We start from the raw sequence: 115,343 nt of genomic DNA, 5'->3' as shown, positions 1-115,343 counted from the left end.
TCGGTAATCATTCATTCTTATTCCGTAGCCTTAAAAGGCATTCCTGACGAACAGGAATGCCTTTTCCGTTGTTTAGGTTAGATTACCGGCTGAAATTTAATGATAAGGGAAAGTTTTCATATATAGCTCCAATATAAAAAGCAGGTTCTTTACCAACACTAACATAAGTGGCCTGAAAATACCGATATACTTATTTTTATTTATATTATTGAGGAGCAATCCATGAAACACATTCTCCCGGCCGCTTTGATTACCGGATTATTTTCAGCTTGTACGGTCGGTACCCCTGGCATGTCTGTCGGTGTCGGTGTCGGTACTAATATCGGTAGACACGTGGGGTTGGGCACTTCTATTAATATTCCGGTAGGCTTGGAACGCACTCGAAGCAGTAAAACCACGGGTGGAATCAATGTAATAGAAGAGCAAATCATTACTCATTTCGATGCCAAGGGCAATGCCAGCAATCAAGCCGTCAAAGGAGGTTTTTACCGTCAGTTAATCAGTAAACACGGTAATGAATATATCGTGCAGGATTTTTATGGTGATAATGGCAAAAAGCGCACAGACCCCTACACCCTACCCCGCAACCGTTTATTGGATTTCCGTGCACACCCAGTTGACGGTACTTTGACTACTTATGCTTATAATGGCAACGTAATGCAGCAACAGGTTTATCAAAATGATAAATTAATTAGCGCACGCTATTAATTGAAAACCTTCAAAACAAAGGCCGTCTGAAAAATTTTCAGACGGCCTTTATTTTTGATTAATATAAACTTAAGCATTTAGATTAACGGAATGTTCCCGTGTTTCATGGAAAACAATATCTGGCCAACGTTCTTGAGTCAGATTCAAGTTGACACGGTTTGGTGCCAAATAAGCCAAATTGCCGCCGGCATCAATGGATAAGTTTGCCGCATTGGCTTTTTCAAATTCAGCCAGTTTTTTCTTGTCATTACATGACACCCAGCGGGCCGACCAAATTGAGGCCGTTTCAAATACCGCTTCAACGCCGTATTCCGCCGCCAACCGCGAAGTAACCACTTCAAACTGCAATACACCCACCGCACCGAGAATCAAATCCGCACCGCTATGAGGTTTGAAGACCTGAACGGCACCTTCTTCGCCGAGTTGTTGCAAGCCTTTTTGCAGTTGTTTCATTTTCAGCGGGTTTTTAATGCGCACACTGCGGAACAATTCGGGCGCAAAGAATGGAATGCCAGTAAAGGCCAGTTGCTCCCCTTCGGAAAAGCTGTCGCCAATTTGGATATTACCGTGATTGGGAATACCGATAATATCGCCAGCATACGCTTCTTCAACCAATTCGCGGTCGTGCGACATAAACGTTACTACGCTGGATGCGGCAATATCGCGGTTGATGCGCAAGTGTTTCATTTTCATGCCGCGCTCGAATTTGCCTGAGCACACGCGCAGGAAGGCAATGCGGTCGCGGTGTTTCGGATCCATATTTGCTTGAATTTTAAACACAAATCCTGAAAATTTTTCTTCAAACGGCTCAATCGTACGCACAGTTGCATCACGGCTTTTCGGTGAAGGAGCCCAATCAATCAGCGAATTTAAAATTTCTTGCACGCCGAAATTGTTAATGGCCGAACCGAAAAACACCGGCGTTAATTCGCCTGCCAAGAATTCTTCCAATACAAACTCATTGGAGGCCGCCTGAACCAACTCGATTTCGGCGCGCAGATTGTCCATTTCCAATGGAAACAGCTCATCTAAGCGCGGATTGTTAATGCCTTCAATCACTTCAAATTCATGCGGCAGTTTCTCACCGCCGGCATCAAACAAATACACTTCGTCATTCAAAATGTGATACACGCCTTTAAAGTTCTTACCCATGCCGATCGGCCAAGTAACCGGAGCGCAACGGATTTTAAGAATGTTTTCAACTTCGTCCAACAACTCCAGAGAATCGCGTACTTCTCGGTCGTATTTGTTCATAAAGGTAACAATCGGTGTATTGCGCAAACGGCAGACATTCAACAGCTTGATGGTTTGCGCTTCTACCCCTTTGGCCGCATCAATTACCATCAACGCGCTGTCGACGGCGGTAAGCACACGGTAGGTATCTTCCGAAAAGTCTTGGTGGCCGGGGGTATCGAGCAGGTTGACGGTATGGTCTTTATACTCGAACTGCATCACAGAAGAAGCAACGGAAATGCCGCGCTGCTTCTCGATTTCCATCCAGTCGGAAGTAGCGAATTTGCCGGTTTTTTTGCCTTTTACCGTGCCGGCGCTTTGAATCGCACCTGAAAACAGCAACAGTTTTTCGGTTAAGGTGGTTTTACCCGCATCAGGGTGGGAAATAATGGCAAAGGTACGGCGGCGGCGTACCTGTTCCGGAATATTAGACATGCTTTGCCTTTGAAAAAATGATGAACAGGCAGCCGTAATCAACAAGCTGCCTGATGAAAAGATGCGCGATTGTACTAAAAACAACACTTTATTTCAAATTTTAAACATCCTCACAATACTTTTTTTCTTTTTTCTAATTATAAATTTAACCATATTGATTTATAAATAAATTTTTATTTTATTCGGTTTGATACCGGTCAACAGGTATTAATTTTGCTCCGAAAATTAAGCCGTTAAAAATCTATTTGACAACACACTTTTAACCATTAATTTGTCATGGCTCAATTTTCATAACAAATAAATAAAATAACAGTTTCATAAAAATATTTTTTATGTTATTTTTACAAAACCTAACATAATTAGCCTAGAGTAAATTTAAGCAGCCTTATTGATTTTTCACCTATGTTTCAATAAAAAAGCTGTATAAAATACCTAGATAAAATAAATACCGATTGCAAGTCGGAAAATAAACATTACGGAAATTAACAAAATGTCAAAACAAATCGCCATAGCCATTAACAAGGTTGTTAATGGCAACATCTCTACACCTGTACGCCTTGATCGTTATAGTTTACGTACGGATTCAAAACTCCCTCTCAAAATACAAGCGGTAGATGCCGAAAATGTTTTTTATCAGTTGACGGATGCGGAAAGTGGTTTGGCTCCCGCTAAATTGGTACACAAACAGGTAGGTACGGATTTATATATCAGCTTCGAGGATACAAAATCCGAACGTCCCGATTTAATTATTGAAGGCTATTATTCACAAACAGCAAACCATTCCCCTGCCCCTGTATTAGGCATGCAAAACAATGGTGAGCTTGCAACCTACCCTATCCAAGCATCTTCCGATTATTTGCTGGCAGAACAAATTACCATCAATAAAAATGCTGCCGAAAGCATCATTGGCGGCAGCAAATTATTGGCGGCGTTAGGGGGAATAGCAGGTGCGGGTTTGCTTGGTGCTTTGGCCGCAGGTGGTGGTGGCTCAGGCGGTGGAAATAATGATGCTCCGTCTGTGGCATCTCCTGCGAAAATTGATAATGCATCCCAACCTTCTTTTTCACAAACAAGTGGGCATATTGCCCCTGCTGTTTCTTCTGCATCACAGACTGAAGTATCCCCTACTCCTACAGATACGAAGGATTTTGAAACAAAAACAGAAACAACCCCTATACAGCCTATCGAGCTTAATACAAATATCGATATTGCCCCTGTAAAGATTGGTTCTGATGTTGAAAAAAATATCGCACCGGAAGCCGAAGATTCTCCCAAGCCAATCATTGCCGACGAGAATAAGCTGGCATCTGAAATTGCCGATGCTATTCACATTGCAAACGCTTCAAATGATTCTGCCGACCAAAATATCAATCATGGGAATAATCCTGAGTTGAGGCCGTCTGAAACATCAAATTTGTTACCGGGCGAACATAATGAAAAAAAAGATCTCGCAATTACTGATACCAGTTTGAATTCTGAAAATGATACTGCGGAGCCTTCAACCCCAACTCAGCCAACCGATGCAGGCACAGGCCAACTCAGTGCATCGGGGGAATATTATATTTACCATCATCAGGTTTACGGTAAATATATTGATGCTCATGAATTCGGTACGGATATTACCGGCAAAACAGACAGCTTGGCTGCAATTAAAGCCGCTCTTGCTGCCGCACACCATGAAAATGCCGCCGTATATTTAAAAGGAGACCTGAAAATCTCCGACCAAATCGTATTGAACACCCATAATAAAAACGTTACCGGTTTATTCGGTGACGGCATGGGTGCCACAACCGTTTCTTTCGACAAACAGCAAACAGGTGTTTTCAACTCCAACACTAACCAGGACGATATCCGTGCCTATGCAGGTATTTTGGTTGACGGGCAAAATGGCAAAACCATTGCGGATTTGTCTGTGAAATATACCAATATTAATGATTTCTACCGTCCTGGAGAAAGCTATTTCGGCAAAGTCAGCGGTATTTTGGTTAATGATGCCGATAATACTTTAATCAGCAAAGTGGAGGTTTCCGGTGCCAACCGTGCCGGAGTGGTTTTCACGTCTACCGAAGCATTGGTGAAAGATCCTAACGGCAGCGGTAAAACTTACAAAGCCCGAATTATCAGCGGGGAAATTCAAGAGGACTATGAAACCTTGCCCTTGGGCGAAAACAACCGCCTTGTAGACAGCCATTTACATCACAACCGTACGGCCGGAGCATTGGTTGCTTATCAAAAGAACTTTGTTGCGGAAGGTAATCTTTTTGCGTGGAACGGCCATGAAAAAGACGGCGGCACCGGCTATGGCATTACCGCTATGGCAGGAAGCTACAACTATGACGTTACCTTTAGGAACAATACCACTGATCACAACTACCGCAAAGGCTTCGATGTACATGATGGCAATAACATCGTTATCGAAAACAATACTGCAATCGGCGACCGTCTTTACGGAATCGGCGTATATAACCGCCAGTTCAGTATGGACAATGTCAAGATTACCGGCAACACCATTATCCAAGATCCTAATTTCCGTTTAGAAACCGATGATAACCTTCGCCCTAACTATCATGGCTACTCAGGTATCCAATTGCAAACCAACACTCAGTATAAAGATTTGCATAGCAAGGATTACGGTTATTTTGAAGTCAGCGGAAATACCATCAAGAATCTCAGCGTATATAAAGACGCCATCCAAACATATGGTATCGAATTCCGTAACCATGAACCGAAGATGGATTACACGCTTAAAATTTCCGGTAACAAAATCGAAGGAGATTCCACAAAATATTTGATTGCCGTCATCAATAACACCAAAAACCAGCTTACTAAAACCAATGGCCCGGGTTCAGGCACCATTGAAATATCCGACAACCATGCGGATATTGGAACAATAGCCTCTAAAACCATGCCGATCTTTATTAACGAACACCATACCGACGGCTATCTGCGTGGCAAAGTAAGCGTAGAAAATAACTATATTAAAGTAAGGGAAAACTCTAACGGCAGTATTGAAGGCATACAAATGATCGGCAATGCCGAAAGTTATGAAATCCATAACAATACTTTTGAGCTGCACGGTAATATGAATCAGGCAATTGTCAGTATTCACGGGCGCAGCACCTACGGTGTGCCTGAATTAAACGTAACCGACAACGAGCTGATTACCGACCGTACCAACGGAATTTACCGCGGTTGGATAGAATATCGTGGTGCGGATGTGCATGCCCATGATAATAAACATAACGGTAAGCCTATTTTTGAGGTAAATCACAGCGACAAAAAACTGGAATTGGGAATCGGTGGCGACAGTATTGTGGGAGAAACATCTGCTTCAGCAGTGGTTCCTTCTCCGGCCAAGAAAATCAGCTTGCTGCAAGCAGATGATGGAAACGGTGAAGCAGAAGAAAATAGTGCTAATTTAGTTCTTTCTAAGCTGATGTCACCCGCCGTTGTGGATTTATCCGGCATTTTAGGTATGCAGAATAAAACTGCTTTCACAGACCATGCCGCTATTCCGGTTTATAAGAATTCCTCGAATATTCCGGAAGATGACTCTTGGCAACATGATAATAATGCTTATATCCTCTAACTAAAAAATCCCGTACCGTGATGGGTTTGAGGCCGTCTGAAAAATCGTTTTCAGACGGCCTCAAACTATATACTTTAAACCACAGCCTCTTCTTTTTTCTTCTACGACTTGGCCAAGTTTTCCCAGTTCAAACCGAACATCAACACAATTCATTAAAGTAATGCAAGGCTTTTAACCGATTTGTTCTAAGCGTTATCCGTTACCTGCTTGTTCAGCAATTTATCATATTGCACTGCACAATCGGGTTTGCCCATACCTGCAAGCACATATACGTGTGCCGCCACAGATTTTGAAAGGCTTTCCAAAGCGTATCCTCCTTCAAGTACAGAAACAATACGGCCTTTGCACATAGAGGCTGTCTGAATGATTTTGTGCGACAGCCAAGCATAATCCGCCTCATGAAGATTCAGACGGCTTGTCTCATCCGATTTGTGTGCATCAAACCCTGCCGATAAAAATAATAATTCGGGTTTAAATGCTGCCAATTTCGGCAACCATTTTTCGCGTATTTCCTTTCTGAAATCATAGCTGCCGGTATCAGGCGGAAAAGCAATGTTGACGATATGGGGATTCTTCTCAAATTTTTCAGGTGAAGGGAAAGGAAACAAATCGTTCTCAAAACTATTTAAAAGTAATACCCGCGGATCATCTTTAAAAATTTCCGTTGTTCCGTCTCCGTGATGTACGTCGAAATCGATCACTGCTATTTTTTGTATGCGGTATTGTGCAATGGCATGCATTACCCCCACAGCTATATTATTAATCAGGCAGAATCCTCCTGCTTTGCCGCTTTGGGCATGGTGCCCAGGAGGGCGTACCGCGCAAAACGCATGATATGCCCTCTTATTCATTACCATATCCACAGCATTTACGACAGCTCCTGCTGCATAACGTGCGGCGGTTAAAGATTCATGACTCATCACCGTATCATCGTCGATACGGTAAATTTTGCCTTTCTGCGGCTGCATAGACTCCAAAAAACGCAAATATTTACGAGGGTGTACCAAAGCAAGTTGCTTGTCGGTTACTTCTCCGGCTTCCACCTTTTGCAACCTGTTCCATATACCCTGTTTTCTTAATTCCGTCTCAATAGCACGGATGCGTTCAGGGGCCTCGGGATGATGCACTCCGGGTTCATGTCTCAAAAATAACGGATGGCTTATCCATGCTGTTCTAGCTTCTTTTCCGGCAAGATACCGAAGCCATGAACGCATTCGGCGAATAATATTTTTCATGACGTTTAAATCGCGCAATACCGCCCGTGTTTTCAGACGGCCTTCTGACAAATAATAATTAATAAATACGGAAAATTCTTGGAAAAATCTTCCCCGCCCTTTAGAATAGCTTACTTTCGACGGCAATCCAAACGGTTTGCTGCCCTTCATTATTCAAATAATTAAAGAATGGACAAAACATGATTGATTTCGCTTACGCCGCCGATGCAGCCGCCCAACCGAATATTCTGATGCAATTTGCGCCTTTGGTCCTGATACTCATAGTGTTCTATTTCCTGATTATGCGTCCGCAGCAAAAGAAATTTAAAGCCCATCAAGCCATGCTGACCGAATTAAAAGTCGGCGATAAAGTGCTCTTGGCTTCCGGTTTCAAAGGCACGGTGAAAAAAGTTGGAGAACAATTTTTTACCGTAGAAATCGCTCGAGGTGTTGAAGTTGAAGTTGAACGCAACGCTGTTGCCAGCAAAGTCGCATAATCATTTATTTTCCGAAAGCCGCCGCATTCGTGCTGCGGCTGTTTGCATTGCTAATTGAAGGTTTAATATGAACCGCTATCCGCTTTGGAAATACCTGTTAGTCGCTTTTACCATTATTTTGGGCATTATTTACACACTGCCCAATCTCTTTGGCGAAACACCGGCCGTACAGGTATCCACCAACCGTCAATCTATTATCATTAACGAACAAACCGAAAACCGTGTTGCGGCAGCTCTTCAGACGGCCAATATCCAAACCGACGGGATGTTTATCACCGACAACTCCTTGAGAGTGCGTTTCAAAGATACCGAAACCCAACTTAAGGCTCGTGATGTTATCGAAAACACCTTGGGCGACGGCTACATTACTGCACTTAACCTTTTGGCCGACAGCCCGGAATGGATGGCAAAAATCAAAGCCAACCCCATGTTTTTGGGCTTAGACTTACGCGGCGGCGTACATTTCACCATGCAGGTGGATATGAAAGCCGCAATGCAGAAAACGTTTGAGCGCTATTCCGGCGACATCCGCCGTGAATTGCGCCGCAAAAAAATCCGTATCGGCACCATTCGCCAAACAGAAAACAGCTTAACCATTCCTTTTCAAGATGTCGCCGATTTACAGAAGGCATTACCGGAATTAAGCAAATTCTTTCCGGAGGCAACGTTAACGCCTTCCGGTAAAAATCTGGTATTAACCTTGTCGCAAAGTGTGCTGGATAAAGTGCGTACCGATGCCGTTAAGCAAAATATTGCCACATTGCACAACCGTGTGAATGAATTAGGCGTTGCCGAACCGGTTATCCAGCAAGCCGGTGCCGACCGCATTGTGGTTCAACTGCCCGGTGTTCAAGATACCGCCAAAGCAAAAGACATTATCGGTCGTACCGCCACTTTGGAGGTGCGTATGGTATCCGATGATGCCGCACAAATTCAGGCAGCCTTATCGGGCAATGTGCCTGAAGGTTACGAGCTTCTCTACACCGCCGGCGAACACCCGCAACCTACTTTGGTTAACAGACAAGTTGAGTTGACTGGCGATAACATCAACGATGCCCAACCCGGTTTTGATGATAAAGGCGCACCTGCAGTCAATATCAACCTCGACAGTGCAGGTGGTAACATTTTTGCCGATCTAACAGCACAAAATGTCGGCAAACGCATGGCTATGGTATTGATTGACCAAGGCAAGGCCGAAGTGGTAACCGCTCCCGTTATCCGTTCTGCCATTACCGGCGGCCGCGTACAGATTTCAGGCAGCATGAGTACTGCCGAGGCCAACGATGTTTCATTGTTGCTGCGTGCCGGTTCGCTGGCCGCCCCGATGGAAATCATGGAAGAACGCACCATCGGCCCGTCTTTAGGTAAGGAAAATATCGAAAAAGGTTTTAATTCCACATTGTGGGGTTTTGCAGCCGTGGCCATTTTTATGGTTCTTTATTACCGTGTATTCGGTCTGTTTTCCGTAGTTGCGTTATCAACCAATATCCTGTTTTTGATTGCCATTTTATCAGCCCTGCAAGCCACGCTTACGCTTCCCGGTATTGCGGCACTTGCGCTGACATTGGGTATGGCGATTGACTCCAACGTGTTGATTAACGAACGTATCCGTGAAGAATTGCGGGCAGGGGCTTCACCGCATGCCGCCATTAATCTGGGATACCAACATGCATGGGACACTATTGTCGACTCCAATATCACGTCGCTGATTGCCGGTATCGCCTTATTGATTTTCGGTTCCGGCCCTGTGCGCGGTTTTGCCGTAGTGCATTGTTTGGGTATTCTCACTTCGATGTTCTCATCTGTAGTGGTATCGCGTTCATTGGTAAATCTTTGGTATGGCCGCCGCCGCAAACTGCAAAAGATTTCTATCGGCTCGGTATGGAAACAACCAACCGAAACAGCCGTTAAGGAGTAATCAACATGGAATTATTTAAAATCAAACGCGATATCCCGTTTATGAGCTACGGCAAGCTCACCACGCTTATTTCGCTGGTTACGTTTGTATTGGCCATATTTTTTCTGGTTACCAAAGGCTTGAATTTCTCGGTGGAATTCACGGGCGGTACGGTAATGGAAGTGCAATACCAACAAGGTGCCGATGTCAACAAAGTGCGTGAGAGACTCGATGCCCTGAAGCTTGGCGACATACAAGTGCAGGCGTTGGGCACCAACAAACACATTATGATCCGCTTGCCTAACAAAGAAGGCGCTCCTTCCTCCCAACTTTCCAATTCCGTAATGGATTTGTTGAAACAAGATGCGCCGGACGTTACTTTACGTCAGGTCGAATTTATCGGCCCGCAAGTCGGCGAAGAATTGGTAAACAACGGTTTAATTGCATTGGGTATGGTTATTGTCGGCATTATTATTTATTTGTCGATGCGCTTTGAATGGCGTTTTGCCGTTTCTGCCATCATTGCCAACATGCACGACGTTGTGATTATTCTCGGCTTTTTCGCCTTTTTCCAATGGGAATTCTCATTAACCGTGTTGGCCGGTATTCTTGCAGTATTAGGTTATTCGGTTAACGAATCGGTGGTGGTGTTCGACCGTATCCGCGAAAACTTCCGCAAACCTGCAATGCGCAACAAAACCGTACCGCAAATTATCGACAATGCTATTACAGCCACTATGAGCCGTACTGCGATCACCCACGGTTCGACTGAGGCAATGGTGCTTTCTATGCTGATTTTTGGCGGTGCCGCCTTGCACGGATTCTCTTTGGCCTTGACCATCGGTATCGTTTTCGGTGTTTATTCTTCCGTATTGGTTGCCAGCCCGTTATTACTGATGTTCGGCCTGGATCGGGAAAACTTAGCCAAGCCCCAGAAGAAAAAAGAAGAAGCTGTGGTTTAAAGTATGTAGACGTTTCCCTCTGTCTGAGGCCGTCTGAAAGCGGATATCTGACAACAGGTATCCGCTTTTTATTTTTATGACCACTCTATGATTCGCAATCATCTGTAAGTTTTATCGTTACTCATAACAATAAGGCCGTCTGAAAACAATTTTCAGACGGCCTCACTTTTGTCAAATAAGAGGAAAAAACAGTTATTCACCAGCCCAACGTTTAAATACCAGCGAAGTATTTACTCCACCGAAAGCGAAGTTATTATTCATCACATAATCGGTTTGAATTTCACGCCCTTCCCCGCGGATATAATCGACATTGCCGCAACGGGGATCGATATTGTCCAAATTCACGGTAGGCGCAAACCAGCCGTCGTTCATCATCTCGATCGAAAACCACGATTCTAGTGCACCGCATGCGCCGAGCGTGTGGCCGAAATAGCTTTTTTGCGAACTCATAGGGATACGGCTGCCGAATACGGCTTCCGTGGCCTGTGTTTCGGCAATATCGCCTTTTTCGGTGGCCGTCCCATGACCATTTACATAACCTACCTTGTCCGGTCGGATACCTGCATCACGCAGAGCCATTTCCATGCAGCGCTGCATCGTGTCTTTTTGTGGTTGGGTAACATGGCTGCCGTCGCTGTTCGCTCCGTAACCCACTAATTCGGCATAGATTTTTGCTCCGCGTGCACGGGCGTGCTCCAATTCTTCCAGCACAAAAATTCCCGCACCTTCGCCGATAACCAAGCCGTCGCGTTCCGTATCGTAAGGACGCGGTGTTTTTTCCGGTTCGGCGTTGCGGCGGCTGGCGGCATACAGCGAATCGAACACATACACTTCAGACGGGCAAAACTCTTCGCCGCCGCCTGCCAGCATCATATCGATCATGCCGTATTTAATCGATTCGTAGGCATATCCGATACCTTGGCTGCCCGAAGAGCAAGCGCTTGAAGTGGGAATAATCCGTCCGGTAAGGCCGAAGAAGATACCGATATTGGCGGCAGTCGTATGCGGCATCATGCGTACGTAGGTGTTTGCACTGAAATGCGGGGAAGCACCGGTCATCAACAATTCGCCGACATCGCGAACATCTTTGGTACTGCCGGTCGAGGAACCGCAGGCTACACCCATACGCCCGTCTTTAATACGCTCGTCCTCCAACAAACCCGCATCCTGTAACGCTTGCTCTGCCGCATCCACACATAAATACGACACGCGCCCCATGCTTCGCAGTTGCTTGCGCGTCCAATGTGCCGGCGGGTTATAGCCGTTAATCGGCGCCCCCAAACGGGCTTCCAGTTCAGGATATTGCTCCGCCCATTCCGCTATGGTTTGCACGGCATTTGCGCCATGCTTGAAGGCCGTCTGAATACTTTTCCAATCGCGACCGAATGCGGTAATGCCGCCGATTCCCGTTACCACTACCCGTCTCAACATAAACCTCCGTTTACCGCAATAACTTGGCGCGTGATATACGCTGCTTTTTCATCCATCAGAAACCGCACCGCATGCGCCACTTCTTCCGGTGTTCCCATGCGTTGGGCGGGAACAGCCTTTAGAATTTCTTCTACCGGCACGTTTTCATCGAGAATTTCAGTATCGATCAAGCCGGGAGCAACGCAGTTTACAGTGATTTTGCGCTTGGCCAGTTCGACTGCGAGAGCTTTCGCCGCACCAATCAAACCTGCTTTGGAAGCACTGTAATTCACTTGGCCGCGATTGCCCACCAAGCCTGAAACCGAAGCCATGCAAACAATACGGCCGGCTTTGCGACGACGTATCATCGGCATGGAAAGCGGATGGAGGACATTGTAAAAACCGTCTAAATTGGTACGCAATACCCTGTCCCAATCATCGTCTTCCAAAGCAGGAAACGCATTATCGCAGGTTAAACCGGCATTCAGCACGACACCGTAATATGCACCATGAGTTTCCACATCGGCAGTTAAGATTTCGCGGCAGGTTTCGCGGTCGGACACATCAAACTGCAATACGCGGGAATTTCTGCCTAAGGCTTTAATTTCCGAGGCGACTTCTTCCGCCTCTTCGCGACGGCTGCGGCAATGCACTACAATATCGTAACCGTCTTGTGCCAACCCCAATGCAACTGCTTTTCCTATACCTCGATTGGAGCCTGTAATTAAAATGGTTTCACTCATGCGTTTCACTTAACTATATTGGGTTCGGATTGATTTCAACAGGCCGTCTGAAAAGTTGGTTGATGGTTTTCAGACGGCCTTACCCTCTTTCGGGCTGAATACATTCAGAGCCGCCTGCACCAACAAACCGTCGGCGGGCAGCATGTGTTTTTTGTCGGCGAGAGCATCCGTCCAACGTAATTCGCAATCGAACACGCCGAAACCTGTTTGGTCTTGCGTCGATACGGCTACTTTAATTGCCAAGCGAGTACCTATCGGAATTTCATCGGTAAAGAGATTCAACTTCCGCGTGCCGAGCAAAAAACCCAAACGAACGGGTTCGCCCGCATTATGTGCTTCGCAACCGGCCAAGGCGGCGATGCCCTGAGCCATGATTTCCATTCCAGCCAGCGCAGGCAGCGTGCCGTTTTGCAGCAGAATGTGTTTTTCTCCCACTCGGGCGGTGGCATGCAGATAACCTTCGCCGTATTCGGTAATCGTATCCAGCAATACCATATGCCCGCTGTGCGGCAATAAAGGGGCGATTTCGGTAATGGGGCAAACTAAAGGAGCCGGCATAATATCCTCTTTGATTTTATCTAATTGCGGCATATTTCAGACGGCCTATTCTTCGCCGATAACGATAACCGCATTGCTGCCGCCGAAAGCAAACGATGAGCTTGCACCGATTCGTTTTTCATGCGGCCAACGGCTGTTTCGGTCGGTTAAACCGATGGCAGGCAAGCCGGTATCGTGCACACCGTCCCACAGTTGCGGAGGCAGTTTGCCTTCGGGATTGCAACGGCGGCTGACGATGCCCCATAAAAAAGCGGCTTCAACCGCCCCTGCCGCACCGAGCGTATGGCCGGTTTGCGGTTTAGTAGAAGTGCACGGGGTTCGGCTGCCGAACACTTGATGCACGGCAATGCTTTCCATGCTGTCGTTATGTAGCGTGCCCGTGCCGTGAAGGTTGATCCAGCCGATGTTTTCAGACGGCATCCGGGCATGGTTTAAGGCCGTCTGAAAGGCTTGAATGGCTCCCAAACCGTCGGGGCGCGGCGAAGACATATGATGCGCATCGCTGCTGGCTCCGTAGCCGAGCAAAGGCAGGCTTTCACCGAAATCCGCCTCCCGTGTCATGATGAAAACAGCAGCGGCTTCACCGATATTGATGCCGTTGCGGTTGGCGGAAAACGGATTGGCGAGGCCGTCTGAAAGCACTTCCAGCGAAGCAAAACCGTTGATGGTCAAAGGCGACAGCGTATCGACTCCACCGCAAACGACCGCATCGCACAAACCGGCACGCAGCAAACGTGCCGCGCTGATTAAAGCCCTTGCACCCGAAGTGCATGCGGTAGAAACCACATAGCAAAAATTTTTCAAACCATATACTTCCGCAACCAAATCGGCCGGTGCGGACAGGGTTTGCTGTTCTTGGTTGAAGGGAATTTCCCCCCATGCACCTCCTTCGGCCACCCTTTGAAACATGGTCAGGTTTTCATCTACCCCGCTGGTGGAAGTGCCCATCACCACCGCGATACGTTCCGCGCCGAACCGCTCGATTGCCGCATAAATATCATTTTCAATCTGCTCCAGCGCATGCCAAAGCAATTGATTGTCGCGCCCGCGGTGAACATCGGGTAAGGATTCGGGAAATGCACGCAAAGTTTCATGTACCACTCCGAAAGCACGGTTTTTATTCTTAACCCACTGATCGGAAAAAGTTAACGGTGATTCGTCGGCAGGGTTTAAAAGTGCGTCGATATGATGCTGCAAACCACTGCCCAATGCGCTGACAATAGCCGGAGTAGTGAGGTAAACATTGGCTTTCATATTATTCTAACGGGGTAATACGCCAGCCCGTCCGGTCTGGGAAAGTAATCTTAATGAGGCCGTCTGAAACTTCACAGCGCCACAACTCTTGGTTACGGTCGAAGTAAACCGTCGCCCCGCCTTGCTTTTTCGTTTGCTGTTGCGGATAAATTTTGTCATTACCGTCCAGCAGGGGCAGCATGGCGGCAAATAAACGGCGTGAACTGCTATTCGGAGTGACAAAGCCGTCGTTGCGCCATCCCCTCTTGCTTACGGTTTGGCGGGAAACGGGCGCGCCCAACGCATCGGTTTGCACGAAACGCAGCATATCTTTTTCAGGCTGCACGGCCAGCAAACTGGTTTGGATAACCGTGCCGTCCGCATCCGTCTGCTCCAGCTTGAACCAACGCGTATCCTCTGCCTGAAAAACAGGCAGAACTTGCGGCACGGGCAAGCTGCTTGAGGTTGAACAGGCAACCAGCAGAAAAGCGGTAAACAGCGGCGCAAATATTTTGAATTTCATAGCTTAATCAACGGCAACGGCAAACTCTGATATTGTAACCGAGAATTTGTGCCGTAGCGAAAAAAGCGGGAAATATAGCTGATGCAAACAATGTAACCGAAAAAACGAACATTCGGTGCATGGCAGATCACGACAGATGTTTTATAGCCGCCGATACAAAGTTCAGGCCGTCTGAAAAAACAAAGAGCAGACACAATGCCTGCTCTTTCAGATTATCTGCACGCTAAGGCGATATGGTTACTTCTCGACAAACTCACCATAAGCCATGGTTCGGTCGAAACGGCGTGTCAGCAAATCGGCCATCGGCATGCTTTCCGCTTCCCGCAATTGTTCTGCCAACACTTCTTTTACGCGCTTGGCAATTTCGGCATGATCACGGTGCGCGCCGCCCAAAGGTTCCTCGATTACACGGTCAATCAAGTTCAAATCGGCCAAACGCTTGGCGGTAATGCCCAATGCTTGGGCGGCATCGGCTGCTTTCTCTGCGGTCTTCCACAAAATAGAAGCACAGCCTTCGGGAGAAATAACCGAATAAGTGGAATATTGCAGCATGTTCACATAATCGCCCACGGCAATCGCCAATGCACCACCGGAACCGCCTTCGCCGATGATGGTACACAATACCGGCACGTGCAGGCGGGTAAGCTCATAAAGGTTGCGGCCGATTGCTTCCGACTGCCCGCGTTCCTCCGCTCCGATACCGGGATAGGCACCCGGGGTATCGATAAACGTCATTACCGGCAATTGGAATTTTTCGGCAGTCCGCATCAAACGTAAGGCTTTACGATAACCTTCCGGGCGCGGCATGCCGAAATTGCGGAGAATTTTCTCTTTGGTATCGCGGCCTTTCTGATGGCCGATAACCACAACGCTCCTGCCGTTGAAACGCGCCAAACCGCCCACAATCGCATGATCGTCGGCGTAGTGGCGGTCACCGTGCAGTTCTTCAAAATCGGTAAAAATGGCGTTGATGTAATCCAGCGTATAAGGCCGCTGGGGGTGGCGTGATACTTGCGATACTTGTGCGGGAGTGAGTTTGTTGAAAATCGACTTGGTTAATTCGGTGCTTTTCTTTTGCAGGCGGGCGATTTCATCTGCAATATCGACGGCGGATTCACCTTGTACAAAACGCAACTCGTCGATTTTTTTGGTTAATTCGGCGATAGGCTGTTCAAAATCCAGAAAAACGGGTTTCATATGAGTAAAGCTCTTATTATTAAAATAGAAGAATCAGAATGTAATCATACGCGAAGATGGCTGTTTTGGCAGCATGTTTTCACATGCCGGCAAGAATCGATAGCCGCGCCCTGCCACTCTGCTTCTCGTTAACCATACTTTTAGTGCATGCATACTAATGCGCAGCACTCTGTATCTTATGCTAAACTGCAAAACAGTTCAATCACGCGGTTTAAATATGAAAAACAGCAATGACAACAACACCATGCGCCTTGATAAATGGTTATGGGCCGCCCGTTTTTTCAAAACACGCGCGCTGGCCCAAAAGCACATTGAGCTCGGACGAGTGCAGGTAAACGGTGCCAAAGTAAAAAACAGCAAAAATATTTCCGCCGGCGACACTGTAGATTTAACGCTCAATTCCCTGCCCTACAAAATCAAAGTGGTTGCCCTCAACCACCAACGCCGTCCGGCCCCCGAAGCGCGTATGCTGTATGAAGAAGATATGAAAACCGCTGCCCTGCGGGAAGAACAAAAATTGCTCGACCAAGCCAGCCGCATCACAGCCGCTTATCCCGAAGGCAGGCCGACCAAACGCGACCGCCGCCAGATTGAAAAACTGAAACGCGGAGATTGGTAGATGCAGGTATAGAAAAAGAGGCCGTCTGAAAACTTTTCAGACGGCCTCTTGAAATTCAATACTTCGATTCTGCCAAATGTATGCCCTTGTAAACCATATATTTGCTCAATACCGCCGCTACTATTCCAATCAGTAAAGCCCCTAAAATATCCAACGGCCAATGCACACCCAAATAAATCCGTGACCATGCAATAGTCAAAACAATCGGTAAAACCAATAACCCTAGAGCACGTGTCTGCTTCAATGCCAGTAAGCCGGCTAAGGTAGCAAAAACACTCGTCAGGTGCTTGCTCGGAAACGACGACGAAGCATCGTGAGGCAGAAAATTCGTGCCCAACTGCAATAAAAACGGGCGGGGATGATACCAACCTTTTCTAATCAGATAAGTGATGACAACACCGATAACAATACTGAAAACTATGCTTAACCAGACACGTTTATTGTTTTTATGTTTTGTAACTAAGTATATGAATAAAATAAAAAAGAACCAAACAATTAGATATTCGGCGGAAAAAATAGCAAAATAAATGCTGTGCAAATATGCGTCTTCATCCTCATTGATCATCATAAACAAATACTTGTTTAATTCATGCAATACATCCATCTCCCTTATCCTTTTTAAAAGTATTTTTAATGATGTTATATCATCGTTATTAGCTGAAAATTAGGATTAAGAGTGGTTGTTTCAGAAAAAATTCCCGACATCATTCAAACGGGCGCGACAAATACACCCCTGTGATTGTTTCAGACGGCCGAAGTGCACGGCGGCCCTGCATACCGCCATCACATTATCGCGTATAATCTCCGCCGTTACCGTATCAGATAACCGACCATGACCCCGATCCAACTCGAACACACCGCTACCGTATTGGCCGATATGCTCACTTTCAAGCAACCCGCCGATGCCGTGCTTTCCGCCTATTTTCGAGAACATAAAAAATTAGGCCGGCAAGACCGCCACGAAATCGCCGAAACGGCCTTTGCCGCCTTACGCCATGTTCAAAAAATCTCCGCCGCCCTGCGCCGCCCCCACGCACAACCGCGCAAAGCGGCTTTGGCCGCATTAGTGCTTGGACGCAGCGTAAGTATCAACAGTATTAAAGATTGGCTCGACGAAGAAGAAACCGAGTTTTTAAGCAATTTAAAAGCCCGTAAAACTGAGTTTTCAGACGGCCTCGATACCGCTTCCGAACTGCCCGATTGGTTGATCGGCACGCTGCAAAAACATTACGGCGAAGCCGACATCCTCGCCTTCGGACGCAGCGTCAACCAACCCGCGCCGCTGGATGTCCGGGTCAACACCTTAAAAAACAAGCGCGATAAAGTGCTGGCCGAATTGCAGTCGGAACAGCTTGATGCGGAAGCCACGCCGTATTCGCCGTGGGGCATCCGCTTCAAAGAAAAAATAGCCCTCAACAAACACCCACGCTTTCTCGACGGCACTCTGGAGGTGCAAGACGAAGGCAGCCAGCTTTTGGCTTTATTGCTCGGTGCGAAACGTGGTGAAATCGTGGTAGATTTCTGCGCCGGAGCGGGCGGCAAAACTTTAGCCGTTGGCGCAATGATGGCCAACAAAGGCCGCATTTATGCTTTCGATATCGCCGAAAAGCGCCTCGCCAATCTTAAACCGCGCATGGTGCGTGCCGGCTTGACCAACATCCATCCCGAGCGCATCAGCAGTGAAACCGACCCGCGCATCGGCAGGCTTTACGGCAAAGCCGACCGTGTGCTGGTAGATGCGCCCTGCTCCGGTTTGGGCACATTGCGCCGCAACCCCGATCTGAAATACCGCCAATCGCCCGAAACCCTTGCCTCCTTGCAACAGCAGCAAGCATCCATTTTGGCTGAAGCCGCCAAGCTGGTTCATGAAAAAGGCCGTTTGGTTTACGCCACTTGCAGCATTCTGCCCGAAGAAAACGAAATGCAGGTGCAGCGTTTTTTAGATAGCCATCCCGATTGGCACGCCGTCGATTGCGCTGCGCTGCTAAGTAGCTATAAAATTCCGCTCGATACAGGCGTATACTTACGGCTGGATTCGGCCAAGCATCAAACTGACGGCTTTTTCGCCGCCGTGCTGGAACGCAAAAATTGACCATATTCCCAACTTTTTATTCACAGGAACCCACATGAGCATTCAAGAGCAAATCAAAGAAGTTGTTACCACCCACCGCGTCGTGCTGTTTATGAAAGGCACCAAGCAGTTTCCGCAATGCGGTTTTTCTTCGCGTGCCGTGCAATTGTTGCAGGCTGCCGGTTGCGAAGACTTCGTTACCGTAAACGTTTTGGAAAACGATGCCGTGCGCCAAGGCATTAAAGAATACAGCAACTGGCCGACCATTCCCCAACTGTATGTTAACGGCGAATTCTTGGGCGGTTCCGACATCATGATGGAAATGTACGAAGCCGGCGAACTGCAAGAAGCATTGAAAGTTTGATCCGGCAGCAGCCTTTCATAAAGAGGCCGTCTGAAAAAGAAATTTCAGACGGCCTCTTTTTTATCGTTCTCTTTTAAAACTATCAATGCTATGATTATTTCATAACGAAACGGGAAAACCTTACATGAGTATCAAACAATGGCCGGAAGGCGAACGCCCGCGCGAAAAGCTGCTGGAGCGCGGTGCGGGTGCGTTGAGCGATGCCGAATTGCTGGCGGTGTTGCTGCGGGTGGGCACGCGCGGCATGAGCGCGGTGGATTTGGCGCGCCATCTGCTCAACGAGTTCGGCAGCTTGGGGCGGTTGATGAGTGCGGATGTGAAAGCATTGTCGGCGCACAAAGGCATGGGGCTGGCGAGCTATACGCAATTTGCCGTGGTGCGCGAAATCGGGCGGCGGATATTGGGCGAAGAGTTGCGCGAAACCGCCGTGTTGAACAATCCGCGCGACGTTGCCGATTTTCTGCGCCTGCATTTGGCGCACGAACGGGTAGAGGTGAGTTTGGCGTTGTTGCTGAATCAACAAAACCAACTGATTGCCCTGCACGAATTATCGCGCGGCACGGTGGCCGAAAACACCGTTTACACCCGCGAAATCGTGAAACTCGCGCTCGACGAATACGCCAGCAGTATCATCATTGCCCACAACCACCCCGGCGGTTCGCCCGATCCTTCCGATGCCGACATTGCTTTCACGCACAGGTTGGCGCAGGCTCTGGATTTGGTGGACATCACGCTTTTAGACCATTTCATCGTTACCGCCCGCCGGGTAACGTCTTTGCAGGAGCGCGGCTTGATGCGCGCGGTGTAGAGACACATTCAAGGCCGTCTGAAAAGCGTTATAATTCCGCCATTCTTTTTTCAGACGGCCTCAAACCTTCATGCTTTCTTCCGCCGATTTAGACTTCGACCGCCGCCATATCTGGCACCCTTATACTTCGGTAATCGATCCGCTGCCCGTCTATCCCGTTGCCCGCACCGAAGGCGTGTACATAGCGCTTTCAGACGGCCGCAAGCTGGTAGACGGCATGTCTTCATGGTGGTGCGCGCAACACGGCTACAATCATCCCGAACTGCTTGCCGCTGCCCACAAGCAGCTCGACACCATGCCGCACATCATGTTCGGCGGCATTACCCACGAGCCTGCTGTCCGCCTGTGTCAAAGCCTGAAAACCATGCTGCCCGAAAATCTCGACTGCATTTTTCTGGCGGATTCCGGTTCGGTGGCGGTAGAAGTTTCCTTGAAAATGGCTCTGCAATATTGGCATGCACGGGGCGAAGCACGAAGCAAATTTCTTACCATCGAGCGCGGTTATCACGGCGACACTTTCGGTGCCATGAGCGTGTGCGACCCCGTAAACTCCATGCACAATCTTTACCGCCGTTTCCTGCCCGAACACATCTTCGTGCCCGCCCCGCAAAGCCGTTTCGGCGGCAAATGGCAGCCAAACGACATCGCCGCTTTTCAGACGGCTTTATCGCAACACCGCAACGATATCGCCGCCGTGATTCTCGAACCCATAGTGCAAGGCGCGGGCGGTATGCGCGTGTATCATCCCGAATATTTGCGACAGGTGCGCGCCCTGTGCGACGAATACGGCATCTTATTGATTTTGGACGAAATCGCCACCGGCTTCGGGCGCACGGGCAAGCTGTTTGCCTGCGAATACGCCGCCATTCAGCCCGATATCATGTGCATAGGCAAAGCCCTCACCGGCGGCATGATGACGCTTTCCGCCATCGCCGCCACCCGCCATGTGGCCGAAACCGTGTGCGGCGGCGAAGCGGGCGTATTCATGCACGGCCCCACCTTTATGGGTAACCCGCTGGCCTGCGCCGTGGCCGAAGCCAACATGCAGATACTCAAGCGCAACGAATGGCAGACGCAAGTCGCTGCCATCGAAACACATTTTCAGACGGCCTTAACGCCGCTTGCCGCCCATGAAAACGTGGCTGACGTGCGCATGATTGGCGCCGTCGGCGTGGTCGAAACCCGCCGCCCCGTCAATATGGCGGCCATGCAGCAGTTTTTCGTGCAGCAAGGCGTGTGGATTCGGCCGTTCGGCAAGCTGGTTTACCTGATGCCGCCTTACATCATCCGCCCGCACGAATTGCAACGGCTTACCGATACCGTTGGCGCGGCCGTTCAAAAAACAGAATTGTTTCAATAACAACAAGGAATCATCATGGATTTGAAAGAAACCCAACTCAGTTCCGAGCCGATTTTTCAAGGCACGTTCATCAACATCGCCCGCGACACCATCCGCCTGCCCAACGGCAACGAAAGCACGCGCGTGGTAATCCGCCACCCCGGAGCCGCCTGCGTGCTGGCCGTAACCGACAACGACGAAGTGGTGTTGGTACGCCAATGGCGCTACGCCTGCGACCAAGCCCTGCTCGAACTGCCCGCAGGCAAGCTCGATACCGGAGAAGACCCCGCCGTGTGCGCCCTGCGCGAGCTGGCCGAAGAAACGCCTTACACCGCCGACAGCGTTAAGCTGTTGCACACTTTCTACACCGCACCAGGTTTTTGCGACGAATTGATGTACCTCTACCAAGCCGAAGGCGTCCGTGAAGGCAGCACCTTGCAAAACGACGACGACGAATTTACCGAAACCGTGCTGATGAGCCGCGAAGAAGTGAAAGCGGCGTTGAAAAACAACCAAGTTTCAGACGGCAAAACCTTGGCCGGTTTACAATATTGGCTGTTGAACACTTAACCGCTTGCTTCAAAAAATCAGGCCGTCTGAAAATCTTTTCAGACGGCCTAATTGTTTTATATCGGTAACAGCGGATAACAAACGGGCATCATGCAGCAACGACCGGATAACGCTCAAGAATATCCGGCTGCGGCAGCGCCGCCCGTATCAAGCGGCGGTTTGTTCCAACTCTATCGAAGCAGCCAATAACGACAAACGCGCCATCACGCCGTAAACATACAGGCGGTTGGGTTCGTTGTCGGGATTGTCGATATCCACACTCGGTACGCCTAAACGTTCCCATTGCTCGAATACACGTTTGCATGTCGCCAGCAAAACCGGATCGGCATTGCCGCTGCTGTGAACCGACGGAATGCTTTGTTCGAGCGGTACGAACAACATACCCGAAGCATTCAGGTTTTCGTCGGCTCCCCGTCCCTCGTGCACGCGGTAAAAGCCGCCGATAACAAACCTGTCCATCATATAAACCACAGGTTCGGCTACTGCACCGTTTAAAGTTTCGTAGGTATAAATACCTTCTTGCACAATCACTTCGCTGACTTCCAGACCTTCTTTGACTTTAGCCATTTTATTGCGGTTTTTGCGGTTCAGGCTGCGCACTTCGTCGGCGGATTTCATACTCATCACACCCATGCCGTAAGTGCCCGCATCGGCTTTTACAATCACAAACGGCTTGTCGGTAATACCTTTTTCATCGTATTTCGCCTGAATCTTCGCCAACATCCGCTCCACGGCATCGGCCAGAGCATCTTCGCCTTCGCGTTCTTGAAAATCCAAACCGCTGATTTGCTCGAAATAAGGGTTGATTTGCCACTCGTCGATGCCGATTAATTTGGCGAATTCTGCTGCCACTTGGTTATATGCACCGAAATGGTTGGTTTTCCGACGGGTTGTCCAGCCTCCGTGCAGCGGCGGCAATACGGTCTGGTTCAGCCCTTTCAGAATCTCGGGCACGCCTCCGGAAAGATCATTATTCAACAACACTATGCAGGGTGAAAAACCGTCGGCCAAGTGAACGCGCTCACGTGTACGCAGCAACGGCTCCAGCAGGATTTTATCACCCAAAGCGGTTTCAAATTCAGTCGGTTCGGTAATTTCGGGGTTTAGGCTGCCCAAGCGCACTTCAAAACCTGCCGAACGCAAAATGCTGCTGAGTGCATAAACGTTTTGCAGGTAAAAAGTGTTGCGGGTATGGTTTTCCGGCACAATCAATACCGATTTGGCCTCTTCACAGGCACGTTCCACAGCATCTTGTGCGGCAACGGCAGCCAGCGGAACAAAATTAGGATTCAGATTGTTAAAACCGCCCGGAAACAGGTTCATATCGATAGAAGCCATTTTATAACCGCTGTTGCGGATATCGACCGAACCGTAAAACGGCGGGCTGTGTTTTCCCCATTGAGAACGGAACCACGCTTCGATTTTGGGCTGATTGGTTAAGATTTTATATTCAAAATCTTGCAATTGCCGGGCATATTCGGCGGAAATAACGGGCAGGCTCATGGTTAGGGCTTCCATTGATAAAGTTGAAAAACGGAAACATGATAGATTTTTTGATGGTTTGCGACAAGTTTTTCAGACGGCATTAATAAATAAGACAATTTGTCTAAAAATAACCAAAAATAATCCAAATTCAATTTCAAAATAAAAAAATTAGACAAAAAAGATTGCAATTAATGTCCGAACCCCCTAATATGGCAACACCCAAACCGTTTAACCCATTTAAACAAAAGTACAATCATGAATCCACAAACCCTCTACGACAAACTTTGGAACAGCCATATCGTCCGCCAAGAAGAAGATGGCACGGTTTTACTCTACATCGACCGCCACCTGGTTCACGAAGTAACCAGCCCTCAAGCTTTCGAAGGCCTGAAGATGGCCGGACGCAAACTGTGGCGCATCGACAGCGTGGTTTCCACCGCCGACCACAACACGCCTACTGACAATTGGGACAAAGGCATCCAAGACCCGATTTCCAAGCTGCAAGTCGACACTTTAGACAGTAATATCAAAGCATTCGGCGCACTTGCTTATTTTCCTTTCAAAAACAAAGGACAAGGCATCGTGCATGTGATGGGGCCGGAGCAAGGAGCCACCCTGCCCGGCATGACTGTGGTTTGCGGCGATTCACATACTTCCACTCACGGCGCATTCGGTGCATTGGCACACGGTATCGGCACCTCTGAAGTCGAGCATGTGATGGCCACCCAATGCATTACAGCCAAAAAGTCCAAATCCATGCTGATTAAAGTCAACGACCGTCTGAAACCGGGCGTAACCGCCAAAGACGTGGCCTTATACATTATCGGCCGAATCGGCACCGCAGGCGGTACAGGTTATGCAATCGAATTCGGCGGCGAAGCCATCCGCTCGCTCAGCATGGAAGGCCGCATGACCTTGTGCAATATGGCGATTGAAGCCGGTGCGCGTTCGGGCATCGTAGCAGTAGACGACACCACCATCGAATATGTAAAAAACAAACCTTTCGCACCCAAAGGCGAAGCATGGGAAAAAGCCGTTGCTTATTGGAAAACACTGGTTTCCGACGAAGGCGCGCAATTCGACAGCGTATTCGAGTTTGATGCCGCCGATATCGAACCACAGGTAACTTGGGGCACTTCACCCGAAATGGTGTTGGATATCAACGGTAAAGTGCCGAATCCTGCACAAGAATCCGACCCCGTCAAACGCAGCGGCATGGAACGCGCCCTCGAATACATGGGCTTAACCGCCGATACGCCGCTGAATCAGATTCCGGTCGACGTGGTGTTTATCGGCTCCTGCACCAACAGCCGTATCGAAGATTTGCGTGAAGCCGCCTCCGTAGCCAAAGGCCGTCTGAAAGCGAATAACGTGAAGCGCGTTTTGGTGGTGCCCGGCTCCGGTTTGGTTAAAGAGCAAGCCGAAAAAGAAGGTTTGGACAAAATCTTTACCGAAGCGGGCTTCGAATGGCGCGAGCCGGGCTGCTCGATGTGCTTGGCCATGAATGCCGACCGCCTCGAGCCTCAGGAACGTTGTGCCTCCACTTCCAACCGTAATTTCGAAGGCCGTCAAGGTAACGGCGGGCGCACCCATTTGGTGAGCCCCGCTATGGCCGCCGCCGCCGCAGTGGCCGGACACTTTACCGATGTTCGCAATCTGTAAAGATAAGCATGCCGTCTGAAAATTTTTCAGACGGCATGCTCTTTCAAATTGTTTTTCAAAAAGAATTTTGGCATTATAGAAAGTACAGCAATAAACATTGTCTGTACTTTCAAAAAATATTAAGGAGCTTAACTATGAAAAAAATCGTATTGGCCGCTTTAACTGCCCTGACTTTGCTTTCTGCCTGCAACACCGTATCAGGCTTCGGTAAAGACGTATCAAAAGCCGGCGACAAACTGGAACAAAGTGCAGACCGCCACTCACACTGATTGAATAGCGAATCACGCCCCCGCACGCTATCGGGGGCGTTTTTAAACCGCCTCGAAAGTACACACAATGAAAGCATTTACACAAATCACCGCGTTGGTCGCCCCTCTCGACCGCTCCAATGTAGATACCGACGCAATTATCCCCAAACAATTTTTAAAATCCATCAAACGCTCGGGTTTCGGCCCCAACTGTTTCGACGAATGGCGTTATCTCGATCACGGCGAACCGGGCATGGACAACAGTAAACGCCCGATCAATCCTGATTTTTCACTCAACCGGCCCCGTTATCAAGGCGCACAAATTCTATTGACCCGCAAAAACTTCGGTTGCGGGTCATCGCGCGAGCATGCTCCGTGGGCTTTAGACGACTACGGTTTCCGGGCAGTTATCGCCCCTTCTTTCGCCGATATTTTCTTCAACAACTGCTATAAAAACGGTTTGCTGCCGATTGTGTTGGGCGAAGAAATTGTGGACAAACTATTTAAGGAAACCGAAGCCAACGAAGGCTACCGACTCTCTATTGATTTGGAAAAACAAACCGTTACCACGCCGAGCGGCGAATCTTTCGGCTTTGACATCACCGAACACCGCAAACACTGCCTGCTCAATGGCTTGGACGAAATCGGTTTGACCCTGCAACACGCCGATGAAATCAAAGCGTTCGAAGCCAAGCGCAAACAAGCGCAGCCGTGGTTGTTTAATGCCTGATTAAACGTTTCAGGCCGTCTGAAAAATAAAACAGCACCCCGAAAGTCGTATTCCCAACCACTTTCGGGGTACTTTTTGATGGTCGGTACGCGCCCGACGGTTCAGGCGGTACGTCTATCAAATTCGATGTTTGGCAGGCAGCGGCTTCAATCCGGCATACAGTTTGCATCGTCTTCGGCCAAAATCATCGAGCCGATGCCTTTGTCGGTGAAAATTTCCAACAGCAGCGCATTGGGCAATCTGCCGTCAATAATATGCACGGCCTTTACACCGTTCCGCGCTGCTTCCAGAGCCGAACTGATTTTCGGCAGCATGCCGCCGTGCAGTGTGCCGTTGGCAATCAATTCGTTAATACGCTTCAGGCTTAGGCACGGCATCAGCTCGCCGTTTTCGTCCATCACGCCGGCGATATTGGTAAGCAGCAGCAGTTTTTCGGCACGCAAACCTTCCGCCAGTTTTCCCGCCACTAAGTCCGCATTGATATTGAATGCTTCACCTTGCCTGCCCACACCGATGGGGGCGATTACGGGGATATGCCCGTGCTCGATAATATCTTTAATCAGCGTGCAATCAATGCTTTCCACTTCTCCCACTTGCCCGATGTCGACACCGTTGCACTCGGGCGTATCAACGAGCAGCTTTTTGGCTTTGATGAAATGGCCGTCGCGCCCGGTAATACCTACCGCCTTGCCGCCATAAAGGTTGAGCAGCGAAACGATTTCTTTGTTCACATGGCCGCCCAATACCATTTCGACAATATCCATCGTTTCGCCGTCGGTAACGCGCATTCCCTGCACAAATTCGCCCTGCTTGCCGACCTTGTTCAGCATCTCGTTAATCTGCGGCCCGCCGCCGTGCACAATCACCGGATTGAGCCCGCACAATTTCAGCAAGGCGACATCTTTGACAAAACATTCTTTCAAATACGGTTCGGTCATCGCGTTGCCGCCGTATTTGATTACAATGGTCTTGCCTGAAAAACGGCGGATATAAGGCAGTGCTTCCGATAAGATTTCCGCTTTTTGGGCTGGTGAAATATGTTTGGTATCGCTCATGGTTCCTCTGTATTCCGAAAAGTTTCGATATTCGTTAAAACGGTTTATATGAAAACATCGGGTCCATGTTAAAACATCGGTTGCCCAAATACAATCAAACAGGCCGTCTGAACACCGCTTTTCACACCGATGCGGCTTTCAGACGGCCTTTTATAACAAAATCATCTTATATTAAAACCAACCATTCTTTCCTTTTTTCAGGCGGCCTGATTAAAGTAAAGCGCATCGAGGCCATCTGAAAAGAACACATCATGTCTATCCAAAACCACCACCTCAACTGGCTTGAAGCCGAATCCATCTACATCATCCGCGAAGTGATTGCCGAAGCGAAAAACCCCGCGCTGCTGTTTTCGGGCGGCAAAGATTCAGTGGTGCTGCTCGCGCTGGCCGTGAAAGCTTTTCAAATCGAAGGCCGGCCGCTCAAGCTGCCGTTCAAACTGCTGCATGTGGATACCGGCCACAACTACCCCGAAGTGATTGCCTTCCGCGACCAAACCGTCGCCCGCACCGGCGTGGAACTGGTGGTCGGCCATGTGGAAGATTCCATCAAACGCGGCACGGTGGTTTTGCGCCGCGAAAACGACTCGCGCAATGCCGCCCAAGCCGTTACCCTTGTCGAAACCATTGAAGAACACGGCTTCGACGCACTGATGGGCGGTGCAAGGCGCGACGAAGAAAAAGCCCGCGCCAAAGAACGCATCTTCTCTTTCCGCGACGAATTCGGCCAATGGGATCCGAAAAACCAACGCCCCGAACTTTGGAACCTCTACAACACCCGCCTCTTCCCCGGCGAAAACATGCGCGTATTCCCTATTTCCAATTGGACGGAACTCGACATTTGGCAATACATCGCCCGCGAAAACCTCGCTCTGCCGCCGATTTACTACGCCCACGAACGCGAAGTGGTCGAACGCGGGGGCCTGCTCGTGCCCGTTACCCCGCTCACACCCAAACGCGACGGCGAAACCGCGCAAGTGCGCAGCGTGCGCTTCCGCACCGTCGGCGATATTTCCTGCACCTGCCCCGTTGCCAGCACCGCCGCTACGCCGGAAGACATCATCGCCGAAACCGCCGCCGCCACCCTTTCCGAACGCAGTGCCACCCGTATGGACGACCGCGTTTCCGAAGCGGCCATGGAAGAGCGCAAAAAAGCAGGGTATTTTTAAGCAGGCCTGCCCTCATCTCCGGCGCTTCCGTGCCGTTCAAAAAGGCCGTCTGAAAGCGAGCTTTACGAGCTTCGCCAAAACGGGCTTTGCGAGTTTCGCTAAAGTTTTTCAGACGGTCTTTTCTTCTTTTATAACAAAATCATCTTTAATTAAAACCAACCATTCTTTCCTTTTTTCAGACGGCCTCTATACAGTTACACACAACCCATTCTCCACAGTACCCGTCATGTTATTACTGAAAACCCCCAGCGTATTACCCGGTTTCAAAATCAGCCTCGGCCTCACCGTATTGTGCCTGTCGCTTTTGGTGGTGCTGCCGTTTGCCATGATGGCCGTTAAGGCGGGCGAAATCGGTTGGACGGCCTTTTGGCAAACCATCTCCGAGCCGAACGTGCTGGCGGCGGTGTGGCTCACGTTGCGGATGTCGTTTTACGCCATGCTCACCAATATCGTGTTCGGCACGCTGGTGGCGTGGGTGCTGGTGCGCTATGAGTTTCCCGGCAAAAGCATCGCCAACGCGCTGGTGGATTTGCCGTTTGCGCTGCCCACGGCAGTAACCGGCATTGCGCTGGCCACGCTGTATGCGCCCAACGGCTGGCTGGGGCGGTGGTTTGAGCCGTTGGGCATCAAAATCGCCTTTACCCCTATCGGCATTTGGATTGCGCTGGTGGTAGTGAGCCTGCCGTTTATCGTGCGGGCGGTGCAGCCGGTACTGGAAGAATTGTCGGGCGAATACGAAGAAGCGGCGGCCACTCTGGGCGCAAACCGCTTCACCACCTTCCGCCGCGTGCTGCTGCCCGAAATCGCTCCCGCCCTGCTTACCGGCGCAGGCATGATGTTTGCGCGGGCAACCGGCGAATACGGCTCGGTGATTTTTATCGCGGGCAATATCCCGATGATTTCCGAAATTCTGCCGCTGGTCATCACCGGCAAGCTGGAACAGTTCGACGTGCAGGGCGCATCGGCGGTGGCTTTGTTTATGCTGATGATTTCGTTTGTGATTCTGTTTTTGCTGAACATCGGCCAATGGGCTTTGAGCAAACGTGCCGGCGCAAAAGTTTGAATATTCAGGCCGTCTGAACCGTGTTGCGATATTCGTTTTCAGACGGCCTCTTTATCCATTTTGAAAATCAATCAAAACCAAACCTAAAAAAACCATGAAAACCAATCCGCCCAACCCCAACCTGACCGAACCGCGCTGGCTGCGGCTGACACTGATTGCCGTTGCGCTGGCGTTTCTGCTGCTGATGCTGGTGGTGCCGCTGGCCGCCGTGTTTTACGAAGCCCTAAAAGGCGGTTGGGATTTATACGTCCAATCCATTACCGACCCCGAAGCATGGTCGGCCATCAAGCTCACGCTGATCACCGCCGCGATTGTGGTGCCGGTTAACGCCGTGTTGGGCGTAGCGATGGCTTGGCTGCTTACCCGCTTTAACTTCCGCGGCAAGCAGCTGCTCACCACCCTGCTCGACTTGCCGTTTTCGGTGTCGCCCGTGGTGGCCGGTTTGATGTTTGTGCTGCTGTTCGGCGCACACACCGCGCTCGGCGGCTGGCTCGAAGCGCAGGGCATTCAGATTATTTTCGCCATTCCCGGCATTATTCTCGCCACGCTTTTCGTTACCTTTCCGTTTGTTGCCCGCGAACTGATTCCGCTGATGCAGGCGCAGGGCGACAGCGAAGAACAGGCCGCCTTGATTCTCGGCGCAAGCGGCTGGCAGATGTTTTGGCGCGTTACCCTGCCCAACATCAAATGGGCGCTGCTCTACGGCATCATTCTCACCAACGCCCGCGCGATGGGCGAATTCGGCGCGGTAAGCGTGGTTTCGGGGCACATCCGCGGCGAAACCAACACCATTCCGCTGCTGGTGGAAATTTTCTACAACGAATACAACTTTACCGGCGCATTCGCCCTATCCGGTATTTTGGCATTGCTGGCACTCGCCACCCTTGCCGTGCAAAACATCATCACCCGCATTCAAGAACGCAAACTCGCCGCTGCCGAAAGGAACGCCGCATGAGCATCACCATTCAAAAACTCAACAAACACTTCGGCTCATTTCACGCCCTCAACAACATCAACCTCAACGTGCCCACCGGCAAACTCGTGTCGCTGCTCGGCCCTTCCGGCTGCGGCAAAACCACCCTGCTGCGCATCATCGCAGGTTTGGAAAACGCCGACGGCGGCAGCATTCTGTTCGACGGCCAAGACGTTACCCGCAAACATGTGCGCGAGCGCAAAGTCGGCTTCGTATTCCAGCATTACGCCTTGTTCCGCCACATGAACGTGTTCGACAACATCGCCTTCGGCCTCACCGTATTGCCCAAATCCGAACGCCCGAGCAAAGAGCGCATCCGCGCCAAAGTGGAAGAATTGCTGCAACTCGTGCAGCTTTCGCACTTGGCCAAAGCCTATCCGCACCAACTTTCAGGCGGCCAACGCCAACGCATCGCCCTTGCCCGCGCCTTAGCCGTCGAACCCAAACTGCTGCTGCTCGACGAACCTTTCGGCGCGCTCGATGCCAAAGTGCGCAAAGAGCTGCGCAAATGGCTGCGCGATATCCACCACGAACTCGGCGTAACCAGCATCCTCGTTACCCACGACCAAGAAGAAGCCCTTGAAGTATCAGACGAAATCGTGGTGATGAACCACGGCAGAATCGAACAGACCGGCACCGCCGAAAGTCTCTATCGCCAACCCGAAAACGCCTTCGTAACCGAGTTTTTGGGCGAAACCGATGCCTTTGAAGGCAGAATAGAAAAAGGCGAATGGCATTACAACGGTTTCAGATGGCCTTTAGACCTGCCCGGTGCATGGCAGGAACAGATTGCTACCGCCTACGTGCGCCCGCACGAATGGACAGTTGCCGACGACAGCGAAACGCCGATGCTCAACGGCCGCATCCACACCATCCGCTCCGCCGGCGCACTCACCCATCTGACCGTAGCGGAAAACAGTCGGGACATACACATTACCTTTGCCGGCAGCGATGCCCCCTGCCTCGGACTCGCAATCGGACAGAATATTGCACTAGTGCCGAAACAAATTTACGTATTTTCTCAAAACGAACTGATAGATTTTTCGATTTAGGCATTAATTGCCGGAGGTAAATGTTGTAAGATTATTTTCCCGGCACTCTAAGCAAACGGGATTATTTTTTACCCTGAGGCCGTCTGAAAAACGGTTTATTGTTAGACCCGCTTCAGTGATTTATCTTTGAAAAATTCATTAAAGGAAATAAGCTATGAAATTTAAAACCATGCTTTTTATCGGTTTGACCGGCTTGGTATCTTCGGCATTCGCCGCCGACAATTATCAATTGAGCACCCATATTTTGGATATCAACAAAGGCAAGCCCGCACCTAATGTCAGCGTGGAACTTTATAAATTGGGCAACAACGGTCAATGGCGTGAAATTGCCGAAAACAAAACCGACGGCAACGGCCGGATCAAAAACTTTTTGCCGTTAAAACCCGGTGCCGACAATAAAGGTATCTATAAACTTAAATTCAAAACCAAAGAATATTTTGCCAAAGACAAAGTCGATAATTTCTATCCGTTTGTCGAAGTTTCTTTCGAGTTGAAAGACAACAACCATTACCATGTGCCGATTACCTTGTCGCCGTTCGGTTATTCCACATATCGCGGCAGCTAATCGTCAGAAGAAACGTAAACAGGCTTTCGGCCATAGAATAACCGCACCTTACAGAGCAGATTTAAATACTATGCTTCGTAAGGTGCGTTTTCATATCGGCCTGTTCGATCGGAATATACCGTTTAAAAATCTTTCGGACGGCCTTCACCCGAAGTTTTTTAAAACTTCACACCTTTGTGCAACGCCACCACACCGGCGGTCATGTTGTGGTATTCGACACTGTCAAAACCGGCATCCAACATCATTTGTTTCAAAGTTTCCTGATCCGGATGCATACGGATGGATTCGGCAAGATATTGGTAACTGTCGGCATCTTTGGCAATCATTTTACCCATCAGCGGCAACAGTTTGAATGAATATAAATCATAGGCCGGAGCCAACGGTTTGAATACTTTTGAAAATTCCAACACCAGCAAAGTGCCGCCGGGTTTCAGCACGCGGTGCATTTCTTTTAAGGCGGCATCTTTATGCGTCATGTTACGCAAACCGAAAGCAACGGAAACAAGGTTAAAATAATCGTCCGGAAACGGAAGTTTTTCGGCATCGGCCAGCGACACCGGCAAAATCAATCCTTCATTCAACAAGCGGTCGCGCCCTACCGTGAGCATAGATGAATTGATATCGGTAAGCCATACTTCGCCCTCTTTGCCTACGCGCTTTGCCCAGCCGCGCGACAAATCGCCCGTACCGCCGGCAATGTCGAGCACCTTATCGCCTTTGCGCAGGCGTGCGGTGTTGATGGTGAAATGTTTCCACACCCGATGCAGGCCGCCCGACATAACGTCGTTCATGATGTCGTAGTTTTTGGCTACCGAATGAAAAACTTCGGCCACTTTGCCTGCTTTTTCGCTTTCATCGACGGTTTGATAGCCGAAATGGGTTTTGTTGTCGCTCATACTTTGCTTTCCATGTAATCTTTAATGTTTTCCGCAACCGCCCGAACCGCACAAATGCTTTGCATTCAGGGCTTCCGTATCATCGGTTGCGGGAATCCGCGATGCACCTGCGGCTTCGATTCTGCATAAATAATCCGACCACATTGTATCGTATCCGTAGGCGAGTTGATACAGATAATCCCAATCGTAAAGCCCGCTGTCGTGGCCGTCTGAAAAAACGATTTTGAGGGCATATTGCCCTACCGGTTCCAAGCCCGTAATGGTTACATCGGCTTTACCGGTTTGCAATACTTCTTGACCGGGCGCATGGCCGCGCACTTCCGCACTGGGTGAGTAAACACGCAAAAACTCGGCGGGCAGGCTTCGGGAAAAATCGTCGTATACCAAAGTCAATGCGGCACGGCTGTTTTGCAGGCGGATTTCATGGGGAATTTCATATTTCATTGCAATGCCTTTTCCTTGGCCGGAAATGTGTACAGGCACCCTCCGGCTCGGAACGGTATTTTAACAGCTTAAAAGGCCGTCTGAAAAAATGTTTCAGGCGGCCTTTTCCATGTTGCCATCGGGTCGTTTGAAAGCAACTGCGGTTATTTTTGCGGATCGATCAAAAGTGCTCTTGCGTTTTGCTCCGACCATAAAAGTTTGGCGGTTTGCCGCAATCGGGTTTGGATAATCGTGCGGTGCAGTTCGGGCAAACGACCGAGGTAACGGGCATCTCCGTAATGCCTGTGGCTGGCGGCGAGCCGTTCCAGCCAGACTTCGGGGTTTTGGCGGCGTTTGGCTTCCTGTTCGATAAACAGCCGCTGTAAATTGTATGCTTCAGTTTTGCTGATGTTTTCGGGCAGCCTCGTTAAAACCTGCTGGGCGGCCTGCCATGCTTCGGCAGCCCGTTCGGGCGTGGTGCTGAAAAACAAATTGCTTTCCACCCTGTTATGCGAAGGCTGCGGCATAGCGGTGAATTTTACACCGTACGCGCTTTGGCGGCGGCTGCGCAATTCGTCTTTCAAACGGGCATTGGCAAGGTTGACCAGCAGCGGAATCTGCTCGGAAGTATCCGGTGTCCAATCATAAAAAGCCTGCCATGACCACGCGTTGACGTCGGTGCCGTCAGTATCGTTAATCGGTGCGCGACGCAAGGTCGCACCTTCTTGCAGCGCAGGCACGCTATGAACGGCTGTGCTACGCGGAATGTCCGCCAAATATTGTGCCAGCAGTGTTTTGATTTTTTCAGACGGCATATTGCTGACGATGTAATAATTCACCGGAGAAGAAACGAGTTTTTGCCATTGGTTCAGCAATTCGCCGCGGTCGAGTGCGCGGATTTCATCACCGTTTGCCGGCCGGCTTTCCGGAACGCCGAAGCGAAGCTGCTCCAGCTCCAATTCTTGCCTGCCGGGAACGGATTGCAGATAAATAGGCAGTTTTACGGCTTCGGCTTCCAAAGTTTCCTGCCAGTTGTCGGTTGTCGGAGCGGTTTGGCGGCTACGGTAAAGTTGCAGCAGCTTTTCAAAGCCGGCTTGCGGCACTTGCGCACCGGTAATCTGCTTGTCGCCGCTTAATTGGTAAGCAAATTTTATGCCCTGCTGTTGCTGCCATTGCTTGAGTTGCGTCGCTGTAAAGCCTGCGGGAGCAGAGTTCGCAATAATTTTTGCCGCCAATTGCGCCTGCCATGCGTTCACGCCGCTATGCAGATAACCCGTTTCGCTAACAGCTTTGAAATAGAGCTTGCCGTTTGCCGAGGGATGTTGCAGCAATACGGCTTTATCTCCGTTTTCAAACTGAAGATAGCTTACTTTATTATCGCTGTCATAACCTTCGAAAACGATTCTGCCCTGTCCTTTGTGAACGGCAAAAAACGGCTTGCCGATAACAGGCTGCGTTGCTGCTTTCAATTTGCCTGCGGGTAAAGGATTGATGTTCGGCGGCACGGGCTTTTCCGAGTTTGATGCTTGGATAATCAACAGCTTATCGTCTGCATTCAACCATTCGCCGATGCGCTTGTTTACGGCGGCGACGTTGATGCGGTAAAGCTGGCCGCGCTCGGTTTTGCGATTTTCTACAGTGGGCAGCGGTTTGCCATTCAGCAGGATATTATCGACAAGAAGAACAGTTTGATTGAGATCGTCCGCCAAACCGGTCGGTTTCGTATTGCCGTGCAATATTTTGCGGTAGGCCGCAACTTCTTCGTCGGTAGCAGGTTGCTGCAAAATGTGTTGGTGCAGCTCCCGCAGATTGTCAGTTGCAGCTGCATGCCGGTTCAGGGCGGCATCCATATAGAAGCCGAGCGAACCGGTTTTTTTACCGATATTGCCGGATTTCAACGACACCGGCTGTCCTGATTGTTCGATGCGCCGATGGATGATATATGCGGCAAAGTTGTCCAGCAGCCGCTGGTAGTATCCTTCGGTATTATTGCTTTGAGACAAAGCATTGCCGAAACGGAAAACCAAAGTGATTTTGTGGTCGGTATTGTCTTTATCGCGCACATACCCGGTATGCCAGCCGGTTTTCAAGACAGGCTCGTATTCCTCAAGGCGGCGCTCCGGCAACGGAATCGGTTTCAGACGGCCTAATGAAGTTTCTATGGCGGTTGCGGTTTTTTCAGGATCAATATCGCCCATCACCACCAGCACGGCATTGTTGCTGCCGTACCATTTTTGCCGGAAGGCATCGATAGCTTCAATTCGGGCATTTTCAATGGCTGTTTTGCTGCCGATCGGCGCATAACGGGCCTGGCGCGAACCGCTGTATAACAAAGCGTGTTCCTGCCTTTTCAGACGGCCTTCAAGCGTTTGCTGTTGCCGCCATTCGCTCAAGATAACCTGTTTTTCTTTTGTCCAGTCTGCCGGAGAGAAACTGCGTGGAGAAAGAATTTGACGGTAAACGGCCAAAGCGTTGCCAAGCTGTTTTTTTCCTTGAGGAGGAGTGAGCAGGTAACGGGTGAAATAATAACCGGTTTGAGCATTGTAATGCCGGCCGAGCTGCCAACCCTGCCCGTTGAGCGCATCGGACAAACCGGAAGGGAAATCGGGTGCGCTTTGAAAAACCATATGCTCGACGATATGCGCCAACCCTTCTTCTTCCTCGTTTTCGTCCGCTGCGCCGACATTGACCTGCAAACGCAATACCAACCTTTTGTCCGCCGAAGGAACGTGAAAAATATGATACGCCAAACCGTTGGCGAGCTTGCCTTGTATGTGGGCGGTTTCTCCCGCGTGCACAAACAGTGTGGCGGAGACAACCGACATTATCAGAATCAGGCGGATGAATAACATGGTGTAATGTGAAAGCCGTTATTTTTATTAAACGGCATTATGCCTTGTTTTATCCGTTATGAATACCGTCTATCTTGCTATTTTTGCAGACTTTAAATCGGATGAGGCCGTCTGAAAAAAGATTTTCAGACGGCCTGTTTTACTTGAATTTAAATTGTAATCCGCCGGATGGCTATGATTTAAGCCAACACCCCTAAAATCACACTGTTGGCTTTAAACAAAACCGTGGCACGTTGGCCGGGATGCAAATCGAGTTGTTCGGTGCTTTGCATGGTAATGCCTGCGGTAACAACGACACCATTACCCAAATCAACCGTAACAACCGAATTTACCACACCGCGCTCAATACTGCTGATGATGCCGTTTAATTGGTTGCGGGCAGAAAGTTTGATATGTTCCAGATCGGTTGCAATAATGATGTTGGTCGATTTGATTAGCGCAACAACCGGGCTGCCTTCTTTAAGAGCCAGATTTTCGCAACTTTCGCAAGTGATTATGGCGGTTAATTCGTGTCCGCTCGGCAAACTGATAATGACTTCGTTGTTTACGGCACCTTGTTTGATCCTTTTTACAGTGCCTGCCAATTGGTTGCGTGCGCTGGTTTTCATGATAGGTTATTCCCTTTTCGAATAAATAAATGTCGGAATTGGAAGCAGATAGCGGGAATGATTGTAAAACTTGCCGAATTAATCGTACAAGGCTGTTTTTGCACCTTCACATTTTGCTTCATCTGCTTTTTCCGATTTATCTAAAACTGTCTATACCCATGATTCCAAAAGGCTTCTTTATGAAACTTTGGACTGTGTCTGCCTTTAAAAAATTTTTAATTCTGGCAGCATGACACAAGAACTAATTACAAAGAACTATACCGCCCATTCTAAAGAATTACATCCCCTGCTCTTTCGGGCAATTCTTCCCTTGTTCTAATGCTTTGTGGCAGGACTCTTTTGAAGCATATTTTTTGACATACGGCTGCTTTATATTGTCAAGTATCCGAAAAAGGTTTTAAAAACAGCCTTAGCACCATAAAGCATAAGTGAGGAACACTCCATGAGCCACTTTTTAGACCGTCTGAAATTTTTCAGCCAAAAACACGAACCGTTTGCCAACGGGCACGGGGTGGTAACCGAAGAAGACCGTAAGTGGGAAAATGCCTACCGCAGCCGCTGGCAGCACGACAAGGTGGTGCGTTCCACCCACGGCGTAAACTGTACCGGCTCGTGCAGCTGGAAGGTGTATGTGAAAAACGGCCTGATTACATGGGAAACCCAACAGACCGACTATCCGCGCACCCGCCCCGATTTACCCAACCACGAACCGCGGGGCTGCCCGCGCGGGGCTTCGTACAGCTGGTATGTGTATTCCGCCCAACGAGTGAAATATCCGATGATACGCGGCGTGTTGGCGGAAATGTGGCGCGAGGCGCGCAAAACCATGCAGCCTGTCGAGGCATGGGCTTATATCGTTGAAGACGAAGCACGGGCCAAATCGTTCAAAACCCAGCGCGGTTTGGGCGGGTTTGTGCGCTCTACTTGGGAAGAAGCCAATGAACTGGTGGCGGCCGCCAATGCTTACACCGTTAAAAACTACGGCCCCGACCGGGTCATCGGCTTCTCGCCGATTCCTGCCATGTCGATGGTGAGCTATGCCGCCGGTGTACGTTATCTCAGCCTGATGGGCGGTGTGGCGATGTCGTTCTACGATTGGTATTGCGACTTACCGCCTGCCAGCCCGCAAATTTGGGGCGAGCAAACCGACGTGGCCGAGTCTGCCGACTGGTACAACTCGAATTATCTGATGGTATGGGGTTCCAACGTGCCGATGACGCGCACGCCCGATGCCCACTTCTACACCGAAGTGCGCTACAAAGGCACCAAAACCGTGGCGGTTTCTTCCGATTTCAGCGAGATGGCGAAATTCGGCGATATTTGGTTGGCGCCGAGACAAGGCACCGATGCGGCTTTGGCAATGGCGATGGGACACGTTATCCTTAAAGAATTTCATGTCGAGAACCCGTCTCCTTACTTTACCGACTATATCCGCCGTTTAACCGATATGCCGATTTTGGTACACCTTGAGCAGGAAGGCAGCGGTTATGCACCCAAATATTTCCTGCGTGCGTCCGAATTGGACGGGAACTTCGGCGAAAACGACAATCCCGATTGGAAAACGCTGGCTTGGGACGAGCTTTCAGACGGCCTGATGGTACCCAACGGTTCTATCGGTTTCCGTTGGGACGGCAGCGGTAAATGGAATTTGGAAACGCAGGCTCAAGGCAATGAAGTGCGTGCCGCGCTGTCGCTGAAAAACCGTTCGGACGAAGTGGTGGAAGTCGGCTTCACCTATTTCGGCGGCGAGCACGACGAAGTGATTTACCGCAAAGTGCCTGCCAAACGCATTCCTTTGGCCGACGGCAAAAGCGCATTGGTGGCGACCGTATTCGATCTGATGGTGGCCAACTACGGTGTGGACAACGGCTTGGGCTGCGAAAATTGTGCCAAAGATTATTTCGATGACAAGCCTTATACTCCCGCATGGCAGGAAAAACACACCGGCGTGAAACCCGAATTGGTGATTCAGGTAGCCCGCGAGTTCGCCCAAAACGCCCACGATACCGAAGGCCGCAGCATGGTGATTGTCGGTGCAGGTTTGAACCACTGGTACCACATGGATATGGCGTATCGCGGCATCATCAATATGTTGATGATGTGCGGTGCCATTGGAAAATCCGGCGGCGGCTGGTGTCACTATGTCGGTCAAGAAAAGCTGCGCCCGCAAAGCGGCTGGATTCCGCTGACCTTCGCGACCGACTGGCACCGTCCGCCGCGCCAGATGAACAGCACCTCGTTCTTCTACGCCCATACCAGCCAATGGCGGCATGAAAAAGTAGCCGTAGATGAAATTCTCGCGCCTAATGCCGACGGCAGCATGGGTAAGCTCTCGATGATCGATTACAACGCCAAAGCCGAACGCATGGGTTGGCTGCCGAGCGCACCGCAATTGGGCGCAAACCCCTTGGATATTGTCGATCAGGCCGAAGCTGCCGGTGTCGATCCCGCCCAATATGTGGCAGGCCGTCTGAAAGACGGTACGCTGGATATGGCGTGTAACGACCCGGACAACCCGCAAAACTTCCCGCGCAACCTGTTTGTGTGGCGTTCCAACCTGCTCGGTTCTTCCGGCAAAGGGCACGAGTATTTCCTCAAATATCTGCTGGGCACGCAAAACGCCGTGTTGAGCGACGAAAACGACGAAGAGTGCATCAAGCCGTCTGAAATCAAGGTTCGCCCCGCGGCAGAAGGCAAACTCGATTTGCTCGTGGTGCTCGATTTCCGCATGTCCACCACCTGCTTGTACGGCGATATCGTGCTGCCTACCGCCACATGGTATGAAAAAGACGACCTCAACACCTCGGATATGCATCCGTTTATCCACCCGCTCACCGAGGCCGTACAACCGCTGTGGCAAAGCAAAACCGACTGGGAAATCTATAAAGGCTTTGCCAAAAAATTCAGCGAAATCGCCAAAGACTATATCGGCGTGCGCAAAGACATCGTACTTACCCCGCTGATGCACGACAGCCCGCAGGAACTCGGCCAGCCGTTCGACCCGAAAGACTGGAAACACGGCGAATGCGACCCGATTCCCGGCAAAACCATGCCCGCCATGACCGTGGTGGAACGAGATTACGGCGCGATTTACGAAAAATTCACTTCCGTCGGCCCCTTGTTGGAAAAAGTGAACAACAACGGTAAAGGCATGGCTTGGGATACCAAGCACGAAGTCGAATTTTTACGCAAACTCAACGGCGTGCAAGCAAGCGGCGCAGGCAAAGGCCAGCCGAAAATCGAAACCGCCATCGATGCCTGCGAAATGGTGCTGACCCTCGCGCCCGAAACCAACGGCCACGTTGCCAAAAAAGCATGGCAAGCCTTGGGCAAAGCCACCGGCCGCGACCATACCCACCTGATTAACAGCAGCGAACACACCGCCATCCGTTTCCGCGACATCGTTGCCCAGCCGCGCAAAATCGTTACCTCGCCGATTTGGTCTGGCGTGGAAAGCGAAGAAGTGTGCTACAACGCCGGCTACACCAACGTACACGAACTCATCCCGTGGCGCACCATTACCGGCCGCCAGCAGTTCTACCAAGACCACAAATGGATGCGCGATTTCGGCGAACACCTGTGCGTGTACAAACCCGCCGTAGACTTTAAAACCACCAAGAAACTTTTGGGCAAATACCCCAACGGCAATAAGGAAATCACCCTTAACTTCCTCACGCCGCACCAAAAATGGGGCATCCACAGCACCTATTCGGAAAACCTGCGTATGCTCACCCTTTCGCGCGGCGGCCCGCATGTGTGGATTTCCGAAATTGATGCCAAAAAAGCCGGTATCGTCGATAACGACTGGGTAGAAGTGTTCAACGCCAACGGCACGATTGCCTGCCGCGCCGTTGTCAGCCAGCGTATTCCCGAAACCATGATCCTGATGTACCACGCACAGGAAAAAATCGTCCACACTCCGGCGGGCGAGGTTTCCAAAAAACGCGGCGGCATCCATAACTCCGTCACCCGCGCCATTCTGAAACCCACCCACATGATCGGCGGCTACGCCCAACTGGCCTACGGTTTCAACTACTACGGCACGGTAGGCTCCAACCGCGACGAATGGGTGATTGTGCGCAAGATGAGCAAAGTGGATTGGATGGATACACCTGTGTAACTCATCAGGCCGTCTGAAAAGTTAGTAATAAAAAATTATGCCTGTCTGAAAGCTCTCTTTCAGACAGGCATTTTTTAAAAATAATTACAATAGAAATATTTAAGATAATAAGATATTGTTTATATCCAATAGACCCCAACAGCATAGGGAAACGGTAATTTTACAAGCTTTATGCTGTTTGTTTGCGTTGAATTCCATCCCTACCGAATTAAATGCCACGATTCCATATACCGTCTGATTTAACGGTGAAATTTAGAAAGAAATTGCTACCACATGTTCTGAAAACATTCACTGCTTCAACGGTAAAACAACCATTTTCAAATAATTATTTTCATATAAAAATCAATACGACTCTTCTTGTTCTCTACAAAAAACGATTGAAAGCCCGAACAACATCAAGTAGCAAAGTTCTAATTCGATAATCTGTATAATCTCCCCACCCTACCCCTTAACTTAAGGAACAATTTTGGATACTTTTTTAAGCATGAAAGTTTTTCGCCAAGTTATTGAAAATGGAAGCTTTACCAAAGCAGCGGAGCGTATGGATTTGTCTCCGGCGATGGTCAGCAAACATGTGCGCCATTTGGAAAGCAGCATTGGGGCAAAGCTGTTGCTGCGCAATACCCGTAGTTTGAGCTTAACGGAAGCGGGAACCGAGTACTACCGCCAATGCGCTTATGCTTTGGATACGTTGGATCAAGCGGCACAGAAAGCGGCTTCAGGCGTGGAACAGGCTCAGGGTTTGCTGCGGTTGACGGCACCGGTATGGTTCGCTTCCTCGCAATTCGCACAATGGTTGACCGAATATTCCGAACAGTATCCCGATATTACGTTGGAAGTGGTTTTAGACAACCGTCACAAAGATTTGGTAGGCGACGGCTTCGATCTTGCGCTGCGTGCATCCGATGAACCTGCTCCGTCTCTGATTGTACGCAGGCTCGGCACAGTCAATATGCTGCTGTGTGCTTCGGCAACTTTTATCGAGCGTTACGGTCTACCCGAAACCTTGGAACAAGCGGCGGCCTCTCCTGCCGTTTTGCCGGGATATGTCGATATGCGGGTGCGTACGCTCCGGCATCTTAAAAGCGGTGAAAGTGAAGAGTTGCGCCTCAAGCCGGTGTTTACCAGTAACAACAGCGTAATGGTTTATCAGATGATTTTAGCGGGGCGCGGTATCGGTTACGGGCCCGACTGCTTGATTTGCGACGATTTGGCCAAAGGCAAGCTGGTTCGGCTGCTGCCCGATTATTCGATGCCTTCCCACCCGCTTTATGCAGCTTATGCCGACCGCCAATACTTGAGTGCGAAAGTTCGCAGTTTTATTGATTTCATCAGCGGTAAACTCGGCCAGCCTAATCCATTTCTTCGGTAAAACTGCAACTGAGAAAGCTTGAAACAGCCTGAAAACATATGGCAAACCGTCTTTTTTCCTTTACGGCATTACTGCTCTTTGGCTGCAATACCTTATATCGAAAAAATAATTTAATTTACTATGCCTTGATTCATTTTCAAGTTTAGTTACAATAAAATTTCTTTCCAACACCAAGCGAATCGGAGCGCATTATGAAAAAAAATCATTTCCGCTGTGTTTTTAAGCGCATTGGCTACGACTGCCGGCGCAGCGACTTATCAGATTGACGGCCATCACACCAATGCCCGTTTCGGTATCGACCATTTCAATACCAGCACCAACGTCGGCGGTTTTTACAATTTGAGCGGTACTCTGGAGTTCGATCCCGCCAAACGCACCGGTTCGATAGACTTGAGCATTCCTGTGAACTCCATTCAAACCGGCAGTCAAGAGTTTACCAATCACCTGAAATCGGCCGACTTATTCAATGCGGCCAAATACCCCGAAATCCGCTTTACCTCAACCAAGTTTAATTTCAACGGCAAAAAACTGTTGTCGGTTGACGGCAAGCTCACTATGCTGGGCAAAACCCATCCGGTTAAGCTCAAAGCACAAAAATTCAACTGCTACGACAGCCCGATTCTCAAAACCCAAGTTTGCGGCGGCGATTTCACCACCACCATCGACCGCACCAAATGGGACATCAATTATCTGGTTGATGCCGGTATGACCAAACAGGTCGCACTGACCATCCAAATCGAAGCCGGCAAGAAATAACGGTTAATCATTCCGAAAAAAGAATGCCTGCAACATGTTGCAGGCATTCTTTTTTTTATATTTATATCCGTAATCAAACAACACTCTGATACAAGATATATAGTTAATCAACACATTTTTAATACAAGGCAGCAAGCCGCAGACAGTACAAATAGTACGGAACCGATTCTGTTGCCGCTTCAGCGGCTTACACAATCGTTCTCTTTGAGCTAAGGCGCAGCAACGCAGTAGTAAAATTTAAGTTGATCCACTATATATATAAACTTTACCGTGTTACCAAATGTAGCTTTCAGACGGCCTCGAAAGCCTTTTATTGCTTTTGAGGCCGTCTGAAAAAACGAATAGATAATAGGTTTGATTATTTACCGCAAGAAACGAAGTGACGCACTTGCGGCGGTGTTTCGCCTTGGTGGAAGCGTTTTACTGCGTTTTGCAGGTTGGCGTCGGTTTTAGAAACGCGTTTGTGCTGGCGCAAGTGTTCCGCCCACGATTCGACCAAGAACCATTCGAGCATCATGGAAGGATCGGCGGTGTCTTCGCTCACGCCCCATTGGTAGGCTCCGTCGCGGTGGCGTTCGGCCGAAAGCGCGGTAATGGCGCGGATAAACGCTTCGCGGTCTTCGAGGCGGATGCGGTATTCGATTTGAATCAGCACCGGCCCGCGGTCGTTGGCAGGGCGAGATACGGTGAGCGGTTCGGGCCAATGGTTAGACGGGCTTAAGTCGTTTTCGCCTTGCGGCAGTTTGATGCGGTGCGCTACCAATGCGGAAACCACCAATGCCACCGCACCTGCAAGCAAGGTCAAGGGGATGCCGATAAGGCTGGCAACGCTGCCCCATAACAAGCTGCCGGCAGTCATGGCGCCGTTGAATACGGTGAGGTAAACCGCCAACGAGCGGCCGCGCACCCAGTTGGGCAGAATGCTTTGTGCCACGCCGTTGAGTGTGGTTAAAGCGGTAATCCACGACGCGCCGAGCAACAACAATACCACCACCGCCAACCATTTGGGCGGTGCGGCGGCCAAAACGGCCATCACGGCAGCGGTTACGCCTGCGGCCAAAAGCAGTAGGCCGTCGGCACTCAAACGGCTGCGCAAGCGCGGCATGATCACGGCACCGAGAATCGCGCCCGCGCCTACCGCACCCAGCAAGATGCCGTAAAAGCCCGCACTACCGTTGAGAAGTTGTCGTGCCACCAAAGGTAGCAAAGCCCAAACCGAGCTGGCGATGGCAAAGAAGACAAAGGCACGCAGCAAAACGATGTGCAGCTCGCGGCTGGCACGCACATAGCGCAATCCGGCACGGAACGCCCCGCCGAATTGTTCGGAAAGCTCGTCGCGTTGGGTTTTAGGGCGTTTCCACCACAGTAATGCGCTGATCACAAACACATAGCTCAATACGTCGGCACCGTAGGCGAAAGCCGCACCCGCTCCGGCCAAAATCAAACCGCCGAGTGCGGGGCCGATGGCGCGGGCAATGTTTACGCCGAGAGAGTTCAAAGCTACGGCGTTTTTCAAATCTTTTTTATCAACCAGTTCCGGTACGATGGCCTGCCAAGTCGGCCCCATCAGTGCGGCACCGATACCGCCGAGGAAGGTGAGCGCAATCAGCGAGGCAACCGACTGCATACCGCTTGCCGAGAGCAGCATCAGTCCGGCGCTGACACCGGCGAGCAGAATCTGAATGCCGATTAAGAATTTGCGGCGGTCGAGAATATCGGAAAGCACGCCGGCGGGAATGGCTAGCAGAAACACCGGCAGAGTGGCGGCGGCTTGCACCATGGCAACGGCGGCAGGCGAAGGCGATAAATCGGTCATCAGCCACGAGCTGGCAACATCGCGGATAAAGCTGCCGGTGTTGCCTAAAATGGTGGCTATCCATAACACGACAAACAAAGTTTGCCGTAACGGGGCGAAGCTGCTGCCGGAAGTTTCGGCGGCAGACGGACGGTGTTGGGTCATATATGTTGTTCCTTTGGTTCCGTAATGTGGGGAAAGCTGTTCAGACGGCCTGAGACCTTTGCCGGCTTGCTGTTTATATCGTTAAACCACTTTGAATCAACTGACTAAAAATAAAATAAAAGACAGGTTTGCACGACACTAAAGCTACTCATCAGTTTGTATGGCGGCGGTGTTTTTTCGGCTCAATCCGTTTGGATACCATGAGGCCGTCTGAAAAAACAAACATCGTGTGTGCACAGCTGTACGGCTTTGTGCGGTGCAAGGATAAAAGCACAAACCGGCCCGCTTCGGTTTATGAGGCGGGATGTTGTGCCTGAATCCTGCGGTTTCCGGCAGCAGGCTGCCGTGCGGTTTTGCCGGTTAGCGCAAATGGTCGGGCGCTTCCGGAGAAGGCAGACGGCTGAGTTTGCTGCCGGATAAATCGATATCGCCGAAACGCGGGTGGCCGCTGTTCCAATCGGCAACGGCACGGCGGAGCGAATCGGGGTTGTCAGCTACGAAATTCCACCAAAACAGGGTCGGGTGCGGCAAAGGTTCGCCGCCAAGCAGCATGATATGTGTTCCTGCTTCGGCCTGAATGCGGATAACGCCGTCTGTATTGCCGTTGGTGAATACCATCATTTCATCGGCGGTCGCGCGTAAGCCGTCGGCTTCTACGCTGCCGGCGAGTACGAGGATGCCGTATTCCCAGCCTGAGTGGGCGGGTATTTCCAAAGTACGGGCCGTCTGAAAACGGATATCCACGCCGACCAGCGGGCTGAATTGTTTGGTCGGCGCAGTATGGCCGCCGTAGCTGCCGGTGGTTAAGATGTAATCGACACCGTTTTCGTGCCATTCGGGCAGTTCGGGATAGTGTTGGAAATCGGGTTCGATTTCCTGATGGGTCGGCAAGGCAATCCACAATTGAACGGCATGCAGGGTGTTGATGCCTTCGGGGGTTTGCTCGGTATGGCTGATGCCGCGCGTGTCGCCCGTGCCGGCAGTCATCAAGTTGACCTGCTTGGGACGGATCAGTTGGCGGTAGCCGAGGCTGTCTTGATGCCACACTTCGCCTTCCAGCATCCAAGTGAAGGTTTGCAGATTGGTGTGCGGGTGCGCGCCTACCTGCATACCGTCTTCGTCCGCACCGAATTCGGCGGGGCCGGCATGGTCGAGAAAACACCATGCGCCGATGGTACGGCGTTTGCCCTGCGGCAACAGGCGGGCAACAGGAATACCGCCGACATCTTTGATTTTGGCAGGAAGTTTTTCTGTGTTCATATCAGGGTTCCTTTGTGTGTTTATATCCGGTTGGCACGACAGCTTATAACCAACCGACTATCGTGCTGCGGGGCGCAACGTTCAAGCAAGGATTGGTGATAAGCCGTTTGCCAAATGCGGTTACGGATACGGAAAGTCATCCGTATCCGTTCGGGCGTTTTCAGACGGCCCAGCACGAGCAGCCGAGTGCGCCGAAGAAACCTTGCAGGTCTGAAACGGGTGCCGACGATGCCCATGCGCGGGCATGATCGTGGCCGTGCAGACCGCACGCGCTGGCGCAACTGCATGAAGCGATGGCTTGTTGGCGCAGCGGTGCGAGCGAGTTTTTACCGGCACCTTCGGGGTCGCCCCATGCGCCGTAGCCGCGGTATTTGTGTACCGGCGACCAATCGGGCATGGCAGGCGGCGGCGGGGTGTCCAAATCAGAGAAGCTGCCTGCGCCGTAAACGACACGACCGCCCACCACGGTCAGATCCGAGGTTAAGAACGGGATTTCGTCTTCCGGCACGCTGAAAAAGTCTTTGCTCGGCACCATCATGTCGGCCAAATGGCCTACTTCGATGCGGCCGCGCTTGCCGACTTCGTTGGAGAACCATGCCACATTTTCCGTCCACATGCGCAAAGCGGTTTCGCGGTCGAGCAAATTGGCTTGCGGATAGAGTTTCATACCGCCAACGGTTTTGCCGCTGATCAACCAAGACAAGGATACCCACGGATTGTAAGAAGCCACACGGGTGGCATCGGTACCGGCCGACACTTTCACGCCGCTTTCGAGAATGCGTTTCACCGGCGGTGTGTTAGCCGCGGCAGCCGTGCCGTAGCGTTCGGCAAAGTATTCGCCTTGATAGGCCATGCGGTGCTGCACGGCAATACCGCCACCCAGCTCGGCAATGCGGTCGATGGATTTTTGCGATACGGTTTCGGCATGGTCGAAGAACCAGTTGATGCCTTCCAGCGGAATATCGCGGTTAACCTTTTCAAATACATCCAAGGCACGGGTAATGGTTTCATCATAAGTCGCGTGCATGCGCCACGGCCATTTGTTTTGCGCCAGAATGCGCACCACTTCTTCCAATTCGCCTTCCATTTCGGGCGGCATCTCGGGGCGGGGCTGGCGGAAATCTTCAAAGTCGGCGGCAGAAAATACCAACATCTCGCCGGCGCCGTTGTGGCGGAAATAATCATCGCCCTGTTTGTAGGTCACCGAAGAAGTCCATTTGAGGAAGTCTTCTTTTTCCTCTTTCGGTTTTTGCGTGAAGAGGTTATAGGCGATGCGTACGGTGAGTTGGTTTTCTTCGGCCAGCTTGCGGATCACTTCGTAATCGTCGGGATAATTTTGGAAGCCGCCGCCGGCATCAATCACACCGGTTACGCCCAAACGGTTCAGCTCACGCATGAAATGGCGGGTGGAGTTGACTTGGTAATCAAACGGCAGTTTGGGGCCTTTTGCCAAAGTCGAATACAGAATCATGGCATTCGGTTTGGCCAGCAACAGGCCGGTGGGGTTGCCTTTCGAATCGCGTTTGATTTCGCCTCCGGGCGGTTCGGGGGTGTCTTTGGTGTAGCCGACGGCGCGTAATGCGGCTGCATTGAGCAAAGCACGGTCGTATAAATGCAGGATGAACACCGGCGTATCGGGCGCAACCGCATTGATTTCTTCAATAGTGGGCAGGCGTTTTTCGATGAATTGGTGCTCGGTAAAACCGCCGACCACGCGAACCCATTGCGGCGCAGGCGTAATATCGACTTGTGCTTTGAGCATGGCCATGGCATCGGCCAGCGAACGTACGCCGTCCCAACGCAGTTCCATGTTGTAATTGAGGCCGCCGCGGATGATATGGGTGTGGTTGTCGAAAAGGCCGGGTAAAACGCTGCGGCCTTGCAGGTCGATGCGGCGGGTATTCTCGCCCGCCATCGCTAAAATTTCGCTGTTGCTGCCGACTGCGGCAAATTTTCCGTCGGCAACGGCAACGGCTTGGGCAACCGGCTTGGAGCGGTCTAAAGTCGTAAATTCGCCGTTATAGAAAATTGTGTCGATTTGTGTCGTCATCATTTACTCCTTATTGTGATTCTGGTCTTGTGAGTGTGCGGTTTGGGAGATAGATGTTTGCGGAGAAAAAAATTGTTTGGAGAGCGGAATTATTTGTTCGCCCAGCAACATGCCCAAAAGCCCTAGCAAGGCCACAACGGGCGGTGCGGGGGAGCGTACATTAAGCAGGTAGTAAATCACACCAACCAATATTCCGGCTCCGAAAGAAAACACATACAACTTCATAAATATCCCTTAATGGGCAGATTAAACAGCAAAGGTGTGATTTTGATGCAAACCACACCTTCGCATTAACAACAGTAAATCAGCGTTTACTTGGCAGGGTTAGGGCCGATACGTTCGCCGTGTTGCACGCGCTCGGGTGCTTTGTGAACCATAGTGTAGGCGTAATCCACACCCATGCCGTATGCGCCGGAATGTTCTTTAACGATATCCAATACGGCATCGTAGGTTTCTTTACGGGCCCAGTCACGTTGCCATTCGAGCAAAACTTGTTGCCAAGTTACGGGAATAATGCCCGCTTGAATCATGCGCTGCATAGCGTATTCGTGTGCTTCTACCGTTGTGCCGCCTGATGCATCTGCCACCATGTAGATATCATAGTTGCCTTCGGCAGCGGCAGCCAGAGCAAAGCCCAAGTTACATACTTCTGTCCACAAGCCTGCTACGATAACTTTTTTACGGCCGTTTGCAGCCAAAGCATCACGCACGTTTTGGTCGTCCCAAGAGTTCATTGAAGTGCGCTCGAGAATTTTGTTCTCGGGGAATACGCTCAACAATTCAGGATAAGTGTGGCCGGAAAAGCCTTCGGTTTCAACAGTAGTGATGATGGTGGGGATGTTGAATACTTTAGCTGATTTGGCCAATGCAACCACATTGTTTTTCAGGGTTTGACGGTCGATAGATTGTACGCCGAAGGCCATTTGCGGCTGGTGGTCGATGAAAATCAGCTGGCTGTTTTCAGGGGTTAACAAGTCTAAAAATTTGTTTGACATGACGATTCTCCATGTATCGTTAATAGGATTTTCAGGCAATAAAAAAGCGGCAGATTCCAGGCTTGGGGCCTATCTGAATTTGCCGCGTTATTGCACGGTTTATTCAGGCTGTGGTTCAACCCGAAAATAATTACAGGCCGTAAACTTTCAGGCGGTCTTCTGCGGGAGCAAAAGATTTATCGCCTGCAGGCTCGGTGATGCCGCCGAATACGAGCTGGGCGCTCATTTTCCAGTTGGCCGGCAGATTCCAAGTTTTAGCCACTTCGGCATCAATAATCGGGGTGTAGTGTTGCAGGTTGGCACCTACGTTTACCGCAGCCAGCGCAGTCCAAATAGCGTATTGGCTCATGGCATCGCTGTGACCTGCCCATACGGGGAAACCGGCGGCATAAGCAGGGAACTGCTCTTGCAGGCCTTTAACAACATTTTCATCTTCAAAGAACAACACGCTGCCGGCAGCCGCTTTAAACATGTTCAGTTTGTCTTCGGTAGCTTGGAAGTTTTCGGCAGGAACGATCTTGCGCAGTTCGGCAATGGTGATGTCCCACAGTTTTTCATGTTCGGCACCGAATAACACAACGAAACGGGTAGATTGCGAGTTGAACGCAGACGGTGTGTGTTTTACGGCGTGCTCAACGATTTTTACTACTTCTTCTTTGTTTACGGGCAGATTTTTGTTCAGCGCGTAAACAGAACGGCGGTTCTCAGCAGCTTGCTGCAAAGTTTGTACAACAGACATTGTGGTTTCCTTTATTTCAGGTTGGCTAGAGGGCTGCCCGAGATTTTTCAGGCAGCTAAAAAGTTTGGATAACATTTTACTCCGATTTCCGTTAGTGTAACTGGTTGATATTGGCTTCCACATCCATCGGTACGTCCATCAACAGGATTTCCGCATCGCCCAAAGCCTCTACGTCAAAGCCGTCGGTTTCCCACAAGCCCAAGCCGTCGCGCTCGCCCAACTCGATACCGCCTACTTTGGCTTTACCTTTAATCACAAATACATACACGCCGTTGCCTTCGCGTTTTACATCGTAACGCTTTTGGGTGCCTTCTGAAAAACGTGCCAGCGAAAACCAAGCGTTTTGGTGAATCCACACGCCTGCGTCATCAGCATTGGGAGACAGGATTTGCTGGAAGTCGTCGGGTTTGGCTTCGTTGGCAATCGTGATTTGCTGATAGCGGGGCGCTACGTTGTTTTTGCGGGGCAACACCCAAATTTGCAGGAATTTCACAGCTTGGTCGCGGTTGGCGTTCATTTCGCTGTGGGTAACGCCGGTGCCGGCCGACATAACCTGCACATCACCGTTTTTGATGATGCTGCCGTTGCCCATGCTGTCGCGGTGGGCCAAATCGCCGCTCAAGGGCACGGAAATGATTTCCATGTCGCGGTGCGGGTGGGTGCCGAAGCCTTGGCCGCCTTCTACAAAATCATCATTAATCACACGCAGCACGCCGAAGCCCATGCGCTCGGGGTCGTAATAGTTGGCGAAGCTGAAAGTGTGTGCGCTTTTCAGCCAACCGTGATTGGCAAAGCCGCGTGAATCGGCCGGATGGTATATAGTTTGCATTTTATCTTTCCTTTAATTTAATTACTATTGTTAATATAACGATTTGCTATGGAGTGAATTATAGGGATAAATTTTGTCGGGAAAAAGACACGGATGATAAATTGATTATCAACCCATAGTAAACAATAGTTCAAAACATTAAGATGCTGGATAACTGTTGTGAAAATATACCATCCAAAAGAATTAGAAAAATATTTCTTTTTAATTAATAGGTTGAAACGTTGATTTAAAATTTTGACCGCCTGATAAACCGTTTTTGAACGGTTTCTTATCTTTGGGCTGATGAAATGCACCTCGATTGCCGGTATCGCCCACGATATTTCCCAACTGATTTAGAACACCGCAATATTCCCACCGAATACATCAATGATTATGCATGTATTAGGCCGTCTGAAAAGCCGTTTAAAGTTTTTCAGACGGCCTCTTTAATCAGCATTGCCACTTTCTCCTCATCCGCCATACTTCTAAATAACTATCTCAATACCCCCTTTCAGCCAGCCGCCATACATTCCTTTGCTGCCTTTATTTGCGCTTTCGGCGCATATTTTTATTGCGTGCCATCCACTAAGCTTCTATCTGTGAAAAAGTTTTACAACAACGACAGCAACCACTTGACGAAGCTGTTGTTCAGACGGCCTTGGGGCCTGTTAGAGAGGCCGTCTGAACAGCCAAACCAAAAGGAACACCATCATGAAAATCAGAGCACAAGTCGGCATGGTTCTGAACTTAGACAAATGTATCGGCTGCCACACCTGCTCCGTTACCTGTAAAAACGTGTGGACTTCGCGCGACGGCGTGGAATATGCGTGGTTCAACAACGTGGAAACCAAGCCCGGCATCGGATTTCCGAAAAATTGGGAAGACCAAAATAAATGGAACGGCGGCTGGGTGCGCAAGCCCGACGGCAAGCTGGTGCCCAAGCAGGGCGGCAAGTTGAAGATTTTGGCAAATATTTTTGCCAACCCGAATATGCCGAAAATCGACGACTACTACGAGCCGTTTACCTACGACTACGAGCATCTGCAAAACGCGCCGAAAATGCCGACGCCGCCGACCGCGCGTCCGATTTCCGTGCTCACGGGCAAAAAAATGGACAAGGTGGAATGGGGTCCGAACTGGGAAGACGATTTGGCGGGCGAGTTTGAGAAGCGGGCGAAAGACGTGCTGTTTGAAGGCATTCAGAAAGACATGCACGCCGCGTTTGAGCAAACCTTCATGATGTATTTGCCGCGCCTGTGCGAACATTGTTTGAACCCGACCTGTGTGGCTTCCTGCCCGTCCGGTAGTATTTACAAGCGCGAAGACGACGGCATCGTGTTGATCGACCAAGACAAATGCCGCGGCTGGCGCATGTGCGTATCCGGCTGCCCCTACAAAAAAATCTACTACAACTGGACTTCGGGCAAGGCCGAAAAATGCACGTTCTGCTACCCGCGTATCGAAGGCGGCCAGCCGACCGTGTGTTCCGAAACCTGCGTAGGCCGCATCCGTTATTTGGGCGTGCTGCTGTATGACGCAGACAAAATCGAACAGGCCGCTTCGGTAGCCAACCCGCAGGATTTATACGAACAGCAATTGGGCGTGTTCTTGAATCCGCACGACCCTGAAGTGCAACGAGAAGCCTTGAAACAGGGCATCAGCCAAAGCTGGATTGATGCGGCCAAACAATCGCCGGTGTACAAAATGGCGATGGAGTGGAAAGTGGCATTCCCGCTGCACCCCGAATACCGCACTTTGCCGATGGTTTGGTATATCCCGCCTTTATCGCCGATTCAGTCTGCCATCGAAAACGGTTTGGTGGGCGAAAACGGCATCATTCCGAGTGTGGACGAAATGCGTATTCCGTTGCGCTATCTGGCCAATCTGCTCACCGCCGGCAAAGTGGAACCGATTAAATTCGCGCTGGAGCGCATGATTGCCATGCGCCGTTTCAAACGCGGTCAAGTGGTACACGGCGAAACGCCGGAGGAAACGCTGGCAGGCACCGGCCTCACGCCCGAAATGGTGGAAGACATGTATCAAATTATGGCGATTGCTAATTATGAAGACCGCTTTGTGATTCCGACTTCGCACAAAGAAATGGTGGAAAACAGCTTTGAAGACAAATCGAGCTGCGGCTTCACTTTCGGCAACGGCTGTTCCGGAGGCGGCGAAGAAAACTTGTTCGGCAAACGCAAAGGCACACCGATTATCTTCCACGGCCTGCGTAAAGATGCCGAGAAAAACCGCGAAGAAGAAGGAGTCCACTGATGGGCGCGAATCCTGTTTATCAGTGGTTTTCCGCGCTGCTGTGCTACCCCGAGGCCGAGCTGATTGAGGCCTTGCCCGAATTTCAGACGGCCTTGCAAGAATGGCCGGAGCTACAAGCACAAGCAGGCCGTCTGAACAGCTTTTTGGGTTACCTGAACAGCCACAGCCTGCGCGAATTGCAGGAACGCTACGTCGCCACCTTCGACCGCAACCGTAACCACGCGCTCTATCTCTTCGAGCATGTGTACGGCGAAGACCGCGACCGCGGCAGCGCCATGGTGGACTTACTGCAAGAATACCGCAGCCGCGGTTTCGAGTTGGGCAACGACGAGCTGCCCGATTACCTGCCCGTGCTGCTGGAATATTTAAGCCAAGTGCCGTCTGAACACGCGCAAAAGCTGCTCGGCGATGCCGTTCATGTGGTGGCCCACATCGGCGGCAAACTCGAGAAAAGCGGTTCCCCTTACGCCGTATTGCTGCAAGGCATTACCGCACTCAGCCCGGTGGCACCGCGCCCGCTGGTCGAGCCGCCCGTGCGCGATATGGACGAAGCGATGGAAACGTTCGGCCCCGACATTTCCGGCACCGAGCCGCTGCTAAAACCCCGCATAGAAACCGTACAGTTTTATCCTAAAGCCGCTTTTCAGACGGCCACAAAAGGAGCGTAAACATGAACACCCTGCATCAATTTTTTTTCGGCATTTTCCCCTACATAGCCTTGGCGATTTTCTTTTTCGGCAGCCTGGTGCGCTTCGACCGCGAACAATATTCGTGGAAAAGCGAATCCAGCCAAATCCTGTATGAAGGCCAATTGCGTTTGGGCAACATTCTGTTTCACGTCGGCATTTTGGCCGTGTTTTTCGGGCATTTGTTCGGCCTGCTCACGCCTTTATGGTTTTGGGACGCGCTGGGCATTTCGCACGGAGCCAAGCAGATTTTTGCGATGATAATGGGCGGTATCTTCGGCGTGATGGCGATGGTCGGTTTGGTTATCCTGCTGCAACGCCGTCTGAAATGCGACCGCTTGGCCGCCAACAGCACTTGGCGCGACAAATTGGTACTGATTTGGCTCATCATCACTTTAGGCTTGGGCTTGCTGACCATCTTCGTGAGCATGGGGCATACCGATGGCCACGAAATGGTAAAACTGATGACTTGGGCGCAGCACATCGTTACCTTCCGCGGTAATGCCGCCGACTATATCGAAGACGTGAACTTCCTGTTCAAACTGCATATGGTCATGGGTATGAGCTTGTTTGTGATTTTCCCCTTCACCCGCTTGGTGCATGTGTGGAGCGGCTTCGCAAGCGTCGCCTACCTCGGCCGTGCGTGGCAGTTGGTCCGCCGCCGTTAATAAAGTGAATATTTAAGAGGCCGTCTGAAAGCATTTTCAGACGGCCTCTTCCTTCTGGGTTGATACAACCTTGCTATGCAGTTCTTATCCGTCGACTTTTTTCCGTGCACTAAAGACTGTATCACGTTATCCGCAAAAGCAGCATTTATCAGTGATCCCGAAAATCTAAACAGCGTCCGATAATACCGTTATAATTCCCTTCTTTCAGACGGCCTCGTCCTCCACACACCATATAGGTTTATCCATCATGCTTTTAATGATCGACAACTACGACAGCTTCACCTACAACATCGTCCAGTATTTTGCCGAACTCGGCCAAGAAGTTGTGGTACGCCGCAATGATGACATCACCTTGGAAGAAATCGCAGCCCTCAAACCGCAATATCTCGTTATCGGCCCCGGCCCCTGTTCGCCCAAAGAAGCCGGCATTTCCATAGCAGCCATGCAACACTTTGCCGGCAAGCTGCCGATTATGGGCATTTGTTTGGGGCATCAAACCATAGGCGAAGCGTTCGGCGGCCATACCGTGAGGGCGCAAACGCTGATGCACGGCAAGGTTTCACCTGTTCTCCACCACAATTCGGGCATGTTCAAAGGTTTACCGAACCCTGTTACCTGTACCCGCTACCACAGCTTGGTTATCGACCGAGCCACCCTGCCCGCCTGCTTGGACATCACGGCATGGACGGAAGACGGCGAAATCATGGGAGTACGCCATAAAACTTATGCCGTTGAAGGCGTTCAATTCCACCCCGAAGCGCTGCTTACCGAGCACGGCCATGAAATGCTGGATAATTTCTTAAAAGAATTCCAACACTTCCAAGCGGCCTGATCTTTTATGACAGGCCGTCTGAAAAACGGAATTTTTCAGACGGCTCCCTATACCATATATAAAGGCGGAATACCAATGATTACCCCCCAGCAAGCCCTTGCCCGGCTGATTGACAACAACGAGCTTTTCTATGATGAAATGACCAGCCTGATGCGTCAGATTATGAGCGGCGAAGTCGCACCGGAGTTGGTGGCCGCCATTCTTACCGGTTTGCGCATCAAAGTGGAAAGCGTATCCGAAATCGCTGCGGCCGCCGGTGTCATGCGTGAATTTGCCGTTAAAGTGCCGGTGCTGAACAAACATAATTTAGTCGATATTGTCGGTACCGGAGGCGATGGGGCACATACTTTCAATATTTCCAGCACCGCCATGTTTGTGGCGGCGGCGGCAGGTGCGAAAGTGGCCAAACACGGCGGGCGTTCGGTTTCGTCTTCAAGCGGTTCCGCCGACATCATCGAACAGATGGGCGCATCGCTGGCTTTGTCGCCCGAACAAGTGGGGCAATGCATCGAAAACGTCGGCATCGGCTTTATGTTCGCCCCCAACCATCACAGCAGTATGCGCTATGTTGCCCCCGTACGAAAAAGCCTCGGTATCCGCACCATCTTCAACATTCTCGGCCCGCTCACCAACCCTGCTTCCGCCCCCAACCAGCTGCTCGGCGTGTTCCATATCGATTTGGTCGGCATCCTTTCCCGTGTGCTGCAACAGCTTGGCTCGCAACATGTTTTGGTGGTGCACGGCAGCGACGGTTTGGACGAAATCACCATCACGGGCACAACCCGCGTAGCCGAACTGAAAAACGGCTCCATCAGCGAATACGACATCCATCCGGAACAATTCGGCATTGCCGTGCGCAAAAATCTCGATGAAATCAAAGTGCAAAACAGCCAAGAATCACTGCTTAAAATGCAGAGCGTCTTAAACGGTGAACACGGTGCGGCCCGCGATATCGTGCTGCTTAATGCCGCTGCCGCCATTTATGCCGCAAACCTCACCGACTCCCTTTCAGACGGCCTCGAAGCGGCCCGCGAAGCACTTGATTCAGGGAAAGCCAAAGCAAAACAGGCCGAATTTATTTCCGCCAGCGGAAAGCTGGCCGAAGAATAAAAAAATCACGACAGGCCGCCTGCAACTTTTCAGACGGCCTCTATGCCAACAAAACCGTATCTTGTGTTTTTTAATTGCGAGACAACCGGAATTAAAGTGCCGCCCTACTCTGCCGTGAAGCGCTCTGTTAACGCCAGCCTCTCCTCCTGACATCCGTAAACATTATTATTCAAGGTTCCCGGCGGTTTCGAAAAACAACCGCATACATGACTTAGCTCAAAAAAACGCCAAATAACCTCTAAAGGCCGTCTGAAAAAATTTTCAGACGGCCTTCATCCGATTGCAGCCCTGCATGAAAAAGACTAACATAAATAACAGATAGATATAAATAAAAACCAATACTATTTCATACTTTAAAAACGATATCACGTCTTAAACTCAACTTCATGTTTGTCAAAACAACACAATAAAGAAGGCAGGTTTATTATGTCCGTAGTGCCACTATCCCAACTGCGCAGAGGTGCCCGAGCGCATATCGATTCGATTAATCCCAACCCTTTATTCGGCGAGCTTGATCCGGTTGTCAGCCGCCGTTTGGCCGATTTAGGCTTCTCAAACGGTATGCCCTTAACCGTTATTGCTGTCGGTTTGCTCGGTAAAGGCCCTTATGCGGTGAGACTGGGCAACCAATCACAATTTTCCCTGCGTCAGGCAGAAGCTCAGAAAATCCTCTGCCACGTTATAGCCGATTGAATTCGGATGAATAAAAATATTTTCAGACGGCCTTGGGCAACTGAAGTCTGTCTATGGGAGATTTCAAATGGATTTGAGTTACTTTGCACTCGTAGGCTTGCCGAACTGCGGCAAGACCGTCCTCTTTAACGGGCTTACCGGTTCGAACGCCAAGGTTGCCAACTACCCCGGGGTAACGGTAGATCAGCGCGAAGGCGTTTTTCTCGACGATAAAAGCATTCACATCATCGACCTGCCCGGCACATACAGTTTGCGTACGACCAGTATCGACGAAACCGTGGCCCGCGATGTTGCCATCGGCAAACTCGGCCACCGCCCCGATGCGATTATCGCCGTAGCCGACGCAACCAATCTGCGCATGACTCTGCGCATGCTTCTCGAATTGAAAACCTTGAACCTGCCGATGATCGTTTCGCTAAACATGAGCGACGTGGCCCGTTCGCGCGGCCTGAAAATCGACGCGGCAAAATTGAGCGAATTGTTGGGCGTGCCGGTGCTCGAAACAGCCGCCGTCCGCAGCGACAGCATTCGCGCCGTACGCGAAGCCGTTGCCAAACTGCCGCGCCACAATACCCATCCGCTGGATTCGGACGTTGCCTTGAAAAATTTGGAAGCTCTCGACAGTAACGAGCTGTATGCCGAAGCAGAAAAAATACTCAAGCAAGTCGTCCGCACCGAAATGAATATGCCGGAGTGGCACCGCCGCTTAGATGCGCTGGTGTTGCACCGCTTTTGGGGTATCGTCATTCTTTTCATCATATTGCTTTTGATTTTCCAAGCTGTTTATTCATGGGCCGAACCGTTGATGGATATGATAGAAGGTGCGTTCGGTTCGCTGGGAGAATGGGTAGCGGCCACTCTGCCGGAAGGCGTGCTGCAAGATTTGCTGGTAAACGGTGTAATCGCAGGTATCGGCAGCGTGTTGGTGTTTCTGCCGCAAATCGCGATTTTGTTCGCCTTCATTCTGCTATTGGAAGACTCGGGTTATCTGCCTCGCGCCGCTTTCCTGTTGGATAATCTGCTCGCGAAAAGCGGTTTGTCGGGTAGGGCTTTTATTCCGCTCTTATCCAGTTTTGCCTGTGCCGTACCTGCGGTGATGTCGGCGCGCACGATTCAAGACCCGCGCGAACGCTTGGTTACGATTGCCATCGCTCCCATGCTGACCTGCTCCGCACGCCTGCCGGTTTACGCATTGATTATTGCCGCCGTGATTCCGCAACAAACCGTTTGGGGGATATTCAACCTGCAAGGATTAACCTTATTCGGCCTGTATGTTGCCGGTATCGCATCAGCCGGATTAACCGCATATGTGATGAAACTGTTTGCACGTCGCAAAGGTAAGGTGCAGTACTTCCCCCTGTTGATGGAACTGCCCACTTTCCGTATGCCGAACTTCAAACACATTATTATCAGCTTGTGGGATCGGGTAAAAGCATTCTTAGTGCGTGCCGGTACGGTGATTTTTGCAATGAGCGTTGTATTATGGGTATTGGTCAGCTTTCCAGCCGCTCCCGAAGGTGCGGCAGGTGCGGCGATTGATTATAGTTTCGCAGGCAAGATCGGCCATTTTATACAGCCTCTGTTTGCTCCGTTGGGCTTCACTTGGGAAATGTGTATCGCCATGATTCCGGGTATGGCCGCACGCGAAGTGGTGGTTGCCGCGCTCGGCACGGTTTATGCCGTAGGAGCCGGTTCCGAAGAAGCCGTTGAAAGTGCCTTGATTCCTCTGGTACACAATAATTGGGGCCTGCCGACCGCTTTCGCTTTCTTGGCCTGGTATATATACGCCCCGATGTGTTTGGCCACGCTCGCCGTAATTAAGCGTGAAACAAAATCCGCTTACCACACCCTGATGATTACTGCCTACTTATTCGTATTGGCCTATATCTTTGCTTTTGCAGTTTACCAAATCACTTCGAGGATTTTTTAATGGAACAATATATTATTGTCGGCACCATTGTTTCCCTATGCATTCTGTATCTGCTGCGTAAATTTGTTTTCAAACCCAAATCGGCGCGTAGCAATGCATGCAGCGGTTGCGACCGTTGCAGCGGCAAGAGCGGTGGTTGCCACTGAACGTTTGAGTATTGCGAAGAGGCCGTCTGAAAACATTTGGCCGGATCCACGGTTTTCAGACGGCCTGTTATATTCTTCGGCTATAATGCCGCTTTGTCTTAATCAGGCCGTCTGAAAACATGTCCAAGAAGCCCGACGCTTTCAACCGTTTAATCAATGCCTTGAAAATCCTGCCCAACGTCGGCCCCAAATCCGCCCAGCGCATGGCTTACCAGCTTTTGCAGCACAACCGCGACGGCGCGCAGGAATTGTCCGCCGCTCTGCAAAACGCCCTCAAACACGTGCAACATTGCGCCCACTGCAACACGTTTTGCGAAACAGAGCTTTGCGATATTTGCGCCGACGGCGAACGGGATTTCCGCCGCCTGATGATTGTACACATGCCCGCCGACGTAGCCGGCATGGAAGCAGCCAACTGCCACGACGGTTTGTATTTTGTGCTCATGGGGCAGGTAAACCCCGTTCAAGGCATGGGTCTAAACCATATCGCCTTGGAAAAACTGGTGGCACGCCTGCAAAACAGTGATGTGGAAGAAATCATCATCGCCACCAATTTCACTGCAGAAGGCGATGCCACCGCCTATGTGCTGGCGGAGCTGTTTAAAAATCTGCCCTATAAAGTGAGCCGCCTCGCCCGTGGTATCCCGCTGGGCGGAGAATTGGAATATGTAGATGCAGGCACATTGGCGCAGGCTGTTTACGAACGCCGCCTGCTGAAAGAATAACGCATACATACGAAAAGGCCGTCTGAAAATACTGTTCAAACAGTTTTTCAGACGGCCTTTGCCTATTTGAAATCAGCCCCGCTTCGGCGCACGCTCCGTTTTACCGAAACCGCCCTTGCCTGCCGGTTTTTTCTTTCCTTTAAAACCTTCGCCTTTGGGTTTGCCGCTGCCGAACTTTTTATCGCCGAATTTCTTGTCGCCGAACTTGCGGTCTCCTTTTGCACCCCAGCCGCCTTTGCCCTTGGGCTTGCCTGTGCCGGCTTTACTGCGTTTGCGCGTCGGCTCCATGCCTTCGACAGTCATTTCGGGCAGTTTGCGGCCGATGTATTTCTCTATTTTGTGCACTTTAACGTATTCGTTCACTTCCGCAAACGTAACCGCCAAACCGGTTCGCCCTGCACGACCGGTACGGCCGATACGGTGAACATAATCTTCGGCCTGTTTCGGCAAATCATAATTAATAACGTGCGTAATAGTCGGCACATCAATACCACGGGCGGCCACATCGGTGGCCACCAGAATTTTACAGCGGCCTTTGCGCAAATCCATCAGCGTGCGGTTACGCCAACCCTGAGGCATATCACCGTGCAGACAGTTGGCGGCAAAACCTTTTTCATACAGATCGTCGGCCAATTGTTCGCTCATCACTTTGGTCGAAGTGAAAATCACGCATTGGTCGATATTGGCATCACGCAAAATGTGATCCAACAAGCGGTTCTTGTGACGCATATCGTCGCAATACAAAAGCTGCTCTTCGATTTTTCCCTGATCGTCCACCCGCTCGATTTCAATCACTTCGGGGTTTTTAGTCAGTTTGCGTGCCAATTTGCCGACTGCGCCGTCCCAAGTAGCGGAAAATAACAGGGTTTGGCGGTCTTCCGGAGTGGCGGCCACGATGGTTTCGATGTCGTCGATAAAGCCCATATCAAGCATGCGGTCGGCTTCGTCGAGCACCAGTACTTCCAAGCGGTCGAAGTCCACTTTACCGCTCTCCATCAAATCCATCAAACGGCCCGGCGTGGCCACGATTAAGTCCACAGGTTTGCCCAAAGCACGGATTTGATAACTAAAAGACGCACCGCCGACAATGCTCACGGTGCGGAACCATTTCATATTCTGGGCATAAATCTGGGCGTTTTTTTCCACTTGCGCGGCAAGTTCGCGGGTGGGTGTCAACACCAACGCGCGCGGGCCTTTGCCCGGTTTTTCACTGCGTTTGATCAGGCGTTGCAGAGTGGGCAGCAGAAAAGCGGCGGTTTTACCCGAACCGGTTTGTGCCGAAGCCATGATGTCGCGCTGTGCCAAAGCATGTGGCACGGCTTGTATTTGAATCGGTGTAGGTGATTCGTAACCGGCGCTGTTCAAAGCGGATAAGATGTTTTTATCGAGGTTTAAATCGGTAAATTTTACAGACATGGTTTTCCAAAACAGACAACAAAACCTTCTGCCCGAAGAATTTTTTCAGGCAGCCTTGAAGCAACGGAAAACGTATTTATGGCAAAGAATTACGCAAGGTCGTCGCAAGCTCTCGGGCTTGTGGTTAACATCGACAACAACCTGCAAAATATGCTTAATATTCAGTAAAATAAGCAATCGGAAAGCTGTTTGGATCAGCTTGGATGAAAGTTGGCTGAAGACGATGGCTTCAAAAAAGATAAGGGGCGGATAATAAAGATTTACCGCAAAATGGTCAAGCATGAAAGGGTTAAGTACGGTAAAATGACCGATTTGTAATCTCGGAAATCTGCAATGCGTTGTCCCCAAAGGAATATTCCGATATGAATCGTTTCAAATATATTTTTTCCCTTTTATTTTCCGGCGCAATCATACTGTTATTAAACGGGTGCAGCGGGTCGGAAACCTACCGCGGCACTTGGAAGGCTATGGATACGAATAATGTTCCGATGGAAATTGTGTTTGAAGAAAAACAGTTTACTTTGTCGGATCTGCAAAAAAATACAAAGAAAACCTACCGGTACAGCCAAAACACAATCCAATACGAAAACGGTAAGCACCGGTATGGAATTCAGGTGGAGAATGGTGCCAGTTTCAGCATCGCCTTCCCTTTTCAAAACGATGAGGAACGCGCCATGCTGATTGCTCCCGACAACACCGTGGTTATGACGCTGGACAGAACCAAGCATCTGCCTTTGAAAGATTTTTGGCAACTCAACCGATAGCTTATAGAAGGCTGTCTGAAAGCAAAGCATCATGACCGACATCACTTCTTTTGCCAACCGTTTAGGCAAAAACATTAAGCATTATCTGAAATGGGCGCGCCGCAACCACATCGAAGCCTGGCGTATGTATGACCGAGATATCCCGCAATTTCCTTTCGCCATAGATATATACGGTGATCAGATTCACTTGCAAGAATACGATACCGGCTGGCTGATGCAACCCGAAGAATACGAAGCGTGGCTGGCCGACGTGCTGGAGGCGATTTCGTTCGTTACCGGATTCGCTCCCGAGCAAATTCATTTCAAACGCCGCGAACGCCAAAAGGGGGCACAGCAGTACGAAAAAACCGGCAAACAGGGCGAAGATTTCATCATCACGGAAAACGGGCGCAAATTTTGGGTAAACTTGGATAAATACCTCGATACCGGCCTGTTTCTTGATCACCGCAATACCCGTAAGAGAGTTGGCGAGATGGCTTCGGGCAAGCGTTTTCTTAATCTTTTTTCCTACACCGGCAGCTTTACCGTTTATGCAGCCACAGGTGGTGCGGTAAGCAGCGAGACTGTTGATTTATCCAATACCTATCTTGATTGGGCAAAACGCAATTTTGAATTGAACCAAATAGATACCAACCGACACCAAATCGTAAGGGCCGATGTTTTCCAATATCTTCAGACGGCCTTAAAACAAAACAAGCAATTTGATTTGATTGTGATGGATCCGCCGAGTTTTTCCAACAGCAAAAAAATGCTCGATATTCTTGATGTCCAACGCGACCATGTGCACCTGATTGATGGCGCAATGAATTTACTGGCTGCTGACGGCCTTTTGTTTTTCTCCAACAATCTGCGCAGTTTTGAACTGGATGGAAAAATATCAACGGAATATTCGGTAAAAGATGTTTCCAAACAATCGGTTCCAGAAGATTTCCGCAATAAGAAAATCCATCAGTGCTGGGAAATACGGCACAAGCGCTGATTTTCAGACGGCCTTTTCTGTTTGCTTTTGGGAGAATTTTAAAAACAGTGAAAACCATACCGTTAACCATAATAAGCCTGTTGCTGCTTGGCGGCTGCGTTTATGCAGAAACTCCGGACGGGCGTATCGCAATACTGGATTTGCCCGTACAAAATGAAACTACCGTCAACAAAAACGTTACGATCAATGCTCCGCCCGGTACAACGGTGATTTACCAAGAGGCCCAACCTGTATCGACGGTTTATCCGCGCCCTCGCCGCTATTACCGCTATTAACGGTTTTCAGGCGGCCCCAACCGGTTTGGAGGCCGTCTGAAAACCAGTTTTATCAGAAAGGAGCAATCATGAAATTGCAAAGTATTCTATTGATTCCGGCACTATTACTCGGAGGCTGTCTTTATGTAGGGCCGGACGGTTATCCCCGCGTCGATATAGACGACCGTTATCCCGACCACCGCCCCGATGACCGCAGAGACGACGACCGTTCTTCCCGCTTTCCGCAAGGCAGAACGGTGCTCATCGAAACCGACAGCGGCAAATGTCTCGACCGCGGCCGCGGTTCTTACAAAGGTCTCATCAGTTACGATTGCCACGGCGAAAACAACCAACGGTTTACCATGTCGAACCGCAGCATCCGCGTGGAAGGCTTGTGTTTGGATGTGGCTAACGAAAAAGACGGCGACGGTGCGGAAGTTATCGCTTATAAATGCCACGGCGGCCTCAACCAGCAATGGTATCGCGACGGTTACACCATCCGCAGCCGCATGAACGGAAAATGCTTGGATGCAGGCAAATACGGCAACCAAGTACGCATGCACCGTTGCGACGGCAGCCGCGACCAAGATTTCTACCTTATCAGACGTTAATTTTCAGATGGCCTCTTTATATTTAGAGGCCGTTAATATTTTGACCGACCAACCGATTTACCCTTCATCATGACCGATATTTCCATTTCCGCATTCGGTGCCACTACCGCACTGCTTCTCGCCATCTTTTTGATATTGAAAAAAGTTTCTCCTGCTTACGGCATGATGCTGGGCGCACTTATCGGAGGTTTGGCCGGCGGTGCAAGTTTGGGCGAAACCGTCGGACTGATGATACAGGGTGCACAAGGCATTACTACGGCAGTGATGCGGATTCTCGCGGCGGGCGTATTGGCCGGCGTACTGATTGAGTCTGGTGCCGCAACCGTTATTGCCGAAACCATCGTGAAAAAACTCGGCGAATCCCGTGCGTTACTGGCGTTGGCCTTAGCTGCAATGATGCTTACCGCCGTCGGCGTTTTTGTCGATGTGGCGGTCATTACCACCGCTCCGGTGGCGCTGGCATTAGCCAAACGCATCAACCTTTCCAAACCGGCGGTGCTGTTGGCAATGATTGGCGGCGGCAAAGCAGGAAACATTATTTCGCCGAATCCGAATGCGATTGCCGCTGCCGATGCTTTCAATATTCCGCTTACTTCCGTGATGACGGCCGGTATGGTTCCCGCCGTTTTCGGGTTGGTACTTACCTATTTCTTAGCCAAACATTTGAAAAATAAGGGAAGCTATGTTCAAGACGATACCGCCGATGCAGAAAACACCGATAACCGGCCGTCTTTCGCCGCAGCCGTTTCCGCCCCGCTTATGGCCATTTTTCTGCTTGCTTTGCGTCCGCTGGCCGGTATTTCCATCGACCCGTTGATTGCTCTGCCCGCCGGCGGTTTGGTCGGTTTATTGCTGATGGGTAAAATCAAACACGGCAACCGCTATGCCGCCAGCGGTTTGGGCAAAATGGCTCCGGTAGCGGTAATGTTGCTTGGTACCGGCGCATTGGCAGGCATCATTGCCCATTCGGGTTTGAAAAATCTCCTGATTGACAGCCTAACCGCCTCCGGCCTGCCTTCCTACCTGCTTGCGCCTGTTTCCGGCATTTTAATGTCGCTGGCAACCGCCTCGACCACCGCAGGCACGGCAGTGGCTTCCGGTGTATTCGGCAGCACATTAATCGAACTGGGCGTAAGCAGCATCGCCGGTGCCGCCATGATTCATGCCGGAGCAACCGTGCTCGACCACATGCCGCACGGTTCGTTTTTCCATGCCACGGGAGGCAGCGTGTATATGAATATGAAAGAACGGTTGCTGCTGATTCCGTATGAAAGTTTGGTCGGTTTGTTGATGACCATTGTTTCAACGCTGATGTTCGGCGTATTTAATCTTTAATTTTTCAGACGGCCTTATGAAAATCGTTATCGCCCCCGACTCCTTCAAAGAAAGCCTTTCCGCCTTGCAAGCCGCCGAAGCCATTGAAGCAGGCTTTAGAAAAGTGCTGCCGGATGCCGAATATGTGAAAGTACCGATGGCGGACGGCGGCGAAGGCACGGTGCAATCGTTAGTGGATGCTACTCAAGGCCGTTTGGTGGAAACGGAAGTTACCGCCCCTTTGGGGAATCCGGTCAAAGCGGCGTTAGGCATCTCCGGCGACGGGCAAACCGCTATCATCGAAATGGCCGCCGCCTCAGGTTTGCATTTGGTGCCGTCTTCCCAACGCAATCCCTTGAAAACCACCAGCTACGGCACAGGGGAACTTATTCAGGCCGCCTTAAAACATGGGATTGATAAGATTATTCTAGGCATAGGCGGAAGCGCCACCAACGACGGCGGTGCCGGAATGCTTCAAGCTTTGGGTGTAAAGTTGCTTGATGAAAAAAACCGTGCCATCGGCTTCGGCGGCGGCAATCTGCATCGACTTGCTCGCATTGATTTGGCCGAATCGGAAGGCCGTCTGAAAAACATCACCATCGAAGTGGCCTGTGATGTGGATAATCCTTTATGCGGCAGTTTCGGAGCTTCGTCCGTATTCGGCCCGCAAAAAGGCGCAACGCCCCAAATGGTGGCTGATTTAGACCGTGCCTTGCACCACTTTGCCAAAATCGTCAAACGCGACACGGACACAGACATCCTCACCCCTGCCGGTGCAGGCGCGGCTGGCGGCATGGGCGGCGGTTTATTGGTCTTGCCCAATGTGGTTTTGAAGTCAGGTGTGCAAATCGTTATGGAAACCGTGAAACTTGCCGAAATTTTCCGCGACGCCGACTTGGTTATCACCGGTGAAGGCCGTATGGATGGCCAAAGCATTCGCGGCAAAACCCCGATCGGCGTAGCTAAAACCGCCAAAATATACGGCAAGCCTGTTGTCGCTTTGGTCGGTTGTTTGGGTGACGGTTACGAAGCAGTATACGGATACGGAATCGATGCCGTATTCCCGACTCTCCGCAATAGCGGCAGCTTGGCCGATGCTTTGGCAAACGGCTATGAAAATTTACTTTCTGCCGCACAAAATGCAGCCAGATTATATTGTTTGGCTAAGCAAAATTGCTGATATAGCGAAATTCCGATAACCGATATAAAGACAACAAACTGCAAACAAATAAACGAGGCCGTCTGAAAACTTGGTTTCAGACGGCCTCGTTATGACTTAGTTATCGCTCACATGCTATTAAGCAAACGGGTGCTGTAACACAATAGTTTCTTCACGGTCGGGGCCGGTGGAAACAATCGCTACCGGCGCGCCGCACACTTCTTCAATACGTTTCAAATACGCTTTGGCATTGGCGGGCAATTTGTCGAACTCTTTCACGCCGAAAGTGGATTCCGTCCAACCCGGCATGGTTTCGTAAATCGGCGTACAACCCGCTACGGCATCTGCACCGAAAGGCAGGATGTCGGTTTTGCTGCCGTCGGGCAGTTGGTAGCCGGTACAGATTTTGATTTCTTCAATGCCGTCCATCACATCCAGTTTGGTGATACACATGCCGGAAATACCGTTTACTTGAATAGAACGCTTCAGGGCGGCGGCATCGAACCAACCGCAGCGGCGGGCACGACCGGTTACCGAGCCGAATTCATGGCCGCGCTCGGCCAATCCTGCGCCGATGTCGTCGAACAGTTCGGTCGGGAACGGGCCTGAGCCGACACGGGTGGTGTAGGCTTTCACGATACCCAACACATAATTCAACATTTGCGGCGGCACACCGGCTCCGGCGGAAGCGGCTCCGGCCAAGCAGTTGGAAGAGGTAACAAACGGATAAGTGCCGTAGTCGATATCCAGCAAAGTGCCTTGCGCACCTTCAAACAGCAGTTTTTCGCCTTTTTGGTTTTTTTCATACAAGGTGCGCGATACATCGCTGATCATCGGTTTGATTCGGCTTGAGAATTTTTCAACCACAGCCAGCACGTCTTCGAATCTTACCGGCTCGGCTTTATGCAGGTGCTGCAACTGAATATTGTAGTATTCGATATTGGCCTGCAATTTGGTTTTCAGTTTTTCGATGTCGAACAGGTCAACCATGCGGATGGCGCGGCGGGCGACTTTGTCTTCGTAAGCAGGTCCGATACCGCGGCCGGTTGTGCCGATTTTACCGCTGCCGCGCGAGGCTTCGCGGGCTTGGTCAAGCGCGATGTGGTAAGGCAGAATCAAGGTGGCGGTAGGAGCAATTTTCAGACGGCCTTCTACGTTTTTCACGCCCGCCGCATTCAATTCGTCAATCTCACCCAGCAAGGCTTCGGGGCTGACCACTACGCCCGAGCCGATAAAGCATTCCAGTTTTTCGTGCAAAATACCGCTCGGAATCAGACGCAGAATGGTTTTTTTACCGCCGACAACCAAGGTATGACCTGCATTGTGTCCGCCCTGAAAACGCACCACGCCCGAAGTTTCTTCGGCCAGCCAGTCTACGATTTTACCTTTGCCTTCGTCGCCCCATTGTGCGCCGATAACCACTACGTTTTTAGCCATAACTCAAACCTGTTCCATTTCTGTTTCAATAACTTTCCATTCGCCGTCCTGTTTTTTCAGACGGCGCGTCGTATTCTTCGTGCCATTGTGTTCAACACCGTAATCGATCACCACGCAATAGCCTTCGGCGCGGAGTTGCTCAACTGCACTGCACGCCTTGGCCATATCCTGATGCGCCACGGCGATAAACTGCGTTTGCTCGCTCTGCGGCAAGCGCCCGATAAACATCCGCAAATCAAAGCTGAAACCCGTGGCAGGACGGGCGCGGCCGAAATATTGACCCAAACCGTCGTAACGCCCGCCGCGTGCAACGGCATCGTGGCAGTCGCTGCCGTATGCGGCATACAGCAAACCGGTGTGATAATTGTCTACCCGTAGTTCAGCCAAATCGATATGGATTTGCCGACCGGGGAAAGCATCGCAAACGGCCTGCAATTCGTCTAATGCTTTGCCGACCGCAAACAAATCGGGCAAACGGTTACGCGCTTCCTGCAATACTTCCCGCCCGCCATACAGTGTGGGCAGCAAGGCAAAGGCTTTGGCCCACATTCCGTCAAGCTGCCAGCCATCGACCTGAGCGCGCACGGCTGCGGCATCTTTATCTTGCATCAAGGCCAACAGCTGTTCCGACTGCTGCTCACTCAAACCGGCCGCATCCGCCAGCGCACGAAACACGCCGATATGCCCGAGCGAAAGCAGAATCTCGCCGAACTCGGCAACCGATACGCTTTTCAGCATTAAATCAATCAATTCGATATCGGCGGCCACTCCGGCAAAGCCGTAGAGTTCCGCACCCACCTGCAAAGGTTCGCGGGTGTTCAAAAAACCGTCCGGACGGGCATGCAGCACCGAGCCTGCGTAACACAAGCGGTTAATGCCGTTGTTGGCCGACAAAAGATGGGCATCGATACGCGCCACCTGCGGCGTGATGTCGGCACGGATACCGAGCTGCCTGCCGCTGAGTTGATCGACGACGCGGATGGTTTTCAGCGACAAACCCGCGTCGATACGGGTAAGCAGAGAGTGGCTGTATTCCATCAGGGGCGGATGCACCAATTCATATCCGTGTACACGGAATAAAGCCAACAGCTTTTCCCGCGCACTTTCGAGCTGGCGCGCGGTCGAAGGCAAAATGTCGGCGATGTGTTCGGGTAGCTGCCAAGACTGCATGAAACTCTTTCCGTAAACATGATGAAGGCTGTTTAAGCTTAAAATCGGGCAGATAGTTTCTATACTGCATTTACATCTTACCGGATTTTAAATTTAAACAGCCCTTTATGGCAGTCCAAACTGCCGAGTTATTAAAATCTGACTTTAACATAAAAAAACAATTAGTGCAGTCTGTTTTTTGATGAAGGTATTGCCAATTAATTTGTGTGCTTTTGAAGATAGAAAAAATAACTTTAACCAGAATCGAATTGCGGTAAGCAATAGAGAAAGGTAATACGGCAAAGCCCAACCATATAGTGAGGAAAGGCAACGATAGTGAGGAAAGGCAACGTGGTGACGAACTGGTTTCTTTAATCTGCATATTTGCAAAATTATACGGAAAAGTTATTAACTTTGACTTGAATCAAAGCTGCATATCTGATTTTGTCCAATAATCGCACCTAAATAATTTCAAAATCAAAATTAAGGGAACACATTGATGGAACTTTTAAACGAATTATTTAAATCGCCCATCGGTATTTTGTCTTTCATAACCATCATGTTTGTAATGGTTATTGCTACATTTTTATTTTTCTGGGTTAAGAAACAAACCGATAAAAACCCTGAAAACTGATTTATTTTTTATTTTCATTGTTTTATCTCTTTCCTCTTGATGTGTGTGTGTTTGGGTGTGGCCGTGTGCCACCCCCTTTTTTTACCACAACAATACAAAACTGTTTCGTTATTATGAGATACCGTCTAAAACATTTTCAGACGGCCTCTCGAATTAGTTAAACAATACGTCTATATCACCTTTCCAGCACCTTCCTCGATTTTCAATCGCACTTGCGCAAACATATGCCTCACACCCTGCCACCATTACAGAAAGCTTTAAGCAATAGCCGACATTACTTGAAAATTAAAAAATAGTCTATATCACATGCCCACACACGTATGGCAACTTTATCCAGCTTAAAATGGATAATTCTTGCTAAAGCCATTTTATCCAAAAGACGATACGACACTATTTATATAAGTGCTAATAAAGCAACTTGAAAATGATGCCATAATATCGACCGAAACGGAGCATCATTTGCCGAAAGATAAAAAATAAGTGCAATCAGATTCACAAAAAACTCCCATTGTTTTCAAACGGAAGTTTTTTTCTTAACTACTTACAAATAAATTTGTCGATTAAAAATAATGTAAAACAAAACCTACTTACAACACATCCCCGTAAAAACCGTGCCAATACTTGCACATAGGCACTTTTAACCCTATTCTGCCCTTAATGGCACATTGATTGTGCTGTATATAAAGGAAACAACCATGAAAAAAACCAAATTCTTTGCTTTATTTGCCGTTACAGCCCTCGCTATGGGAGCAAACGCTTATGCAGCTAAAGAAATCAAAGTAGCTTCTAATAACACACCATACACACAAGATAATGTGCAGAAAATCGCTGCCACTGCAGTCAGCATGGGTGTAAAAGAACCTGTGTCTTTAAACTTAACCGGTGCCAATCTGACTGTATCCGGCGATAATTCCACCAAATGCACCTTTAAAGTAGGCGACGGTGATACTCCTAAAATCCAAGGCGTAAACTGTAAGTAAGCTTTTTATATTTACTAATGAAGAGAGGCCGTCTGAAAATTTTCAGACGGCCTCTCTTCATCAACTCAATCAGTTTGTGTTTGATCTTCAAATAAATCTACATCAAACAAATCAGGTTCAGGGGAACGAATATGACAATCTATCTCTATTGCCTCAGAAACACGACAACAACAGGGCAGTATCTCGTTAGGCCCGATAAATGCCAACGGGAAATGATCATAATCCACACGGCCCGATAAAATGTGAACGCGACAGGAACCGCAATACCCGCTACGGCATTGGTATTCAACTTCATGCCCCGTCCGCTCTAAGCCTTCCAAAAGAGTTTCCCCCTCTTTCAGTTCAAAAGCAGTATCTCGGGTAGTAATCAAAGCCATGCTGACTGTCCGGTAAAAATCAATCAAGCCGTCTGAAGTACAGAAACGCCTGCACTTTCAGACGGCCTGACAAATGTGTTTTTACAGCTCAAAATCACCCAAATCGTCGGCGCTCACTTCGGCATCAATCTGGCCGATTAGGTAAGAGCTGATTTCCACTTCCTGCGGTGCCACCTGAACATTATCGGACGATAACCACGCGTTGATCCACGGAATCGGGTTTTGCCCCGAGCCTTCAAAAGCAGGCTTCAGCCCGACTGCCGCCATGCGCAGATTGGTAATGTATTCAACATACTGGCTTAAAATTTCCTTATTCAAGCCGATCATCGAGCCGTCTTTAAACAGATATTCCGCCCACTCTTTTTCCTGAGTGGCCGCCGTTTTAAACAACTCGAAACATTCCTGTTCCAATTCGGCGGCAATCTCGGCCATTTCAGGATCATCCACACCGCTGCGCATCAGGTTCAACATATGCTGCGTGCTGGTTAAGTGCAAGGCTTCATCACGCGCAATTAGCTTGATGATTTTTGCATTGCCTTCCATCAATTCGCGCTCGGCAAAAGCGAACGAACAGGCAAACGACACATAAAAACGGATCGCCTCCAGCACATTCACGCACATCAGGCACAGATACAGTTTCTTTTTCAGCTCGCGCTTGTTAACCGTAACCACCTTGCCGTTCACCCGGTGCTCGCCCTCGCCCAACAGATTGTAGTATTGGGTATATTCAATCAAATCATCGTAATAGCAGGCGATATCTTCCGCACGGGCAATAATGTATTCGTTATCGACAATATCATCGAACACCAACGATGGGTCGTTCACAATATTGCGGATAATGTGCGTATAGCTGCGCGAGTGGATGGTTTCCGAAAACGACCACGTTTCAATCCACGTTTCCAACTCCGGAATCGACACCAATGGCAGCAAAGCCACATTCGGGCTGCGGCCCTGAATCGAATCCAACAGCGTTTGGTATTTCAGGTTACTGATGAAAATATGCTTTTCATGCTCGGGCAGATTCTGGTAATCGATACGGTCGCGCGACACGTCGATTTCTTCCGGCCGCCAAAAGAAAGACAGTTGTTTTTCAATCAGCTTTTCAAAAATTTCGTATTTTTGTTGGTCATAACGGGCAACATTCACAGGTTGGCCGAAAAACATCGGCTCCAGCAAAGCATCGTTTTTTGCTTTGCTGAATGTGCTGTATGACATGACTAGGTGTTCGCAGGACATGAATCTTCTCTTAATTTATTTAATTATTAAATTATTGCTTGCTTGTATATTTAATTGATGCTTCATTTCACTTAAATTCAAAAGTCTCTGTAGCCGAAAAAATAAAAGTAAAAATATAACTAAAACCCGAAACAAAGTCTTACACAGAATTTTGAATATTTTAGGATTTGAACACACTGTTTTTTTAAAGATCAGAGCTTTATTGCCTCAAGTAAAGACCTTCAAAAATGAAAGCCTTATATACATAAGCAACTTTAAGACTCTATTTCAATTAAATCTTACAAGCCCCACCCGCGCAGCCGTCATCCTGCAAGTCAGTCTGCGTATCGTCCGCTCCGTCGCGGGTGTTATGGTAATACAGGGTTTTCAAGCCGAATTTATAGGCGGTGAGCAAATCTTTCAGCAGTTGCTTCATCGGTACGCGGCCGCCTTCGAAGCGTTGCGGGTCGTAGCTGGTATTGGCGGAAATGGCTTGGTCGACAAACTTCTGCATAATGCCGACAAGTTTCAAATAACCGTCGTTGGAAGGCATTTGCCACAGCAGTTCGTATTGGTTTTTCAGACGGCCGAATTCAGGCACCACTTGTTTCAGAATACCGTCTTTCGAGGCTTTTACAGATACCAAACCGCGCGGCGGTTCGATGCCGTTGGTGGCGTTGGCGATCTGCGAGCTGGTTTCAGACGGCATCAAGGCGGTTAAGGTTGAATTGCGCAGGCCGTGCTTCACGATGTCGGCACGCAGGCTTTCCCAATCGAGATGCAGCGGCTCTTGGCAGATGGCATCCAAATCTTTTTTGTAGGTATCAATCGGCAGCTTGCCTTGCGCGTAAGTGGTTTCGTTGAACAGCGGGCATGCACCGAATTCTTTGGCAAGTTCCACCGAGGCTTTGAGCAAGTAGTATTGGATGGCTTCAAAGGTGCGGTGGGTTAAAGGGATAGCGGAATCGTCGCTGTATTTCACACCGTTTTTGGCCAAATAGTAGGCGTAGTTAATCACGCCGATGCCGAGGGTGCGGCGGTTCATGGTGGCAACTTTGGCCGCTTTAACGGGGTAATCCTGATAATCCAACAAGGCATCGAGTGCGCGGACGGCGAGATCGGCCAAGCCTTCGAGTTCATCCAAACTTTCCAACGCGCCCAAGTTGAATGCCGACAGGGTGCACAAGGCGATTTCGCCGTTTTCATCGTTAATGTCGTTTAACGGCTTGGTCGGCAAGGCAATTTCCAAGCACAGGTTGGATTGGCGCACGGGCGCAACTTTGGGATCAAACGGGCTGTGCGTGTTGCAATGATCGACGTTTTGAATGTAGATGCGGCCGGTGCCGGCGCGTTCCTGCATCATCAATGAAAACAGTTCGGTTGCAGGCAGCGAACGTTTGCGGATATTCGGATCTTGCTCGTATTGGGTGTACAAACGCTCGAACTGGTCTTGATCGGCAAAAAACGCTTCGTACAAACCGGGTACTTCGTTGGGCGAGAACAAAGTAATGTTGCCGCCTTTAATCAGGCGGGTATAAAGCAGACGGTTGATTTGCACGCCGTAGTCGAGATGGCGCACACGGTTGTCTTCTACGCCGCGGTTGTTTTTCAGCACCAACAGGCTTTCCACTTCGATGTGCCACAGCGGGTAAAACAGAGTAGCCGCACCGCCGCGCACGCCGCCTTGCGAACAAGACTTAACCGCAGCTTGGAACATTTTGAAAAACGGAATACAGCCGGTGTGTTGCGCTTCGCCGCCGCGGATTTCGCTGCCCAAGCCGCGGATACGGCCTGCGTTGATGCCGATACCGGCACGTTGGGAAACGTATTTCACAATCGCGCTGGTGGTGGCGTTGATGCTGTCGAGGCTGTCGTCGCACTCGATCAACACGCAGCTTGAAAATTGGCGGGTCGGCGTGCGCACGCCTGACATAATCGGCGTAGGCAGGGAAATTTTGAAGGTGGAAACGGCATCGTAAAAGCGTTTCACATAATCCAAACGGGTGGCTTTCGGATATTTGGCAAACAGGCACATGGCCACCAAAATATACAGAAACTGCGGCGTTTCGTAGATTTGGCGGGTAACGCGGTTTTGCACCAGATATTTGCCTTCAAGCTGCTTGACCGCGCCGTAAGAGAAAGTCATATCGCGCTCGTGGTCGAGATAATCGTTCAGTTCTTCAAACTCTTCACGGCTGTAATCGGCCAGAATGTGGCGGTCGTATTTGCCCGCTTCGGTAAGTTTGGAAACGTGGTCGAACAGGTGCGGCGGCTCGAATTCGCCGTATGCAATTTTGCGTAAATGGAAAATCGCCAAGCGTGCGGCGAGATATTGGTAATCGGGCGTATCTTGTGAAATTAAATCGGCCGCCGCTTTAATGATGGTTTCATGGATATCGTCGGTACGGATGCCGTTGTAAAACTGGATGTGCGATTTCAGCTCGACCTGAGAAACCGAAACATTGTCCAAACCCTCTGCCGCCCAGTTGATGACGCGGTGGATTTTGTCCAAATTAATATCTTCCAAACGACCGTCGCGTTTGGTTACTTTCAGGTTGTTTGCTGCGTTCATCTATTTCACCTTAAGAATTTCTTAAAACACAAGATACAGTAGCACTGCGACAATTCGGGCACAATATACTGTATTTTTGATTGAGCTTCCAGACTTGACAAAGTTGGGGAAAAGAAGTTCTCTCACACTGTTCCAACAGGCAAAAACATAAGGCATATGCTTATCCAAAGCCGCTTAAGCAAAGAAAATTCAGCCTTTCTAAGCGCACGGTTCTGCACACAATATTAGGGCGGAATCCACCCGCGCATAACACCCATTTTGCATAACAAAAAAGCATTTTTGTTGGGAAAACATCATCATCAAACTTCAAATCAGACATTTGAAGCCGGCTCGGAAAACAGTAAGCATAATAATGTTAATTATTGTAAATTCTTATCATGATGTAAACATTGTTATTTTTTCAACACTTCATTACAGGAACAACTTTATTACTGTCCCGTACTGCAAAACAAACTCCGACCGGCCTTCTCCCGCCCCGTTTTTTCTTTTCCGATAACGGGATTGCCACTGCCTACAATAAAACTAAAACCTTGTATATCCAGCATATTTCTCTTTTAAATTGCCACACGGCATTTTTTTATTTTGTGATTTAAACTGAACTGCTTTTTCTAAAAGGCCGTCTGAAAAAACAAGCGGTAGCGTGGGTTTCAAACCGCCTTCCCATATAGAAACCGGTGCTGATTTGCTTTACAATCCCCCGACCGTTTACCTGCTTTTCCTAACCCCGGGCATACGCCCGCCCGAAACGGAACCCAATCCATGCATAAAAAACGTTTCAATCTACCCGCCCTACTGCTCCTCTCCGCCCTGCTCTCGGCTTGCGGCGGGCAGCAACAGCAAACCGAACAACCTTCGAAAAACCAAACCGATTCCGCATTCCGCACCGAATTTATGGCTTCGTTCACCAAGCAATGCATCAACAGCATTCCCAAAGAAGCAGCCGTTTCGGAGCAAACCGCCCAAGAATTCTGCGCGTGCGCTGCAAGCAAAGCCGTGGAAACGGTTACTCCCGAAGACATGACCCGAATGATGGCCGGAGACCAAGGCAAAAAAGAAATAGAAAAGCGTGTCGAGCGTGCGGTCGAGCCTTGCAAAACACTCTTGAAACGCACTTCTTGAAATAAAACCCGACAGGCCGTCTGAAATATTTTTAAGACGGCCTCCATCACTTGAAGCGAGAACATCATGACTACTTTTTCTAAATTCTTACCGCAACACCTGCAACAAAACGCCCTTCCCGAAAACTTGGGCGGCGTGCTCGAATCGATTGTTGCCGCCTGTGCGAAAATCAACAGCCAAGTGCGCCAAGGGGCGCTGGCCGGTATTTTGGGCGAAGCGGGTACGGGGAATGTGCAGGGGGAAGACCAAAAAAAACTGGATGTTATCGCCAACGATATTCTGATTGACACCCTGAAAGCAGAGCCCGCCGTGGCAGGTTTGGCCAGCGAAGAAGAAGACACTTTTGTGGCCTGCAACGAAAACGGCAGCTATCTGGTGCTGTTCGATCCGCTCGACGGTTCGTCCAATATCGACGTAAACATTTCCGTCGGCACCATTTTCTCGATTTTGGCCAAGCCCGAAGGCGCGCTAACTACCGAATCGTTTCTGCAAAAAGGCAGCGAACAGGTAGGCAGCGGTTATGTGCTTTACGGCCCGCAAACCCAGTTGGTGTTTACTGTGAAACACGGCGTGTTTGTGTTTACCCTGGGTTCAGACGGCCAATTCGTTCAAACGCAAGCCCATCCGAAAGTGCCGGAGCAAACCAAAGAATTTGCCATCAATATGTCGAACCAACGCCATTGGTTCCCGCCCGTGCAGCAATACATTGCCGAGCTGCTCGCAGGCGATACCGGCGTGCGCGGCAAAAACTACAATATGCGCTGGGTGGCCTCGATGGTGGCCGAAATCCACCGCATTCTGATGCGCGGCGGCGTGTTTATGTATCCGCAAGACAAACGCGATCCGGCCAAACCTGGCAAACTGCGCCTGATGTACGAAGCCAACCCCTTGAGCCTGATTTTGGAACAGGCTGGCGGCACGGGAAGCAATACCGTTCAAAACATGCTCGATATCCGACCCGAAGGCCTGCACCAGCGCGTATCAGTGGTGATGGGCAGCCGTGAAGAAGTAGAATATGTAAATAAATTGCACCGTTGATTAAGGTTTATTTAAATATCTTGAGGCCGTCTGAAACAAAAGGTAAAGTTTCGGGCGGTCTTTATGTATCGTATTATATGATTTTTTTCTCTATTCGATTTTTCAAAGGAACCTTTATGTCCATTCAAAAATTTATTCCCGCCGCTCTGCTTGCGGCTGCGTTCGTTTTACCCGTTACCGCTTCGGCTGCGCCCGCTGCCAAAGGCAAATTCCGTTACAGCATGGCCGAAATGCAGGATATCGCCAATCCGAAAAAACTTTCATGGCGCATTTTCTATGACAAACCTTCCGAAGGCCCCGATGCCGAATGGTTTGATGCCGTGAAACAAGGCAACTTGGCCAAAGTGAAAAAAATGGTGGCCAAAGGCCAAAACCTCGAAGCCAAAGACGAAGCCAGCTTGGGTCAAACCGCGCTCGGCTGGGCGGCGTTTATCGGCTATGAAGACATGGTGGATTACCTGATCGCCCAAGGTGCCGATTTGAACGCTACCGACCGCGGCGACGTGTACAACGTGCTCAAATCGGCGGTATTGGGCAAAAACACCAAAATCGTGCGCAAAGTGTATGCCAAACTGAAAGACAAAACCGATTTGAACGACCAAACCGTTGAAAGCGACGGCGAAACGCTGCTGATGGTGGCCGCCAGCAACAACCGCATCGAAACGGTGAAATATCTGCTTTCACTCGGTGCAAACCCGAACTTGGTAACCACCCAAACCAACAAATCCGCCGGTTCGTACAACCAAAGCGCACTCTCTTACGCCTGCACCCGCGGGCATAAAGAAATGCAGGCGTTGCTGATTTCCAAAGGTGCCATCAACCACCGCACCGGCAAATCAAGCTGCGAGTAATACTTTTGCCTGCTGAGAGGCCGTCTGAAAAAACGATTTCAGACGGCCTTTTTGTATATGCAGCAAACCCCGGGGTTCAAAACCATTTGTAGGGATGGGTATGCAATCGACTTCCTGCCCTGCAAAGTTAAGATTCACCACCCTTCATCATTCAAACGGCTTTCTCTGCCAATACGGTTTAATTGTTTTCAGACGGCCTGCCCGCACCTCTTCTCCCGCGCCCAGTTCAAACACCAGCGCGCCCGATAAGTCGGTGCGCAACAACTCGATACCGTGGGCTTTCACGCGGTTTTGCACCGCTGTGGTGGGGTGTTTGTAAGCATTGGCATAACCGCTCGAAGCCACGGCGTATTGCGGTGAAACCGCGTTCAGAAAACCGCCCGCCGACGAAGTGTCGCTGCCGTGATGCCCCAACACCAGCACTTGGCTGTACAAGCCTTCGCCGTATTTCTCCACCAACGCCAGCTCGCCGCGTTTGCCCAAATCGCCCGTTACCAGCAGCGACTGCCCGCCCGCCAGCACGCGCAGAACGCAACTTTGCTCGTTGTCGTCGGCCGTTTTCGAGTTTTCAGACGGCCTCAAAAACTCAAACACCACGCCGTCCCATTGCCATTGCCGCTCCCTGCAAAACTCCGCACCCTGATAAAACTCAGGCTGCCCCACCCAGATTCGGCGCGGCTGTTTCGAGCGGCGGATTTCAACAAAACCGCCGTCGTGGTCGGCATCGTGATGCGACAGCACCAGCGCATCCAAACGGCGCACACCGGCGGCATTCAGCGCAGGCAGAATCTGCGCGTTGGCGATGTGCTCCGTACCGGTGTCGAACAACAGGTGATGGTTTTTCGTCTGCATCAATACCGACAAACCCTGCCCCGCGTCCCACACCGTTATTTTCAGACGGCCTTCCTCAACAGGCGGCGGGCGGTACAGCACAAACCCCGCCAACACCAGCCACGCCAGCGGTTTCCAGCCCGTGCCGCGCGGCAGCAGCACCATCAATACCGCCAGCACCGCCAACGGCAGCAGATAAGGCGGCGAGGCCGCAACCGCATATTCGGGCGCATATTCCGCCACCCACACCAACACGCGCATGGTGTATTCGCCCGCCGCGGCCGCCAGCCATTGCAGCCAACCAAACGACAGCAGCGAAGCCAGCAGAGCCAGCGGCACCAGCACCCACGAAAACCACGGGATCGCCAAGGCATTCACCAACGGGCTGATTATCGGCAACGAAGCAAACATGCTGCCCAAGGCCGCCACCGACAACAGCGACACCGCCCATTGCCCGCGCACCGCCAACAGCCAGCCGCGTTCGTTCAGACGGCCTGCCGACACCCACAGCAAAGCCCCCACCAAGCCGAACGAGAGCCAAAACCCCGCACCCAAAACCGCCAACGGGTCGAACAGCAGCACCCAAGCCAACGCCTGCCACCAACCCGCCCATACCGACGCGCCGCTGCCGCGCCACCAAGCCCACGCCAGCGCACACAGCATCAACACGCTGCGTTGCGTCGGCACCGAAAAGCCCGCCAAACCCGCATAAAACAACGCCGCCGCCAAACCCGCCGCCAACATCCACACCCGCGGCCGTTTCGGCACGCGCGGCAGCACGCGCAGCAACTGCTTCGTCAGCCACCCCGCCAGCACCGCCACCATACCCACATGCAGGCCGGAAATACTCACCAGATGGTTCAAACCCAAAGGCCGGAACGCCTGCCAAGACTGTGCGCTCAAAGCCGACTGCTCGCCTATGCTCAAGGCCCGCATCAAACCGAGGCCGTCTGAAAAATCCCGCCCGCCGGTATCGGTTTGCCGCCAGCGCAGGCTCACCGCTTCACGCACACGCAACAACACACCGGCACGGTTTTCCGGCAACGGCTGCCTTTCCTTGCCGATGCTGCCCACCCCGCCGATGCCGTCGGCCAACGCCCACGCCTCACGGTTGAAACCGCGCAGATTAACCTCGCCTACCGGCGGCCTAACCCGTGCCTTAACCTGCCAACGGCTGCCGGCCGGCCAATCACGCAGGCCGTAATCCGACAGCAGCAAACGGTATTCCCGCCCCGCACCATCACGCGCCCGCGCCGTAAAACGCACCCGTTTGTCGTCGCGCTGCGGCAAATCCGCCACTTCTATTGTGAGCGGCACAGAGGCCGTCTGAACCGCAGGCCATTGTTGCTCCAAAGCAGACTGCGTGCGCCAGATGCCGTATAGCGCGCCGGAAAAAGCAATCAGCAGCCAAGCCGCCGCCCGAAACCGCCACGCCGCTGCAAACAGGCACAGCCATACCGCCGCTAGCACCGTCCAAGACGGCACGGCGGGCAGCGCAAACGAAACAACAACGCCGCTTACCCAGAGCGGCAGCCAGAAACGGGGCATAGATGATGGTTTCTACAAAAATAATAAACATGAAAGAATAAATCAAAATCAGGGCGTCTGAAAACCGTTGCCCGCGCCAGAGATGTTTTCAGACGGCTTATAACCAAAGGCAATGATGATAAAACCAAGTATTCTTTCTCTTTTTCAGACGGCCTCGATAAAGTGTTGCCCATACTCAAACCAATTACTGCAAAGGAAAATACCATGCCGGCAACACGCTTTCTCCCATTTGCCGCCGCGCTCGGCACCCTACTGGCTTTATCGGCCTGCTCGCCCGATACTGCTAAAAATCAGGCCGAAACATCGGCATCCGACGGAAACGCCGTTGCTTCTTCCGATGGCAAAAACATCAAGCTGCTGAATGTTTCCTACGATGTGGCCCGCGATTTCTATAAAGAATACAATCCGCTGTTTATCAAAGAATACCAAACCCGAAATCCCGATGTGGCGATTAATATTCAGCAATCGCACGGCGGTTCGAGCAAACAGGCTTTAGCCGTCGCCAACGGCCTGCAAGCGGATGTAGCCACCATGAACCAAACTTCCGATATCGATCTTTTAGAAAAAAAAGGATTGGTCGCATCAAACTGGCACACCCGCCTGCCCGACAATGCCGTTCCCTTTACCAGCACCACCGTGTTTCTCGTCCGTAAAGGCAACCCCAAGCAAATACGTGATTGGGCAGACTTGGCCAAAGACAATCTGCAAATCGTGATCGCCAATCCCAAAACTTCAGGCAACGGCCGTTATGCTTTCCTCGGCGCATTCGGTTACGGCTTGAAAGCGCACAACGGCGACGAAACCCAAGCCAAAGCCTTCACCGCCAAACTGCTTAAAAACGTGCCCGTGTTTGAAAACGGCGGGCGTGCCGCCACCACCACATTTACCCAACGCAATATCGGCGACGTGTTGATTACTTTTGAAAACGAAGCCAACCATGTGAGCCGCAACCTTGCTCCCGGTCAGTTTGAAATCGTGTATCCGAGTTACACCATTCTCTCGGAAAGCCCCGTCGCCATCGTCGATGCCGTGGCCGATAAAAAAGGCACCCGTGCCGCCGCCGGCGAATATTTGAAATACCTGTGGAGCGAACCGGCGCAAGAGCTGGCCGCCAAATTTTATCTGCGCCCCCGCAACACCGCCGTGCTGGAAAAACACCGAGCCGACTTTCCCGCCGTCGAAACATTCCGCCCCAACGAGGTTTTCGGTTCTTGGGATGACATCGCCAAGAAATTTTTTGCCGACGGCAGTTTGTTCGACCAATTGAGTGCACGCAACTAAAGCGTTCTCTCCTTTTGAAACTGCAGGCCGTCTGAAAAAATATTTTCAGACGGCCTTATGCTGCATTTGCCAAAACGGAATTTGCATCACATCGCATATTAAACCGCTAAACCGCCGCATCCGACCGCTCGCCCGTGCGGATGCGGATGGCTTCTTCCACCGGCAGAATAAAAATCTTGCCGTCACCGATTTTGCCCGAACGCGCGGTTTCGATAATGGTTTCCACCGCCCGCTCCACATCGGCATCGCTCAATACCAATTCCACTTTCACTTTGGGCAGAAAATCAACCGCGTATTCCGCGCCGCGATAGATTTCGGTGTGCCCTTTCTGGCGGCCGAAGCCTTTCACTTCGGTAACGGTCATGCCGGTGATGCCGATTTCGGTTAATGCTTCGCGCACGTCGTCGAGTTTGAACGGCTTGATAATCGCCTCTATTTTTTTCATGTTTTTTCTCGCTGTGAAATGGTTTCAGACGGCCTGTTTTAGCACAAAGCACGGCAAGGTTCAATGGGCTTTTCAGGCCATCTGAAAAGGGAAATTTAACCAAGCGGCCGGGGCCGGTTTTGTGTACAATTACGCCCATTTCCAACCGCATGTGTGAGCTAGATTCATGTCTGTCGTATTGCCTTTGCGCGGCGTTACCGCCCTGTCTGATTTCCGTGTCGAAAAACTCCTGCAAAAAGCTGCGGCCGCCGGCCTGCCGAAAGCAGAATTAAGCAGCGAATTTTGGTATTTTGTGAGCAGCCAATCCGCGCTGAACCTCGAAACCGCAACGAAATTGCAGGCTTTGTTGGAAGCAGAACGTGTCGAAAAAACACCCGAAGCCGAAAACAGCCTGCATTTGTTTTTAATCACCCCGCGCATCGGCACCATTTCGCCGTGGGCATCCAAAGCCACCGACATCGCGCACAACTGCGGCTTGGGCGAAATCGAACGCATCGAGCGCGGCATGGCGGTGTGGGTGAAAGGCGAGCTGAACGCCGGGCAAAAACAGCAATGGGCCGCCCTCTTGCACGACCGCATGACCGAAAGCGTGTTGCCCGATTTTCAGACGGCCTCGCAGCTCTTCGCCCACCCCGAAGCGCAAACCTTCGCCACCGTTGACGTTTTAGGCAAAGGCAAAGACGCTTTGATACAAGCCAACAGCGAACTGGGCTTGGCGCTGTCGCCCGACGAAATAGACTATCTGCTGGAAAACTACCAAGCCTTGCAGCGCAACCCAAGCGATGTCGAACTGATGATGTTCGCACAGGCCAACTCCGAACACTGCCGCCACAAAATCTTCAATGCCGACTTCATTTTAAACGGCGAAAAACAGCCCAAATCGCTGTTCGGCATGATTCGCGACACCCACAACGCCCATCCCGAAGGCACCGTAGTCGCCTATAAAGACAACGCCTCCATCATCGAAGGCGCGAAAATCGAGCGTTTCTACCCGCGTGCGGACGAGCAGCAAGGCTACCGCTTCAGCGAAGAAGAAACGCACATCTTGATGAAAGTGGAAACCCACAACCACCCCACCGCCATTGCTCCTTTCGCGGGCGCGGCCACCGGTGCGGGCGGCGAAATCCGCGACGAAGGTGCCACCGGACGCGGTGCGCGCCCGAAAGCGGGTTTGACCGGCTTTACCGTGTCCAACCTCAACATTCCCGATTTCAAACAACCGTGGGAAGGCGGCTACGGCAAGCCCGACCACATCAGCAGCCCGCTCGACATCATGATCGAAGGCCCCATCGGCGGCGCGGCGTTCAACAACGAATTCGGCCGCCCCAACCTCTTGGGCTATTTCCGCACCTTTGAAGAAGAGTTCGAAGGCCAAATGCGCGGCTACCACAAACCGATTATGATTGCCGGCGGCTTGGGCAACATTCAGGCCGGCCAAACCCATAAAGACCAAATCCCCGAAGGCGCATTATTGGTGCAACTCGGCGGCCCCGGCATGCTGATCGGGCTCGGGGGCGGCGCAGCCTCTTCTATGGATACCGGCAGCAACGCCGCCGATTTGGACTTCAACTCGGTACAGCGCGGCAACCCCGAAATCGAACGCCGCGCACAAGAAGTGATCGACCGCTGCTGGCAACTCGGTAAAAACAACCCGATCGTGTCGATTCACGATGTCGGCGCGGGCGGCTTGTCGAACGCCTTTCCCGAATTGGTCAACGACGCAGGCCGAGGCGCAATATTTAAGCTGCGCGACGTGCCGTTGGAAGAACACGGCCTAAGCCCGATGCAGATTTGGTGTAATGAGGCGCAAGAGCGTTATGTGTTGTCGATTTTGCCCGAACACTTAGACTTGTTCCGCCAAATCTGCGAGCGCGAACGCTGCCCGTTTGCCGTGGTCGGCACCGCCACCGACGACGGCCATCTGCAAGTGCACGACGATTTGTACGGCAACCATCCCGTTGATTTGCCGCTGAACGTTTTGCTCGGCAAACCGCCCAAAACCACCCGCAGCGACCACACCGTAAGGCCGTCTGAAAAACCGTTTTCAGGCAGGCATATCGACCTGAAAGAAGCCGCCTACCGCGTATTGCGCCTGCCTACCGTGGCCGCCAAAAACTTCCTGATTACCATCGGCGACCGCAGCGTCGGCGGCATGACCCACCGCGACCAAATGGTCGGCAAATATCAAACCCCCGTAGCCGATGCCGCCGTAACCATGATGGGCTTCAACACCCACAAAGGCGAAGCGATGGCCATGGGCGAAAAACCGACCGTCGCCCTGTTTGACGCGCCCGCTTCCGGCCGCATGGCCATCGGCGAAACGCTGACCAACCTCGCCGGCGTGAATATCGGCGACATCGGCAACATCAAACTTTCCGCCAACTGGATGGCCGCCTGTGGCAACGCCGGCGAAGATGAAAAACTCTACCGCACCGTCGAAGCCGTGTCGCAAGCCTGTCAGGAACTGGGCATCAGCATTCCCGTGGGCAAAGATTCGCTGTCGATGAAAACCGTGTGGAAAGACAACGGCGCGCAAAAATCGGTAACTTCGCCGTTGAGCCTGATTATTACCGGCTTCGCACCGGTGCAGGACGTGCGCAAAACCGTTACGCCCGAATTGAAAAACACGGCCGACAGCGTATTGCTGGCCGTGGATTTAGGCTTCGGCAAAGCACGCATGGGCGGCTCGGCCTTAAGCCAAGTGTATAACGATATGGCAGGCGAAGCGCCGGATATCGAAACAGGCCGTCTGAAAGCGTTTTACCAAGTGATTCAGCAGCTTGTAGCCGAAGATAAGTTACTGGCTTACCACGACCGCAGCGACGGCGGCCTGTTTGCTACGTTGGCGGAAATGGCGTTTGCGGCACGTTGCGGCTTGGATATAGATTTAAATTTATTGCTTGCACAAACATTCATTACCAACCATACCGCTCTGTCTCAATCATTGCGGACTGAAGAGGTAAAAGCGTTGGCTGAATGGCAAGAAACCATTGCCCGCACATTATTTAATGAAGAGTTGGGTGCTGTTATCCAAGTCAGAAAACAAGATGTTGCCGATATTATCAATTTATTCTATCAACAAAAGCTGCATCACAATGTCTTTGAAATCGGTACGTTAACTGATGAGAACACGTTAATCATCCGCGACGGGCAAACGCACCTTATTTCTGACAACCTAATCAAACTGCAACAAACCTGGCAAGAAACCAGCCACCAAATCCAACGCCTGCGCGACAACCCCGAATGCGCCGACAGCGAGTTTGCCCTGCTGAAAGACAACCAACGCAGCGCGCTGTTTGCCGACCTGACATTCGACCTCAAAGAAGACATCGCCGCACCGTTTATCGCGGGCGGTGCCAAGCCGAAAATCGCCGTATTGCGCGAACAAGGCGTGAACGGTCAGGTGGAAATGGCCGCCGCCTTTACCCGTGCGGGCTTCGACGCTTACGACGTACACATGAGCGATTTGATGGCAGGCCGCGTGAAACTGGCTAACTTCCAAATGCTCGCCGCCTGCGGCGGTTTCAGCTACGGCGACGTATTGGGCGCAGGCGAAGGCTGGGCGAAATCCATCCTGTTCCATCCCGAATTGCGCGACCAGTTCAGCGCCTTCTTCGAGCGCGGCGACACGCTCACTTTAGGCGTGTGCAACGGCTGCCAAATGGTGAGCAACTTGGCGGAAATCATCCCCGGCACGCAAGGCTGGCCGAAGTTCAAACGCAACCGAAGCGAGCAGTTTGAAGCCCGCCTGAGCATGGTCAACGTGCCCAAATCACCCTCGCTGATTCTGGCCGAAATGCAAGGCAGCAGCCTGCCCGTCGTGGTGAGCCACGGCGAAGGCCGCGCCGATTTCGCCCATATCGGCGGCACAGTTTCAGACGGCCTCAACATCGCCCTGCAATATGTGGACGGCTTGGGCGCAGTCACCCAAACCTACCCGCTCAACCCCAACGGCTCGCCGCAAGGCATCGCAGGCGTAACCAATGCCGACGGCCGCGTTACCATCATGATGCCGCACCCCGAGCGCGTGTACCGCACCGCCCAAATGAGCTGGCATCCCGACGATTGGCAACACAGCGAACTTTCCGGCTGGTACAGAATGTTCGCCGGCGCGCGTAAAGTATTCGGTTAACAATCCAATCCGATAACAAGCAGCCCGCATTCATTGCTTAAAAAACAATGGATGCGGGCTGTTTTCAACGGTTGGAAATCATCCGTACCGGCCAAGCGCTTAAGGGAAAAAAACGGGCATGTTTGAAACGGTGAAAACAATCAAACGGATATGATCACGTATATCTTATCCTTATTCACTCCGACTTGCGCCGCTCCAATTTTTCCAACCGCGCATTCAATCGGGCAAAGTCGTCGCGCAAGGTATCAACTTGCTGCGACCATGTTTCGAAAGTTTCACGATTGATTACCGGCGATTCGGGTTCACGGGCATAATCGCCGAACTGTTCCAGCATACTTTGGCCGAAAGCCTTAAGTGTTTGGCCCATTTGGGCGGCACGCGTACCGATACTTCCGGCTACTGCATCACCGAACAGTCGGCTCAAGTCGTCGTTGGCGTAATAGCGCAAACCGCCGAAAAGCGGCAGCAAAGCCATGCCGGTATCGGTGTCTCCGTCGATGGCCACATCGCCCACTCCGGGTGTTTGGCCTTGCAGTACTTTTTGCAGGGCACTGTTTTGAAAAGTGATTTCGGTAACCGCTTCGGCTTCGCTGTGTTCAAGAAAACCTTCGGCATTCAAGGTGCCGTGTATACTCAGGCCGGCGGCATTCAGGCAAACGGTTGTACCGGCGAATCCGGCCAGTGCCGCTTGGGTTTCGCGGTTTTGCCGAATCAGGTGGTTGATAACGGGAATCAGGGCTGTCATGGGTGTTCTTTCTTATCAGGCCGTCTGAAAAAGTTTTAGACGGCCTTCAGTCTAAAACGGTGGAAAAATCATCATATGCGGTGTTTACGATTTTACCGCTGCTGCAATCGGTTTCGTCAAAAGTCAATTCCGGCAAACCGAGTTTGACGGCTTCAGCCCGATAAAACTCGTGTTTGGGCAGATGCCGCTTTTCTACGATATTGCGGATACGCAAGCCGCTCGGCGTACAGGCGGCCAAATATAAGGCGGCAACAGCACGGCTTCGGTGCAGCATGTTCACGGGACGGTGCATGCCTGCCGCCTTTTTGCCGCTTTTCAGCAAGCTGTTGAGCGGATGGCGTTCCGCGGAATACAACCCGCCCAAACGCAGAATATCGACATGCTCGATACCACTTTCGAGAAGCAGCCGCTCCGCCGCCAGCACTTTTTGCGCACTTGCCGTTTGCGGTTGCAGCGTGTTGTGTTCGGTACATTCCCGAGCCTCCTCGCCGTAAACGCTGGTGCTGCTTGCGTAAACAATATGCCGTACGCCGAACTGTTTTGCCGCTTTCCCCCAAACCGCCAGCAAATCGGTGTAACGGCCGACTGCCGACGGCGGCAACAAGCAGATCCACACTTCTTTATCGGCCCATTTGCGCCAAAAGGCCGTCTGAAAAACTTTTTCATCGTTTAAATCGACGGCATCCAATTCAATCGGCAGATTGATGTCGTCGGAAGTCAGGCTGCGTTTCAAGGCCGACACGCGGCCGCCGTTTTCAAATAATTTTTCAGCCAACGGGCGGCCTAAATAGCCCATGCCGAGTATGGCTGCATCGGGTGTATTCATTTCAGACGGCCTCCGCATTCTTCCAATCCGGCGTTACCCATTTGGATACGTCCACAAACCGGTAGGCCGCCATTTTTTCCAGCAAACCTTCAGGGGTGCCGTCGACGCACAGCAGGCTCATATTGGCTTGCGGCATAAAGCCCGCATCGGCGGTTTGCTGCAACATGGTTATCATCGGATCGAAAAAGCCGTTTACATTAAATACGCCGACAGGCTTGCCGTGCAGCTTCAACTGGGCTTGCGAAAGCACTTCAAACAGTTCTTCGTAAGTACCCAACCCGCCGGGCATGGCGATAAAAGCATCGGCAAGCGCTATCATTTTGTTTTTGCGCGCGGTCATATCAGGCGTTTCGATCAGCTCGGTTAAACCGGTATGCGCTACTTCTTTTTCCCGCAAAAAAGTGGGAATCACACCGGTTACTTCACCGCCGTTTGCCAGCACGGCATCGGCTACCGTACCCATCAGCCCGATTCTGCCGCCACCGTAAACCAAACGGCTGCCGCGTAGGGCAATAGCCGCCCCCATCGCTTGGGCCGCATGGAAATAAGCGGGGGTGTCTCCCAAATTGGAACCGCAATAAACAACGATATTTTTCATATTACCGGCAATTTCAAAAATAAGAAGCGGGTATTGTAACCGATATGGCCGTCTGAAATTAAAGAAACGGCGGACATGGAAAGGCCGTCTGAAAACTTTTCAGACGGCCTATAAGACAAGTACGGTTATTTCAGCTTTGGTGCACCGTATTGTTTACACAACCCGACTCCAGCGTCAAGTTGCCGACGGTTTCGTCAAACTCGGCAAGATACTGCTCCAGCAGATAAGGGCGCAGCAGGCTGAGGGTGCGGCGGATGCCGCTGACTTTGGAATCCTCGGTCAGCTTGGCGCGGCCGCGCATCGAACCGTCGAAGTCGAACCAATATTTGGTAACCATCCACATATTCAAAGCCAAGTCGTTCATGGCGGTTTCGTCGGCTTTGATAATGCCCAAACCGTTCAGGCGTGTAAGCAGGTTGACCAATAGCGGCGACACTTTTGCCTGCGTGAAGTTGTTGTGCTCGCCCAAAAGCTCGGCACTGCGTGCCAGCAAGGCGTTTACGTCGCTAAACAGAAAACGGTAGCGCCACATCACATCGTAAATACCCGACATATAGCTGACGGCATCGCACACGCCTGCGGGCAGTTCGGCGTTGTGCAGATAATTGAGCAGGTCTTCGCTGTATCGTTTGAACAATTGGACGATGATTTCGTCTTTATTGCGGAAATGGTAATAAAGGTTGCCGGGGCTGATGCCCAGATGGGCGGCGATATGATTGGTGCTGATGTTGCGCTCGCCTTCCTCGTTAAACAGCACCAGAGCCGCCTCGACGATTCTGATGTAAGTATTGGTTTTCACTTCTTTTGCCACGTTGCTACTCCTTGGGGCTTGCCTACTCTTGTTTTAATTTGATGCTTATGGGTTGGCAATTATAACCAACAAGCCGAAACCTTTGCAAAACGCCGTATGCCGCGCATTTCCGCGTTATAAGCTCTCATAGCCCGGCCTCATCCGGCGGTTTTTCAAAGCATCAAGCTCGGTTTTAACCGGCCATCACAGCGAAAAAGATGCCGGCAGCCAGTTGGGTTCGGCATGCAGTACCACACCGAAGGTTTGTAGAACGGTTCGGCAAATATGCTGTGCCAACCGATGCACATCTTGGGCGGACGCATGGTGTTTGTTGACCAATACCAAAGCCTGTTTATCGTGCACCGCTGCGCCGCCTATGCCGTAGCCTTTCAGACGGCATTGGTCGATCAGCCAACCGGCAGCCAGCTTAACCGTGCCGTCGGCTTGCGGATAATGCGGCATGTTTGGATATAGTGCCAGCAGCCGGTGTGCGGTTTCGTGATCGACAATCGGGTTTTTGAAAAAACTGCCGACATTGCCCAGCACTTTGGGGTCGGGCAGTTTGCTTGCGCGGATGCGGCATACGGCTTGGCAGACGTCTTTTGCGGTGGCTTCGCGGCCGGCGCATTCTTCGGCCAGCACGGCGGCCAAGTCGCCGTAGCGGGCGTTGGCGGTGAAGTGTTCTTTTAAGGCAAATACAACCGAAACAATCACATAACGGCCTTTGCCCTGCTGTTTGAACAGGCTTTCGCGGTAGGAAAAGCAGCAGTCGGCATTGCTTAATTCGACAAAGCTTAGGGTGTTTAAATCAAAGCAGCGCACGCTGTGGATGATGTCTTTCACTTCCACGCCGTAAGCGCCGATGTTCTGCACCGGCGATGCGCCTACCGTGCCGGGAATCAGGCTGAGGTTTTCCAAGCCGCACAAGCCCATGTCCAGCGTTTTCAACACAAAGTCATGCCACACTTCTCCGGCCTGTGCTTCTATATAAACGAGGCCGTCTGAACGGAAAAGTTCGCGTATGCCTTTATTTTGCATGTGGACGACCAAGCCGTCGTAGTCCTGCATCAGCAGGATATTGCTGCCGCCGCCGAGCCACAACACAGTATGGCGGTCGAATGCGGGCAGTTTCACCAAGTCGGGCAGATCGCTTTCGTTTTCCAGCACCGCAAAATCACGCGCCGCGGCTTTCAATCCGAATGTGTTGAACGGCGTTAAATCCACATCGTGCAATAGCTGCATCACAACATCCTTTTTTGCGCAGCCACCGAACGGCTGCATATTTCCAAACACCAAACCAGCAAAACGGCGGCCACGCTAAGTGAAACCACCAACGCCGTCCAAAAACCGTAAATGCCCATGCCGACCGAATAAGCCAAAAAATATCCGGGCACCAAGCCGAAGCCCCAAAAGGCCACGGCATGAATCAGCATCGGGATTTTGGTTAATTTGTAACCGCGCAGGGCATAAGAAGCGATACATTGGGTGGCATCGCCCAACTGGAAAAACGCCGCAAACAGCAGCACTGTCGCCGCGATTGCCAGCACGGCTGCATCGTCGGTGTACATGCCTGCCAACGGGTAGCGGAAAAACACCAACAATAACGCCGTTGCCACCGCCAACACCAAACCGAGAATCAGCGATACGCCCGAAATATAACGCGCACGCTTATATTCGCCGCGCCCGATGGTGTAGCCCACCCGCACCGTGCCCGCCGAACCGACACTTTGCGGAATCATATAAATCACGCTGGTCAAGCTCATAACCACTTGTTGCGCCGCCACATAATCCTGACCTTGCCGCGCCACCAAAAATACAATGCACGAAAACAGGCTCACTTCCAAAAAGAACGACAAACCGATCGGCGCACCCAGTTTCCAGATTTGTTTGAACACCTTCATATCGGGTTTGCTGAACCGCTCGGTCAGCTTGAATTGCCTGAAATATTTCTGCTTCACCACATACAGCCACAGCGCGGCGGCATTGAACCAAAACACCAACGTGGTGGCCACGCCGCAACCCGCACCGCCCAACTCGGGCATACCGAATTTGCCGTACACAAACGCATAATTGAGCGGCACGTTCAGGAAAAACGCCAGAAAGCTTACAATCATGATCACACGCGGGCGGTTCAGGCTCGAAGCATAGGCATGCAGGGCGCGGTGTATCATCGCCGCAGGCATGGCCAAGCCGGTAAACAGCATATATTGCGCCATCATGCTTTCGACGTTTTCACTCAAATCCAGCAACTTCTGAAAAGGAAAAACCGCCAGCCACATCAACAACATACCTATCACGCCCAACATCAGGCCGAACCAGATGCTTTGCCGCCCCGTTTCGCCCACTTCGTCGTACTTGCCCGCACCGTAAAGCTGGGCGATCATCGGGTTCAGCGCCGTCATCACACCGAGGAAAGTGATATATACCATCACAAACGCGCTGCTGCCGAGGGCGACGGCGGCCAAATCGTCTTTACCCGCGCCGCCTGCCATCACCGTATCCACAAAACCCACACCCACTTGCGCCACTTGGGCAAACAGCATCGGCAGGGCAAGCAGCACGAGTTTTTTGCCTTCCTTGTGGAAAACGGGGAAGGAATAACGGTTTAGGTCGAAAAGCATAAGGATTCCAAAGTTTCAGACGGCCTCGCAGTCGATGCAGGCCGTCTGAAAAAATATGATGGGGTAAATACAGATTCGGATGCAGAAAACCTGTTTGAAATACAGGGCTTCCATTCACCGCTCGACAGACAGACAAAACCTGCTGCAAAACGGCGGATATTGTACCAAAAAACCGCCGGCTCAGACAGGCGGGCAGCTGCCGGCCGATTTGACAGGCCGTCTGAAACCATACACACTCTGCCGCTTTGCAACCCGCCGCAGCCATGATGAACTGGAACGACCACCTGCAAGCCGCGCTCGACCGCCAAACGGCCAAACAAGCCTACCGCCGCCGCACCGCCCGCCGTGCCGATACCGCACCGCCGTATCTCGAAAGCGGCGGCAAACGCTATTTAAACTTTGCCGGCAACGATTATCTCGGTTTGAGCCGCGACCCTGCCGTTATCGCCGCCTGGCAGCAGGCTTTGGCGCAATACGGCACCGGCAGCGGCGGCTCGCCTTTGGTTAGCGGCCACACCGATGCGCACGAAACGTTGGAAAACCGTTTGGCCGATTGGCTCGGCTACGAACGCGCCATCCTGTTCCCCAGCGGTTACGCCGCCAACCAAGCCGTGTTGCTCGGTTTATTGGGCAAAGACGACGTGCTGCTGGCCGACAAACTCTGCCACGCTTCCATGCAGGAAGCCGCCGCTCTCGGCCCCGCGCAGTTTAAGCGGTTCGCCCATCGGCAATACGACGTTTTGGAAAAGCAATTGATTGAACATGCAGGCAAAAGAATCTTGGTGGCCAGCGAAGGCGTGTTCAGCATGGACGGCGACACCGCCGACTTAGGCCGTCTGAAAAGCCTGTGCGGACGATACGGCGCATGGCTGCTGCTCGACGACGCGCACGGTATCGGCGTGCTGGGCGGCGAAGGGCGCGGCAGTGCGGCAGTCGCAGGCGTGCAGCCAAACATACTTATCGTTACCTTCGGCAAAGCGGTCGGGCTGATGGGCGCGGCGGTATTGTGCAGCCGCACCGTAGCCGAATACCTCACCCAATTCGCCCGCCACCTTATTTACAGCACCGCCTTTCCGCCCGCCCAAGCCGCCGCGCTGTCTGTTGCTTTGGAGCGCGTTCGTGCCGCCGACGGTTTGCGCGAAAAACTGTGCGGCAATATCCGCCTGTTTCAGACGGCCTTATCCGAATGCGGATTGCGGGAACGCCTGATGCCGTCTGAAACCGCCATCCAGCCCTTTTTATGCGGCAGCAACGAAGCGGCCTTATCCGCATCTACTACCCTGCGCAGGCACGGCCTGTATGTGCCCGCCATCCGCCCGCCCACCGTACCCGTCGGGCAGGCACGGCTGCGGATTACCCTCACCGCCGCCCACGACGCAACGCATATCGAAACATTAATCAAAGGCTTGCAAGATGCCGTCTGAAAACCCGTCCAAACACCACATTGCCCGCGCCTTCAGCCAAGCGGCCGAAAGCTACGACGCATCGGCAGCCATCCAGCAACAGGCCGGGCTGCGTTTGCTGCAACTTCTGGAAAGCCGTTTTTCAGACGGCCTCAACCGCAAAACCGTTGCCGACATCGGCGCGGGCAGCGGCTGGGTCAGCGAACAAATACGCAGTCGCGGTGCAAACGTGCTTGCCCTCGATTTGGCCGAAGGCATGTTGCGCCACATCACCCGCCACCGCCGCGCCGACTGCTGCCTGCTCGCCGATGCCGAATCGCTGCCGTTGGCGGGCGGCAGCATGGATGCCTGTTTCAGCAGCCTCGCCCTGCAATGGTGCAACCTCGAACGCGCCGCCGCCGAAATGCGGCGCGTGATCCGTATCGGCGGTTATGCGGCCGTGGCTACCGTTAGCGCAGGCAGCCTGCAACAGCTCGAACAGGCATGGCAGGCCGCCGACGAAAGCGCGCACGTCAACCGCTTTCTCACCGAAAGCGACATTCAGACGGCCTTTTGCCGTTTTCAAAACATTCGCATACACACCGAAAGCTACACCCAATATTTCCCCACCCTCAAAGCCCTGCTGCACAGCCTGAAAAACATCGGTGCCAACCATGTGATACAGCGCGAAAACAAAGGCTTAACCGGTAAAAACCGCTGGCAGCGTTTTCAGACGGCCTATGAAAACATGCGCGCGCCAAACGGTATGTTGCCGCTGAATTACCGCATCACTTATATTGTGGCTTGGTAAGTTTCCGGCAGCCTGTTCAAATAATCAGGCGGGCATTTCCGCCCGCCTTGATTTCCGATATAAAACAACGGGCAGGAATGCCCGACCCGCATCCGCCAACATTCACACCCTACTTCCACCGGCGTATATACGCCGTCTTCAATCATTCATAAAATATGAAACATAAAAGAGGCCGTCTGAAAAACTTTGCGGCAAATGCTATTTATACGACAGCACTTCGATCTCGTCGCCCAACCTTACCGTGCCTTCGTTAAGTGCCACCAGATTCACGCCGAATACGGCATTACGGGCAACGGCAAGCGTGCTGAGCGGTTCTTGGAACGGGTCTTTTCTGGCCGTTTGAAGATCAACCGTCGTCATGACACAGCGCGTACAGGGTTTGAAGTTTTCAAACTCCACTTCGCCGATGCGGATGCGGTGCCATTTTTCCTCTGCATAGGCTTCCGTACCTGCTACGACAAAATTGGCACGGAAACGCTCCATTTCCACTGGCGTGTCGAGCATCCGATTCAAATCGTCGAGCGAGGCGGTGTTGGTAAGCAGAAACGGCGCACCGTCGGCAAAAGAAAGCGGCGTTTGCGAATAAGCCAGTATGCGCCGGCCGGGATTGCCCAACCAGAAAAGGCGGGCTTCGATGCCGAGCTTTTCAGACAACCACGCATCGGTTTCGGCGCTGCCGCAGCAAGCGGGAAAGTTGTCTTTCCAAACCGTTACGTCGGCGGTGTCGGCCATCTCGTCAACGCCCACCGTTCTGCGGCTGCCGTCGGGCGCGGTAAGCACGAGTTGTTCCGGCGAGGCTTCGGTTCGCCACAACAGCATCTGCGGAAAATTACGCGCCGTAAAAAACCTGCCCTGCAGTGTCGCCACCAGCCATTCTCGGTCATGCGGCAGCCCCGCAGCAAAAACGGTAGCTTCGGCAAGCGGATTGCCGCCCATAGATTTAACGGGATAGCGGGTAATGGCGGTAAGTTTCATTTCAGACGGCCTCGACAATTAAAAACAACCCAATCATAGCAGAATTCAAACGCCTATTTCTTAAGGAGCCGCAACCATGACCGATTTTACCCTTTGGCAGCAAGCACCGTTCGATGCCGTTACCGGCCATATTTTGAGCCGCTACCACGATACCCACCGCCGCCAGTTTGCCGAGCTGATTCCGCTGGCGGAAAAAGTTGCTACCGTGCATGAAGGCACGTTTCCCGCCGAAGTGCTGCCGCTGCTGCAACACATGCAGGCGGAGCTGTTCAGCCATATGATGAAAGAAGAGCAAGTGCTGTTTCCGATGATCAACCAAGGTGCCGGACGCGGTACAGCCATGCCCATCCGCATGATGATGCACGAACACGACCAACACGAAGCCGCCATTTCCCGCCTGCTCGAACTGACCGGCAACCTGCAAGCCCCCGAAGATGCTTGTAGAAGCTGGCAGCGGCTGTATGCGCTGATACGGGAATTGGTAGACGATTTAAACGACCATATCGTTTTGGAAAACGAAATCCTCTTCCCGCGCGTGCTGGCATAAACCAAGAGGCCGTCTGAAAAAATATTTCAGACGGCCTCTGTGTATTCGAGCCAAGCCGGCTTAAGCGCCTTGCTCCGCCATCACTTTCTGCACGGCAGGATCTTGCTCCATACGCGCCATCAACGCGGCTACATTCGGATATTCCTTCCACGACTTAGGCGTGTATTCCGTCCAGCGCGACATAACGAAAGCGTAAGCATCGGCAACGCTGCGTTTGCCTTGGTAAACATGGCCGTTGCCTGCGGCAATCAGTTTGTCCAAATGCTGCATGGCACGGTCGATACGGACAAAAGCCGCTTCTTTCACTTTTTCAAGAGCTTCTTCGCTTTCATCCGTGATGTAGCGTTGCGGGAAGAACAGCGGCCAGAAAGAAGGATGCAGGTCGCTGGCCAAAAACGAAAGGGTTTCGTTCATCTCAAATTCGTTGACCAGACCTTCGTTGGCGCCGATACCGGCTTCCGGATGCAGGCCGACAATGTATTTCAAAATAGCCGGAGCTTGGGTCAAGGCACGTTTACCGCCGATATCGAGAGCAGGCACCGCACCCAAAGGGTTAATGCGCTTATATTCTTCGGAAGCATAATCGGCGCGGACGGGCTCATAATCGGCACCTGCCCATTCGAGGGCAATCCAACAGGCCAAAGCACAAGTGCCGGGAGCATAATAGAGTTTCATAAATTTATCCTTTCTTGGTCGGAATATGCCCGCAAGCGGGCGGGATACGGAATTATATAGCAAATGAACCCGATTTTTACTACGGTATTAATACAATTTCTCATTTTGGGAGCAATGTTATTGAAATCAAAAGCGAGGCCGTCTGAAATTGATTTTTCAGACGGCCTATCGGTTATAGCACCCATTACCCAGCCGTTTGTTTCATAACGGCCAACAGCATCACTGTATTGCCGGTGGTTTAACCGTTGATCCGACACATATGCAATTTTAGATACGCTCGGAATCCAATTGCTCGTGATTGGCTTCTACTTCGCGTGCTTTCTCGTAGCTCTCAATCAATAAAGCGTATTCCGGGAAGATTGCTTCGTAGGCTTTTGCCCATTCGGCAGCATCGGAACGGTTCCAAGTACGTTGGATTTCCGAACATACTGCGGCAGTATCCATCGGCACCGCTCCGGCCTGAACAACACGCGCCAGAGTGATTTCCTGAGCCATTTTGCTGTATGTACCGGAAGCATCTACCACGCAAAACACTTGATAACCTTCGGCAACGGCATCAATGGCCGGAAAGGCCATACACACGCTGGTAATGGTTCCGGCGATAATCAATTGTTTTTTACCCGTTGCTTTCACAGCAGCCACAAAATCGGGGTTATCCCAAGAATTGATTTGGCCTTTTCGGGCAACATATTGGGCATGGGGCGCGGCCTCGTGGATTTCGGGAATTAAGGGGCCGTTGGGGCCTTGAGGTACGGAAGCGGTAGTAATAACCGGCATATCGGCCAGCGCAGCCACTTTTGCTAAAGTAACCGCATTGGCGCGCAATTCGCGAACGTTCAAATCACGCACGGTATTGAACAAACCGCTTTGGTGGTCTATTAACAACATGGCGGCATTAGCCGGGTCGATTTTCGGGGTTGCCCCGTTGAAATTCGCTGGTTGGCTCATTTTCTTTCTTCCTTTTCTTAAATGGTTATCGAAAATGTCTTGTTGACAGCTGCCATTATAGATAGACATAATTTTGCAACAAGATACAGAATTAAAACTTTAAGTTGCAAAAATAGAACGATGGGTAATGTAGATTTAAATGACATCCGCCTGTTTGTAGCAGTTGTACAGGCAGGCAGCTTCAGCAAAGCGGCAGAACTGCTCAACACCCCCAAATCACGACTGAGCCGCCGCCTCAGCCGCTTGGAGGCAGATTTGGGCACCGCTTTGATGGACAGAAGCAAGCGCGGCGTGTTGCTTAATGAAGTGGGCGAACAGTTTTATCTGCGCGCACAAGAAATGATGCAGGCCGCCCAAACCGCCGTAAACAGCGTGCAAGGCAAACTCGATGTTCCCGGCGGGCTGCTGCGGATGTCGGTTTCCACCGAAATCGGACGCGGTTTTCTGATGCTGCATCTGGCCGAATACATGCGCCGCTATCCCGACGTGATGCTGGAAGTGGAAATCAATAATAAGAAAATCAATATGATTCAAGACGGCTTCGACATCGCTTTCCGGCTCGGCCTGCCTGAAGGCGACAATATCGTCGCCCGCAAACTCACCGATATCGAGTTGGGGCTGTTTGCCGCAGAAAGCTATCTCCAACGCGCCGGCCGCCCCCAAAGCCCGCACGAATTGCACGGCCATGCGCTGCTGAACAAATACGACGGCCCCGAATGGCGGTTTTACTCCAAACAACACAGCGTCAACATACAAAGCAACAATAAACTGAGCAGCAACGATGCTAACCTGCTGGGCCAAATGGTTTCCGAAGGCGCAGGCATCGCGCTACTGCCCTGTTTCGACAACATGCTGCGGCAAGACTGGATCCGCCTGCTGCCCGAGTGGGAAGTAGAAAAAATGCCGCTTTACCTCGTGTATTACAAAAACCGCGGCTCGATACCGACCATCCGCAGCATGGTGGATTTTCTGCTGGAAAAATTCGGCCATAAATAAACATGGTTTTTTTAGCCGACAGAAAAAGATAAATGCCCAAGAAAATTCTGAAAATTTAGTGATTTGCAGTCAATTTATACATTACCGCCCGACACTCAAAGAACGATACGGCTACTGCAAAATAACGGCTGCTATCCTCGATGGAAAAAGGTGTAGCCAACCCTGAAAAAGTCTGCCGCTTAATGCGTTCCATGGAGCTAAAAGCAATGAGGCAACCGGTGTTTTAAAACATAAAAGACGAACGAGAAATGGGTAGCGGACATCGCCGGATTCAATGTAAGCGGGGATAAACCATATCTTTCACCGATTATGGATTTATTCAACCCCGGAATCATCGGTTGCGCAGACCGACTTTCTATTTGATCGACTAGATGTTAAAAGCTGCTGTTAAAATCAAGCCTAAATTAAAAGGCCCAAATTCTGTGCAATACAGAATTCAGACCTTGAGAAGCAATTTAATTAAGCCGTACAACTTGCGGTATTCAGTTCAATCTTCAGACGGCCTTTGCTTATCGGTAAACCCGTTGTGCGCTTACTTGCGTTCTACCTGTGAAACGTCGCGCACCGCGCCGGTGTCGGCAGAAGTGGTCATGGCGGCGTAGGCACGCAAAGCGGCGGAAACGTGGCGGTCGCGGTTTTCGGGTTTCCAGGCCTTAGCACCGCGGCTTTCCATCTCTTCGCGGCGGTTTGCCAATTCTTCATCGGAAACGGCCAAACGGATGCTGCGGTTGGGGATGTCGATTTCGATGGTGTCGCCTTCTTTCACCAAACCGATGGCACCGCCTTCCGCCGCTTCGGGCGAAACGTGGCCGATGCTCAAGCCGGAAGTGCCGCCTGAAAAACGGCCGTCGGTGAGCAAGGCGCAGGCTTTGCCCAAGCCTTTGGATTTCAGGTAGCTGGTGGGATACAGCATTTCCTGCATGCCCGGGCCGCCTTTCGGGCCTTCGTAGCGGATAATCACAATATCGCCGGCAACGATTTGGTTATCCAAAATGCCCGCCACCGCGGAATCTTGGCTTTCAAACACGCGCGCGCGGCCGGTGAATTTGAGAATGCTGTCGTCCACACCGGCGGTTTTTACCACGCAACCGCGCTCGGCGATGTTGCCGAACAGCACCGCCAAGCCGCCGTCTTGCGAATAAGCGTGTGCTTTACTGCGGATACAGCCGTTTTCGCGGTCGAGGTCGAGCGACGGCCATTGTCGGTTTTGCGAAAAGGCTTCGGTGGTACGCACGCCGCCGGGTGCGGCTTTGTAGCGTTCATGCGCGGCTTCGTTGGCGGGGTTGGTGATGTCCCATTTCGCCAGCGCGTCTTTCAAGGTTTTTTCGTGAACGGTGGAAACGTCGGTTTCCAGGCAGCCGGCACGGTCGAGTTCGGCCAAAATGCCCATCACGCCGCCGGCACGGTGTACGTCTTCCATGTGGTATTTCTGCGTGGCTGGGGCAACTTTGCACAAACACGGCACTTGGCGGCTGATGCGGTCGATGTCGGCCATTTTGAAATCCACTTGCGCTTCGCCGGCGGCGGCCAACAGATGCAGCACGGTGTTGGTGGAACCGCCCATCGCCACGTCCAAACTCATGGCGTTTTCAAACGCGGCTTTGGTGGCGATGCTGCGCGGCAATACGCTCTCATCGTCTTGTTCATAATAGCGTTTGGTAATTTCCACAATCAGACGGCCTGCTTCCAAAAACAGTTCTTTACGGCCTGCATGGGTGGCCAGCAGCGAGCCGTTGCCCGGCAGCGACAAGCCCAAGGCTTCGGTGAGGCAGTTCATCGAGTTGGCGGTAAACATGCCGGAGCAGGAGCCGCAGGTCGGGCAGGCGGAGCGTTCTACCGCCGCCACTTCTGCATCAGACACTTCATCGTTGGCGGCATCGACCATCGCGTCCACCAAGTCCAGCTTGCGGGTGTCGGTAATGTTGGCCACGCCGATGACCTTGCCCGCTTCCATCGGGCCGCCTGAAACAAACACGGTGGGAATGTTCAGGCGCATGGCGGCCATCAGCATGCCGGGGGTGATTTTGTCGCAGTTGGAAATGCACACCAGCGCATCGGCGCAATGCGCGTTCACCATGTATTCCACCGAATCGGCAATCAAATCGCGGCTGGGCAGGCTGTAGAGCATACCGCTGTGGCCCATGGCAATGCCGTCGTCCACCGCGATGGTGTTGAATTCTTTGGCCAAACCGCCCGCTTTTTCGATTTCGCGCGCCACGAGCTGACCCATATTGTGCAGATGCACATGGCCGGGCACGAATTGGGTGAACGAGTTGGCGATGGCGATAATCGGTTTGCCGAAATCTTCGTCGGCCACGCCGGTGGCACGCCATAAAGCGCGTGCGCCTGCCATATTGCGGCCGTGGGTGGAGGTTTTGGAGCGGTAAGCTGGCATGGTGTGTTCCTTTGTATAGATTCAATCAGGCCGTCTGAAACACGAAATATGTTTTCAGACGGCCTTCATCAAATTAAGTCGGATAAATTAAGTCGGATGGCTGGTTATATATGTGATGCCACTATCAAAAAGCCGAAACGTATTCTATAGCTAATCCAAGTAAAAACCAATACGGTAAAGATAACTGCAAACCTGATAATAAACAACCGCCAACAGAGTTTGAATACCATACAAGACAACATGGTAAGGCTAATCGGCGTTATGCAACCACAGGTTCAAGAAACGATCATCGAGCAAACCTGAATGATGAAAACACAGGCCGTCTGAAAACAGGTTTTCAGACGGTCTGTGTTTTCAAACCGATGGCTATTTATCGTTCAAACGACCGTCGGTCATGGTCATCACGCGGTCGAAGCGGGCGGCCAGCTCGTCGTCATGCGTTACCACAATCAAACTCGTGCCCAACTCGTTTTTCAAATCCAACATCATGTCGAGCACATTTTGAGCGTTTTTACGGTCGAGGTTACCCGTCGGTTCGTCGGCCAGCAGACATTTCGGGTGAGTTACCAACGCACGGGCAATCGCCGCCCGTTGGCGCTCACCGCCGGAAAGTTCGCTCGGGCGGTGCAGCATACGCTGTTTCAAACCCACTTTTTCCAACATCGCCGCCGCCTGCGCTTCGGCTTCCGGTTTCGGCTTCTTGCCGATCAACAACGGCATCATCACGTTTTCCAATGCTGAAAATTCGGGTAGCAGGTGATGAAATTGATAAACGAAACCCAGATACTGATTACGCAAATCACCGAGCTGCTTTTGGTTCATCTTGCCCAAATCATGCCCCATCAAGTTGACGCTGCCCGAAGTCGGCATATCCAAACCGCCGAGAATATGCAGCAAAGTCGATTTGCCGCTACCCGACGCACCGATAATGCTAACGCTTTGCCCTTCTGACATCTGAAAACTCAAACCGTTAAGTACTTGAACGTTCAATGCACCGTCATTGTAACTTTTACAGACGTTATCACAGTTCAATACAATATTATTCATAACGCAATGCCTCCGCCGGTTGGGTTTTCGCCGCACGCCAGCTCGGATACAGCGTGGCGATAAAGGCCAGTACCAAAGAAATCGAGGCAATCACGGCCACATCACTCATGTTGACATCACTCGGCAGATAATCAATGAAATAAATTTGCGAATTAATCAAATGCACACCAAAAAGGTTCTCGAAAAATGCCACAATTTTACCGACATTCCAGCCTAACAGCACACCGCAAATCACACCGATAAGCGTGCCGAAGAAACCTGCAAACGCCCCCTGCACCATAAAGATTTTCATCACCCCTGCAGGCGGCAAGCCCAATGTGCGCAAAATAGCAATATCGGCCTGTTTCTCGGTAACCGCCATTACCAATGAAGACACCAGATTAAATGCAGCCACAGCAATAATCAATGTCAAAATAATAAACATCATCCGTTTTTCTAATTCCACCGCTTCGAAATAACTGCGGTTTGCAAACGTCCAATCGCGCACCCACACTTTGTCGCGCTGGGCAACGGGCACGAGGTCTCGTATAAAATCAGGTGCATTTTGCGGATCGGCCAGCTTCAGGCGCAAACCCGTCATGCCGTCAGTCAAACGATAAAGCACTTGGGCATCTTTAAGATGGGTCATGGCTAGTGAGTTATCTACCTCATACACCCCGGTTCTCACAATACCTACCACATTAAACTGCTTCAGACGCGGCACGACACCGGCAGGGGTAACATTACCCTCGGGAGTAATCACGGTTACTTTACCACCCTTCTCTGCGCCGAGGGCTTCAGCTAATCCTTCTCCGAGAATAATATCGAACTCACCCGGTTTCAAGTCTTCAAAACTGCCGATCGGCATTTCTTTGCCGTAATCGACTACGTTCTTTTCCTCTTCCGGCAACACCCCGCGAATCTGTACGCCGCGAACTTCCCCCGCATTGGCAAGCAAGGCCTGATCCGCCACATAAGGCGCACTGGCCAGAACTTCTTTGCGTCCTTTCACAAAATCACGTAGGTCAACCCATGTTTCACCGTTGCTTGCTTCGTAATAACCGATTTCGGCATGTGGGGCTACATTCAGAAGCTGACCGCGGATTTCTTTTTGGAAGCCGTTCATTACCGACAGCACCACAATCAATGCCGTAACACCCAATGCAATACCGGCAATTGAAATCATAGTAATAAACGACATGAATCCATTGCGTTTTTTCGCCCGCAAATACCGCAGGCCGATCCAAGTTTCTAAAGATGCCATTTGTTCAGGCCGCCTTTTATTCAGTAAAGATAAACGTGTATTGTACCGTAAAACAGGTTAAATCGGTTTAACTGCGGTCGCTGTTTTGTTGTCTTAATATGGCAAAAGGCCGTCTGAAAAACATTCAGACGGCCTCGGCTATATGCAGCAACATACAGTGGTATTATCCGGCATGACCACCGCTGTTTTCAACTTTTGGCTTCGGTTTACGGCGGCGCTTGCGCTTAGTCTTGTCGCCGGACGTTTCGCCGCCGCGCTTTTGCTGTACTGCAGTCATCTGCATACGGGTTTCGTCGTCGGCGTGCTGAAATTTTGTCCACCACTGCACCAATTCGCCATCCACTTCTCCCGCTTCACCACGCAACAGCAGGAAATCGTAAGCGGCCCTGAAACGCTGTTGTGCGAGCAGACGGTGTGGGCGTGCTCCCTTGCGGTTGTCAAATTGCGGTTGCAACTGCCATATTTCACGCATGGTGGCGGCAAAACGTTGCGGCACGCCCCAGCCTTTTTCCACATCATCGCGCAAATCGCCGATGGCGTTATTCAATGCCAACACCGGCTTCTGGCCTTGGCTCATATTACGTTGCCAATAAGTATTCAGTTGCGGCCACAATACGGCGGCCAGCACAAAACCTACCGACACCGATTTATCCGCCCGCAGACGTTCGTCGGTATTATGTAAGGCCAGTGAAACAATATTTTGCCCGCCGTTTTCAGTGTGTTGCAAAGCATTAAGCAGCGGATGGATTTTGCCCGAAATTCCGAGCGTATTCATTTGCTGCAAACACTGTCCGGCATGGCCTGAAAACAACAGCTTCATGATTTCGTCAAACAGCCGTGCCACCGGCTCTTGTTTCAGACGGCCAGCAAAAGCGGAAATAGACTCCGCGGTGTTTCGTTCGACTTCAAACCCTAGCTTGCCCGACAGGCGCACAGCACGGAGTACCCTCACAGGGTCTTCCTGATAACGCTCGGCAGGGTTGCCTATCATCACCAATTTGCGTGCACGGACATCGGAAACGCCATGATGGAAGTCGATAATCTGCTGGCGTATCGGGTCGTAATACAGGGCATTGCAGGTAAAATCGCGGCGCATCGCGTCTTCTTCTATCGAGCCGTAGGTATTGTCTTTCATGATACGGCCATGTTCGTTTTGCTGAACCTTACCGCCGCCGCGGAAAGTGGTTACTTCGATGGTTTCCGGGCCGATCATCACGTGTACGATTTGGAAACGGCGGCCGATAATGCGGCTGCGGCGGAATACTTTGCGCACTTGTTCGGGCGTAGCGTTGGTGGCTACATCAAAATCTTTCGGTTCGATGCCGAGCAGCAAGTCCCTCACGGCACCGCCGACCACATAGGCCTCATAGCCTTCATTGTGCAAACGGCGGATAACTTTTTCGGCGGCAAAACTAAGCTGATCGGCACTGATTTTGTGCTCACTGAATGGGATTATTTCTTTGCGGGCACGCGGCTTGCCTTTGCCTGACTTTCCGGGCAAAACCTTATGCAGCCATTTTTTCAACATATTATTTTTCGCAATCAATCTCAAAACAGGCCGTCTGAAACATGGCGTTTCGTGTTTGAAACCTTTGCGGATAAACCTGCGGTACGCAAGCCTATCTGCAAAGGTTTCAGACGGCCTTAAAATATCAAAAAGAAACCGTGTATTATACCCTATCAAGATGTTTGTAAAAAATTTTTTCGGCTATAATACGCCCTAATTTACAGGAGAACACCATGTATCATTACAAATCTGATGCTACCCGATTCATTGACGAATTTCTGGAGAAAAACCCTCAAGAAGCCGAGCAGCGCCTGAAAAACCGCGGTCTGCTTTGGGATGTCGAGCTCAACTCCGAGGAGCAAGCCGGTTTCGAAGCGGCCAAACTGCCTAAAAAACCGTATGCTTACCAGCCCGACTGATTTTCAGACGGCCTAACCGGTATGGCAACGCACATACACAACATCGACCAGCAACTGCTTGCTTATTTGAACGGCATCGGCGAACCCGAACATCCGGTTTTAACCCGATTGCGCGGACGTACCGCCACACATCGTTTAGGTAAAATGGCGATTGCATCGGAACAAGCGGCATTGCTCACTTGGCTAGCCAAGCTGATCAGAGCTGAACGCTATCTCGAAGTGGGCGTATTTACCGGTTATAGCAGCACGGCAATGGCACTTACCCTGCCGGAACACGGAAAAATCACCGCATGCGATATCAATGTTACCTTCACGGATATCGCCCGAGAAACTTGGCAGGAAGCAGGCATTGCCGACAAAATCACTCTGCACCTGCAACCTGCTTTGCTTACGCTTGACGACCTGATTGCCGTGGGAGAAAGTGGCAGCTACGATATGGCGCTTATAGATGCCGACAAACCGCCCACCCCGCAATATTACGAACGCTGCCTGCAATTGGTACGCAGCGGCGGCATTATCGCCATAGACAACGTATTGCTCGGCGGGCGCGTACTCGAACCCGCCGGAGAACACAGCCCACCCGCCCATACGGTTTTACGGGAATTCAATCAAAATCTGCCGCATGATCACCGCATCGTTCCCATCACTCTGCCCGTAGGCGACGGCTTGACCCTGCTTTTGAAAAAATAACCGAGCAAACATCATGAAAATAAAATTCTCCGCCCTGTTATTTTCCACCTTACTATTGAGTGCCTGTGCCGGAATGCCGAAACAATCCGACAAACCTTCAGGCATTCCTTACCCCGAACCGGATATGCGGGCGCAAATCAACACGCTCGGCATGCAGATTACCCGTCTTGAAGAACAGATATCCGGTTTGCAAACCCGTATCCGCCAGCTTGAACGGCGCACACCGAAGCAGACTCCCCGTTTATCCCAATCCCAAACATCTGCCGAAACACCCCCTCAGACTTATTCCGGCTCTCACACAGCAATTGCCGCTTACACGCAAGCACAAAAACATTATCAAAACGGTAACTACAGTGCCGTTCTTCCTTTACTGAAAAATGCAGAAGGTGGCGGCAACGGTGATGATACCGCTCGTCAAAGTATGTATCTGCTCCAACAAAGCCATTTGCGCCTGGGCAATTGTGAGTCGGTAATCCACATAGGCAACCGTTATGTCAACCGCTTCCGCAACAGCCCGCAAGCCCCCGATGCCTTGTTTGATGTAGCAAACTGCCAATACCGTATGCAGCAGCAGGATATTGCGCGCGACACATGGCGCAAATTAATTCAGATTTATCCCGACAGCGCCGCTGCCAAACGCGCTGCAACAAAATTGAAAAAACGCTAAACGTCAGAGGCCGTCTGAAAAAATATTTTTTTCTTTCTATCTCACAACCATCCCCACAAGGAAAATCAAATGATTCAAGTCGGTATCATCATGGGCAGTAACAGCGATTGGCCTGTTATGCAGCATGCCGCGGAGTTTCTAAAAGAATTCGGCGTAGAACACGAAGCACTTGTCGTTTCCGCCCACCGCACACCCGATTTAATGTTCGAATATGCCGAAACCGCCCGCAAACGCGGCATCAAAGCCATTATCGCGGGCGCAGGCGGGGCTGCGCACTTACCCGGAATGGTAGCCGCCAAAACAACCATTCCCGTTCTGGGCGTGCCCGTCCCAAGCAAATACCTTCGCGGCGAAGATTCTCTGCTCTCAATCGTACAAATGCCTAAAGGCGTGCCCGTCGCCACCTTCGCCATCGGTGAGGCCGGAGCAGCCAATGCCGCTTTGTTTGCAGTATCTATGTTAGCCAATGAAGACGGTTTGCTCGCACAAAAATTAGCAGATTTCCGCAGCAAACAGGAGGCAACCGTTCTGGCAATGAAGCTCTCTGATGCCGAGTGATCTTATTTAAAAAACTTTTATCGATTATCGGCTTGAGATGCATTCCAAAATTACCTGCTGATCGTGCGCTTAAATTTTACAGATGCTAAATTTGCGTTTGCTCTACCGGCACATCTTGAACTGCATTCAAAGAAGAGGCCGTCTGAAAACTGTTTTTCAGACGGCCTCTTTTCACTTTAATTATTTACTCTGCAATTTCTTCACACTGACTTTTATTTTCTTTTTAAGGCGTTTTTTTTCTTCCTTACGCCCTTCCCGCTTCTCAATGCGGTTGCTCAACGCTACACGACGTAACGGCTTTTTTTTCGGTTTGTCATCAGCCTGCTCATACGGATTTTCCGAAACATTGTATTGAATACGCAAAGGCGTTCCCTGCAAATTGAAGGCTTTGCGGAAAGTTTGCGTCAAATAGCGGGTATAACTATCGGAAATGGCATGCAGCGAATTACCGTGCACCACGATAACGGGTGGGTTCATACCGCCTTGGTGGGCGTAACGCATTTTGGGTCTTACCAAACCTGCACGCGGGGGTTGTTGCCGCTCAATAGCGCTTTGCAACACACGGGTAATCTTGGGCGTGGGCATTTTGATCATTGCGGCATCATAAGCGGCTTGGATGCTGTCAAACAATCCGTCGATGCCGCGTTCTTTCAATGCGGAGATATAATGAAATTTGGCAAAATCCAAAAAATACAGCTTGCGTGCAATATCACGCTTCACCTGTTCGCGACGCTCTCCGGTGATTCCGTCCCATTTGTTAACGGCAACAACCAACGCACGTCCTGCTTCCAAAGCAAAACCGGCAATCGTAGCATCCTGGTCGGCAATATCCTGCTGGGCATCTAAAACCAATACAGCCACGTTCGCAGCCTCAATTGCCTGCATTGCCTTAATTACCGAGAATTTCTCTACCGCCTCTTCTACTTTCCCACGGCGGCGGACACCTGCCGTATCAATTATAGTAAACGGCTTGCTATCACGCTCGAAGTCGATATGGATACTGTCGCGTGTCGTCCCTGCCATATCGAAAGCGATAACACGCTCTTCTCCGAGAATGGCATTAACCAACGTAGACTTACCGACATTCGGGCGGCCTATCACGGCAAATACCGGATGTTTGGGCTGCTCAGGCTCTTCTTCTGCTTCGGGGAAATTGGCTAAAATTTCTTCAATCAGATAATACACACCATCCCCGTGCGCTCCCGAAATCACATGAGGTTCACCCAAAGCCAATTCATAAAACTCTGATGCCAACACTGCATGGTTGCCTCCTTCACCTTTGTTTACAGCCAAATACACGGGACGCGGGCTTTGGCGCAAACGGTCGGCAATGATTTTATCTTGCGGAGTCAAGCCGGTACGCCCGTCTACAAGAAACACAACCGCATCGGCCTCATCAACCGCCTGCAATGTGTGTTTTGCCATCTCGTGCAAAATACCGCTATCGACAACCGGCTCAAAACCTCCGGTGTCAATAACCAAATAAGGTTTACTGCCGACGCGTCCCTGTCCGTAATGGCGGTCACGCGTCAGCCCCGGCAAATCGGCCACTAATGCATCTTTCGTGCGTGTCAGGCGATTGAATAACGTCGACTTGCCGACATTCGGGCGGCCGACAAGGGCAATGGTGGGTTTCATTATATATCTCTGTTTCTTAAACTATGCGCACCTATAAACGACAAAAGAATAAGCGCTTCTCATGTTACCGATATGCAGGCCGTTTTCAGACGACCAAACAATATCGTTCTATTTGGAATATCAACAATATAAAATACTATGACTGACACAGAACTATAAAATTATCGATATTTTATCTTTAACTGTTTTTCTTACCCAAAACAATTTAACCACTTGCTTTTAAAAAATTTTAATCTGAACAAACCCAAGGCTACTAATAAAATCCACTGAAGGCGGATTTTATTAGTAGCCCCTAGAATCAGTTTATCTATTTTTTCAGACGGCCTTATTTCAACTCTTCCGCCTTAAGCAACAACAACTCTTGATCGACCGCATCTTTAGGCAGTTTTGACAATGCTTGCTCATATGCCTGCAAAGCTTCTTTATTTTTACCTTGGGCAAGATATACATCGCCTCTGGCTTCCTGCAATAACGGTTCAAAACTTGCTTCTACTTTTCTATCCAATACTGCCAATGCTTCATCGTATTTCTTTTGCTGCAAATAAACTACCGCCAACCGTTTCGAAGCCAACGTTTGTACCAGCGGATTTTTCTGATTTTTCAACACCCAATTCAGATGACCTGCAGCAATATCGTATTTGCCTTTATCAAACTCTGTAGCCGCCACCATCATAGTTGCTTGGGAAGCAGCAATACTGCTCGAATAATTTTGCTGTAAATTCTGCAAATCGGCATTAATGGCTTTAGCATCAGCTTTACTTTGCGCTTTTTCAACCATCTGCACTAATACCGCAGCAGCTTCCTGATCTTTTTTTAACACATGGTTTTGATACAAGATGTAACCGAGGTAAACCAATGCGGCAAGAACCAATACGGCAAACAGCCAACGTCCCCAGCTTTTCCAGAAATATTTAAAATTCTCCAGTTCTTCCTGTTCCTGAATATGTGCTGCCATCTATGTATTCTTCCATTGTTGTAAAGTGTTAACCAAATCAGCCGCCGCCACAGTCATTTGGCCGAGCTGTCCCTGCATATCTTTTAATGTTACCGTGCCGTTCAACAATTCATCCTGTGCGACAATCAATGCAAAACGTGCACCGCTGGCATCGGCCTTTTTCATTTGCGCCTTCAGGCTTTGATAACCCGAATGTTGCAATATATTGAAGCCGATTCGGCGCAACATCTGTGTATATTTCAATACCTGTAAAGCCGCTCCTTCACCTTGATGCATGGCATATATATCAGGTGCAGAATTTACCTCAAGAGCACCATATTCACTGACCAGCAGCAGCAACCGCTCCACCCCCATGGCAAAGCCGATGGATGGCGCAGGTTTGCCACCCAACTCTTCAATCAATCCGTCGTAACGGCCGCCGCCGCATACCGTAGCTTGCGCTCCGAGCTTATCGGTTGTCCATTCAAAAACCGTCTGGTTGTAATAATCCAAACCGCGTACCAAACGGGGATTCTCAATATAAGCAATACCCAAACCATCCAACATGGTTTTGAACTGAGCATAATGTGCCAAAGATGTTTCACCCAGATAATCAATCAGTCGGGGAGCGGCATTACAAATCTCTTGCAAATCAGGGTTTTTACTGTCCAACACGCGCAGCGGATTGGTGTGCAAGCGGCGTTTACTGTCTTCATCCAACTTTTCTTCATAGCAGCTGAGATACTCTACCAATGCGGCACGATGTGCCGCCCGTTCTTCTCGGCTACCTAAACTATTGATTTCCAAAGTCAGATAATCACGAATGCCCAGTTCGTTCCACAATTCCGCCGACATTGCCACAATTTCCGCATCAACATCCGGCCCTTCAAAACCCAATGCTTCAATGCCTACTTGGTGGAATTGACGGTAACGTCCTTTTTGCGGGCGCTCCCGACGAAACATCGGACCCATATACCACAATTTCTGAGGGCCGTTATACAGTAAATTATGTTCCACAACTGCACGCAGACAAGATGCCGTGCCTTCAGGACGAAGAGTTAAGCTCAATGAATCGTTGGAATCTGAAAAAGTGTACATTTCTTTACCAACCACATCGGTTTCTTCTCCGATAGAACGGACAAACAAACCGGTTTGCTCCACAATCGGCGTGCGGATCTGTTGATAACCGAAACGGCGAGTCCAACGTACGACAATATCTTCGAATGCCTGCCAGAAAGATGCGGTAAGTTTGAAGTCTTTCTGTACGACAGGCAATAAATCATTCATGCCTTTAACGGCTTGGATTTTTTGTCCCATAATTATATTTTTATATCAAATTGATTTCAGACGGCCTAAAGCTACTCTTGAATAAATTGGCGCAGCATGCTATCGGTTAAATTGACAAATTGTCTATACTTATCAGATTGCCCGATATTTTCTTTATCCAATTCGATCGGCACAAGAACACCGCTCTTATTGCCATAAAGCATAATATTTTCAATCTCCCAAATTTGCTTCTTATGAGAAGTATGCGACGGCACGACAAAAGCTTGTACCATCTCTCCTGATGGAAGGTTCTGTAAAATTACACTTTTCTTCACATTTTCAATTAAATCCGCTTCAGCATATTGAAAGGGGTTAACCGCCATATCACTTACACCTTGATAAGTGTAAATAAAAACTTTGTGTTCGGCTTTAGGATTATTGATTAAATAAAGTTGTAAGAGTAATTCGCGTAAATCTTGCTCCATAGTTACTCCTCATATGTACTTTTCAAGGCAGATAAATAACCTTAGGCCGTCTGAAATAAACCGTAATAATCCAATTAGGTGTTTTTAAATAGAACGGATGGGAATAATTCTACTATCTTTACGCTTTTTACCACCAGCACCATAATTGGTTTCTACATATTCCTGAACGATAGCTAGAAACTCAGCAGCCATGTTATTGCCCTTAAGCGTAACTTTCCGTTCCCCATCTACATACACGGGAGCAATGGGTGTTTCTCCTGTCCCCGGAAGGCTGATACCGATGTCAGCCAATTTACTTTCACCCGGACCATTAACCACACACCCCATTACGGCAACATTCAAAGACTCCACTCCGGGATATTGAACACGCCATTCGGTCATCCGTTCTCGTAAATATTGCTGGATATCACGTGCCAATTCTTGAAACACTGTGCTGGTGGTACGCCCACAACCGGGACAAGCGGTAACCATAGGTGTAAATGAACGCAATCCCATGGTTTGCAGAATTTCTTGTCCAACGACAACTTCTTGTGTCCGCGGGCTTCCCGGCTCGGGAGTAAGGGAGATGCGGATGGTATCACCTATCCCTTCTTGCAGCAGTACTGACAGGGCCGCTGTTGACGCAACAATCCCTTTACTGCCCATCCCGGCTTCGGTTAAGCCCAAATGTAGTGGGTAATTACAGCGCGCACCAAGCTCTCTATATACTTGAATCAAATCCTGTACGGCACTGACCTTACAAGACAGAATAATTTTGTTTTTTGGCAGACCTAGATCAACCGCTTTTTGTGCAGACTCTAAAGCCGATACAATCAATGCTTCTTTCATTACCTCTTCAGGAGATTTAGGAGAAGCAGAAGCCAGATTAGCATCCATCATCCGTTTGGCGATACTTTGGTCAAGCGATCCCCAATTCACGCCGATGCGCACCGCCTTATTATATTCAGCCGCAGTACGAATCATATAAGCAAACTTTTCATCGCCTTTCACACCTTTGCCTACATTCCCCGGATTAATCCGGTATTTAGATAAAGCCTTTGCGCACTCGGGAAATTCCTGAAGTAACCGCTCACCGTTAAAATGAAAATCACCGATTAACGGGGTATTACAACCCATATCATCCAAGCGCTGGCGAATTTCAGCCACTTTCGATGCGGCTTCCGGACTGTTAACCGTAATCCTCACCATTTCCGAACCGGCATCGCTCAACTCTTTAACTTGTTTTGCAGTTCCTTCAGCATCCGCTGTATCGGTGTTGGTCATTGACTGCACCACTACTGGTGCATCTGAACCAACGGTTATATGGTCAATCTCTACTTGATGTGTGTTACGGCGTTTTAATAAAGAAGTGCTCATTACTGGCCTGCAATAAACGCTGATGTTTTCTTACCGACCATATGTTTCGATATGGAAATATCCTGGCCACCATAATTTGCGGTTGCACCTGACGCATAACCGATCCATACATTGTATGGTGCCCCGCCTCTAAAACGATGTTCGCTTCCTGCCGGTACAATTTTATTGATAACAAATTGACCATCTTTGTCTTTGATGACTAAATTCGAACGATAACGCACTTTAACCACCAACTCATCAGCAGCAATAAGTGCTATATCTGAAGCCGCTACGGTTAATGTAGGAGCCGAAGCTTGCGCCAACTCAGAGTCAGAGGCTTGCTGTTTGCTATTGACAATCGCAGATGTTGCAACAGCTTGGCCTCCTGAAACCAACTCTTGAGAAGCAGGTACAATGGCTGATTCTACTTCACTCCCCATTGCAACTACGGAAATATTACTTGCTTGCAAATTAGGGGCAGAAGCATTACTTAATTCAGGTTGAATATTACTATCGGTTTGTTTTGCATATTCTAGATTTGACTTGTTTTGCCAAACATATACGCCTGCTCCAACCAATGTCAGCACTAATAAACCTGCTACCCATTTAGGAAAGGATTTTTTAATTTCAGTTTGTTGATAATTTAATGACTGGTTGTTACGCTCAATAGCGTAAAGATTACTGCGATTTTGCGGCAAAATATGGTCAAGATAAGATGCCACTTCACTCTCATCCAATCCCAAAAAGCGCCCATAGGTGCGCAGGAATCCCCGTATAAAGATCGGTTCAGGCATTCCTTCGTAATTCCCGCTTTCCAAACCTTCAATTTGACGTGCTGGCAATTTTAAACGTTCAGCCACTTCACCGATAGAAAACCCTTTTCGCTCTCGCGCATAACGCAACTTAGCCCCCATTTCAACGGCGGCATTATTAGCATATTGCTGCTCGGTATTTTGATTATCGTTCATTACAAACGCCCTGTTGTAATTGTCTGCAATTCTTCGGAATAGGGATAATTGGTCCGCAATTGAGCTTCATATTCGTAAGCTGCCTGTGTATCACCCAAAGCATTATATAAACGCCAGCCTAATAATAAATCATCAGCAGTCAAAACATCGACCTTACTTTGATATTGGCGGAAATAATAATCCGCATCGCTTAAATTGCCCGCAAGCATTTTGGTACGTGCCAGTTCTTTAAATACCAAGATAAATTGCGGGTCAGCTGCTAATGACCGCTCTAAATAGGCTTCTGATAAAGAATATTGCCCCATCTTAGCGCTGCAAATGCCTTTATTAAGATGTGCAACTTGAGGATTTGGATAAGTAGGATCGGCTAAAGCTTTATCAAAATAAGGAATAGCTTCATTAGGGTGGTTTAATTGGCTACATATAAACCAACCGTAATTATTATTAATCTCTGCACTATTCGGATTTAAAGCAAGTGCTTTTTGAAAACTTTCCTGAGCTTTATCAGAAACTTTCAAATACTGATAAATCTGGGCACGTATCAACCAAGCAATCTCATTTTTGTTATTACTTTCCAAAGCTTCTTCAATACTGCTAACTGCCTGACGATAATCTTGCCCACGCATATACTCAACAGCCAATTGAGTTTTAATATTGGAGACTTGTACGGAGCGCTCACGTGCACTCGGCTTCTTAGGAGCACCACTACCGGCACATGCACTCAACAAAGCAATCAATAATAAAGATGGCCATAATTTCATTTTCATTACTTTAACTTCTCCTCTCTGCTGCCACAATCTGCTGCCACTTCTGCTGTCGATGCGTTTTATCCTTAACCTGTCCTGCTAACTGACCACAGGCTGCATCAATATCATCACCACGGGTTTTTCGAACAGTAACAACAAAACCGGCTTGCTGAAGAATATCTCGGAATATACGTATACTTTCGTTTGTTGACCGATTGTATCCTGAATTAGTAAAAGGATTAAATGGAATCAAATTGAATTTACATGGTACATCACGCACAAGTTCGATCAACTGGTGCGCATGTTGTGCTTTATCATTAATGCCGTCAAGCATAACATATTCAAAAGTCACAAAATCACGAGGAGCTTTTTCCAGATACCTACGACATGCCGCCATTAATTCTTTTAATGGATATTTTTTATTCAATGGTACAATTTCATTTCGAATCATATCATTAGATGCATGTAGAGATACAGCCAAAGCAACCGGCATTACCTCTTTTAAACGATCCATTTGCGGCACCATACCCGAAGTAGAGACTGTTACCCTGCGCCGTGACAAGCCATAACCATGATCGTCCAACATCATATTCAACGCAGTGACGACATTATCAAAATTAGCCAAAGGCTCTCCCATCCCCATCATAACCACATTGGAAATAACACGTTCATTTTTGGGAGTAACACCCATAGCTTTATTCGCCCACCACAATTGCCCGATAATTTCAGCAGCAGTCAAATTGCGATTGAAGCCCTGCCTACCGGTTGAACAAAATGTACATTCAAGTGCACAGCCTACTTGCGAAGAAATACATAAAGTACCACGTTCCGCCTCCGGAATAAATACGGTTTCTACACCGTTACCGGTACCGACATCCAACAGCCACTTCCTTGTGCCGTCTGAAGATTGTTGAGAAGTTATCAATTCAGGCACAGTAACACATGCATTTTCATTCAGTTTGCTTCGTAACGACTTAGCCAAGTCGGTCATTTCATCAAAATCTGCCACGCCCGATTGATGCATCCAACGCATTACTTGTTTGGCACGAAATGGTTTTTCTCCTATTTCAGAAAAATATTGTGTCAAATTGTTTAAATCAAAATTTAGCAAATTGGTTTTCATGTACTTCCATTAAAAGCTCTCAGGCTGTCTGAAAATATTCAGACAGCCTAAAAATAAAGCTTTTTACTTAGTGTGAGCAAATTTCACTTTGACTAAAAAAATAAGCAATTTCAATAGCTGCATTTTCCAAACTATCAGAACCATGTACGGCATTAGCATCAATAGATGCTGCAAAATCTGCACGAATAGTGCCAGCTGCAGCTTCTTTCGGATTAGTTGCACCCATCAATTCTCGGTTTTTTGCAACGGCATTTTCACCCTCCAGCACTTGAATCATCACTGGACCACTGGTCATAAATTCAACCAATGCCGCAAAAAAAGGACGTTCCCTATGTACAGCATAAAAATCTTGTGCTTCTTTGACGCTTAAATGCTTCATTTTAGCCGCAATGATACGCAATCCGTTACTCTCAAAACGACTGTAAATTTTACC

105 protein-coding genes (1 of these 105 running past the window's edge) are annotated in these 115,343 nt (G+C 50.5%); 53 read left to right on the top strand and 52 right to left on the bottom strand.

All coding sequences use genetic code 11. The features are described 5' to 3' along the window. Positions 1-222: 222 nt before the first annotated feature. Positions 223-708, top strand: coding sequence for a NemA protein (locus EL216_RS01880; RefSeq protein ID WP_085389787.1), 486 nt, complete (start codon positions 223-225; stop codon positions 706-708). 69 nt (positions 709-777) lie between these two features. Here the strand turns inward: EL216_RS01880 and EL216_RS01875 are convergent, their stop codons facing one another. Then, positions 778-2,376: a peptide chain release factor 3 gene (locus EL216_RS01875; protein ID WP_085389786.1), complete on the bottom strand. Its 1,599-nt coding sequence runs from the start codon at positions 2,374-2,376 to the stop codon at positions 778-780. A gap of 490 nt (positions 2,377-2,866) precedes the next feature. On the opposite strand from EL216_RS01875, the gene EL216_RS01870 reads away from it, so the two are divergent. Next, positions 2,867-5,965 carry a right-handed parallel beta-helix repeat-containing protein gene (locus EL216_RS01870; protein WP_232005256.1) on the top strand — a complete coding sequence of 1,033 codons (3,099 nt, stop codon included), beginning with the start codon at positions 2,867-2,869 and terminating at the stop codon, positions 5,963-5,965. 185 nt (positions 5,966-6,150) lie between these two features. Here EL216_RS01870 and EL216_RS01865 read toward each other — a convergent pair whose 3' ends face one another. After that, positions 6,151-7,200 carry a histone deacetylase family protein gene (locus EL216_RS01865; protein ID WP_085389925.1) on the bottom strand — a complete coding sequence of 350 codons (1,050 nt, stop codon included), beginning with the start codon at positions 7,198-7,200 and terminating at the stop codon, positions 6,151-6,153. Between the two features lie 179 nt (positions 7,201-7,379). Between EL216_RS01865 and yajC the strand changes: the two genes are divergently transcribed. The 3 genes from yajC (at position 7,380) to secF (ending at position 10,535) form a co-directional block, all read left to right on the top strand. After that, positions 7,380-7,676 (top strand): preprotein translocase subunit YajC, encoded by a 297-nt coding sequence (gene yajC / locus EL216_RS01860; protein WP_085389785.1) that lies wholly within the window; start codon positions 7,380-7,382, stop codon positions 7,674-7,676. Positions 7,677-7,743: 67 nt separating this feature from the next. Then, the gene (gene secD / locus EL216_RS01855; RefSeq protein WP_085389784.1) at positions 7,744-9,594 is read left to right on the top strand and encodes a protein translocase subunit SecD; all 1,851 of its coding nucleotides are present in this window, start codon (positions 7,744-7,746) and stop codon (positions 9,592-9,594) included. Positions 9,595-9,599: 5 nt separating this feature from the next. Further along, positions 9,600-10,535: a protein translocase subunit SecF gene (gene secF / locus EL216_RS01850; RefSeq protein WP_085389783.1), complete on the top strand. Its 936-nt coding sequence runs from the start codon at positions 9,600-9,602 to the stop codon at positions 10,533-10,535. A gap of 192 nt (positions 10,536-10,727) precedes the next feature. Here the strand turns inward: secF and EL216_RS01845 are convergent, their stop codons facing one another. The 6 genes from EL216_RS01845 to EL216_RS01820 form a co-directional block, all read right to left on the bottom strand. Beyond that, a complete protein-coding gene (locus tag EL216_RS01845; RefSeq protein ID WP_085389782.1) occupies positions 10,728-11,966 on the bottom strand; it encodes a beta-ketoacyl-ACP synthase in 1,239 nt (412 codons plus the stop codon). Continuing rightward, positions 11,960-12,688, bottom strand: coding sequence for a 3-oxoacyl-ACP reductase FabG (fabG, locus tag EL216_RS01840; protein WP_085389924.1), 729 nt, complete (start codon positions 12,686-12,688; stop codon positions 11,960-11,962). The genes EL216_RS01845 and fabG overlap by 7 nt, the downstream gene beginning before the upstream one ends. Positions 12,689-12,757: 69 nt before the next feature. Then, positions 12,758-13,246 carry an ApeP family dehydratase gene (locus EL216_RS01835; RefSeq protein WP_085389923.1) on the bottom strand — a complete coding sequence of 163 codons (489 nt, stop codon included), beginning with the start codon at positions 13,244-13,246 and terminating at the stop codon, positions 12,758-12,760. Positions 13,247-13,291: 45 nt separating this feature from the next. Then, on the bottom strand, positions 13,292-14,500 hold the full coding sequence (locus tag EL216_RS01830; protein ID WP_085389781.1) for a beta-ketoacyl-ACP synthase: 1,209 nt from the start codon (positions 14,498-14,500) through the stop codon (positions 13,292-13,294). A gap of 1 nt (position 14,501) precedes the next feature. Next, positions 14,502-15,002: a hypothetical protein gene (locus tag EL216_RS01825; RefSeq protein WP_085389780.1), complete on the bottom strand. Its 501-nt coding sequence runs from the start codon at positions 15,000-15,002 to the stop codon at positions 14,502-14,504. A 237-nt stretch (positions 15,003-15,239) separates the two neighbouring features. Continuing rightward, a complete protein-coding gene (locus tag EL216_RS01820) occupies positions 15,240-16,199 on the bottom strand; it encodes an acetyl-CoA carboxylase carboxyltransferase subunit alpha (RefSeq protein ID WP_085389779.1) in 960 nt (319 codons plus the stop codon). Positions 16,200-16,416: 217 nt separating this feature from the next. Between EL216_RS01820 and EL216_RS01815 the strand changes: the two genes are divergently transcribed. After that, the gene (locus EL216_RS01815; RefSeq protein ID WP_085389778.1) at positions 16,417-16,818 is read left to right on the top strand and encodes an RNA-binding S4 domain-containing protein; all 402 of its coding nucleotides are present in this window, start codon (positions 16,417-16,419) and stop codon (positions 16,816-16,818) included. Positions 16,819-16,873: 55 nt separating this feature from the next. Here the strand turns inward: EL216_RS01815 and EL216_RS01810 are convergent, their stop codons facing one another. Beyond that, positions 16,874-17,422 (bottom strand): undecaprenyl-diphosphatase, encoded by a 549-nt coding sequence (locus EL216_RS01810; RefSeq protein ID WP_085389777.1) that lies wholly within the window; start codon positions 17,420-17,422, stop codon positions 16,874-16,876. Positions 17,423-17,650: 228 nt separating this feature from the next. Between EL216_RS01810 and EL216_RS01805 the strand changes: the two genes are divergently transcribed. The 5 genes from EL216_RS01805 (at position 17,651) to EL216_RS01785 (ending at position 21,970) form a co-directional block, all read left to right on the top strand. Then, positions 17,651-18,910: an RsmB/NOP family class I SAM-dependent RNA methyltransferase gene (locus EL216_RS01805; protein ID WP_085389776.1), complete on the top strand. Its 1,260-nt coding sequence runs from the start codon at positions 17,651-17,653 to the stop codon at positions 18,908-18,910. Between the two features lie 34 nt (positions 18,911-18,944). Next, entirely contained in the window at positions 18,945-19,253 is a 309-nt protein-coding gene (grxD, locus tag EL216_RS01800) for a Grx4 family monothiol glutaredoxin (RefSeq protein WP_085389775.1), read from the top strand. 124 nt (positions 19,254-19,377) lie between these two features. Then, positions 19,378-20,061 carry a RadC family protein gene (gene radC, locus EL216_RS01795; RefSeq protein WP_085389774.1) on the top strand — a complete coding sequence of 228 codons (684 nt, stop codon included), beginning with the start codon at positions 19,378-19,380 and terminating at the stop codon, positions 20,059-20,061. Positions 20,062-20,131: 70 nt separating this feature from the next. Beyond that, positions 20,132-21,421, top strand: a complete 1,290-nt coding sequence (gene bioA / locus EL216_RS01790; protein ID WP_085389773.1) for an adenosylmethionine--8-amino-7-oxononanoate transaminase — start codon at positions 20,132-20,134, stop codon at positions 21,419-21,421. 15 nt (positions 21,422-21,436) lie between these two features. Beyond that, on the top strand, positions 21,437-21,970 hold the full coding sequence (locus EL216_RS01785; RefSeq protein ID WP_085389772.1) for an NUDIX hydrolase: 534 nt from the start codon (positions 21,437-21,439) through the stop codon (positions 21,968-21,970). A gap of 147 nt (positions 21,971-22,117) precedes the next feature. Here EL216_RS01785 and gshA read toward each other — a convergent pair whose 3' ends face one another. Further along, positions 22,118-23,473, bottom strand: coding sequence for a glutamate--cysteine ligase (gene gshA / locus EL216_RS01780; RefSeq protein ID WP_085389771.1), 1,356 nt, complete (start codon positions 23,471-23,473; stop codon positions 22,118-22,120). A 237-nt stretch (positions 23,474-23,710) separates the two neighbouring features. Here gshA and leuC point away from each other — a divergent pair, with 237 nt between their 5' ends. The 3 genes from leuC to leuD all read left to right on the top strand — a co-directional run bounded on the left by leuC (position 23,711) and on the right by leuD (position 26,095). Further along, a complete protein-coding gene (leuC, locus tag EL216_RS01775; protein ID WP_085389770.1) occupies positions 23,711-25,117 on the top strand; it encodes a 3-isopropylmalate dehydratase large subunit in 1,407 nt (468 codons plus the stop codon). A gap of 134 nt (positions 25,118-25,251) precedes the next feature. Next, positions 25,252-25,386: an entericidin A/B family lipoprotein gene (locus EL216_RS01770; RefSeq protein ID WP_085389769.1), complete on the top strand. Its 135-nt coding sequence runs from the start codon at positions 25,252-25,254 to the stop codon at positions 25,384-25,386. Between the two features lie 67 nt (positions 25,387-25,453). Further along, entirely contained in the window at positions 25,454-26,095 is a 642-nt protein-coding gene (gene leuD / locus EL216_RS01765; RefSeq protein WP_085389768.1) for a 3-isopropylmalate dehydratase small subunit, read from the top strand. 146 nt (positions 26,096-26,241) lie between these two features. On the opposite strand, the gene argB is transcribed toward leuD, so the two are convergent. Continuing rightward, positions 26,242-27,150: an acetylglutamate kinase gene (gene argB / locus EL216_RS01760; RefSeq protein WP_085389767.1), complete on the bottom strand. Its 909-nt coding sequence runs from the start codon at positions 27,148-27,150 to the stop codon at positions 26,242-26,244. A gap of 251 nt (positions 27,151-27,401) precedes the next feature. On the opposite strand from argB, the gene cysD reads away from it, so the two are divergent. The 5 genes from cysD (at position 27,402) to uraH (ending at position 31,969) form a co-directional block, all read left to right on the top strand. Further along, complete coding sequence (gene cysD / locus EL216_RS01755) at positions 27,402-28,316, top strand: sulfate adenylyltransferase subunit CysD (protein WP_085389766.1); 915 nt, start codon at positions 27,402-27,404, stop codon at positions 28,314-28,316. A gap of 226 nt (positions 28,317-28,542) precedes the next feature. Then, a complete protein-coding gene (cysT, locus tag EL216_RS01750; RefSeq protein WP_085389765.1) occupies positions 28,543-29,379 on the top strand; it encodes a sulfate ABC transporter permease subunit CysT in 837 nt (278 codons plus the stop codon). A 94-nt stretch (positions 29,380-29,473) separates the two neighbouring features. Continuing rightward, positions 29,474-30,334 carry a sulfate ABC transporter permease subunit CysW gene (gene cysW / locus EL216_RS01745; RefSeq protein ID WP_085389764.1) on the top strand — a complete coding sequence of 287 codons (861 nt, stop codon included), beginning with the start codon at positions 29,474-29,476 and terminating at the stop codon, positions 30,332-30,334. Next, a complete protein-coding gene (locus EL216_RS01740) occupies positions 30,331-31,404 on the top strand; it encodes a sulfate/molybdate ABC transporter ATP-binding protein (protein WP_085389763.1) in 1,074 nt (357 codons plus the stop codon). Before cysW ends, EL216_RS01740 begins: the two co-directional genes overlap by 4 nt. 154 nt (positions 31,405-31,558) lie before the next feature. Continuing rightward, positions 31,559-31,969: a hydroxyisourate hydrolase gene (uraH, locus tag EL216_RS01735; RefSeq protein WP_107879099.1), complete on the top strand. Its 411-nt coding sequence runs from the start codon at positions 31,559-31,561 to the stop codon at positions 31,967-31,969. 158 nt (positions 31,970-32,127) lie between these two features. Here the strand turns inward: uraH and ubiE are convergent, their stop codons facing one another. From ubiE to EL216_RS01715, 4 genes are all read right to left on the bottom strand, one after another. Beyond that, positions 32,128-32,865 carry a bifunctional demethylmenaquinone methyltransferase/2-methoxy-6-polyprenyl-1,4-benzoquinol methylase UbiE gene (gene ubiE, locus EL216_RS01730; protein WP_085389762.1) on the bottom strand — a complete coding sequence of 246 codons (738 nt, stop codon included), beginning with the start codon at positions 32,863-32,865 and terminating at the stop codon, positions 32,128-32,130. A 21-nt stretch (positions 32,866-32,886) separates the two neighbouring features. Beyond that, positions 32,887-33,309, bottom strand: a complete 423-nt coding sequence (locus EL216_RS01725; protein WP_085389761.1) for a gamma-butyrobetaine hydroxylase-like domain-containing protein — start codon at positions 33,307-33,309, stop codon at positions 32,887-32,889. 143 nt (positions 33,310-33,452) lie between these two features. Further along, complete coding sequence (locus tag EL216_RS01720; RefSeq protein ID WP_085389760.1) at positions 33,453-36,140, bottom strand: M16 family metallopeptidase; 2,688 nt, start codon at positions 36,138-36,140, stop codon at positions 33,453-33,455. A 179-nt stretch (positions 36,141-36,319) separates the two neighbouring features. Beyond that, positions 36,320-36,748 (bottom strand): TOBE domain-containing protein, encoded by a 429-nt coding sequence (locus tag EL216_RS01715; protein WP_085389759.1) that lies wholly within the window; start codon positions 36,746-36,748, stop codon positions 36,320-36,322. A gap of 442 nt (positions 36,749-37,190) precedes the next feature. On the opposite strand from EL216_RS01715, the gene EL216_RS01710 reads away from it, so the two are divergent. The 3 genes from EL216_RS01710 to EL216_RS01700 all read left to right on the top strand — a co-directional run bounded on the left by EL216_RS01710 (position 37,191) and on the right by EL216_RS01700 (position 42,996). Beyond that, the gene (locus tag EL216_RS01710; RefSeq protein ID WP_085389758.1) at positions 37,191-40,868 is read left to right on the top strand and encodes a nitrate reductase subunit alpha; all 3,678 of its coding nucleotides are present in this window, start codon (positions 37,191-37,193) and stop codon (positions 40,866-40,868) included. Between the two features lie 466 nt (positions 40,869-41,334). Then, entirely contained in the window at positions 41,335-42,240 is a 906-nt protein-coding gene (locus tag EL216_RS01705) for a LysR family transcriptional regulator (RefSeq protein WP_197720438.1), read from the top strand. Positions 42,241-42,444: 204 nt separating this feature from the next. Next, positions 42,445-42,996: a YceI family protein gene (locus EL216_RS01700; protein ID WP_232005274.1), complete on the top strand. Its 552-nt coding sequence runs from the start codon at positions 42,445-42,447 to the stop codon at positions 42,994-42,996. A 358-nt stretch (positions 42,997-43,354) separates the two neighbouring features. On the opposite strand, the gene EL216_RS01695 is transcribed toward EL216_RS01700, so the two are convergent. The 7 genes from EL216_RS01695 to EL216_RS01665 all read right to left on the bottom strand — a co-directional run bounded on the left by EL216_RS01695 (position 43,355) and on the right by EL216_RS01665 (position 50,829). Next, entirely contained in the window at positions 43,355-44,956 is a 1,602-nt protein-coding gene (locus EL216_RS01695) for an MFS transporter (RefSeq protein ID WP_085389754.1), read from the bottom strand. 360 nt (positions 44,957-45,316) lie between these two features. Then, positions 45,317-46,216: a pirin family protein gene (locus EL216_RS01690; protein ID WP_085389753.1), complete on the bottom strand. Its 900-nt coding sequence runs from the start codon at positions 46,214-46,216 to the stop codon at positions 45,317-45,319. Between the two features lie 160 nt (positions 46,217-46,376). Then, entirely contained in the window at positions 46,377-48,266 is a 1,890-nt protein-coding gene (locus EL216_RS01685) for an amidohydrolase (RefSeq protein WP_232005255.1), read from the bottom strand. 3 nt (positions 48,267-48,269) lie between these two features. Continuing rightward, complete coding sequence (locus tag EL216_RS01680; protein WP_085389752.1) at positions 48,270-48,491, bottom strand: DUF1427 family protein; 222 nt, start codon at positions 48,489-48,491, stop codon at positions 48,270-48,272. An 86-nt stretch (positions 48,492-48,577) separates the two neighbouring features. Continuing rightward, positions 48,578-49,261 (bottom strand): hydrolase, encoded by a 684-nt coding sequence (locus tag EL216_RS01675; protein ID WP_004284753.1) that lies wholly within the window; start codon positions 49,259-49,261, stop codon positions 48,578-48,580. Positions 49,262-49,391: 130 nt separating this feature from the next. Continuing rightward, positions 49,392-50,000: a nitroreductase family protein gene (locus tag EL216_RS01670; RefSeq protein ID WP_085389751.1), complete on the bottom strand. Its 609-nt coding sequence runs from the start codon at positions 49,998-50,000 to the stop codon at positions 49,392-49,394. A gap of 91 nt (positions 50,001-50,091) precedes the next feature. Continuing rightward, positions 50,092-50,829 carry a pirin family protein gene (locus EL216_RS01665; protein ID WP_085389750.1) on the bottom strand — a complete coding sequence of 246 codons (738 nt, stop codon included), beginning with the start codon at positions 50,827-50,829 and terminating at the stop codon, positions 50,092-50,094. Positions 50,830-51,519: 690 nt separating this feature from the next. Between EL216_RS01665 and narH the strand changes: the two genes are divergently transcribed. The 9 genes from narH (at position 51,520) to recR (ending at position 59,869) form a co-directional block, all read left to right on the top strand. Continuing rightward, positions 51,520-53,079 (top strand): nitrate reductase subunit beta, encoded by a 1,560-nt coding sequence (gene narH / locus EL216_RS01660; RefSeq protein ID WP_085389749.1) that lies wholly within the window; start codon positions 51,520-51,522, stop codon positions 53,077-53,079. After that, positions 53,079-53,747 (top strand): nitrate reductase molybdenum cofactor assembly chaperone, encoded by a 669-nt coding sequence (gene narJ, locus EL216_RS01655; RefSeq protein WP_085389748.1) that lies wholly within the window; start codon positions 53,079-53,081, stop codon positions 53,745-53,747. The genes narH and narJ overlap by 1 nt, the downstream gene beginning before the upstream one ends. 2 nt (positions 53,748-53,749) lie before the next feature. Continuing rightward, positions 53,750-54,433, top strand: coding sequence for a respiratory nitrate reductase subunit gamma (narI, locus tag EL216_RS01650; protein ID WP_085389747.1), 684 nt, complete (start codon positions 53,750-53,752; stop codon positions 54,431-54,433). 247 nt (positions 54,434-54,680) lie between these two features. Continuing rightward, complete coding sequence (locus EL216_RS01645) at positions 54,681-55,265, top strand: aminodeoxychorismate/anthranilate synthase component II (RefSeq protein WP_085389746.1); 585 nt, start codon at positions 54,681-54,683, stop codon at positions 55,263-55,265. 75 nt (positions 55,266-55,340) lie between these two features. Continuing rightward, positions 55,341-56,375 (top strand): anthranilate phosphoribosyltransferase, encoded by a 1,035-nt coding sequence (gene trpD / locus EL216_RS01640; protein WP_085389745.1) that lies wholly within the window; start codon positions 55,341-55,343, stop codon positions 56,373-56,375. Between the two features lie 426 nt (positions 56,376-56,801). Then, positions 56,802-57,068, top strand: coding sequence for a FeoA family protein (locus EL216_RS01635; RefSeq protein ID WP_085389744.1), 267 nt, complete (start codon positions 56,802-56,804; stop codon positions 57,066-57,068). Between the two features lie 67 nt (positions 57,069-57,135). Beyond that, positions 57,136-58,998 carry a ferrous iron transporter B gene (gene feoB, locus EL216_RS01630; protein WP_085389743.1) on the top strand — a complete coding sequence of 621 codons (1,863 nt, stop codon included), beginning with the start codon at positions 57,136-57,138 and terminating at the stop codon, positions 58,996-58,998. Further along, a complete protein-coding gene (locus tag EL216_RS01625; protein ID WP_085389742.1) occupies positions 58,998-59,144 on the top strand; it encodes a FeoB-associated Cys-rich membrane protein in 147 nt (48 codons plus the stop codon). The genes feoB and EL216_RS01625 overlap by 1 nt, the downstream gene beginning before the upstream one ends. Positions 59,145-59,263: 119 nt before the next feature. Then, a complete protein-coding gene (gene recR / locus EL216_RS01620; RefSeq protein ID WP_085389741.1) occupies positions 59,264-59,869 on the top strand; it encodes a recombination mediator RecR in 606 nt (201 codons plus the stop codon). Between the two features lie 72 nt (positions 59,870-59,941). Here recR and EL216_RS01615 read toward each other — a convergent pair whose 3' ends face one another. Then, positions 59,942-61,285, bottom strand: a complete 1,344-nt coding sequence (locus tag EL216_RS01615) for a DEAD/DEAH box helicase (RefSeq protein WP_085389740.1) — start codon at positions 61,283-61,285, stop codon at positions 59,942-59,944. A gap of 362 nt (positions 61,286-61,647) precedes the next feature. Between EL216_RS01615 and EL216_RS01610 the strand changes: the two genes are divergently transcribed. The 6 genes from EL216_RS01610 to EL216_RS01585 all read left to right on the top strand — a co-directional run bounded on the left by EL216_RS01610 (position 61,648) and on the right by EL216_RS01585 (position 66,387). Then, positions 61,648-62,049, top strand: coding sequence for a hypothetical protein (locus EL216_RS01610; RefSeq protein WP_085389738.1), 402 nt, complete (start codon positions 61,648-61,650; stop codon positions 62,047-62,049). A gap of 31 nt (positions 62,050-62,080) precedes the next feature. Next, entirely contained in the window at positions 62,081-63,028 is a 948-nt protein-coding gene (locus tag EL216_RS01605) for a class I SAM-dependent methyltransferase (RefSeq protein WP_085389737.1), read from the top strand. 47 nt (positions 63,029-63,075) lie between these two features. Beyond that, positions 63,076-63,303, top strand: a complete 228-nt coding sequence (locus EL216_RS01600; RefSeq protein ID WP_085389921.1) for a methionine-binding protein — start codon at positions 63,076-63,078, stop codon at positions 63,301-63,303. A 68-nt stretch (positions 63,304-63,371) separates the two neighbouring features. Further along, entirely contained in the window at positions 63,372-63,893 is a 522-nt protein-coding gene (locus EL216_RS01595; protein WP_085389736.1) for a ricin-type beta-trefoil lectin domain protein, read from the top strand. A gap of 69 nt (positions 63,894-63,962) precedes the next feature. Beyond that, positions 63,963-65,228: a GntP family permease gene (locus EL216_RS01590; protein ID WP_085389735.1), complete on the top strand. Its 1,266-nt coding sequence runs from the start codon at positions 63,963-63,965 to the stop codon at positions 65,226-65,228. Positions 65,229-65,244: 16 nt separating this feature from the next. Next, a complete protein-coding gene (locus EL216_RS01585) occupies positions 65,245-66,387 on the top strand; it encodes a glycerate kinase (RefSeq protein ID WP_085389734.1) in 1,143 nt (380 codons plus the stop codon). 117 nt (positions 66,388-66,504) lie between these two features. Here the strand turns inward: EL216_RS01585 and EL216_RS01580 are convergent, their stop codons facing one another. Together EL216_RS01580 and EL216_RS01575 are read right to left on the bottom strand one after the other, a co-directional pair. Beyond that, on the bottom strand, positions 66,505-67,803 hold the full coding sequence (locus EL216_RS01580; protein WP_085389733.1) for an adenylosuccinate synthase: 1,299 nt from the start codon (positions 67,801-67,803) through the stop codon (positions 66,505-66,507). 3 nt (positions 67,804-67,806) lie between these two features. Then, a complete protein-coding gene (locus tag EL216_RS01575; RefSeq protein WP_085389732.1) occupies positions 67,807-68,973 on the bottom strand; it encodes an ATP phosphoribosyltransferase regulatory subunit in 1,167 nt (388 codons plus the stop codon). Between the two features lie 478 nt (positions 68,974-69,451). On the opposite strand from EL216_RS01575, the gene EL216_RS11460 reads away from it, so the two are divergent. Both EL216_RS11460 and EL216_RS01565 read left to right on the top strand, forming a co-directional pair. After that, positions 69,452-69,586, top strand: coding sequence for a DUF3149 domain-containing protein (locus tag EL216_RS11460; RefSeq protein WP_085389731.1), 135 nt, complete (start codon positions 69,452-69,454; stop codon positions 69,584-69,586). Between the two features lie 695 nt (positions 69,587-70,281). After that, positions 70,282-70,566, top strand: coding sequence for a hypothetical protein (locus tag EL216_RS01565; protein WP_085389730.1), 285 nt, complete (start codon positions 70,282-70,284; stop codon positions 70,564-70,566). Positions 70,567-70,631: 65 nt separating this feature from the next. Here the strand turns inward: EL216_RS01565 and yfaE are convergent, their stop codons facing one another. The 3 genes from yfaE to nrdA all read right to left on the bottom strand — a co-directional run bounded on the left by yfaE (position 70,632) and on the right by nrdA (position 74,730). Continuing rightward, positions 70,632-70,943 (bottom strand): class I ribonucleotide reductase maintenance protein YfaE, encoded by a 312-nt coding sequence (yfaE, locus tag EL216_RS01560; protein WP_085389729.1) that lies wholly within the window; start codon positions 70,941-70,943, stop codon positions 70,632-70,634. Positions 70,944-71,024: 81 nt separating this feature from the next. Beyond that, entirely contained in the window at positions 71,025-72,158 is a 1,134-nt protein-coding gene (gene nrdB, locus EL216_RS01555) for a class Ia ribonucleoside-diphosphate reductase subunit beta (RefSeq protein WP_085389728.1), read from the bottom strand. 292 nt (positions 72,159-72,450) lie between these two features. Continuing rightward, positions 72,451-74,730: a class 1a ribonucleoside-diphosphate reductase subunit alpha gene (gene nrdA, locus EL216_RS01550; protein ID WP_085389727.1), complete on the bottom strand. Its 2,280-nt coding sequence runs from the start codon at positions 74,728-74,730 to the stop codon at positions 72,451-72,453. Between the two features lie 759 nt (positions 74,731-75,489). On the opposite strand from nrdA, the gene EL216_RS01545 reads away from it, so the two are divergent. The 3 genes from EL216_RS01545 (at position 75,490) to EL216_RS01535 (ending at position 77,738) form a co-directional block, all read left to right on the top strand. Further along, complete coding sequence (locus EL216_RS01545) at positions 75,490-75,849, top strand: hypothetical protein (protein WP_085389726.1); 360 nt, start codon at positions 75,490-75,492, stop codon at positions 75,847-75,849. Between the two features lie 66 nt (positions 75,850-75,915). Continuing rightward, positions 75,916-76,887, top strand: coding sequence for a class 1 fructose-bisphosphatase (locus EL216_RS01540; protein ID WP_085389725.1), 972 nt, complete (start codon positions 75,916-75,918; stop codon positions 76,885-76,887). Positions 76,888-77,003: 116 nt separating this feature from the next. Next, positions 77,004-77,738, top strand: a complete 735-nt coding sequence (locus EL216_RS01535) for an ankyrin repeat domain-containing protein (RefSeq protein WP_107879071.1) — start codon at positions 77,004-77,006, stop codon at positions 77,736-77,738. Between the two features lie 147 nt (positions 77,739-77,885). Here the strand turns inward: EL216_RS01535 and EL216_RS01530 are convergent, their stop codons facing one another. Then, positions 77,886-80,117, bottom strand: coding sequence for a DNA internalization-related competence protein ComEC/Rec2 (locus EL216_RS01530; protein WP_085389724.1), 2,232 nt, complete (start codon positions 80,115-80,117; stop codon positions 77,886-77,888). Positions 80,118-80,321: 204 nt separating this feature from the next. On the opposite strand from EL216_RS01530, the gene EL216_RS01525 reads away from it, so the two are divergent. Then, complete coding sequence (locus EL216_RS01525) at positions 80,322-81,398, top strand: sulfate ABC transporter substrate-binding protein (protein WP_085389723.1); 1,077 nt, start codon at positions 80,322-80,324, stop codon at positions 81,396-81,398. A gap of 106 nt (positions 81,399-81,504) precedes the next feature. On the opposite strand, the gene EL216_RS01520 is transcribed toward EL216_RS01525, so the two are convergent. Beyond that, positions 81,505-81,843 (bottom strand): P-II family nitrogen regulator, encoded by a 339-nt coding sequence (locus tag EL216_RS01520; RefSeq protein ID WP_054598602.1) that lies wholly within the window; start codon positions 81,841-81,843, stop codon positions 81,505-81,507. A gap of 166 nt (positions 81,844-82,009) precedes the next feature. Here EL216_RS01520 and purL point away from each other — a divergent pair, with 166 nt between their 5' ends. Then, a complete protein-coding gene (purL, locus tag EL216_RS01515) occupies positions 82,010-85,975 on the top strand; it encodes a phosphoribosylformylglycinamidine synthase (RefSeq protein ID WP_085389722.1) in 3,966 nt (1,321 codons plus the stop codon). A gap of 175 nt (positions 85,976-86,150) precedes the next feature. Here purL and EL216_RS01510 read toward each other — a convergent pair whose 3' ends face one another. The 6 genes from EL216_RS01510 to EL216_RS01485 all read right to left on the bottom strand — a co-directional run bounded on the left by EL216_RS01510 (position 86,151) and on the right by EL216_RS01485 (position 91,555). Beyond that, a complete protein-coding gene (locus tag EL216_RS01510) occupies positions 86,151-86,720 on the bottom strand; it encodes a ubiquinone biosynthesis accessory factor UbiJ (protein WP_085389721.1) in 570 nt (189 codons plus the stop codon). Positions 86,721-86,766: 46 nt separating this feature from the next. After that, positions 86,767-87,546, bottom strand: coding sequence for a Rossmann-fold NAD(P)-binding domain-containing protein (locus EL216_RS01505; protein WP_172594892.1), 780 nt, complete (start codon positions 87,544-87,546; stop codon positions 86,767-86,769). Position 87,547: 1 nt separating this feature from the next. Next, entirely contained in the window at positions 87,548-88,144 is a 597-nt protein-coding gene (locus EL216_RS01500; protein ID WP_085389720.1) for an LOG family protein, read from the bottom strand. Positions 88,145-88,274: 130 nt separating this feature from the next. Beyond that, positions 88,275-88,955 carry a TetR/AcrR family transcriptional regulator gene (locus EL216_RS01495; RefSeq protein WP_085389719.1) on the bottom strand — a complete coding sequence of 227 codons (681 nt, stop codon included), beginning with the start codon at positions 88,953-88,955 and terminating at the stop codon, positions 88,275-88,277. A 183-nt stretch (positions 88,956-89,138) separates the two neighbouring features. Then, the gene (gene murB / locus EL216_RS01490) at positions 89,139-90,179 is read right to left on the bottom strand and encodes a UDP-N-acetylmuramate dehydrogenase (RefSeq protein ID WP_408633978.1); all 1,041 of its coding nucleotides are present in this window, start codon (positions 90,177-90,179) and stop codon (positions 89,139-89,141) included. Continuing rightward, positions 90,176-91,555: an MATE family efflux transporter gene (locus tag EL216_RS01485; protein WP_085389717.1), complete on the bottom strand. Its 1,380-nt coding sequence runs from the start codon at positions 91,553-91,555 to the stop codon at positions 90,176-90,178. The genes murB and EL216_RS01485 overlap by 4 nt, the downstream gene beginning before the upstream one ends. A gap of 263 nt (positions 91,556-91,818) precedes the next feature. Between EL216_RS01485 and bioF the strand changes: the two genes are divergently transcribed. Together bioF and bioC are read left to right on the top strand one after the other, a co-directional pair. Next, positions 91,819-92,979 (top strand): 8-amino-7-oxononanoate synthase, encoded by a 1,161-nt coding sequence (gene bioF / locus EL216_RS01480; protein ID WP_232005254.1) that lies wholly within the window; start codon positions 91,819-91,821, stop codon positions 92,977-92,979. Beyond that, complete coding sequence (bioC, locus tag EL216_RS01475) at positions 92,969-93,748, top strand: malonyl-ACP O-methyltransferase BioC (protein ID WP_085389716.1); 780 nt, start codon at positions 92,969-92,971, stop codon at positions 93,746-93,748. The genes bioF and bioC overlap by 11 nt, the downstream gene beginning before the upstream one ends. Before the next feature lie 198 nt (positions 93,749-93,946). Here the strand turns inward: bioC and EL216_RS01470 are convergent, their stop codons facing one another. Then, positions 93,947-94,723 carry an MOSC domain-containing protein gene (locus EL216_RS01470; protein ID WP_085389715.1) on the bottom strand — a complete coding sequence of 259 codons (777 nt, stop codon included), beginning with the start codon at positions 94,721-94,723 and terminating at the stop codon, positions 93,947-93,949. Between the two features lie 76 nt (positions 94,724-94,799). On the opposite strand from EL216_RS01470, the gene EL216_RS01465 reads away from it, so the two are divergent. After that, positions 94,800-95,270 carry a hemerythrin domain-containing protein gene (locus EL216_RS01465; protein WP_085389714.1) on the top strand — a complete coding sequence of 157 codons (471 nt, stop codon included), beginning with the start codon at positions 94,800-94,802 and terminating at the stop codon, positions 95,268-95,270. A 60-nt stretch (positions 95,271-95,330) separates the two neighbouring features. Here EL216_RS01465 and EL216_RS01460 read toward each other — a convergent pair whose 3' ends face one another. Then, on the bottom strand, positions 95,331-95,945 hold the full coding sequence (locus EL216_RS01460; RefSeq protein ID WP_085389713.1) for a glutathione S-transferase family protein: 615 nt from the start codon (positions 95,943-95,945) through the stop codon (positions 95,331-95,333). A gap of 63 nt (positions 95,946-96,008) precedes the next feature. Here EL216_RS01460 and EL216_RS11040 point away from each other — a divergent pair, with 63 nt between their 5' ends. Next, positions 96,009-96,152, top strand: coding sequence for a hypothetical protein (locus tag EL216_RS11040; RefSeq protein ID WP_158087724.1), 144 nt, complete (start codon positions 96,009-96,011; stop codon positions 96,150-96,152). Positions 96,153-96,212: 60 nt separating this feature from the next. Here the strand turns inward: EL216_RS11040 and EL216_RS01455 are convergent, their stop codons facing one another. Beyond that, positions 96,213-96,893 (bottom strand): hydrolase, encoded by a 681-nt coding sequence (locus tag EL216_RS01455; RefSeq protein ID WP_085389711.1) that lies wholly within the window; start codon positions 96,891-96,893, stop codon positions 96,213-96,215. Between the two features lie 120 nt (positions 96,894-97,013). Here EL216_RS01455 and EL216_RS01450 point away from each other — a divergent pair, with 120 nt between their 5' ends. Next, positions 97,014-97,889, top strand: a complete 876-nt coding sequence (locus tag EL216_RS01450; RefSeq protein ID WP_158087723.1) for a LysR family transcriptional regulator — start codon at positions 97,014-97,016, stop codon at positions 97,887-97,889. 532 nt (positions 97,890-98,421) lie between these two features. Here the strand turns inward: EL216_RS01450 and ilvD are convergent. The 4 genes from ilvD to EL216_RS01430 all read right to left on the bottom strand — a co-directional run bounded on the left by ilvD (position 98,422) and on the right by EL216_RS01430 (position 104,102). Further along, positions 98,422-100,284 (bottom strand): dihydroxy-acid dehydratase, encoded by a 1,863-nt coding sequence (ilvD, locus tag EL216_RS01445; protein WP_085389709.1) that lies wholly within the window; start codon positions 100,282-100,284, stop codon positions 98,422-98,424. A gap of 366 nt (positions 100,285-100,650) precedes the next feature. Continuing rightward, positions 100,651-101,331 carry a lipoprotein-releasing ABC transporter ATP-binding protein LolD gene (gene lolD / locus EL216_RS01440; RefSeq protein WP_085389708.1) on the bottom strand — a complete coding sequence of 227 codons (681 nt, stop codon included), beginning with the start codon at positions 101,329-101,331 and terminating at the stop codon, positions 100,651-100,653. Beyond that, positions 101,324-102,574 (bottom strand): lipoprotein-releasing ABC transporter permease subunit, encoded by a 1,251-nt coding sequence (locus tag EL216_RS01435; RefSeq protein WP_085389707.1) that lies wholly within the window; start codon positions 102,572-102,574, stop codon positions 101,324-101,326. The genes lolD and EL216_RS01435 overlap by 8 nt, the downstream gene beginning before the upstream one ends. 163 nt (positions 102,575-102,737) lie before the next feature. Then, positions 102,738-104,102, bottom strand: a complete 1,365-nt coding sequence (locus EL216_RS01430) for a polynucleotide adenylyltransferase PcnB (protein ID WP_085389706.1) — start codon at positions 104,100-104,102, stop codon at positions 102,738-102,740. Positions 104,103-104,314: 212 nt separating this feature from the next. On the opposite strand from EL216_RS01430, the gene EL216_RS01425 reads away from it, so the two are divergent. The 4 genes from EL216_RS01425 (at position 104,315) to purE (ending at position 106,415) form a co-directional block, all read left to right on the top strand. Beyond that, positions 104,315-104,500, top strand: coding sequence for a DUF3460 family protein (locus EL216_RS01425; RefSeq protein WP_085389705.1), 186 nt, complete (start codon positions 104,315-104,317; stop codon positions 104,498-104,500). 21 nt (positions 104,501-104,521) lie between these two features. Further along, on the top strand, positions 104,522-105,190 hold the full coding sequence (locus EL216_RS01420; protein WP_085389704.1) for a class I SAM-dependent methyltransferase: 669 nt from the start codon (positions 104,522-104,524) through the stop codon (positions 105,188-105,190). A gap of 13 nt (positions 105,191-105,203) precedes the next feature. After that, complete coding sequence (locus EL216_RS01415) at positions 105,204-105,857, top strand: tetratricopeptide repeat protein (protein ID WP_085389703.1); 654 nt, start codon at positions 105,204-105,206, stop codon at positions 105,855-105,857. A gap of 69 nt (positions 105,858-105,926) precedes the next feature. Further along, complete coding sequence (gene purE / locus EL216_RS01410) at positions 105,927-106,415, top strand: 5-(carboxyamino)imidazole ribonucleotide mutase (RefSeq protein ID WP_085389702.1); 489 nt, start codon at positions 105,927-105,929, stop codon at positions 106,413-106,415. 180 nt (positions 106,416-106,595) lie between these two features. Here the strand turns inward: purE and der are convergent, their stop codons facing one another. The 9 genes from der to ndk all read right to left on the bottom strand — a co-directional run. After that, positions 106,596-108,053, bottom strand: a complete 1,458-nt coding sequence (der, locus tag EL216_RS01405; protein ID WP_085389701.1) for a ribosome biogenesis GTPase Der — start codon at positions 108,051-108,053, stop codon at positions 106,596-106,598. Between the two features lie 325 nt (positions 108,054-108,378). Then, complete coding sequence (locus tag EL216_RS01400; protein WP_085389700.1) at positions 108,379-109,008, bottom strand: YfgM family protein; 630 nt, start codon at positions 109,006-109,008, stop codon at positions 108,379-108,381. Then, entirely contained in the window at positions 109,009-110,304 is a 1,296-nt protein-coding gene (gene hisS / locus EL216_RS01395; RefSeq protein WP_085389699.1) for a histidine--tRNA ligase, read from the bottom strand. A gap of 41 nt (positions 110,305-110,345) precedes the next feature. After that, positions 110,346-110,738: a hypothetical protein gene (locus EL216_RS01390; RefSeq protein WP_085389698.1), complete on the bottom strand. Its 393-nt coding sequence runs from the start codon at positions 110,736-110,738 to the stop codon at positions 110,346-110,348. Positions 110,739-110,822: 84 nt separating this feature from the next. Further along, positions 110,823-112,094, bottom strand: coding sequence for a flavodoxin-dependent (E)-4-hydroxy-3-methylbut-2-enyl-diphosphate synthase (gene ispG, locus EL216_RS01385; protein ID WP_085389697.1), 1,272 nt, complete (start codon positions 112,092-112,094; stop codon positions 110,823-110,825). Further along, on the bottom strand, positions 112,094-113,041 hold the full coding sequence (locus EL216_RS01380) for a RodZ domain-containing protein (RefSeq protein WP_085389696.1): 948 nt from the start codon (positions 113,039-113,041) through the stop codon (positions 112,094-112,096). The genes ispG and EL216_RS01380 overlap by 1 nt, the downstream gene beginning before the upstream one ends. Continuing rightward, positions 113,041-113,808: a type IV pilus biogenesis/stability protein PilW gene (gene pilW, locus EL216_RS01375; RefSeq protein ID WP_085389695.1), complete on the bottom strand. Its 768-nt coding sequence runs from the start codon at positions 113,806-113,808 to the stop codon at positions 113,041-113,043. The genes EL216_RS01380 and pilW overlap by 1 nt, the downstream gene beginning before the upstream one ends. Before the next feature lie 4 nt (positions 113,809-113,812). After that, positions 113,813-114,910: a 23S rRNA (adenine(2503)-C(2))-methyltransferase RlmN gene (gene rlmN, locus EL216_RS01370; RefSeq protein WP_085389694.1), complete on the bottom strand. Its 1,098-nt coding sequence runs from the start codon at positions 114,908-114,910 to the stop codon at positions 113,813-113,815. 67 nt (positions 114,911-114,977) lie between these two features. Next, positions 114,978-115,343: the 3' portion of a nucleoside-diphosphate kinase gene (gene ndk / locus EL216_RS01365; protein ID WP_085389693.1), read on the bottom strand. Its footprint extends 60 nt past the window's final position; 366 of the gene's 426 nt are visible here — the last part of the coding sequence; its start codon lies off the right edge, out of view — the gene reads right to left on this strand; its stop codon occupies positions 114,978-114,980.

Source organism: Neisseria animaloris, assembly GCF_900637855.1.
Taxonomy (GTDB): domain Bacteria; phylum Pseudomonadota; class Gammaproteobacteria; order Burkholderiales; family Neisseriaceae; genus Neisseria; species Neisseria animaloris.
The sequence above is the reverse complement of the archived record's forward strand: the minus strand, read 5'-3'. Positions and strand labels throughout refer to the sequence as shown.

Bases quoted from the DNA above. Each gene is read 5' to 3' on its own strand.
- ubiE (WP_085389762.1), bottom strand. From the start codon at position 32,865: ATGAGCGACAACAAAACCCATTTCGGCTATCAAACCGTCGATGAAAGC.
- EL216_RS01460 (WP_085389713.1), bottom strand. From the start codon at position 95,945: ATGAAACTCTATTATGCTCCCGGCACTTGTGCTTTGGCCTGTTGGATT.
- trpD (WP_085389745.1), top strand. From the start codon at position 55,341: ATGATTACCCCCCAGCAAGCCCTTGCCCGGCTGATTGACAACAACGAG.
- radC (WP_085389774.1), top strand. From the start codon at position 19,378: ATGAGTATCAAACAATGGCCGGAAGGCGAACGCCCGCGCGAAAAGCTG.
- EL216_RS01710 (WP_085389758.1), top strand. From the start codon at position 37,191: ATGAGCCACTTTTTAGACCGTCTGAAATTTTTCAGCCAAAAACACGAA.
- EL216_RS01420 (WP_085389704.1), top strand. From the start codon at position 104,522: ATGGCAACGCACATACACAACATCGACCAGCAACTGCTTGCTTATTTG.
- EL216_RS01455 (WP_085389711.1), bottom strand. From the start codon at position 96,893: ATGAGCCAACCAGCGAATTTCAACGGGGCAACCCCGAAAATCGACCCG.
- EL216_RS01580 (WP_085389733.1), bottom strand. From the start codon at position 67,803: ATGGCTAAAAACGTAGTGGTTATCGGCGCACAATGGGGCGACGAAGGC.
- EL216_RS01720 (WP_085389760.1), bottom strand. From the start codon at position 36,140: ATGTTATTCATCCGCCTGATTCTGATAATGTCGGTTGTCTCCGCCACA.
- grxD (WP_085389775.1), top strand. From the start codon at position 18,945: ATGAGCATTCAAGAGCAAATCAAAGAAGTTGTTACCACCCACCGCGTC.
- EL216_RS01820 (WP_085389779.1), bottom strand. From the start codon at position 16,199: ATGAAACCCGTTTTTCTGGATTTTGAACAGCCTATCGCCGAATTAACC.
- EL216_RS01875 (WP_085389786.1), bottom strand. From the start codon at position 2,376: ATGTCTAATATTCCGGAACAGGTACGCCGCCGCCGTACCTTTGCCATT.
- recR (WP_085389741.1), top strand. From the start codon at position 59,264: ATGTCCAAGAAGCCCGACGCTTTCAACCGTTTAATCAATGCCTTGAAA.
- gshA (WP_085389771.1), bottom strand. From the start codon at position 23,473: ATGAGCCTGCCCGTTATTTCCGCCGAATATGCCCGGCAATTGCAAGAT.
- EL216_RS01605 (WP_085389737.1), top strand. From the start codon at position 62,081: ATGACCGACATCACTTCTTTTGCCAACCGTTTAGGCAAAAACATTAAG.
- EL216_RS01625 (WP_085389742.1), top strand. From the start codon at position 58,998: ATGGAACAATATATTATTGTCGGCACCATTGTTTCCCTATGCATTCTG.
- EL216_RS01585 (WP_085389734.1), top strand. From the start codon at position 65,245: ATGAAAATCGTTATCGCCCCCGACTCCTTCAAAGAAAGCCTTTCCGCC.
- EL216_RS01425 (WP_085389705.1), top strand. From the start codon at position 104,315: ATGTATCATTACAAATCTGATGCTACCCGATTCATTGACGAATTTCTG.
- bioA (WP_085389773.1), top strand. From the start codon at position 20,132: ATGCTTTCTTCCGCCGATTTAGACTTCGACCGCCGCCATATCTGGCAC.
- EL216_RS01725 (WP_085389761.1), bottom strand. From the start codon at position 33,309: ATGAAATATGAAATTCCCCATGAAATCCGCCTGCAAAACAGCCGTGCC.
- EL216_RS01835 (WP_085389923.1), bottom strand. From the start codon at position 13,246: ATGCCGGCTCCTTTAGTTTGCCCCATTACCGAAATCGCCCCTTTATTG.
- EL216_RS01520 (WP_054598602.1), bottom strand. From the start codon at position 81,843: ATGAAAAAAATAGAGGCGATTATCAAGCCGTTCAAACTCGACGACGTG.
- leuC (WP_085389770.1), top strand. From the start codon at position 23,711: ATGAATCCACAAACCCTCTACGACAAACTTTGGAACAGCCATATCGTC.
- EL216_RS01435 (WP_085389707.1), bottom strand. From the start codon at position 102,574: ATGGCATCTTTAGAAACTTGGATCGGCCTGCGGTATTTGCGGGCGAAA.
- EL216_RS01680 (WP_085389752.1), bottom strand. From the start codon at position 48,491: ATGAAGTTGTATGTGTTTTCTTTCGGAGCCGGAATATTGGTTGGTGTG.
- fabG (WP_085389924.1), bottom strand. From the start codon at position 12,688: ATGAGTGAAACCATTTTAATTACAGGCTCCAATCGAGGTATAGGAAAA.
- EL216_RS01500 (WP_085389720.1), bottom strand. From the start codon at position 88,144: ATGAAAAATATCGTTGTTTATTGCGGTTCCAATTTGGGAGACACCCCC.
- EL216_RS01870 (WP_232005256.1), top strand. From the start codon at position 2,867: ATGTCAAAACAAATCGCCATAGCCATTAACAAGGTTGTTAATGGCAAC.
- EL216_RS01415 (WP_085389703.1), top strand. From the start codon at position 105,204: ATGAAAATAAAATTCTCCGCCCTGTTATTTTCCACCTTACTATTGAGT.
- EL216_RS01740 (WP_085389763.1), top strand. From the start codon at position 30,331: ATGAGCATCACCATTCAAAAACTCAACAAACACTTCGGCTCATTTCAC.
- EL216_RS01805 (WP_085389776.1), top strand. From the start codon at position 17,651: ATGACCCCGATCCAACTCGAACACACCGCTACCGTATTGGCCGATATG.
- der (WP_085389701.1), bottom strand. From the start codon at position 108,053: ATGAAACCCACCATTGCCCTTGTCGGCCGCCCGAATGTCGGCAAGTCG.
- EL216_RS01675 (WP_004284753.1), bottom strand. From the start codon at position 49,261: ATGTCAAACAAATTTTTAGACTTGTTAACCCCTGAAAACAGCCAGCTG.
- purE (WP_085389702.1), top strand. From the start codon at position 105,927: ATGATTCAAGTCGGTATCATCATGGGCAGTAACAGCGATTGGCCTGTT.
- yajC (WP_085389785.1), top strand. From the start codon at position 7,380: ATGATTGATTTCGCTTACGCCGCCGATGCAGCCGCCCAACCGAATATT.
- EL216_RS01845 (WP_085389782.1), bottom strand. From the start codon at position 11,966: ATGTTGAGACGGGTAGTGGTAACGGGAATCGGCGGCATTACCGCATTC.
- EL216_RS01635 (WP_085389744.1), top strand. From the start codon at position 56,802: ATGTCCGTAGTGCCACTATCCCAACTGCGCAGAGGTGCCCGAGCGCAT.
- narH (WP_085389749.1), top strand. From the start codon at position 51,520: ATGAAAATCAGAGCACAAGTCGGCATGGTTCTGAACTTAGACAAATGT.
- EL216_RS01505 (WP_172594892.1), bottom strand. From the start codon at position 87,546: ATGAATACACCCGATGCAGCCATACTCGGCATGGGCTATTTAGGCCGC.
- cysT (WP_085389765.1), top strand. From the start codon at position 28,543: ATGTTATTACTGAAAACCCCCAGCGTATTACCCGGTTTCAAAATCAGC.
- EL216_RS01695 (WP_085389754.1), bottom strand. From the start codon at position 44,956: ATGACCCAACACCGTCCGTCTGCCGCCGAAACTTCCGGCAGCAGCTTC.
- EL216_RS01690 (WP_085389753.1), bottom strand. From the start codon at position 46,216: ATGAACACAGAAAAACTTCCTGCCAAAATCAAAGATGTCGGCGGTATT.
- nrdA (WP_085389727.1), bottom strand. From the start codon at position 74,730: ATGAACGCAGCAAACAACCTGAAAGTAACCAAACGCGACGGTCGTTTG.
- EL216_RS01880 (WP_085389787.1), top strand. From the start codon at position 223: ATGAAACACATTCTCCCGGCCGCTTTGATTACCGGATTATTTTCAGCT.
- ilvD (WP_085389709.1), bottom strand. From the start codon at position 100,284: ATGCCAGCTTACCGCTCCAAAACCTCCACCCACGGCCGCAATATGGCA.
- EL216_RS01770 (WP_085389769.1), top strand. From the start codon at position 25,252: ATGAAAAAAATCGTATTGGCCGCTTTAACTGCCCTGACTTTGCTTTCT.
- cysW (WP_085389764.1), top strand. From the start codon at position 29,474: ATGAAAACCAATCCGCCCAACCCCAACCTGACCGAACCGCGCTGGCTG.
- hisS (WP_085389699.1), bottom strand. From the start codon at position 110,304: ATGGGACAAAAAATCCAAGCCGTTAAAGGCATGAATGATTTATTGCCT.
- purL (WP_085389722.1), top strand. From the start codon at position 82,010: ATGTCTGTCGTATTGCCTTTGCGCGGCGTTACCGCCCTGTCTGATTTC.
- EL216_RS11040 (WP_158087724.1), top strand. From the start codon at position 96,009: ATGAACCCGATTTTTACTACGGTATTAATACAATTTCTCATTTTGGGA.
- uraH (WP_107879099.1), top strand. From the start codon at position 31,559: ATGAAATTTAAAACCATGCTTTTTATCGGTTTGACCGGCTTGGTATCT.
- EL216_RS01610 (WP_085389738.1), top strand. From the start codon at position 61,648: ATGAATCGTTTCAAATATATTTTTTCCCTTTTATTTTCCGGCGCAATC.
- EL216_RS01825 (WP_085389780.1), bottom strand. From the start codon at position 15,002: ATGAAATTCAAAATATTTGCGCCGCTGTTTACCGCTTTTCTGCTGGTT.
- EL216_RS01450 (WP_158087723.1), top strand. From the start codon at position 97,014: ATGGGTAATGTAGATTTAAATGACATCCGCCTGTTTGTAGCAGTTGTA.
- narJ (WP_085389748.1), top strand. From the start codon at position 53,079: ATGGGCGCGAATCCTGTTTATCAGTGGTTTTCCGCGCTGCTGTGCTAC.
- bioF (WP_232005254.1), top strand. From the start codon at position 91,819: ATGATGAACTGGAACGACCACCTGCAAGCCGCGCTCGACCGCCAAACG.
- cysD (WP_085389766.1), top strand. From the start codon at position 27,402: ATGTCTATCCAAAACCACCACCTCAACTGGCTTGAAGCCGAATCCATC.
- leuD (WP_085389768.1), top strand. From the start codon at position 25,454: ATGAAAGCATTTACACAAATCACCGCGTTGGTCGCCCCTCTCGACCGC.
- secF (WP_085389783.1), top strand. From the start codon at position 9,600: ATGGAATTATTTAAAATCAAACGCGATATCCCGTTTATGAGCTACGGC.
- yfaE (WP_085389729.1), bottom strand. From the start codon at position 70,943: ATGGCTTTGATTACTACCCGAGATACTGCTTTTGAACTGAAAGAGGGG.
- argB (WP_085389767.1), bottom strand. From the start codon at position 27,150: ATGAGCGATACCAAACATATTTCACCAGCCCAAAAAGCGGAAATCTTA.
- EL216_RS01830 (WP_085389781.1), bottom strand. From the start codon at position 14,500: ATGAAAGCCAATGTTTACCTCACTACTCCGGCTATTGTCAGCGCATTG.
- EL216_RS01540 (WP_085389725.1), top strand. From the start codon at position 75,916: ATGACTACTTTTTCTAAATTCTTACCGCAACACCTGCAACAAAACGCC.
- secD (WP_085389784.1), top strand. From the start codon at position 7,744: ATGAACCGCTATCCGCTTTGGAAATACCTGTTAGTCGCTTTTACCATT.
- feoB (WP_085389743.1), top strand. From the start codon at position 57,136: ATGGATTTGAGTTACTTTGCACTCGTAGGCTTGCCGAACTGCGGCAAG.
- EL216_RS01525 (WP_085389723.1), top strand. From the start codon at position 80,322: ATGCCGGCAACACGCTTTCTCCCATTTGCCGCCGCGCTCGGCACCCTA.
- EL216_RS01470 (WP_085389715.1), bottom strand. From the start codon at position 94,723: ATGAAACTTACCGCCATTACCCGCTATCCCGTTAAATCTATGGGCGGC.
- EL216_RS01685 (WP_232005255.1), bottom strand. From the start codon at position 48,266: ATGACGACACAAATCGACACAATTTTCTATAACGGCGAATTTACGACT.
- EL216_RS01530 (WP_085389724.1), bottom strand. From the start codon at position 80,117: ATGCCCCGTTTCTGGCTGCCGCTCTGGGTAAGCGGCGTTGTTGTTTCG.
- bioC (WP_085389716.1), top strand. From the start codon at position 92,969: ATGCCGTCTGAAAACCCGTCCAAACACCACATTGCCCGCGCCTTCAGC.
- EL216_RS01715 (WP_085389759.1), bottom strand. From the start codon at position 36,748: ATGAAAACCAGCGCACGCAACCAATTGGCAGGCACTGTAAAAAGGATC.
- EL216_RS01565 (WP_085389730.1), top strand. From the start codon at position 70,282: ATGAAAAAAACCAAATTCTTTGCTTTATTTGCCGTTACAGCCCTCGCT.
- pilW (WP_085389695.1), bottom strand. From the start codon at position 113,808: ATGAAAATGAAATTATGGCCATCTTTATTATTGATTGCTTTGTTGAGT.
- EL216_RS01810 (WP_085389777.1), bottom strand. From the start codon at position 17,422: ATGGATGTATTGCATGAATTAAACAAGTATTTGTTTATGATGATCAAT.
- EL216_RS01785 (WP_085389772.1), top strand. From the start codon at position 21,437: ATGGATTTGAAAGAAACCCAACTCAGTTCCGAGCCGATTTTTCAAGGC.
- EL216_RS01465 (WP_085389714.1), top strand. From the start codon at position 94,800: ATGACCGATTTTACCCTTTGGCAGCAAGCACCGTTCGATGCCGTTACC.
- EL216_RS01590 (WP_085389735.1), top strand. From the start codon at position 63,963: ATGACCGATATTTCCATTTCCGCATTCGGTGCCACTACCGCACTGCTT.
- nrdB (WP_085389728.1), bottom strand. From the start codon at position 72,158: ATGTCATACAGCACATTCAGCAAAGCAAAAAACGATGCTTTGCTGGAG.
- EL216_RS11460 (WP_085389731.1), top strand. From the start codon at position 69,452: ATGGAACTTTTAAACGAATTATTTAAATCGCCCATCGGTATTTTGTCT.
- lolD (WP_085389708.1), bottom strand. From the start codon at position 101,331: ATGAATAATATTGTATTGAACTGTGATAACGTCTGTAAAAGTTACAAT.
- EL216_RS01535 (WP_107879071.1), top strand. From the start codon at position 77,004: ATGTCCATTCAAAAATTTATTCCCGCCGCTCTGCTTGCGGCTGCGTTC.
- EL216_RS01510 (WP_085389721.1), bottom strand. From the start codon at position 86,720: ATGACAGCCCTGATTCCCGTTATCAACCACCTGATTCGGCAAAACCGC.
- EL216_RS01430 (WP_085389706.1), bottom strand. From the start codon at position 104,102: ATGTTGAAAAAATGGCTGCATAAGGTTTTGCCCGGAAAGTCAGGCAAA.
- EL216_RS01390 (WP_085389698.1), bottom strand. From the start codon at position 110,738: ATGGAGCAAGATTTACGCGAATTACTCTTACAACTTTATTTAATCAAT.
- EL216_RS01645 (WP_085389746.1), top strand. From the start codon at position 54,681: ATGCTTTTAATGATCGACAACTACGACAGCTTCACCTACAACATCGTC.
- EL216_RS01865 (WP_085389925.1), bottom strand. From the start codon at position 7,200: ATGAAAAATATTATTCGCCGAATGCGTTCATGGCTTCGGTATCTTGCC.
- ispG (WP_085389697.1), bottom strand. From the start codon at position 112,094: ATGAGCACTTCTTTATTAAAACGCCGTAACACACATCAAGTAGAGATT.
- EL216_RS01545 (WP_085389726.1), top strand. From the start codon at position 75,490: ATGCATAAAAAACGTTTCAATCTACCCGCCCTACTGCTCCTCTCCGCC.
- EL216_RS01575 (WP_085389732.1), bottom strand. From the start codon at position 68,973: ATGCAGTCTTGGCAGCTACCCGAACACATCGCCGACATTTTGCCTTCG.
- EL216_RS01380 (WP_085389696.1), bottom strand. From the start codon at position 113,041: ATGAACGATAATCAAAATACCGAGCAGCAATATGCTAATAATGCCGCC.
- rlmN (WP_085389694.1), bottom strand. From the start codon at position 114,910: ATGAAAACCAATTTGCTAAATTTTGATTTAAACAATTTGACACAATAT.
- EL216_RS01665 (WP_085389750.1), bottom strand. From the start codon at position 50,829: ATGCAAACTATATACCATCCGGCCGATTCACGCGGCTTTGCCAATCAC.
- narI (WP_085389747.1), top strand. From the start codon at position 53,750: ATGAACACCCTGCATCAATTTTTTTTCGGCATTTTCCCCTACATAGCC.
- EL216_RS01400 (WP_085389700.1), bottom strand. From the start codon at position 109,008: ATGGCAGCACATATTCAGGAACAGGAAGAACTGGAGAATTTTAAATAT.
- EL216_RS01615 (WP_085389740.1), bottom strand. From the start codon at position 61,285: ATGTCTGTAAAATTTACCGATTTAAACCTCGATAAAAACATCTTATCC.
- EL216_RS01595 (WP_085389736.1), top strand. From the start codon at position 63,372: ATGAAATTGCAAAGTATTCTATTGATTCCGGCACTATTACTCGGAGGC.
- EL216_RS01485 (WP_085389717.1), bottom strand. From the start codon at position 91,555: ATGCTTTTCGACCTAAACCGTTATTCCTTCCCCGTTTTCCACAAGGAA.
- EL216_RS01670 (WP_085389751.1), bottom strand. From the start codon at position 50,000: ATGTCTGTTGTACAAACTTTGCAGCAAGCTGCTGAGAACCGCCGTTCT.
- EL216_RS01815 (WP_085389778.1), top strand. From the start codon at position 16,417: ATGAAAAACAGCAATGACAACAACACCATGCGCCTTGATAAATGGTTA.